Origin of the sequence: Geobacillus sp. BK01, from assembly GCF_052220245.1 — a bacterium.
In the GTDB taxonomy this organism is placed as follows: domain Bacteria; phylum Bacillota; class Bacilli; order Bacillales; family Anoxybacillaceae; genus Geobacillus.
Window position 1 is genome coordinate 113347 of sequence record NZ_JBQPTH010000005.1, and the last position, 109771, is coordinate 223117.

The following is a 109771-nucleotide window of genomic DNA, read 5'->3' on the forward strand; positions in this document are numbered from 1 at the left end:
TGCCGGCGTGCCGGGGGTGACGGCGAAAATCGTCACCGCTTTATCCGAGCAAGGCATTCGAATTTTGCAGTCGGCCGACAGCCATACGACGATTTGGGTGCTAGTGAGGGAGAGTGACATGGAAAAAGCGGTCAACGCCCTGCATGACGCCTTTTGTCTGTCTGAAGCGGAGGCGGGCGGATATGAAGCGATTTGGAACGAGGAGTGAAAACAGTGGTTCAGTTCGGAAACATCGTAACGGCGATGGTTACGCCATTTGACCAGAAAGGAAACTTGAATTTAGCGAAAACGACGGAGCTCGTCAACTATTTGCTCGACAACGGCACCGACGCGCTCGTTGTCGCCGGCACGACTGGTGAATCGCCGACCTTGACGGCAGAGGAAAAAGTTGCGTTGTTCCGTCACGTCGTTTCTGCCGTCAACGGCCGTGTGCCGGTCATTGCCGGGACGGGGACGAACGATACGCGCGCGTCGATTGAACTGACGAAGCGGGCGGAGGAGGCGGGCGTCGACGCCATCATGCTCGTCGCCCCGTATTACAACAAGCCCAACCAGGAAGGGCTGTACCAGCATTTTAAAGCGATTGCCGAAAGCACATCGCTTCCGGTCATGCTGTATAATGTGCCGGGGCGCACATCGGTGAATCTCGCCCCTGAAACCGTCATCCGGCTTGCAGCGATTCCAAACATCGTTGCCGTCAAGGAAGCGGGTGGAAACTTGGAAGCGATGGCGGAAATCATTGAGCGAACTCCGGACGATTTCCTGCTGTATAGCGGTGATGACAGCTTGACGCTCCCGGTATTGGCGATCGGCGGCGCCGGCGTCGTTTCGGTTGCTTCGCACATCATCGGCAATGAAATGCAGCAAATGATCCGTGCGTTCCAAGCCGGCGACCATCAAGCCGCCGCCGCGCTGCATCGGAAATGGCTGCCGCTCATGAAAGGATTGTTCGCCGCGCCGAGCCCGGTGCCGGTGAAAACCGCTTTGCAAATGCGCGGGCTAGACATTGGTCCGGTGCGTCTTCCCCTCGTTCCGCTCACCGAGCAAGAGCGGAGCGAGCTCAGCCGTCTGCTTGATAGCTGATGACCACATGCGTTCAGCTGCCTGACCCCAACGCCGATTCGGGCGTTGGGGCTTTTTTGTCCAAACGGGGAAATCCATTGACTGGCTGATGATCCATCTTGTGTTTTTCAGCGCCGATTCGTTATAATAAAAGCAAGTGACTTTGAGCGGGTTAGCATCACAATTAGGAGGACGCAGCCTTGAAATCCAAAATAAAGCCGGTAGAAAAAATCCGTATTTTCGCCCTCGGGGGAGTCGGGGAAATCGGTAAAAACATGTATGTCGTCGAATTGGACGAGGACATTTTTGTCCTTGATGCCGGGGTCATGTATCCGGAAGATGAAATGCTTGGCATCGACAAGGTGATTCCGGACATCGCTTATTTAATTGAACGGCAGCACCGCATTCAGGCGATCTTTCTCACCCACGGGCATGAGGAACATATGGGGGCGATCGCCTATGTGCTTAAGCAGCTGTCTGCGCCAGTGTACGGCACGAAGCTGACGCTCGGTTTGGTGGAAGCCATTTTAAAAGAACAAGGCATCACGAACGCCAATCTGAACGAGATTCATCCTGACGCTGAATTGTCGTTTGATAAGGCCAAAGTGACGTTTTTCCGCACGATTCACAGCATCCCCGATTCCATCGGCATCAGCCTGCATACATCACAAGGGGCGATTGTATACACGAGCGATTTTAAGTTTGACCAAACACCGTACGGCAACAACCGCGCTGACTTGGGGAAAATGGCGCAAATCGGCGAACAAGGGGTGCTCTGCCTGCTGTCGGACAGCACGAACGCTGAACGCCCTGGATATAGTGGTTCCGATACAGCCGTCGCCCATGAGATCACCGATGTGATCGGCCATGCGAAAGGGCGCGTGTTTGTCGCTTGCTACGCTTCAAACATTACGCGCATCCAGCAAGTGCTTTACGCTGCCCACCAATCCGGACGCAAAGTGGCGGTAATCGGCAAAACGTTGCATAAAATCATGGATATTGCGGTTCGCCTTGGCTATTTGCATCTTCCGGACAAGGTGACAATTTCTGCCTATGACCTGGACCGTTACAGCGATCGTGAGCTCGTCGTTTTGACGACCGGCGGGCATGGCGAGCCGATGAGCGCGCTTTGGCGCATGGCGCGGCAGGCCAATAAACAGGTCAATATTAAAGAAGGAGACACCGTCATCGTTGCGGCTTCCGTCATGCCAGGCTATGAACTGGGATTCGCGAAAACGATCGACGCCCTGTACCGCGCCGGGGCGAACGTCATTTACCGCGATCGGCAAGTGCACGTGTCCGGGCACGGTTGCCAGGAAGAATTAAAGTTAATGCTCAATTTCATGAAGCCGAAATATTTCATTCCGGTGCACGGGGAGTATCGGATGCAAAAAGCGCACGCCCGCCTGGCGAAGGCGGTCGGCATCTCGGAAGAGCGGACATTTTTGCTCGATAAAGGCGAAGTGATCGAATTCCGCAACGGCACTGCCCGCCCTGGCGGCAAAGTGCCATACGGCAACATTTTAATCGACGGCCTTGGCATCGGCGATGTCGGCAATATCGTGTTGCGCGACAGACGTTTGTTATCGCAGGATGGCATTTTGATCGCGGTTGTCACGCTGAACAAGGAAGCGAAAACGATTGCCGCCGGGCCGGAAATCATTTCGCGCGGGTTCGTCTACATGCGTGAAGCCGAAACACTGCTTGAGGAAGCGGAACAAATGGTGGCGGCGATCATCGAGCGCTGCCTCGAGTCGTACATGCTCGAATGGTCATCGTTAAAGGCGAACATTCGCGAAGCGTTAAGCCAGTTTTTATTTGAGAAAACGAAGCGAAAACCGATGATTTTGCCCATTATTATGGAAGTATAATGCAATCATGCTCAAAGTCCACGGGGGAAATGCTGGAAACGGTCAGCCGTTGCCGGCATTTTTCTTTTTCCTTTCGACCATACTAAACGTATGATCAACAGAAAGGAGAAGAAATGGATGGAGAAGGAGCGTTACTTCCAAGCAGAGACGGAGGAAAAAGCCGAAACGAAGACAGAAGAGGCGACCGCGGCCATTACCCAGCTTGGGCAAACGAACGTCCCGCAACTAGAGCCGGATACGAATATCCACTGTCTGACGATCGTCGGCCAAATTGAAGGCCATGTCCAGCTGCCGCCGCAAAATAAGACAACGAAATATGAGCACGTCATTCCGCAAATTGTCGCCATTGAGCAAAATCCGAAAATCGAAGGGTTGCTCGTCATTTTAAACACCGTCGGCGGCGATGTCGAAGCCGGGCTCGCCATTGCGGAAATGCTCGCTTCGCTCTCAAAACCGACCGTTTCCGTCGTGCTTGGCGGGGGCCATTCGATCGGAGTGCCGATCGCCGTTTCGTGCAGCCACTCGTTCATCACCGAGACTGCGACGATGACGATTCATCCGATCCGTCTGACCGGGCTTGTCATCGGTGTGCCGCAAACGTTCGAGTATTTGGATAAAATGCAGGAGCGCGTCGTCCGTTTCGTGACGAAACATTCCAATATTAGCGAAGAAAAATTTAAAGAGCTCATGTTTTCGAAAGGAAATTTAACGCGCGACATCGGAACGAACGTCGTCGGACCTGACGCCGTCCGGTACGGGCTGATCGATGAAGTTGGCGGCGTATCGCAGGCGATGGCGAAGCTGCGGCAGTTGATCGAGATGAAAAAAGGCGGCGAAGGGAAGATAGTCCAATGATTTTATATACGGTCATGCCGGAACACTTGATGTTTCCAACGGATGCGGCTGCATATGAAAAGCAAAAAATGGTGTACTACGACGGCATTCCATTTCTCGTCCAAATCGTGGATACGGGCGAATATGAAATCGTGCAAAATTTAAGCACAAATCCCTACCATTTTTTAAACGCCAAATATGCGCCCGGGGCGCGGTTTTCAATTTCCGCAGCAACATCGTAATGAATTGTGCGGCCGTTCATGCTATAATAATAAGGAAACAGAAAAAAGCAGCCATTGTTGGCTGCTTTTTTCCGGCTTGCCAATTCATTCATGCTGGAGTGAGCGATCATGGCGAAACGAAAGCGACAAAAAAAAGGAAAGCCGCCAAAGAAGCAGCCATGGACGGAGGCGATCCGTTTTGAATTGATCGGCCTCGGGCTGTTGGCTGTTGCCGTTGTGGCGATGGCCCGTCTCGGGCTTGTCGGGGAAACGCTCGTGCTCGTCAGCCGCTTTTTTTTCGGCGAATGGTACATGCTATTAGTGGGCGGTTTATTCATTTTATCGTTTATCCTGATGTGGAAGCGGGAGTGGCCGTCATGGGCGAGCCGCCCGTTTGTCGGCGCCTCCGTCATTGCAGCGGCGCTCTTGTTGTTAAGCCATGGGAAGCTGTTTGAACTCATGTCGCGGCGCGGTGAACTCGACCCAAGCGTCATTCGCACGACATGGGCGCTGTTTTGGAACGAAGCGAATGGCAAGGAGGCCGCTGTCGATTTGGGGGGCGGGATGGTCGGCGCCTTGTTGTTTGCCGCCAGCTACCAGCTGTTTGATGCGCTTGGGACGAAATGGATTTGTTTTCTGTTGTTCGTTGTCGGCTTCATCGTACTGACGGGAAAATCGCTGCGTGAAACGGTCGGCAGACTGATCGTCTTGGCGGCGGCGTTTATGCGTCAGGAATGGCTAGCGTTTGTTGCGGATATGAGGCAATGGTTGGCAGGACGAAAGCGGCGGGCCAACGCCGGACGAAACCGGCGTTCGCGGCGGGCGGCCGCCCGGCCCGAAGATGAGCCGGGTGAAGCCGGCGCTGCTGAATCGGAGGACGAGCTGCTTTCGCCGCCGCCGATCATATCCGATTTTGCCGCCGTCCGGTCGGCGGTCGAGCCGGAAGAGGAGAAACAGCCGCCAATCGAAGGCGGCGATGGCGGGAACGGGGACGCACCGGCGCCGCCGCTGGCGTTTTCCGAGCATGAAAACACCAACTATGATTTGCCGCCGCTTGAGCTTCTCAGCCTGCCGAAACCGGCCGGACAATCGGCTGACCATGCCAACATTTACGCCAACGCACGCAAATTGGAGAAAACGTTCCAAAGCTTTGGCGTCAAGGCGAAAGTGACGCAAGTGCATCTCGGGCCGGCGGTGACGAAATACGAAGTATACCCGGACGTCGGGGTGAAAGTTAGCAAAATCGTCAGTTTAAGCGATGATTTGGCGCTCGCCCTAGCGGCGAAAGACATCCGCATCGAGGCTCCAATTCCCGGAAAATCAGCGATCGGCATTGAGGTGCCGAACGAAGAAATCGCCACCGTCTCGTTGCGCGAAGTGTTGGAAGCCGTCGAGCATACGCGGCCTGAGGCAAAGCTGTTGATCCCGCTTGGCCGCGACATTTCCGGGGAAGTGGTCGCCGCTGAACTGAACAAAATGCCGCATTTATTGATCGCCGGTGCTACGGGGAGCGGCAAAAGCGTCTGCATTAACGGCATCATCGTCAGCCTGCTTATGCGCACGAAACCACACGAGGTCAAGCTGATGATGATCGACCCGAAAATGGTGGAGTTGAGCGTCTATAACGGCATTCCTCATTTGTTGACGCCGGTCGTCACCGATGCGAAAAAAGCAGCCCAGGCACTGAAAAAAGTCGTGCAGGAAATGGAACGGCGCTATGAGCTGTTTTCCCATACCGGCACACGCAACATTGAAGGGTATAACGAACACATCCGTCAACAGAACGAGGCGGTGCCGGAACAGCAGCCGCTTTTGCCGTATATTGTCGTCATCATCGACGAACTGGCCGATCTAATGATGGTGGCATCTTCGGATGTTGAAGAGGCGATCACCCGCCTAGCGCAAATGGCGCGCGCCGCCGGCATCCACTTAATCATCGCCACCCAGCGCCCGTCGGTCGATGTCATTACCGGCGTCATCAAAGCAAACATTCCGTCGCGCATCGCCTTCAGCGTCTCGTCACAAATCGATTCGCGCACCATTTTGGATATGGGCGGGGCGGAAAAACTGCTTGGCCGCGGCGACATGCTGTTTTTGCCGATGGGGGCCTCGAAGCCGGTGCGCGTCCAAGGGGCGTTTGTATCCGACCAAGAAGTCGAAGAGGTCGTTCAGTTTGTCATCAGCCAGCAACAGGCGCAATACTATGAGGAAATGATCGTTCAAGAGGGCGAGGCGAACTCTCCGGCACTTGAGGATGATCTGTACGAAGAAGCCGTCCGCCTTGTCGTCGAAATGCAAAGTGCCTCTGTGTCGATGTTGCAGCGCCGCTTCCGCATTGGCTACAACCGGGCTGCCCGCCTCATCGACGCCATGGAAGAGCGCGGCGTCGTCGGCCCGTATGAAGGAAGCAAGCCACGCGCTGTTCTTTGGTCAAAAGAAGATTTCAAAAAGACGTCATAAACAGGAAAACAGGCAGGTTCCTTTTACCTGCCTGTCCAACAGTATAGCATATTGGAAGCGCTGCCGGTCATATTTCTTTTTTTTCGACAAAAATGGATTATCCCTATTTATTTGCCGGGTAAAAAATGTTATAGTAATCTCGAAAAGGTTATATGTCTAATGTCAGAGGTCTGATCTCATGGGAAATGCGTAACGTGGAGGACGTTGTCATGTCAATCAAATCAGACAGTCGCCATCTTTATTTGCAAGTCATTGACCGCATTAAACACGATATCGAAACTGGAGTGTACAAAGAAAAGCAAAAGCTTCCATCCGAGTTTGAGCTCGCCAAGCAGCTCGGCGTCAGCCGGGCGACGCTGCGGGAAGCGCTGCGGGTGCTTGAGGAGGAAAATATCATCATCCGCCGCCATGGCGTCGGGACGTTTGTCAATGCCCGACCGCTGTTTACGTCCGGCATCGAGCAGCTCACAAGCGTCACCGACATGATCCGCCAAGCCGGGCGCAAACCGGGCACGATTTTTTTGTCTTCCTCTATCCAACAGCCGACCGAAGACGATATGCGCCGCTTTCAATGCCGGACGGATGATGAGATTTTGCTGATCGAGCGGGTGCGCACCGCTGATGGGGAGCCGGTCGTCTATTGCCTTGATAAAATTTTATGTAAATATTTGCCGAGAGGCATTTCGTATGAGCATGAGTCGCTGTTTGAAAACTTGCACAATCAGGCACACCGCGATATTGCCTATGCCGTTGCGCGCATTGAACCGCTCGGCTACCACGAAAAAGTGTCGCCGATTTTGCAATGCGATCCGGAGACGGCCTTGCTTGTGCTCAAACAAATGCATTTCGATAAAAATGACGAACCGATTTTTTATTCAACGAACTACTTCCGCTCCGACAAGTTCAGCTTTCATGTCATGCGGAAACGGTTCGGTTTTTAAGGGGGTGAAATCAGTACATAGAAAGAGAACGGAAGTTTCATACTAATTAGGAACAAATTTTTCAAGCAGGGGGTAATGGAGCATGAAAAAGCGATTCGGCTGGGCACTCTCCGTTCTGTTCGCCGCCGGCACGCTGCTTAGCGCCTGTGGCCAAGATGGCGGCAACGCGGGAGGCAATAATCAAGAAGATACGTTCAGCGTTGCCATGGTCACGGACGTAGGCGGCGTCGACGACCGATCGTTCAACCAGTCGGCTTGGGAAGGGTTGCAAAAGTTCGGGAAAGATAACGGCCTCGAAAAAGGGCGCGGCGGTTATGACTATTTGCAATCCACGAACGATGCCGATTATCCGACAAACTTAAACAAACTTGTGCGCAGCGACTTTGACTTGATTTACGGTATCGGCTATTTGATGGGGGATGCAGTGAAAGAAGTCGCGGAGCAAAATCCGAAAAAACACTTTGCTATTGTGGATACAGTTGTGGATGCCCCAAATGTCGCCAGCATTACGTTTAAAGAGCATGAAGGGTCGTTTCTTGTCGGCGTTGTGGCCGGGCTGATGACGAAAACGAATAAAATCGGCTTCGTTGGCGGAATGGAAATTCCGTTGATTGAGAAATTCGAAAGCGGCTTCCGTGCCGGTGTCAAAGCGGTCAACCCGAAAGCGACTGTCGAAGTGCAATATGCTGGAGCGTTTAACCAAGCCGATAAAGGGAAGGCGATCGCCTCGAGCATGTACGCTTCCGGCATTGATATTATTTACCACGCGGCCGGAGGAACCGGAAACGGCGTCTTTTCAGAAGCAAAAGACTTGAAGAAGAAAGATCCGAACCGCGAAATTTGGGTCATCGGCGTCGATAAAGACCAAGCGCCGGAAGGAGAAGTGAAAGTCGGCGACAAGACGTACAATGTGACGCTCACCTCGATGGTCAAACGAGTCGACGTAGCTGTTTATGATGTCGCCAAACGGGCGCAGGCTGGCGATTTCCCGGGCGGCCAAACAATTGAGTATGGCTTGCCGGAAAACGGGGTCGGCATTGCCCCGACGCAAGACAACATCCCGGACAATGTGCTAAAAGCGGTGGATGAATGGAAGGAAAAAATCGCCAATGGTGATGTGAAAGTGCCGTCGAGCCGGAAAGAGTACGAACAATTTGCGGCAACGGTTAAATAATGAAAGTGGAAAAAGGCTAGTGCGCGCCGCTAGCCTTTTTCAAAATCATGAAATGAAGGGCGGCCGTTTGGCTGCCGCCTCTCATTTTGTGATTTTGACCTTGCCGAAGTAGGGAGTGAATTACTTGGAATACGTGATTGAAATGCTCAATATTCGCAAAGTATTCGGCACGTTTGTCGCCAACGACAACATTACACTGCAGGTGAAAAAGGGGGAAATTCACGCCCTTCTTGGTGAAAACGGCGCCGGCAAATCGACGTTGATGAACGTGCTGTTTGGTCTCTATCAGCCGGATGGGGGCGAAATCCGTGTCAAAGGGAAACCGGTGCGCATCACTGACCCGAATGTCGCCAACGACCTCGGCATCGGGATGGTGCATCAACACTTTATGCTTGTTGATACGTTTACCGTAACGGAAAACATCATTTTAGGCAGTGAGCCGACACGGGCGGGAACGATTGACATCAAGCGGGCTGAACAGGAAGTGCGTGAACTGTCGGAGCGGTATGGGCTGGCGGTGGATCCGACAGCGAAAATTGCCGATATTTCCGTCGGTATGCAACAGCGCGTCGAAATTTTAAAGACGCTCTATCGCGGCGCGGACATTTTAATTTTTGACGAACCGACAGCGGTTCTGACGCCGCAGGAAATCCGCGAGCTCATCGAAATTATGCGCACGCTCGTCCGCGAGGGAAAATCGATCATTTTAATTACGCACAAGCTCAAAGAAATTATGGAAGTGTGCGACCGCGTCACCGTTATCCGCCGCGGCAAAGGGATCGCGACGCTTGAGGTCGCCGAAACGAATCCGAACGAACTGGCCGCGCTCATGGTTGGCCGCGAGGTGCAGTTTACGACCGAGAAAAAGCCGGCTGAGCCAAAGGCGCCGGTGCTTGAAATCGAGAATTTGGTCGTGAAAGATGCCCGCGGCATTCCTGCTGTAAACGGCCTGAGTTTGACGGTGCGCGCCGGGGAGATCGTCGGCATTGCCGGGGTTGACGGCAACGGGCAAACCGAGCTGATTGAAGCAGTTACCGGCCTTCTGAAAGTGGAATCCGGTACGGTGAAGCTCAATGGCCGCGATATTACAAATTTATCACCGCGCCGGATTATGGAAGCCGGCGTCGGCCATATTCCGCAAGACCGGCATAAGCACGGGCTTGTCCTCGATTTTCCGATCGGTGAAAACATGGTGCTGCAAGCGTATTACAAGCCGCCATATTCGAAGCGGGGCGTGCTGAACTTTAAAGCGATCTATGACAAAGCACGCCAACTCATTCGCGAATTTGATGTTCGCACACCGGATGAGTATACGAAAGCACGGGCGTTATCCGGCGGCAACCAGCAAAAAGCGATCATCGGCCGTGAAATCGACCGCAACCCAGATTTATTGATCGCTGCTCAGCCGACAAGGGGGCTTGATGTCGGGGCGATTGAGTTTATCCATAAGCGGCTCATTGAGCAGCGTGATCAAGGGAAAGCGGTGTTGCTTGTATCGTTCGAACTCGATGAAGTGATGAACGTCAGCGACCGGATCGCCGTTATTTATGAGGGGAAGATTATCGCCATCGTTGATCCGAAAGAAACGACGGAACAGGAACTCGGGCTGCTGATGGCCGGAAGTAAACGGAAGGAAGCAGGTGTGTCGTCATGAGGTCGAATCGTCTTCAGCAGTTTTTGATTCCGCTGTTGGCCGTTCTGCTCGGCATGATCGTCGGCTCGATCGTCATGCTCGCAAGCGGCTACAATCCGGTCGCTGGCTTTGGCTCTCTCATATACGGAGCGTTTGGCGATGCGTATTACATCGGAGAAACAATCCGCCAGACGACGCCTTATATTTTAACGGGGCTGGCGGTAGCTTTCGCCTTTCGCACCGGCTTGTTTAACATCGGGGTCGAAGGGCAGCTGATCGTCGGCTGGCTCGCCGCCGTTTGGGTCGGGGTGTCGTTTGACTTGCCGAAGGTCATCCACTTGCCGCTTGCCATTTTGGCCGCTGCACTCGCCGGGGCGCTTTGGGGGCTGATTCCGGGCGTACTAAAGGCGTATGTAAAAGTGCATGAAGTCATCATCACGATTATGATGAACTATATCGCTTTGCACGTGACGAACGCGATCATCCGTTCCGTGCTGTCCGATGAGGGCTTCAAGTCCGATCCGGTCAAGGAGAGTGCCTCGCTCCAATCGGAGTTTTTGGAAGCCATTACGTATCACTCGACGGTGCATTATGGCATTTTGATCGCCATTGCTGCTGCGTTTGTCATGTGGTTTTTGCTTGAAAGAACGACGAAAGGATTTGAGCTGCGGGCGGTCGGATTCAACCAGCATGCTTCACAGTACGCTGGCATGAACGTGCGCGCCAACATTATTTTAGCCATGGTCATCTCCGGAGCGTTTGCGGGCGTGGCCGGGGCGATGGAAGGGCTCGGCACGTTCGGCAATATTTCGACGAAAGCCGGGTTTACCGGCCTTGGATTTGACGGCATCGCCGTCGCTTTAATCGGCGGCAACAACGCGTTTGGCATTTTGCTTTCCGCCTTGCTGTTTGGCGCCTTGAAAGTCGGGGCGCTGGAGATGCCGTCAGGCGCCGGCGTGCCAACCGAACTCGTCGATATTATTATCGCGCTCATTATTTTCTTTGTCGCATCGAGCTATATGATCCGTTGGCTGTTATCTCGTTGGCAAAAGGGGGCGGAGTAAGTGAGCGTATATGACGTGTTGCAAACGATTATTCCAACAGCGATTTTCTTTGCTGCTCCCCTTATTTTCACCGCGCTTGGCGGCGTGTTTAGCGAACGGTCCGGCGTTGTCAATATCGGGCTCGAAGGGCTGATGATCATCGGTGCGTTTGTCGGCATTGTCTTTAATCTAACGTTTGCCGACCAGCTCGGTTCATTGACGCCATGGCTCGCCTTGGCAGCAGCCATCGTGGTCGGCGCATTGTTTTCTTTGTTGCATGCCGTCGCTTCGGTCACGTTTCGCGCCGACCAAGTCGTCAGCGGAGTGGCGATCAACTTTTTGGCGCTTGGCTTGTCACTGTTTTTAGTGAAAAAAATGTACGGCAAAGGACAAACTGATCAAATTCAAGTCGGATTTGACAAAATTGATGTACCGATATTAAGTGATATTCCGGTCATTGGTCCGCTGCTGTTTTCCAACGCATATGCGCCGTCGTATATCGCTGTTTTGCTGGCGTTTCTGTCTTGGTACATCATTTACAAAACCCCGTTTGGCCTCCGGCTGCGCGCCGTCGGCGAGCACCCGATGGCGGCTGATACGATGGGGATTAACGTTACGCAAATGCGCTATATTGCCGTGATGATCAGCGGGGCGCTCGGCGGGCTGGGCGGTGCGGTGTATGCGACGATCATCTCCCGCGATTTCAGTCATGCCACCATTTCCGGGCACGGGTTTATGGCGCTTGCGGCCATGATTTTTGGCAAATGGCATCCGATCGGCGCGCTGGGGGCGGCGCTGTTTTTTGGGTTGGCACAAAGTTTAAGCATCGTCGGACAAACGATTCCATTTTTGCAAAACGTTCCGACCGTCTACTTGCTTATTGCCCCTTATGTGCTCACGATTTTAGCGCTCGCCGGCTTCATTGGCCGCGCCGAAGCGCCGAAAGCGGCCGGCACGCCATATGTGAAAGGAAAACGGTAAGAAAACGGGCTGTCCGTAAGTAAACGGGCAGCCGTTTTTTTTTGTTGTTCCGGCCGGGAAGCGGGGTGGATTTATTTGCATTTTCCGCTTGGCAAAAGGTATATTGTTGATAAGACATCTCACAATAAGCATACCGTCCACTTTCTGAAGGAAAAGGAGGAGTTTGATTGGTCGATGAAAAAGTGACAGCGGTTGGACCGGTTCGTGTCCATACGATTTCGACTGATAAGTACAAAACGAATACGCTCGTTTGGAAAATGAAAGCGCCGCTTGCCAAGGAGACGGTGACGCTGCGCGCGCTGCTTCCGTACGTCTTGCAAAGCGGCACGGCTGATTACCCGAGCGTCAAGGCGCTGCGCACTTACCTGGATGAGCTGTACGGCGCGACGCTGAACGTCGATTTAACTAAAAGAGGTGAAGACCATATTATGACGGTCCGCATTGATGTGGCGAATGAACGGTTTTTGCCGGAGCAAACGCCGCTTCTAGAGAAAGCGCTTCAACTGCTCGCCGATCTCTTGCTCCGCCCGGTGCTCGAGGGCGGCCGGTTTGTTGAGGACATCGTCGCCCGGGAAAAACGGGCGCTAAGCCAGCGCATTCAAGCGGTATATGATGATAAAATGCGCTATGCGAGCATGCGCCTCGTTCAAGAAATGTGCAAAGGTGAACCGTACGCCCTCTCGCCAAACGGTGAGCTCGAGGATGTTGACACCATTACAGCGGAGCGGCTGTACCGGTATTACGAGCAGGCGTTGGCTGAAGATGAGCTTGATTTGTATGTCATCGGCGACGTCGATGAGGAAGCGGTGCTCGCCGCTGTCAAGCAACGTTTCTCCTTACCGGACCGCCTGCAGCCGGCGCGGGCGCCGCTTGCTTCCGCCAAAGCGCGGGGGGAAGTGAACGAAGTCATCGAGCGGCAAGACGTAAAACAAGGAAAATTAAACGTCGGCTATCGGACTAACGTGACGTACGAAGATGACGATTATTACGCCTTGCAGCTGTTTAACGGCATTTTCGGCGGTTTTTCCCATTCCAAGTTGTTCATCAACGTTCGCGAGAAAGCGAGCCTCGCCTATTATGCCGCCTCGAGGCTTGAAAGCCATAAAGGGCTGCTCATGGTCATGTCCGGCATTGAGCCGGCCAATTACGAGAAGGCGCGCTGCATCATTGACGAACAAATGCAGGCGATGAAAAACGGTGATTTTACGGATGAAGAAATGGCACAAACGAAAGCGGTCATCCGCAACCAGTTGCTTGAGACGCTCGATACGCCGCGCGGGCTTGTCGAAGTGCTGTACCATAACGTCGTCTCAACGCGGAAACGCCCGCTGAACGAATGGCTTGCCGGCACGGACAGTGTGACGCGCGAGGATGTCGTGCGCGTCGCCGAAAAGGTGGTGCTCGATACGGTGTACTTTTTGACCGGAATGGAGGGGGCGACGGAAGATGGAAAAGCGGGTGTATGAAACGCTGCAAGAAGCGCTGTTTTATGAAAAAATGGACAACGGCCTTGATGTTTACATCTTGCCGAAAAAAGGGTTTCATAAAACGTATGCAACGTTTACGACGAACTACGGTTCCGTCGACAACCAGTTCGTCCCGCTCGGAAAAACGGAAATGAAACGCGTCCCGGATGGCATCGCCCATTTTTTGGAACATAAGTTGTTTGAAAAAGAGGACGGTGACGTGTTTCAGCAGTTCAGCAAACAAGGCGCTTCGGCGAACGCCTTTACGACGTTTACCCGCACCGCCTATTTGTTTTCAAGCACCGACAACATTGAGAAAAACTTAGAAACGTTAATGGACTTTGTGCAGACGCCGTATTTTTCCGACAAGACAGTCGAAAAAGAAAAAGGCATCATCGGTCAAGAAATCCGCATGTACGACGACAATCCGGACTGGCGTGTTTACTTTGGCGCCATCGAAAGCATGTACCATAACCATCCGGTTAAAATCGACATCGCCGGCACGGTTGAATCGATCGCCGAAATTACAAAAGAGCTGCTGTATGAATGTTACGAAACGTTTTATCATCCGGGCAACATGCTGTTGTTTGTCGTCGGTCCGGTCGACGAGCAAAAAGTGATGCAGCAAATCCGCGATAATCAGGCGAAAAAATCGTTTTCGCGGGCGCCGGAAGTGAAACGGTTTACGTACGAAGAACCGGGCCATGTCGCAGAAAAGAAAAAAATCATCCCCATGCATGTGCAGACGAATAAATGTTTTGTCGGCATTAAAGCGCCGTCCGTGCCAAACAGCGGCGAACAAAAACTCCGGCATGAACTCGCGTTTCACGTGCTGCTCGACTACTTGTTTGGCAAAAGCTCGCCGCATTACGAACGGCTGTACCGCGAAGGGTTGATTGACGATACGTTTATGTACGATTATACGGAAGAGCGTGAATTTGGCTTTGCCCTTGTCGGCGGCGACACGAGAGATGCGGAGCGGCTCGCGGCAGAGGTGCAGGAAGTGCTGCGGTCGTTTTCCACCGGACAGGTGCAAAAAGAGGAAATTGAGCGGGTGAAAAAGAAAAAAATCGGCGCCTTTTTGCGCGCGCTCAATTCGCCGGAATACATCGCCAACCAGTTTACGCGCTATGCGTTTTATGGTGCGAGCTTATTTGATATTTTGCCGGCGCTCTCGTCGCTTACACTTGACGATATTGCTGCTGTCGCCGCCTCATGTTTCCGCGACTCGCAAATCGCCGTTTGTGAAGTTGTGCCAAAAGGGCAATGATGGCATCCTTCATGAGAAGGATGCTTTTTTGCGGCAAAGGAAGGGGAGAACGTTCAATGAACTACGCGTTAATCACCGGCGCTTCGGGCGGAATCGGGCAGAGCATCGCCCAAGAACTCGCCAAAGATGGCTACGGGCTCTTTCTTCATTACTACCGACGGCGGGCGCCGGTCGAAGCGCTGCGGGAAGAACTGGCGGATACGCACATCATCCCGCTCGAAGCCGACTTGTCCGCGCCTGGCGGGGTCGAGGCGCTCCTTTCGCAAATCGACCGCCCGGTGGACGCCATCATTTATAACAGCGGGGCGAGCTATTATGGATTGCTGACTGATATGAACGATGAGCTGATCGAGCGGATGGTGCGCCTTCATGTGACAAGTCCGGCGCAGCTCGTGAAAAAACTGCTTCCGCCGATGATTTCAAAAAAACGGGGCCATATTGTGTTTATTTCATCGATTTGGGGACTTTGCGGCGCCTCATGTGAAGCGGTGTATTCGATGGTGAAAGGCGGGCAGAATGCGTTCGCCAAAGCGCTGGCCAAAGAGCTCGCCCCAAGCGGCATCCGCGTCAATGCCGTCGCCCCTGGGGCGATCGCTACCGATATGCTCCGGTCGTTCAGTGCCGAGGAGCTTCAAGCGTTGGCGGATGAAATCCCAGCCGGCCGATTCGGCACCCCCGGCGAAGTGGCCAAAACAGTGGCGTTTCTTTTATCCGACGCCGCTTCGTACATCACCGGCCAAGTCATTTCTGTCAACGGCGGTTGGCATTGCTAAACGCATATTTTCCGTTCAGACAGGCAAACTAACCTTGAAACGTTCATCAAGGAGGGAATGCACATGTCGGTATTGGATAACTTTGAGCAATGGAAAGGATTTTTGGCGGATCGGCTTCAGCAAGCACAGCAACAAGGACTGAGCCAGCAAGTGATCACGGACGTCGCCTATCAAATCGGTGATTATTTGGCGAGAAACGTCGATCCGAAAAACCCGGAGGAACGGGTGTTGGCCGATCTCTGGAAAGTTGCTGATGAAAAAGAACAGCACGTTCTTGCCAACATGATGGTGAAGCTTGTCCAACAAAAATAACAACCGGAAGAGAGGGGAATCCCTCTCTCTTTTTTTCTCCCCCTTTTCAGTTGCTTTTCCATTCGCGATTATAGTAGTATGAACTTAGCATAAAGCGTTCGTGCGGACACCGACAAGGGAGGAGACGGGATGGGCAAGCAGGAATGGTACTTGGAGTATGAAATTCATGTCAACCGCCCCGGGCTGTTAGGTGACGTCGCATCGCTGCTCGGCATGTTGTCGATCAACATCGTGACGATCAACGGCGTCCGGAATTCGCGCCGCGGCATGCTGCTTCTTTGCGACAACAACGAGCAAATTGAGCGGCTGGCGACGATTTTGCGGACGATGGACAACATTACGGTGACGAAGCTGCGCCAACCGAAGCTGCTTGACCGTCTGGCCGTCCGCCATGGCCGTTACATCCAGCGCGATGCCGACGATAAAAAAACGTTCCGCTTTGTCCGCGACGAACTCGGACTGCTTGTCGATTTTATGGCGGAACTGTTTAAAGAAAAAGGGCATAAGCTTGTCGGCATTCGCGGAATGCCGCGCGTCGGCAAGACGGAGTCGATCGTCGCCGCCAGCGTGTGCGCCAATAAGCGATGGCTGTTTGTATCATCGACGCTGATCAAACAGACGATCCGCACCCAGCTGATGGAGGATGAATATAGCGAGGACAACATTTTCATCATTGACGGCATCGTCTCGACGCGCCGGGCGAATGAGCAGCACTGGCAGCTCGTTCGCGAACTGATGCGCCTTGAGGCGACGAAAGTCGTGGAACATCCGGACATTTTTGTTCGCCATACGGAATATACGCTTGACGATTTTCATTATATTATCGAGCTGCGCCATGAGCCGGACGAAGATATTTCCTACGAAGCGATCGAGCGCCCGTCCTTGTTGGGCGGCGACGGCTTTTCTGAATTTGGGTTTTAATTAAAAAATGGAAGGTGTTGGCCGTTGACGGAATTAGGAAAACGTTTGCGGGAAGCGCGGGAGGAAAAGCAAATTAGCTTGGACGAACTGCAAGAGATGACGAAAATTCAGAAGCGGTATTTGATCGGCATCGAGGAAGGAAATTACGCCATCATGCCGGGCAACTTTTATGTGCGCGCCTTCATCAGGCAATACGCCGAGGCGGTCGGCCTCGACCCGGACGAGCTGTTTGAACAATATAAGCAAGACGTTCCGCAATCTTATGAGGATGATCTTCCGCAGCCGCTGTCGCGCGTGAAAACGCGTCAGCAGCTTTCTGCCGAAGGGACGAAATGGCTCGACTGGCTGCCGAAACTGGCCGTCGCGGCAGTCGTCGTCGGGGCGGCTGTGCTTGTTTGGGTGCTGCTCCAGCGCGGCACAGCGAGCGAGCCGCCGGCGCGGACAAGCCCGGAGACGGCGGAGGTCGAAAGCTCGAAAAACTCGCCGCTTGAACAGGCGAAGGAAAAAGAAGAAGCAGCGAAGAAGGCGGAAGAAAAGAAAAAACAACAGGCTGAGCAGCCGACTCCTGAAGACAAACCGGCTGCGCCGGTGACGGCGCTGAACGTGACGGAAAAACGCGGCAACACAGCGACGATTGAAGTGAACAACCCTGCTTCATTTTCGATTGAACTCACGTCGAAAGGAACATCGTGGATTGAGGTGTACAACACGAAAGGCCATTCCTTTTATGCCGGCAATTTGACAAGCGGGCAAACGAAAACGTTCGACTTGTCAGCGGAAAGTGAAGTGTGGGTGAAAATCGGTCGCACGCTCGATGTCGACATGAAGGTAAACGGCCAGCCGTTTGCCTATCCGTTTGCCCCGAAAGACGAAGTGTACCAAAAGCTTCGTTTCATCCTAAAAAAATAATGGCAAAGGGCGGCTTTTTGGGAGAAAAGAAGCCGCTTCTTTGTCCGGATCGATGTTGAACTAGCGGAGGTATTCGTTGTGAACTTGCCGAATAAAATTACGGTAGCGCGCATTATGCTCATCCCATTTTTCTTAATCGTCATGCTTGTCCCGTTCGGGTGGGGAAGCGTCCGCATCGCCGGGGTGGAGCTTCCGGTCGCTCATCTCATCGGAACCCTCGTTTTTATTGTCGCTTCAACAACTGACTGGATTGACGGCTACTACGCCCGCAAGTACGGACTCGTCACCAACTTGGGCAAGTTTTTGGATCCGCTCGCCGATAAGCTGCTTGTATCGGCGGCGCTCATCGTGCTCGTTGAGCTCGGGGCCGCGCCGGCTTGGATGGTGATCGTCATCATCAGCCGCGAGTTTGCCGTCACCGGCCTGCGGCTTGTGCTCGCCGGCGAGGGGGAAGTTGTCGCTGCCAACGTGCTTGGAAAAATTAAGACGTGGACGCAAATTGTGGCGATCTCCGCCCTTTTGCTGCACAACTTTCCGTTTTCACTCATTCCGTTTCCGTTCGCCGATATCGCGCTTTGGGTGGCGGTCATTTTCACGATCTGGTCCGGTTGGGATTACTTTGCCAAAAACAAACACGCTTTTTCCCACTCGAAATAGCCGGCCGAAAAAGGGGGAGAACGTTTGGTGAATGCGGAGATTATTGCTGTCGGCTCGGAACTGCTGCTCGGACAAATTGCCAATACGAACGCTCAGTTTTTGTCGCAACAGCTCGCCGGCCTTGGCATTAACGTCTATTTTCATACGGTTGTCGGCGACAATGCCGGCCGTCTCGAACAAGCGGTGAAAACCGCGCAAACGAGAGCGAACCTCATCATTTTCACCGGCGGGCTCGGCCCGACGAAAGACGATTTGACGAAAGAAACGATCTCCCGCCTGCTCGGCCGCCGGCTCGTGACCGATGAGGAAGCGCTGCGGGCGATTGAGGCGTTCTTTGCCCGCACGAACCGGCCGATGACAGAAAACAATAAAAAACAGGCGCTCATCTTGGAAGGGGCGGCCGTGCTGAAAAACGAGCACGGCATGGCGCCAGGGATGGCGTTGACGGTTGACGGCATTACATACATGTTGCTGCCGGGGCCGCCGAAAGAAATGCAGCCGATGTTTACGAAATACGGCGCCCCCTTTTTGCGCGGCGTTTTTTCGCTTTCCGGGCGCATCGAATCGCGCGTCCTCCGCTTTTTTGGCATCGGCGAGTCGGCGCTTGAGACGGCGCTCGCCGACTTGATTGACGCCCAGTCGAATCCGACGATCGCCCCGCTCGCAAACGACGGCGAGGTAACGCTCCGTCTGACGGCAAAACATCAGGATCAAGCGGAAGCCAAGCGGCTGCTCGATGAGGCGGAAGCCGCCATTTTGACGCGCGTCGGCCGTTATTGTTACGGATATAATGATGAAACGCTGTTTACAAAGACATTGGAACGGTTAAAAGAAAGAGGGTGGACAATCGCCGCGGCGGAAAGCTTGACCGGAGGCCTGTTCCTTGAGCAGCTGACGGCCGTGCCGGGGGCGTCGGCCGCCGTGAGCGGCGGCGTTGTCTGCTACACAAACGGCGTAAAAGAACACCTCCTTGGCGTGCCGCGGCCGCTGTTGGAGACGAACGGAGCGGTAAGCGAACCGTGCGCCCGTCTGCTCGCCGAGAACGTGCGCACGATGTGTGATGCCGATGTCGGCATCAGCTTCACCGGCGTCGCCGGCCCCGATCCGCTCGAAGGCCATCCGCCGGGCACCGTGTATGTCGGCATCGCCATACGCGGGCGCGACACCACCGTCCACCGCCTCGCATTATCCGGCACACGTGATGCCATCCGCACCCGCACCGCCAAATACGGCTGCTTTTTCTTGTTGGAGACGCTTGCGGCCGGCCGTTGACCGGCTGCTCCCCTTCTTGAATCCACCACCGCATCCATCGTTTTTTCCACCGCATTCGCATGGCGATCGTTGCTAGTTTCTCCATCGAAAAAACGAATAAACGTTCGACTTTTTGCTTGGCAACGGCCGCAAAACGCGATATAGTATAAGTAGCCCTAGAATAAGGAGGAGTAGATGAGTGAACCAAGATCGTCAAGCTGCCTTGGAGCAGGCGTTAAAACAAATTGAACGACAGTTTGGCAAGGGGGCCATTATGAAGCTCGGCGAGCAAGTCGAGCGCAAAATCTCGACGGTGCCGAGCGGTTCGTTGGCGCTTGACATCGCGTTAGGCGTCGGCGGCTACCCGCGCGGGCGGATCGTCGAAATTTACGGGCCGGAATCGTCCGGGAAAACGACCGTTGCCCTTCACGCGATCGCGGAAGTGCAAAAGCGGGGCGGGCAGGCAGCCTTCATCGACGCGGAGCACGCGCTCGACCCTATTTATGCCCAAAAGTTAGGAGTCAATATTGATGAGTTGCTGCTTTCCCAACCTGATACGGGCGAGCAGGCGCTCGAAATTGCTGAAGCGCTCGTGCGAAGCGGTGCGGTCGATATCATCGTCATCGACTCGGTAGCGGCGCTCGTGCCGAAAGCGGAAATTGAGGGGGAGATGGGCGACGCCCACGTCGGTTTGCAAGCGCGCCTCATGTCGCAGGCGCTTCGCAAGTTGTCCGGCGCTATTAACAAGTCGAAAACGATCGCCATCTTCATCAACCAAATCCGCGAGAAAGTCGGCGTCATGTTCGGCAATCCCGAGACGACGCCGGGCGGACGGGCGCTCAAGTTTTACGCTTCCGTCCGTTTAGAGGTGCGCCGCGCCGAGCAAATCAAGCAAGGCAACGACATGGTGGGCAACAAAACGAGAATCAAAGTCGTCAAAAACAAAGTGGCTCCGCCGTTTAAAACAGCTGATGTGGACATTATGTACGGCGAAGGCATTTCCCGCGAAGGGGAAATCCTTGATATGGCGTCAGAGCTGGATATCGTGCAAAAAAGCGGCGCGTGGTATTCGTACAAAGACGAGCGGCTCGGCCAAGGGCGGGAAAATGCAAAACAATTTTTGAAAGAAAACCCGCATATCGCCGAGGAGATCGCCCGCGCCATCCGCAGCCATTACGGCATCGATGCCGGCGAGACGGGCGGCGAGCCGGTGCAAGACGAGTTTGGGTTGCTTGAAGAATAACCGACAGAGGGCGTCCTGGCATGGCTGGGCGCCTTCTTTCAGCTTCCGAAACAGAACGAATGTTCGTTGTTTCTTGGCAGAATATGCTGGGAGATGATGAAATCCCGTGCGGGTAGTTCTGTTTCATTTCGTATTTTACGAAAAAGAAGGAACGGGATGCCCCGCGTGCCGCGGCTTGAGAGAGCGCTTGTGTAATATCTTGACAATTCCTACTGCCGCCTTTACAATGAACATGTATATTTGTCCATATACACGGCAGGGCCATACGCCCGCCCGGAAAGGCGAATCGCCTTCGTGCGGCCAAATCCGTACGGGGAATGCCAAGTAACATGACCGAGCCAATGCGTTGAAAACGGGAATGTCCACCTGCGCCGGACGGTTGGAGACAACAGTGGCGCGAAGAAAGAGCGAAAGAAAACTGAACAGCAAGAGGAGGTGAAACGATGGGTTCGATCATCATCTCCGCTTTGCTTGCCTTAGTCATTGGTGCCGTTGTTGGCTTTTTTGTTCGCAAATCGATTGCCGAAGCAAAAATCGGTGGGGCGAAAGCAGCTGCCGAGCAGCTGATTGAAGAGGCGAAACGCGCGGCGGACGCCTTGAAAAAAGAGGCGCTTCTCGAAGCGAAAGACGAGATTCATAAACTGCGCACGGAAGCGGAGCGCGACATCCGCGACCGGAGAAGCGAGCTCCAAAAACAAGAAAACCGCTTGATGCAAAAGGAGGAAAACCTCGACCGCAAAGATGAAGCGCTCAATAAACGCGAGGCGTTGCTCGAAGCGAAAGAAGAAGCGTTAAATGAAAGACAACAGCATATTGAACAAATGGAAAGCAAAGTGGAAACGCTCGTCAAACAGCAGCAAACCGAACTCGAACGCATTTCCGGATTGACGCGCGATGATGCGCGTCAGCTCATTTTAGAGCGCGTCGAAAAGGAACTGTCGCATGAGATTGCGATGATGGTCAAAGAGGCGGAAACGCGGGCGAAAGAAGAGGCGGACAAGCGGGCCAAGGCGGTTTTGTCGCTCGCCATCCAGCGCTGCGCGGCCGACCATGTCGCCGAAACGACCGTCTCTGTCGTCAACTTGCCAAACGACGAAATGAAAGGACGGATCATTGGGCGCGAAGGACGGAACATCCGTACGCTTGAGACGCTGACCGGCATCGATTTAATTATCGACGATACGCCGGAGGCCGTCATTTTGTCCGGATTTGACCCGATTCGCCGCGAAACGGCGCGCATTGCACTAGATAAGCTCGTGCAGGACGGCCGCATCCACCCGGCTCGCATTGAAGAAATGGTTGAGAAAGCGCGCCGCGAAGTCGATGAACACATCCGCGAGGTCGGCGAACAGACGACGTTTGAAGTCGGCGTCCACGGCTTGCATCCGGACTTGATCAAAATTTTAGGACGGCTCAAGTTCCGGACAAGCTACGGACAAAATGTCTTAAAACATTCGGTGGAAGTGGCGTTTTTAGCCGGACTGATGGCGGCTGAGCTCGGAGAAGACGAGATGCTGGCGCGCCGGGCCGGCTTGCTTCATGACATCGGCAAGGCGATCGACCATGAAGTGGAAGGAAGCCATGTGGAAATCGGCGTCGAGCTGGCGACGAAATATAAAGAACACCCTGTTGTCATCAACAGCATCGCCTCCCACCATGGCGACACTGAGCCGACATCGGTCATCGCCGTGCTTGTCGCGGCGGCGGACGCGCTGTCGGCGGCGCGGCCGGGGGCGCGCAGCGAAACGCTCGAAAACTATATCCGCCGCTTAGAGAAGCTTGAGGAGATCGCGGAATCGTACGAAGGGGTGGAAAAATCGTACGCCATCCAAGCCGGGCGCGAAGTGCGCATTATGGTCAAACCGGATATGATCGACGATTTGGAAGCGCACCGGTTGGCGCGCGACATCCGCAAACGGATTGAAGAAGAGCTTGATTACCCGGGCCATATTAAGGTGACGGTCATCCGCGAAACGCGGGCGGTCGAATATGCGAAATAAAGTGGCAGCCTATTGCCACTTTATTTTTTTGTCCGTAAAATAAGAGAGTATACCGATCGCCCGATGGCCTTCGTCGTGGCGATACTTTCGATTTAGAAAGGGATTGATGATGAAAATTTTATTTATCGGTGATGTCGTCGGTTCGCCGGGGCAAAAAATGGTCGAGCAGTATTTGCCCAAATTAAAGGAAAAGCACCGGCCGGATGTCGTTATCATTAACGGCGAAAACGCCGCCGGAGGGAAAGGGATCACCGAGGCGATTTACCGTTCACTGCTTGCGCAAGGCGTCCATGCTGTCACTCTCGGCAATCATGCCTGGGATAAGCGCGATATTTTTGAATTCATTGACCAGGCGAAAAGGTTGATTCGCCCGGCGAACTATCCACCGGGCACGCCGGGAAAAGGCATCGTTTACGTGCCGACCGAGCATGGCGAGGTAGCGGTCATCAACTTGCAGGGGCGGGCGTTTTTGCCGGCGATTGACTGTCCGTTTCAGAAGGCGGACGAATTAATCGCCGCTGCCTCTGTGCGCACGCCGGTCATCATCGTTGATTTCCATGCCGAAGCGACGAGCGAAAAACAGGCGATGGGCTGGTACTTGGACGGCCGCGTGTCTGCGGTCATCGGCACGCATACACACGTCCAAACGGCTGATCACCGCATTTTGCCGAAGGGAACGGCGTACATTACCGATGTCGGCATGACCGGTCCGTACGACGGCATTTTGGGCGTCGATCGGGAGGCGGTATTGCGCAAATTTTTAACTGGGCTGCCGGTCCGTTTCGACGTCAAAGAAGGAAGAAGCCAGTTGAATGCCGTGCTTGTTAATATTGACGCCAAAAGTGGGCGTGCGCTCCGCATCGAGCGCTTCATCATTAACGATGACCATCCGTATTTTGAATAGTTTATTTTTTATAAATTTTTAAAAACATGCTCCTCCCGGGCAGGAATAGTTGCCAAAGCAGTGAATATAGTTACAGTGAAGACATTTTACCGAAATCCATTTTCCAAGGAAACGAGGGAGGAGCTAGAAATGGAAATATTAAAAGTTTCAGCAAAATCGAATCCGAACTCTGTAGCTGGTGCACTTGCCGGAGTGCTGCGCGAGCGCGGCGCGGCGGAAATTCAGGCGATCGGCGCAGGTGCATTAAATCAAGCCGTTAAGGCAGTAGCGATCGCAAGAGGGTTTGTGGCACCAAGCGGCATGGACTTGATTTGCATTCCGGCATTTACGGATATTATGATTGATGGGGAAGAGCGGACAGCGATTAAATTAATCGTCGAACCTCGTTAACTGGATGAGCGGCAAATGGTAAAATATAACCTGTTGGCGCCTTCACTCGCGAAGGCAGGCAGGTTATTTTTGCTTTTTAAGGGGGAAAACGAATGATTTTTGATGCTCATTGTGACGCACTGATGAAACTATGGCAAGACCGGTCATTGTCGTTTCAAGATGGGCCATCGCTTCATGTTACGCTTTCGGGAATGACGGAAGCCGGGGTGAAAGTGCAATGCTTTGCTATTTACATACCGGAAACGGTGCCGGAAGAGGCCCGGTTCACGGCGGCGCTTGAGATGGCGGATATTTTCTTCACCCGCATCGTTGAGGTGTTTCCGTCTGTGAAAGTTGTGCGGACGAAACGGGACATCGCCTCCCTTCAAGAAGGGGAGATCGGCGCGATGTTGACGCTCGAAGGATGTGATGCGATTGGCGCCAACCTTGTCAAGTTAAAGACGCTCCTTCGTCTCGGCGTCGCCTCCGTCGGCTTGACATGGAACTTTCCGAACGCTGTCGCTGACGGGGCGTGGGAGAAGCGCGGCGCCGGGTTGACGGCGTTCGGCCGGCAAGTTGTCGAGCTGCTCAATGAAATGAAGCGATGGGTCGATGTGTCCCATTTATCGGAAAAGGCGTTTTGGGATGTAGTGGAGACGGCCCGTTTCCCGATCGCTTCCCATTCAAACGCCCATCGCCTCTGCCCGCACCCGCGCAACTTGACGGATGAACAAATTAAGGCGCTGATTGAAAAAGACGGGATGATCGGCATCAATTTTGTCCCGTACTTTTTAACGAAGGACAAACGGAGAGCAACGGTCGCTGATGTGCTTCGCCACCTCGACTACGTATGCGCGCTCGGAGGGACGAACAACGTCGGGTTTGGTTCCGATTTTGACGGCATTGCGGAGACGGTGGCCGGCCTTGAAGCCGTCAAGGAGTACACCCGGCTTGTTAATGAGTTGTACAAGCATTACTCCGCTGAGCAAGTCGACCGCTTTTTGTTCCGCAATTTTTATGACCATTTGCCGGAGTGATAAATATCATTGAATATAGGCTTTGATTCATCCTAGAATAAAAGGCGGAACGCTGACTGCATTGGAAAAATATAATTGTCGGGTGGGAGACGGCGAAAAATGTAGTCGCTTTGTCAGAAAAATGATACAATAATACCGAGAGGCTGTAGTGAACATAAAGGGGTGTAAAACATGATCGAACAGCTGTCATGGAAAGTAGGCGGCCAGCAAGGGGAAGGGATTGAAAGCACAGGGGAAATTTTCTCCGCGGCGCTGAACCGCCTCGGGTACTATTTATACGGGTACCGCCATTTTTCTTCCCGCATTAAGGGGGGACATACGAACAATAAAATCCGCGTCAGCACGAAACCGGTGCGGGCGGTCGCGGATGATTTGGACATCTTGGTAGCGTTCGACCAAGAAACGATTGATTTCAACTTTCACGAGTTGCACAGCAGCGGCATCGTCATTGCGGATGCCAAATTCAACCCGGTGATTCCCGAACGCGAAGGGGTGTCGCTTTATGCCGTTCCGTTCACCGATATCGCGACGGAGCTTGGCAACTCACTGATGAAAAACATGGTTGCCATCGGCGCGACGAGCGCGGTGCTAGGCTTAGATGCCGGCGTGTTCGAAAGCGTTGTCGCCGACACGTTCGCCCGCAAAGGGGCGCAAGTCGTCGAAAAAAATATGGAAGCGATCCGCGCCGGGGCACAGTACATGAAAGAGAAGCTGGACGGGCGCGCTGAGCCTATGAAACTGGCAAAAGCGGACGGCAAACAGCGGATGTTTATGATCGGCAACGATGCCATCGCTTTGGGGGCTCTTGCCGGTGGGGCGCGCTTTATGGCCGCATATCCGATTACTCCGGCTTCCGAAATTATGGAATATTTGATTAAAAAACTGCCTGATTTCGGGGGTACGGTCATTCAAACGGAAGACGAAATCGCCGCTTGCACGATGGCGATCGGCGCCAACTATGCCGGAACCCGGGCGTTTACGGCTTCTGCCGGACCGGGGCTGTCGCTCATGGCTGAAGCGATCGGCTTAGCCGGAATGACGGAAACACCGCTCGTTGTCGTCGATACGCAGCGGGGAGGCCCGAGCACCGGCTTGCCGACGAAGCAGGAACAATCGGACTTGCTTGCGATGATTTACGGCACGCACGGGGAAATTCCGAAAATCGTGATGGCGCCGAGCACCGTCGAGGAAGCGTTTTACGATATGGCAGAGGCGTTGAACTTGGCGGAGGAATACCAATGTCCGGTCATTTTCTTGTCGGATTTGCAGCTGTCGCTCGGCAAACAGACGGTCGAACCGCTTGACTACGATCGGATCGAAATTCGCCGCGGCAAGCTCGTGACCGGGGAATTGCCGCCGCTTGCCGGCAAGGACAACTTCAAGCGATATGAGCTGACACCGGACGGCATATCGCCACGGGTGTTGCCGGGGACAAAAGACGGCATCCATCACGTCACCGGGGTCGAGCATGCCGAAACGGGCCGCCCGTCGGAAACAGCAGCAAATCGTCAGGCGCAAATGGAAAAACGGCTGCGCAAACTCGAACACGTCCACTTCCCAACACCGGTGCATACGCGCATCCGCCATGAAGAGCCGGATTTGCTTCTTGTGGGCTTTTTATCAACGCGCGGAGCGATCGAGGAAGCGCTTGAGCGTCTCGAGCAAGACGGCGTCAACGTCAACCACGCGCACATCCGCCTGCTTCATCCGTTCCCGGTTGACGACATGCGGCCGCTTGTCGAGAAAGCGAAACGGGTCGTTGTCATCGAGCAAAATGCGACCGGACAATTGGCAAGCCTGCTGAAAATGAATGTCGGGCATGCCGATAAAATCGCCAGCGTCTTGAAATTTGACGGCAATCCATTCCTGCCAGGCGACGTTTATACCAAATGTAAGGAGTTGTTAGCACAATGGCCACCTTTAAAGATTTCCGCAATGATGTGAAGCCAAACTGGTGCCCGGGCTGCGGCGATTTTTCCGTGCAAGCCGCCATCCAGCGCGCTGCCGCCAACTTGGGGCTTGAGCCGCACCAGCTGGCTGTCATTTCCGGAATCGGCTGCTCAGGCCGCATTTCCGGTTACATTCACGCCTACGGGTTTCACGGCACGCACGGCCGCGCTTTGCCGCTCGCCCAAGGAGTGAAAATGGCGAACCGCGACTTGACGGTCATCGCCGCCGGCGGCGACGGCGATGGATTTGCGATCGGCATGGGGCACACGGTTCACGCCATCCGCCGCAACATCGACATCACGTACATCGTCATGGACAACCAAATTTATGGGCTGACGAAAGGGCAAACATCGCCGCGCAGCGCCGCCGGATTTAAAACGAAAAGCACGCCGCAAGGGTCGATCGAACCGGCTTTGTCGCCTCTTGAAATCGCGTTAAGCGCCGGGGCGACGTTTGTTGCGCAAAGCTTTTCAAGCGATTTAAAAGAGCTGACAAGCTTGATTGAAGAAGGCGTCAAACATAAAGGCTTTTCGCTCATCAACGTCTTTAGCCCGTGCGTTACGTACAATAAAGTAAACACATATGAATGGTTTAAAGAGCATTTATTGAAAGTGAACGACATTGAAGGATACGATCCATCCAATCGGGAGATGGCGATGCAAACGGTGATGAAATATAACGGGCTCGTCACCGGGCTGATTTACCAAAATAACGAGCAAAAGTCGTACCAAGAGCTTGTCCCCGGTTACAGCGAGACGCCGCTTTCTGAAGCGGATTTGAAACTAAGCAAAGAAAAATTTGCTGAACTGGTCGCGGAGTTTATGTAAAAATGGAAATGATTCACGCCCGATGGGGACTTGCCTCATCGGGTGTTTTTTTGCTATTATAACATGTTCCGGACATCCGGAACAAAAACCATTGTGTTTCATTGTCACCCGCGATATACTATGGTAGTGTGTGTGATGGAAGAAATTTGCCGAGACAACATGGGCGGCCGCGAAAATGAAAGCCGCCTGGCTGTGTGCGTTCAAACATTTGACGAGGAAAGGAGATTGTTATGAACGAAAAACAACGTTTGGAACAAACGGGACAAATTCAAACAGCCAGCCATCCAGCGGACAGAAAATCCGACTTGGATCGGCTGAAACAAAAAACGACGAAAGACTATGAGAAATATTTCACTACCGTGTTTCTTCCGCCCAACTTAAAAGAGGCGAAAAAGCGCGGCAAGGAAGAAGTGCAGTATGTGAAAGACTTTACGATTCCGGATGAGTTCCGGGGCATGGGGCGCGGGCGGAAGTTTTACATTCGCACGTACGGCTGCCAGATGAACGAGCATGACACGGAAGTGATGGCCGGCATTTTCATGGCGCTCGGCTATGAGCCGACCGACCGTCCGGAAGAGGCGAACGTCATTTTGCTCAACACGTGTGCGATCCGCGAAAATGCGGAAAACAAAGTGTTCGGCGAACTCGGCTACTTAAAGCCGCTCAAAACGACGAACCCGGATTTGCTGCTTGGCGTGTGCGGCTGTATGTCGCAAGAAGAAGCAGTCGTCAACAAAATTTTGAAGCAATACCAATATGTCGATATGATTTTCGGCACGCACAACATCCATCGCCTGCCGTATATTTTACATGAGGCGTATATGTCGAAAGAAATGGTCGTCGAGGTTTGGTCGAAAGAAGGCGACGTCGTCGAAAACTTGCCGAAAGCACGCAAAGGCCGCATTAAAGCGTGGGTCAACATCATGTACGGCTGCGACAAGTTTTGCACGTACTGCATCGTTCCGTATACGCGCGGCAAGGAGCGAAGCCGCCGTCCGGAAGACATCATCCAAGAAGTGCGCCAGCTCGCGGCCCAAGGCTACAAAGAAATTACGCTGCTCGGGCAAAACGTCAACGCCTACGGGAAAGACTTCGCCGATATCCAATACGGCCTTGGCGATTTAATGGACGAGCTGCGCAAAATCGATATTGCGCGCATCCGCTTTACGACAAGCCATCCGCGCGACTTTGACGACCGGCTCATCGAAGTGCTTGCCAAGCGCGGCAATTTAGTCGAACATATTCATTTGCCGGTGCAATCGGGCAGCACGGAAATTTTGAAAATGATGGGGCGGAAATATACACGCGAGGAGTATTTGGAACTCGTCCGCAAAATTAAAGCGGCCATTCCGGATGTCGCGTTGACGACCGACATTATCGTCGGCTTTCCGAACGAAACGGACGAGCAGTTTGAAGAAACGTTGTCGCTTTACCGTGAAGTCGAGTTTGATTCGGCGTATACGTTCATTTACTCGCCGCGTGAAGGCACCCCGGCGGCAAAAATGAATGACAACGTGCCGATGGACGTGAAAAAAGAGCGTCTTCAACGCCTAAACGCCCTCGTTCAAGAAATGGCGGCGAAAAAAATGAAGCAATACGAAGGGCAAATCGTCGAAGTGCTCGTTGAAGGTGAAAGCAAAACGAACCCGGATGTGTTGGCCGGCTATACGCGCAAAAACAAACTTGTCCACTTCGTCGGCCCGAAATCGCTCGTCGGCCAATTGGTCAACGTGCGCATTACGCAGGCGAAAACGTGGACACTGACGGGCGAATTAGTGAATGAAGCGATCGAGGTGAACTAAGATGGCAAAATATACGCGGGACGAGATTTTGGCGCAGGCAAAGCAACTGGCAAAAATGATCGCCGAAACGGAAGAGGTCGACTTTTTCAAGCGGGCGGAAGAAAAAATCCACCAAAACGAAAAAGTGAGCGCATTGATTAATGAATTAAAATCGCTGCAAAAACAAGCCGTAAACTTGCAGCATTACGGCAAACATGAAGCGCTGAAGCGCGTCGAGGCGAAAATTGACGCCATTTACGAACAGCTCGAACAAATTCCGATTGTCAGCGAGTTTCAACAATCGCAAACCGATGTCAACGACTTGCTTCAGCTCGTCGCCTCGACGATTTCCAATACGGTGACCGATGAAATTCTCGCTTCGACCGGCGGCGATGTGCTGCGCGGCGAAACGGGGGCCGCGCTTCGCTACAACAAGCATGGCGGCTGCCATTGACGCGTTTATGGCGCATGTTTGCCATGAACGAACAAAAAAGCGTCCTTTCGGGCGCTTTTTTTGTTCATGAGCCGAAGCCGATCCCTAGCCCGGGTGTCTCTGCGATGGAGCCTTTTCCTTGTTGGAAGGTGCCGTCCCGAAGAGAATTCCAAAGGCGCCGGGCCTTTTTTGACACATGCTGAATGTCTCCGTTAGACGATATGTTGTCTTTCCCTTGAAGACGGGCAGTTTTTTGGAGAAGCCTCCTCCTAAGGCGGCCGACAGATGGTGAAAAAGCAGGCACATTGAACGGAACGAGTGCATACAATGAACTATACGGAATAATGATTCATTTGCTGTGCACATTAGCGGAGATCACGCATAGGATGAAATGAAGATTCATTTGAGGAGGGTTCCGTTCGATGTCTGAATACAGAGAAATTATTACGAAAGCCGTTGTCGGCAAAGGCCGCAAATTTACGCAATCGACCCATACGGTGACGGCGCCGAACCGCCCGTCGAGCATTCTTGGCTGCTGGATTATCAACCACCGCTATGAAGCGAAAAAATGCGATAAAACGGTCGAAATTCACGGCCACTACGACATTAACGTCTGGTATTCATACAACAACAATACGAGAACAGAAGTCGTTACCGAAACCGTCTCGTATACGGACGTTGTGAAGTTAAAATATCGCGATAAAGACAATTTGATTAGCGATGACACCGACGTGATCGTCCGCGTCATCCAGCAGCCGAACTGCTTGGAATGCACCATTTCGCCGAACGGCAACAAAATCGTCGTCGATGTCGAGCGGGAGTTTGTCGCGGAAGTGATCGGCGAGACAAAAGTGTGTGTCGCCATCAACCCGGAAGGATGCGGCAAAGATGACGATTTTTGTGACGATGACGACCTTGATGAAGAATTGGAAGATTTAAGCCCGGATTTGTTGCTCGGTGAAGAAGAGTAAAACTAGGAAATTTCTTTCCTAGTTTTTTCTTTTGCCGCTTGTTATAATAGTAGCGCAATCAACGGCCGGCCGGCCGAAAAGGTTGGGGAGAAATGATGCCATCGTATACACCGATGATTCAACAATATTTGCATATTAAGGCGCAATATCCAGACGCGTTTTTGTTTTTCCGGCTTGGCGACTTTTACGAAATGTTTTTTGATGACGCCATAAAGGCGGCGCAAGAGTTGGAAATCACACTGACAAGCCGTGACGGAGGCGGCGATGAACGGGTGCCGATGTGCGGAGTGCCGTACCATTCGGCGCAAGGCTATATTGAACAGCTCGTGGAAAAAGGCTATAAAGTGGCGATTTGCGAACAAGTGGAAGATCCGAAAACGGCAAAAGGCGTCGTGCGCCGCGAAGTGGTTCAGCTGATCACCCCCGGGACGCTAATGGAGGGCAAAGGGCTCACCGAGAAAGAAAACCATTATTTAGCGACGTTGACGCCGTTTGCCGACGGTACATACGGATTGGCTTACGCCGATTTGTCGACCGGCGAAGTCCGGCTGACGCTCCTTTCTTCGTGGGAGGAGACAGTGAACGAACTGCATGCCATCGGGGCGCGGGAAGTCGTCATCGGCTCCGACAGCGCTGCCGAGTGGGTGCAACAGCTGAAAGAACGGTACGGAGCGGCCGTCTCATATGAAGACGAAACATCGCTGCGGGACGAATGGAGCAGCGTTGCCGGCCATGTGACGCAAGAAAAGCTGCGGGCGACCGTCGCCCGCTTGCTCCATTATCTCATCCGCACGCAAAAACGGCAGCTCGATCATCTGCAGGCGGCTGAGTTGTACCAAGTCGATCAGTATATGAAAATGGATCGGCATTCGAAGCTGCACTTAGAGTTAGTTGAAACGGTGCGGTCAAAAGGGAGGAAAGGCTCGCTTTTATGGCTGTTGGATGAAACGGTGACGGCGATGGGCGGCCGCCTCTTGAAGCAATGGCTTGACCGGCCGCTTATTGACCGGAGTGAAATTGAACGGCGCCTCGATTTTGTGGAAACGTTGAAAACGTCCTATTTTGAACGGCATGAGCTGCGCGATGGGCTGCGCGGCGTCTATGACATCGAGCGGCTCGTCGGCCGCGTCGCCTACGGCAACGCCAATGCCCGCGATCTTGTGCAGTTGAAGAAATCGCTCGCTCAAGTGCCGGCTCTCCGCCAGACGGTAAGCGGTTTGCCGCTTGCTGAAGCGGACAAGCTGTGCAGTCGCCTTGATCCGTGTGAAGAGCTCATCGGTTTGCTCGAGCGCGCCATTCAAGAGCAGCCGCCGCTTTCCGTCAAAGAAGGAAACATCATTAAAGACGGGTATGATGAGCGGCTTGACCGCTACCGCGATGCGAGCCGCAACGGCAAAGCGTGGATCGCCGAACTCGAGGCGAAAGAGCGGGAGGCAACCGGCATTAAATCGCTCAAAGTCGGTTATAATCGCGTATTCGGCTACTATATTGAAGTGACGAAGCCGAACCTTCCCCTCATCCCGGAAGGGCGCTACGAACGGAAACAGACGCTCGCCAACGCCGAGCGTTTCATTACAGCCGAGTTGAAAGAAAAAGAGACGCTTATCTTAGAAGCGGAAGAAAAAAGCATCGAGCTCGAGTACGAGCTGTTTGTCGCCATTCGCGAGCACGTGAAGCAATACATCCCACGCCTGCAGACGCTCGCCAAAGCCGTTGCCGAGCTCGATGTGCTTCAGTCGCTGGCGACGGTGAGCGACGAACGCCGCTACGTGCGCCCGCAGTTTTCCGCCGAGCGCGTCTTGTCCATCGAACGGGGGCGTCACCCGGTCGTGGAAAAAGTGCTTGGCGCGCAAACGTACGTGCCGAACGACTGCTATATGAATCGCGAGCGGGAAATGCTGCTCATCACCGGGCCGAATATGGCCGGGAAAAGCACATACATGCGGCAAGTGGCGCTCACCGCCATCATGGCGCAAATCGGTTGCTTCGTCCCGGCCGAGCGGGCGATATTGCCGATTTTTGATCAAGTGTTCACCCGCATCGGCGCTGCTGACGACCTGTCGGCAGGGCAAAGCACGTTTATGGTGGAAATGCTCGAAGCGCGTCGCGCCATCGCCCATGCAACGCAAAACAGCCTCATTTTATTCGATGAAATTGGGCGCGGCACATCGACGTACGACGGCATGGCGCTCGCTCAGGCGATGATTGAATACATCCACGATCATATCGGCGCGAAGACGTTGTTTAGCACGCATTATCATGAGCTGACCGCGTTGGAAAGCTCGCTCGAACGGCTATGCAACGTCCATGCCCGCGCCGTTGAAGAAAACGGAAAAGTCGTCTTTTTGCACCAAATCGCCGATGGCCCGGCCGATCGCAGTTACGGCATTCACGTCGCCGAGCTGGCCGGGCTGCCTGCGCCCCTCATTCGGCGCGCCCGGGACATTTTAGCTAAGCTCGAGCGACCGGCTGGAAACGGCGCCTCTGAACGCGGGCTTGAAGGGGAAGCCGGACGGGAGGATAACGCATTAACGGAAGAGGCTTTCGGGCGGCGGCAAAGCGGGTTGGAATCGGACGCAGGATCGTCCGCTGGCCGCGCTGCCGAGCGAAGCGTTGAGCGGGAAGCCGGGCGTAGGGCGGGCGCGGCATCGGCCGACGCTGTAAACGAAGCGGCCTTCGAACAATTGAGCATGTTTCCGGACTTAGTCCCGACGCCTGCGGAGTCGCACTTGTCCGGCAAAGAGAAAAAGGTACTGGCGGCGTTAAGGACGATCAATCTGCTTGAGATGACGCCGCTTGAGGCGTTAAACAAGCTATATGAACTGCAAAAATTGCTGAGGTAACGGAGGTGGGACGATGGGGCGCATCCGCAAGCTCGACGATCAGCTGGCAAACAAAATTGCCGCCGGCGAAGTTGTCGAACGGCCGGCTTCGGTCGTGAAAGAGCTCGTCGAAAACGCCATCGACGCCCATAGCACAGCCATTGACATTGAACTCGAGGAAGCCGGGATGGCGAAAATCCGCATCATCGACAACGGTGACGGAATGGAGGAAGACGATTGCCTTCTTGCGTTTGAACGGCATGCGACAAGCAAAATTCAAGATGAGCACGATTTGTTCCGCATTCGCACACTCGGCTTTCGCGGCGAGGCGCTGCCAAGCATCGCGTCCGTGTCGGAAGTCGAGTTGACGACCGGCACGGGCCGCGGATCGGGGACGAAGCTTGTGTTAAAAGGCGGCGCTCTCGTGTCCCGCGAGCGGGCAGCCGGACGTAAAGGAACCGACATCACGGTATCAAACTTATTTTTCAATACTCCGGCTAGGCTAAAATATATGAAAACGATCCATACCGAGCTCGGTCATGCGGCCGATGTCGTCAACCGGTTGGCGCTTGCTCATCCGGACGTGTCATTTCGGCTTCGCCATCATGGCAAAACGCTGCTGGCGACAAACGGCGGCGGCGATGTCCGGCATGTGCTCGCTGCCATTTACGGTATGGAAACGGCGAAACAAATGATTCCTATTGAAGCGGAGTCGCTTGACTTTGCCGTTCACGGCTATGTTTCGCTGCCTGAAGTGACGCGCGCTTCGCGCAATTATATATCGCTTATCGTCAACGGACGCTACGTGCGCAACATGCCGCTCATGAAGGCCATTGAGGCCGGCTATCATACATTGTTGCCGGTCGGCCGCTATCCGATTGTATTTCTAGCGATTGAAATGGATCCAGTGCTCGTCGATGTGAACGTGCACCCGGCGAAACTCGAAGTCCGTTTTAGCAAAGAAGCTGAGTTGCATGCGCTTATTACTGATGCGATCCGCCGCGCGTTCCGCGAGCGGACGCTCATCCCGTCTATCCCCGCCGACAGCAAGGCAGCCAAAGCGAAGGCGGAGCAAGCGGCTTGGACGTTTGCCCACCGCGTTCATGAACCGGCCGTCCAGCCCGACAAGGAGACGGAGAGAACCGGAAGTGTGACCGCGGCGGTGCCTCCGGCCAACCAACGGTGGGCCGCCCAGCCGCCCGCAGTCGGTCGGAATGATGCGCCCGCCGCCCAGAAAGAAGACGGGACGCCGGTAATTTCGGAAAGAGAGGCGGGCGATGCCAACAATTTGCCCGCTTCCAAATCGAAGTCAACTGATGAGGTGGGGGAAGCACCGACATCAACGCGTCTGCCGGCCGATGGAACAGAGAGGAAACGGGTGACCGATCGTCTTCCGCCGCTGTATCCGATCGGCCAGTTGCATGGCACTTATATTTTGGCCGAGAACGAAGACGGGCTGTATATGATCGATCAGCATGCAGCACAGGAGCGGATCAATTATGAATATTTCCGGGAAAAACTTGGGGACGTGACGAACGAAGTGCAAGAGCTGCTCGTTCCGCTCACATTTGAATATCCGGCCAACGAATACGAGCGAATCGCCGCCCGCCGTGACGAGCTCGCCCGCTGCGGTGTGTTTCTTGAGCCATTCGGTCCACGGACGTTTCTCGTTCGTTCCCACCCTGTGTGGTTTCCAAAAGGGAAAGAAAAAGAAATCATTGAAGAAATGATTGAATACGTGCTGGCGGCCAAAACGGTCGATATAAAGAAGCTGCGCGAGCAAGCCGCCATCGTCATGAGTTGCAAGCGCGCCATTAAAGCGAATCACCATTTGCGCACCGATGAATTGTTCGCCCTGTTAGAAACGCTGCGGCAAACGACCGATCCGTTTACATGCCCGCACGGCCGGCCGGTCATCGTTCATTTTTCAACATATGAAATTGAAAAACTGTTTAAACGGGTAATGTAAATGGCGCTCCCTGTTGTAACAAGGGAGCGTTTTTTTGTAATCGTTTTGTAATCTACTTTTATTCTTTCTGTTACAGACGCTCTGTTTGTATTTTACTATAATGGCTCATGTACAGGAATACATGGCGAATTTTGTAGAGTGATAGCGAAATTTACCTAAAGAAATAGAGGAATGTCAACTTGATGTCATAGGGGGATACAGCATGAAAAAAACACTGCTACTTACTGGAACATTGATTGGATCATTATTGGCCGGCCATGCCGCCTCGGCCGCGGGCTATACGGTGCAAAAAGGAGACACGCTTTGGAAGATTGCGAGGAAATATGATACGACAGTCGATCGGTTAAAGCAACAAAACGGTTTGTCTTCTGACCTCATTTTTCCAGGTCAAGTATTGCAAGTCAATGGACAAAGCGAAAGTAGGCAAGCCGTTTCCAATACATATACTATCCAGTCCGGCGATACGTTAAGCGGAATCGCCCGCAAGTTCGGGACGTCGGTCGAAGCGTTGCTCAAACTGAATCCAAGCATTGCGGACCCCGATTTCATCCGCGTTGGGCAAGCGATTCAAGTGGCGGGCGGAACGACAGACAAACGTACATATACAGTGCAGCCGGCGGCTGCGGCTGTCAACGGTCAGTACATTGTCCAAAAAGGAGACACACTATCGGGGATTGCAAAAAAATTCCAAATAAGTATTGACCGGTTATTGTCGCTCAATCCGCAAATTGCCAACCCGAACGTCATCCGCGTCGGACAAGCCATTAAAGTAGCCGGCGGAACGACCGACGTGCAGCAAGCCGAGCGGCAAGCATCCGTTGCCCAACCGGTTGTCGCCGAGTCTTCTGCTTCACTCGCGGATCGGATCATCGAGATCGGCGAAAAATATTTAGGGGCGAGATATTTATACGGGGCAAGCCCGTCGCGCACGGACGTCTTTGACTGCTCGTCGTTTACGATGCGCGTCTTTAGCGAAGCGGGCATTTCGCTGCCGCGTTCCTCGGCCGCGCAGGCGCAAGCCGGACGGGCGGTGTCGTTTAACCAACTGCAAAAAGGCGACCTTGTCTTTTTTGACACCGATTCAAACGGCACGATCAACCACGTCGGCATTTACGCCGGCAACGGACAAATGATCAACGCTACCGTTTCGCTCGGCGTTACGTATTCATCGCTTACGTCATCGTATTGGAAAACACGGTATGTGAAAGCGGTTCGGGTGCTCAACTAACATATGATCGGCTGCGGCGGAAGGCTGTCCGCACAAAGTCCGTTGACGGCTTTGGCGGGCGGCTTTTTTTGCATGTTTCTTTTGCAACGTTTTTGCCCGGCATGCTGGCAGAGAAGAACCGCTTTGTCCATCGTTTAGTACAGATCATCATAAGAAAGGGGCTGATCCAAAACGCACCTACGTTTCGGGTCAGCCCCTTTGATCACGATTGGACAGGTTGTTGCGCCTTTCGCGCCGCTTCCTGCTGGAATGAACGGATGAGGGAAAGAACGATCAAAATCATGATGATCGCAAACGGGAACGCAGCGATAATCGAAGCGGTTTGTAACGCCTCTAGGCCGCCGGTCCAAAGCAAAATGGCCGCTGCCGCTGATTGGACGATGCCCCAGACGAACTTGACGGAATTCGGCGGATTCAAGCTGCCGTTTGTCGTCTGCATGCCGAGCACGAACGTGGCTGAATCGGCCGATGTGACAAAAAACGTGCAAATCAGCAAAATGGCCAGCCCGGAAAGAAGCGAAGCGAGCGGAAAATGCTCAAAGGTGAAGAACAGAGCCGTCTCTATCCCTTTTTCATTCATGATCTCGCCGATGCCGGCATGCTGGAACTGTTCCAAATAGAGCGCCGATCCGCCGAAGACGGAAAACCAAAGGGCGCTGAAAATTGTGGGGACGGCCAGGACGCCGATCATAAATTCGCGAATCGTGCGCCCCCGGGAAATGCGGGCGATAAACGTCCCGACGAACGGTGCCCAAGCGATCCACCATGCCCAATAAAAGATCGTCCATACTTTCGGCCAATCATTTTGTTCAAACGGGTTAAGACGAAAACTCATAGAAGGCAAATTTTGTAAATATGTCCCGATTGTCGCTGTAAATACATCCATAATGAAATTCGTCGGGCCGGCAAACAGCATGAAAAACATGAGCAGAAACGCCAGCGCGATATTGATGTTGCTCAGCCATTTGATCCCTTTATTCAACCCGGTTTGCGCAGAAAGCATGAACAATACGGTGACAACGACAATCACGATCAATTGGGTTGAAAAGGTGTTTGGAATGGCCGGGAACAGATGCTGCAATCCCCCGCTGATTTGAATGGCCCCCAACCCTAACGAGGTGGCGACGCCAAAGACGGTTGCGTACACAGCCAATGTGTCAATGGCTGTCCCGAGGCCGCCTTCCGTTCGCGCGCCAAACAACGGGCGCAGCGTGCGGCTGATGACGCCGGCCTCCCGTTTGCGGAACTGAAAGTAAGCAAGCGCCAAGGCAAGAACCCCATAAATGGCCCATGGATGAAGCCCCCAATGGAAAAACGAATAGCGCATGGCTAAACGGGCGGCTTCCGCCGTCGCTCCTTCGCCGGTTGGCGGCGTATAATAGTGGGACAACGGTTCAGCTACTCCCCAAAACACTAACCCGATTCCCATCCCGGCGCTAAACAGCATGGCAAACCATGTCATATAGCTGTACTCCGGCTTCTCTCCATCGCGGCCGAGACGGATGTTCCCGTAACGGGAAAAAATCAAGAACAAGCAAAATGCCAAAAAAAGCGAAGCGCTGAGCAAATAAAACCAGCCGAACTTGTTGATGAGAAAGGCGTGGACAGCGCTGCTCACGTCATTTAAATTGTAGTGCGGCAGCCAAGTTTTCGGGATGATTCCCCAAATGACAAACAGCACGGCAATGGCGATCGAAATGTAAAAGACAGTTGTCGTTTTTTGCATCTCACTCCTCCTTCTTCGTTGCATAGTCCACTAATGGGCATCAGGTTAGCCGTTTTGGAACCATTTTTTATGGTAACAAAAGGTGGAAGCAAATACAAATGATCGACTTTTTGCGCATATAATTTTGTGCCATATGATTCTCTCGTGTAAAATAAAATATTCATAGATGATCCAAAAAAGGGAGGACAGTATATGAACAGCCGCCTGTCTGTTATGGTGAGCATCATCTTGGCGATGCTTGTGGCGTCGATGGACACGACGATCATGAACACGACGATGCCGATCATTGCCAAAGAGCTCGGGGATTTTTCTCTTTATGCGTGGACGTTTGCGTCGTACATGATTACGACGACCGTCCTGTCGCCGATCGCCGGCCGTTTGTCCGATCTATTCGGCCGCAAAAAAGTGTTCAGCTTCGGCATTCTATTATTTTTAATCGGTTCGCTTCTTTGCGGTTTGTCGCAAAACATGGTGCAGCTCGTCTTGTTCCGCGCCGTGCAAGGGGTGGGGGCCGGGTTTATGATGCCGTTTCCGGCCATTATCGCCGGCGATTTGTTTCCTGTGGAAAAACGCGGGAAAATTCAGGCGTTTTTTACGGCCATGTGGGGGCTTTCCGCCGTGTTGGCGCCGCTTTTAGGCTCGCTGTTTGTCGAGTATGCGACATGGCGCTGGATTTTTTATGTCAACATTCCGATTTGCTTGCTCTCCCTGTTGACGCTCCTTCCATATAAAGAAGTGTACGAGCCGAAGCGGGCGGCGGTCGATTATGCCGGGGCAACGCTGTTTGCGGCGGCGATTAGCCTGCTTTTGCTCGTCACGGTCGTCGAGCGGGGGCAATGGTGGTACGGCGCGGCCGGGGCGCTTTTGCTCATTGTTTTTTATTATTTTGAAAAACGGCAGCCATCCCCGCTTGTGCCGATGGCGCTTGTCCATCACCGGACGCTGAAGTGGATGAACATCAACGGGTTTGTCAGCTGTGTTGCCTTGTTTGGGACATCAAGCTATATTCCACTCTTTTTGCAAAATGTCGCCCACTTGTCCGTATTTGCAAGCGGCGTCGCTTTGCTCGGCTCATCGGTCGGCTGGATGATCGCCGCCGTGCCGGCCGGGAAATGGATTTTGCGCTATGGCTATCGCCCGCTGCTGATCATCGGCAACGTGCTGCTTGTGATCTCGGGATTGCTTCTAGCCTTGTTGAATGAAAGCCACGGATTTTGGTACGTCTTTTTCATCATGTTTGTTCAAGGGCTGTCGTTCGGCTTGACGTCAACGGTCGGTGTCATCGGCTCGCAGCAGCTCGCCGATGCTCATGAAAAGGGCATCGCGACATCTTTTTTTATGTTTTGCCGCAACATCGGCACGGCGATCGGCGTCACGGTCATGGGGGCGTTTTTGGCTGGAGCGCCGACATTTATGGCCGGCATTCACCACTTGTTTTTATTTGGCCTGGCCGGCAGCATCGTCGCTCTGATTACGTCGTTTTTTATCCGTGATGAGGCCGAGGCCAGGGGGAATTGGCAGCCGGAAGGGACGGCGTAACGGAATAACGGCCATGCGTGAGGTCGAAACATGTTAAACATTGGCGGCCATCATCCGATAATAAAAGTGGAGAGACATACTTGACGAACGGGGGATTAGCTGATGAAAATGACAGTGCGCAAAAAACTGCTGGCCGGCTTCGGCCTCGTCTACGTGTTGATCGCGCTGCTTGTCGGGTTCGCCTATTATGAAATTTCGGCGATTGATCGTACATACACAAGTGTGATTGACAACCGCATGCCGAAGCTTGTCAAGGCGAAAGAGTTGGAAGTGCTGATTCAACAAGAATCTAGCAATTTGCGCGGTTATTTGTTGACAGGCGATGAAGCATTAAAGGAGGACTTTGAAAAAGCGCATGAGCAGTATAAGCAAACGAGCGAACAGCTCATGGCGACGTTGACGCGGGAGGAGACGAAACGGCTGCTTGCTGAGCTCGACTCGCTCGAACAGCAGTACTATGCACTCGGGCTGAAAGAAATCGAATTAAAAGCGCAAAATCGAACGGACGAATATATGAATCTCGTCACGACAGACGGGCATGAGACGACAAAGCAGGTGGGCGAAGCAGTCGCTCAATTCGTCGCCTTGCAGCAGCAGGAAGTGGACAAAGCGAACAAAGATGCGACCGCATCGGCATCTGCAGTCCAACAGCTGATCATCATCGTCGGCGTGTTGGCGGTGGCGGCCGGAGCGGCTGTCAGCTATTTCATCAGCCGCTCGCTCTCCCGCCCGCTGCTTGTGCTGTCAGAAGCGGCGAAGCGGATCGCCGCCGGCGATTTGACGGAGACGAAAACCGGCGTCCGCAACCGCGACGAAATCGGCGAGTTGGCTGCTTCGTTTGAACAAATGGCGAAAAACTTGCGCGGCGTGCTGCATGAAGTGGCGCAAAATGCGGAACAGGTGGCCGCTTCCTCGGAAGAGCTGGCGGCGAGCGCCGAGCAGACGAGCAAAGCGACCGAGCAAATCGCAATGACGATCCAAGGTGTTGCCTCGAGCATGGATCAGCAAATGCAAAGTGTGGAAGAAACGTCCGCTACTGTCGATTCCATGTCTGAGAGAATCGAGCAAATTTCCGGACGGGCGCAAAACGTGGCCGCCATCGCTGCTGAAATGTCGAAACAAGCGGCGGACGGCGGGAAAACGATCGAAGCGAGCGTCGCGCAAATGAACAAAGTGAACGCGACAGTCGAACAGTTGGCCGAAGTGATTAAAGGGCTTGGCCGCCGTTCCGAGCAAATTGGTTCGATTATTGAGGCGATCCGCAATATTGCGGCACAGACGAATTTGCTTGCGTTAAACGCTGCCATTGAGGCGGCGCGCGCCGGCGAGCACGGGCGCGGCTTTGCCGTCGTTGCCGATGAGGTGCGCAAACTGGCCGAGCAGTCAGCGGAATCGGCGCAGCAAATCGCCGAGCTGATCGCCGCTATTCAAGAAGAAACGACCCATGCCGTCCAGTCGATGGAGTCGGTCGTCCATGAGGTAGTGAGCGGGACCGGCGTCATTCGCGATTCGGGTGAAACGTTTGCCCGCATTCGCGCCGCCGTCGACGAAGTTGCGGGCCAAATTCGCGGCGTATCATCGGCGGTCAGCGAAATGGCCGCTTCTTCGGAGCAAATCGTCCGCTCCGTCCGGCTTGTCGCCGATGCGGCCGAATCGACGTCCGCCGGCGCTCAGGAAGTGTCGGCGGCGACCGAAGAACAGTTGGCATCGATGGAGGAAATTTCGGCTTCGGCCGCATCGTTGTCGAAAATGGCGGACGATTTGCAGTCGATTGTCAGCAGGTTTTCATTGTGATGGCTATAGAGCCGGCTGCCGGCCCGTTTTCCGGCGGAAACGGCGCCGAATAAAACGATCATCACCATCCGATTCTCAGCAGTCAACCGTATTTTTCAGCGGAGTTTCCGCTATACGGAATACACGACACGTTAAAAGATCAGCGGGCGCCACGCCAATAAGTGACGAGCAGAAAAAGAGCGGAATAGGAAAAAAGACATGGCTGATGGTGGACGCCTTTTGCGGCGTTCACTTTTTTTGGCTGTTCGGCGCGGCAAAAGAAAAAACAGCAATTTTCGTGCTGTCATGTATAAAACGGCAGGCGGATGGCGAAAACGTATGAAAGAAATTGTTTCATGTATTGCCGTTTTTATGTATAATGGTGGTTGATACGAGTTCAGCAATAGAAAGCAGTGGCGCACCATGGCAGAAAAAGTCGTTGTTGTTGTCGGGCCGACAGCAGTCGGCAAAACGAAGCTCGGCATCGCATTGGCGAAAAAGCTGGGCGGAGAGATCATCAGCGGCGATTCGATGCAAATTTATAAAGGAATGGACATCGGCACCGCGAAAGTGAAGCCGAACGAAACGGATGGGATTCCGCACCATTTGCTTGACATTAAAGAGCCGTGCGAACCGTTTTCCGTCGTTGAATTTCAGCGGCTTTGCCGCGCCCTCATCGCCGACATTTCCGCGCGCGGCCGGCTGCCGATCATCGTCGGCGGCACCGGGCTGTACATTCAAGCGGCCATTTACGACTATCAGTTTTCCGATGCCCCTTCTGATGAAGCGTACCGCCGGGCGCTTCGACAGCTGGCGGCCGAACAGGGGACTGAGGCGCTTCATCGGCGGCTTGAGGAGGTCGACCCGGAAAGTGCGGCGCGCATTCACCCGCATAACGTCCGCCGCGTCATCCGCGCTTTAGAAGTGTATCATTGCACCGGGAAACCGTTCAGTGAGTGGCAACAGGGCCAGCAACGGCGGCTCTTGTACGAGGCGGTCATCATCGGGTTGACGGCAGAGCGAAGCGTGCTTTACCGGCGCATCAACGAACGGGTCGACCAAATGATTGCTGAAGGGCTGATTGATGAGGCGAGGGCGCTTTATGACCGCGGGTTTCGTGACTGCCAGGCGGTGCAGGCGATCGGCTACAAAGAGCTGTACGATTATTTTGACGGCCATGTCTCCTTGGAGGAAGCGGTCGAGCAGCTGAAGCAAAATTCGCGTCGCTATGCAAAACGGCAGCTGACATGGTTTCGCAACCAAATGCCGGTCGAATGGTTTGACATGACCGATCGTGAGATGTTCCCGGCAAGAGTGGAGGAGATTTTTCGTTACATAGCAGGAAAGTTTCAACTTGAAGCGAATATATAACCATATCTTTAGAGAGAAAAGAGGAGGACGTTCCATGAAATCGACGATCAACATTCAAGACCAGTTTTTAAACCAGCTGCGCAAAGAGAGCATCCAAGTCACTGTTTTCTTATTGAACGGCTTTCAGCTGCGCGGGTATATTAAAGGGTTTGACAATTTCACCGTGCTTTTGGAAGTGCAAGGGAAACAGCAGCTCATCTACAAGCATGCCATTTCAACGTTTGCGCCGGAGCGGAACATCCAGTTTGAAACCGAGCAGCAGTAATGCCGACGGTACATATGCTGCGCGAGAAAAGACGCCTTCTTGATGAGGCGTCTTTTTCGATGCCCGCCGGCCTGCGTCCTGCTCCCTTTCTGCTGTTTCGCCGGCTTGAACGGCTTTTTCAATTTGAATGCGTAAACGGTCGCTTTTTTGAATAAAAATATACAAACTTTTCCCGCTTTGACCGGCCGGTTGTTCGCTTGGGCGATTGTCACGGATCGGCGGCGGCGTACGTATACTAATAGCAAAAGCGCGAGGCGTCGACAGCCAATTCGGAACGCGTGCGAATGGCAGAAAACGGGAAGCGAGGTGACGCCCTTTGTCAGAATTGACGATGAACAAGGCGAAAGGGCAAATTAATATTGTGCTCAATTCCAAAACGGTCAACCATTTAGTAAAAGACGAGCGAAACGATTGGTTTGACGGCGAAGAGCATCAGGCGCTTCGCAACATCCAAAAAGAACTTGACCAGCTGATCGGGCTCGACCATGTGAAAAAGATCGTCAAGGAAGTGTACGCCTGGCTGTACATTAACCGGATGCGCAAAGAAAACGGCCTAAAAGTGAACCGCCAGGCGCTTCATATGATTTTTAAAGGCAACCCCGGCACGGGAAAAACGACGGTGGCGCGTTTGCTCGGCAAGTTGTTTTTTGAGATGAACGTGCTGTCGAAAGGGCATTTCATCGAGGCGGAGCGGGCCGACTTAGTTGGGGAATATATTGGGCATACGGCGAACAAAACGCGCGATTTAATCAAAAAAGCGCGCGGCGGCATTTTGTTTATCGATGAGGCGTATTCGCTCGCCCGCGGCGGAGAAAAAGACTTCGGCAAGGAGGCGATCGATACGCTCGTGAAAGGGATGGAAGACTATTGCGACGATTTGGTCGTCATTTTAGCCGGCTATCCGAAAGAAATGGACTATTTTTTGTCATTGAACCCTGGTTTGCCGTCGCGTTTCCCGCTGACGATTGAGTTTCCGGACTATACGGTCGAGGAGCTCGTGCAAATCGCCAAACAAATGCTGCGTGAGCGCGAATACGAAATGACGCCGGAGGCCGAGCGGAAACTATGCGTCCATCTCGAGGGGACGCTTGAGGCCGCCGGGCGCCTCAAATTCAGCAACGGCCGCTATGTGCGCAATTTGATTGAAAAGGCGATCCGTAAGCAGGCGGTCCGGCTTTTGCATGAAGGGCGCTATGACAAAAAGGAATTGATGACGATTCGCGACCGTGATTTCGTCTTCCATACGTAAAACGAAAAGGGGGTCCTTTTCGTTTTTTTTTGTGATGCAAAAAGAGGAATGCCGGCCAAAAGAGCGAATACATAAACAACAAGGGCATATGTACGAAATTATTTGAATTGTCCATCTAAAAGACGTGCCCGCCCTATGTCCATGTGGAAAAAGGGAGGACTGCCGCTTGTATATGACGATTGGGGAGATGTTGTCCCAAACCGTGCGAAAGTTTCCGAACCGAGAGGCGGTCGTCGAAGTGGCGACCGGGCGTCGCTATACGTATGCCGAATGGGAGCGGGAAGTCAACCGGTGGGCGAATGCGTTTCAGGAAGCCGGCGTGCGCAAAGGCGACCGCGTTTCCACCGTCTTGTACAACACGCTTGAACTGGCCACCGCCTTGTTCGCCTGCGCCAAAATCGGCGCCGTGTTCAATCCGATCAACTTTCGGCTGAAAGCGGAAGAAATCGCCTATATTTTAACGGACGCCGAGCCGAAAATCGTCTTGTTTGAGCGGGCGGTGGAGCGGGAGTTGGCCGCCATTCATGACCGCTTTCCGCACATCGCCTTTTGGTCGATTGACCGCGATCCGCCGCCGTTTGCCAAAAGCGCCCATGAACAGGCGGGGCGGGCTCGGGAGGAAGCACCGTCCGTTCAGGTGGAAGAAGATGATCTTTACGCCATTATGTACACAAGCGGTACGACCGGGCGTCCGAAAGGGGTCATGCACCGGCATCGCGACATGATCGAGCAAAGCGTCCTTTGCCATGGGGTGATGCGCATCCGCGAAACGGACCGCGGGCTGGCGGCGGCGCCTTTATTCCATTGCGCCGAGCTGCATTGCTGCCTGCTGCCGCGCGTGCACGCCGGGGCGGCGAGCATCATTTTGCACCATTTTGACGCCAAGCTTGTGCTTAAAACGATTGAGCGGGAGCGGATTACCGTTTTATTCGGTGCGCCGACAATGTGGAACATGATGCTTCAGGAAAATGTAAGCGGTTACGACTTGTCGTCGCTCCGCCTCGGCTTATATGGCGCCGCCCCGATGGCCCCGGCGCTTGTTAGGCAGTGCCAGGAGCGGCTTGGCATCGGGCTCGTGCAAGCGTACGGCATGACGGAAATGGGGCCGGCGGTGACGTTTTTGCTTGAGGATGAGCAGCTGAACAAAGCAGGCTCCGCCGGGCGCGCCTGCTTGAACCATGAAATTCGCGTCGTCCGCGCGCGTGAGGATGGTCCGTCCGACCCGGATGAGATGCTGCCGCCATATGAAGTCGGTGAGATCGTGATGCGCGGGCCGTGCATGATGGCTGGCTACTACAAGCGCGAGGAAGCGACGGAAAAAGCGTTGTACAAAGGCTGGTACCATTCCGGCGATCTCGGCTATCTTGACGAAGACGGCTATTTGTACGTCGCCGATCGGGTCGATGACATGGTGATCAGCGGCGGGGAAAACGTGTATCCACGCGAAGTGGAGGACGTGTTGTACGAACATCCGAAAGTGCTTGATGTCGCCGTGCTCGGCGAACCAGACGAGCTGTGGGGCGAAAAAGTGGTCGCGTTTGTCGTCAAAAAGGATATCAGCCTTACCGCCGATGAGCTCGAGCAGTTTTGCAAGACGAGCGACCGCCTCGCCCCTTATAAGCGGCCGCGCGCCTACTATTTCATTGACGCCTTGCCGCGCAACGCGAGCGGCAAAATCCAAAAGTTTTTGCTGCGCGAACAGCTGAAAAAACGGGCGGCGGACGGAACGGAGAAAATGCGATCGAACAGAAAAGAGGGATGAACGGTGGCAGCCCGCTATTTGCGCGAGGAGCACCATATTTTCCGCGACGCATTCCGCAAGTTTTTAGAGAAAGAAGCGTATCCGTACTACAACGAATGGGAGCAGCGCGGCATCATTCCGCGGTCATTTTGGGCGAAAATGGGCGAAAACGGCTTTCTTTGTCCGTGGGTGGATGAAACGTATGGGGGATTTGGCGCCGATTTTGCTTACTCAGTCGTCATCAATGAGGAACTGGAAAAGGTTGGTTCAAGTCTTGTCGGCATCGGCTTGCACAACGACATTGTTGTGCCGTACATTGCGGCATACGGCACCGAAGAACAAAAACAAAAATGGCTGCCGAAATGCGTCAGCGGCGAACTCATTACGGCAATCGCCATGACCGAGCCGGGCGCCGGATCGGATTTGGCGAACATTTCCACGACGGCCATCAAAGACGGCGATGATTACATCGTCAACGGGCAAAAAACGTTCATCACGAACGGCATTCATGCCGATTTGATCATCGTCGCCTGCAAAACCGACCCGCAGGCGAACCCCCCGCACCGCGGCATCAGCCTGCTTGTCGTCGAACGCGATACGCCGGGGTTCACACGCGGCCGGAAGCTTGACAAAGTCGGGCTGCACGCCCAAGATACCGCCGAGCTGTTTTTCCAAGAGGCAAAAGTGCCGGCATCTAACTTGCTCGGCGAGGAAGGAAAAGGATTTTATTATTTGATGGAAAAACTTCAGCAGGAGCGGTTGGTCGTCGCTATCGCTGCGCAAACGGCAGCGGAAGTGATGTTCTCGTTGACCAAACAATATGTGAAACAGCGGTCCGCATTCGGCCGGCGGGTGAGCGAGTTTCAAACCGTCCAGTTCCGTCTCGCCGAAATGGCGACTGACATCGCCCTCGGGCGTACGTTTGTCGACCGCGTCATCGAGGAGCACATGGCGGGAAAACAAATCGTCGCAGAAGTGTCGATGGCGAAATGGTGGATCACGGAGATGGCGAAGCGCGTCGCGGCCGAATCCATGCAGCTGCACGGCGGCTACGGCTATATGGAAGAATACGAGATTGCCCGGCGCTATCGCGACATTCCGGTGAGCGCCATTTACGCCGGGACGAACGAGATGATGAAAACGATCATCGCCCGGCAGCTAGACTTGTAGAAAGAGGGGCGTTTCATGCTGAATCGCATCGTTGTGCTTGACTTTTCCCATTACTTGCCCGGCCCGTTTGCGAGCTGGCGCCTCGCCCAGCTCGGGGCCGAGGTGATCAAAATCGAGCCGCCATCCGGCGATCGGCTGCGCCCGTTCGCCGAGGGCCGGCTGTTTGCCGCGTACAACGCCGGCAAGAAAAGCGTCGCCTTGGACTTAAAGACGGACGAGGGGCGCGAGCAAGCCCGGCGGCTTGCCGCCCGCGCCGACGTGTTGATTGAAAGCTTCCGACCCGGGGTGATGGCGCGGCTTGGGCTCGGCTATGACGATGTGCGCCGTGACAATGAAAGGATCATTTACTGTTCGATCAGCGGCTTTGGCCAACGGAGCGGGCGCTCGTTGCTCGGCAGCCATGATTTGAACTACATGGCGCTTTCCGGCTTGTTGGCGCAGCTCGCTGATGACAGCGGCCGCCCAGTTCACCCGAACGTGACGCTCGCCGATTTTATCGGCGGCATGGCGGCGGCCGAACGCATTTTGGCGGCCTTGTTTGCCCGTGAGAAAACGGGAGCCGGCGCACATTTGGACGTCTCGCTTGTCGATGGCCTGGCGGCGATGATGGCCGGCCATTTCGCCATTGAGCACGGCGGCGGACCGAAAAACGGTTTGGCCGAGCTTTCCGGTGAGGTGGTGTGCTACCAGCTGTATGAGACAAAAGACGGCCGCTATATGAGTTTGGCAGCGCTCGAGCCGCACTTTTGGCGGCAATTTTGCGAAGCGGTCAGCCGTCCGGAATGGATCGGGGCGCAATGGGCGCCGGCACGGCCGGGGGAAGCGGTATATGACGGGCTTGTCGCCTTGTTCCGCGAAAAGACATTGGACGAGTGGCGCGCGTTCGCCGAAACGGTCGATGCCTGTCTCGCCCCGGTGCTCGAAACAAGAGAGGCGAAGGAATGGTTTGCTGATCATCGGCTTCGCCATCTCGTCCGGCTGCGGCCGGATGGCGCCTGGACGGCGGCGCATGGATCGGATGGCCGATGGGAGGACGGCGCAGCCGTCCCGAACACGAATGAACACGCCTACTTATTAAGGGAGGGGGAATGAACGATGATGAAAACACCGTTAAACATTTCGATGATGCTCGAGCGGGCGGAGCTGTTTTTCCCGGCGAAACAAGTCGTCTCGCGCATGAAAGGGGGCATTGTCCGCCATACATACAAGGAGATCGGCGAGCGAACGCGGCGGTTGTCAAGCGTGTTAAAACGGCTTGGCGTCGAGGTCGGCGACCGCGTCGGCACGTTCGCGTGGAACCATCACCGCCATTTGGAAGCGTATTTTGCCATTCCCGGCATCGGGGCGGTGCTTCATACGATCAACATTCGCCTTTCGGCGCAGCATATCGCCTACATCATCAACCATGCCGATGACCGCGTCCTGCTGATTGACGACGATTTGCTCCCGGCGATCGAGGCGGTCAAAGACGAGATCTCGAACGTGCGCGCCTTTATTATCATGACTGATAAGGATGAGCTGCCGGAAACGACGCTTTCGCCGGTGTACCATTACGAAAAGCTGCTCGCGGATGGCGATCCTTCCTTTCCATTTTTAAAAGACCTCGATGAATACCGACCGGCCGGTATGTGCTATACGTCGGCGACAACAGGTGCTCCGAAAGGGGTCGTCTATACGCACCGAAGCACCGTCCTGCACGCGATGGCGCTCGGGTTGGCTGACACGCAAGGGCTGTGCGAGCGCGATGTCATCATGCCGGTCGTGCCGATGTTCCATGTCAACGCCTGGGGACTGCCGTTTGCCGCCACGTGGTTCGGCTCGACGATCGTCATGCCGGGGCCGGCGTTTACGCCGACAGTGCTTGCCGAGCTCATTGATGCTGAGCGGGTGACGATCACGGCCGGCGTGCCGACGATTTGGCTTGGACTCTTGCAAGAATTGGAGAAAGGAACCTACGATGTCAGCAGCTTAACGCGTGTCATTTGCGGCGGGTCGGCCGCACCGAAAGGGGTCATCCGGACGTTCGAAGAAAAGTACGGCATTCCGTTTATTCACGCATACGGGATGACGGAAACGAGCCCGTTGGTGCTCGTCTCGCGTCCGAAAAGCTATCAAGACGGACTGTCATACGAGGAGAAGCTCGACATTCGCGCCAAACAAGGGCTGCTGGCGCCGGGTCTTGAAATGAAAGTGATCGGCCAAAACGGCCCGGTCCGCTGGGACGGGAAGGAAATGGGTGAGCTTTGCCTGCGCGGGCCGTGGATTGCCGCCGAATATTACAACGATGAGCGGACGAAAGACTCGTTCCGCGACGGCTGGCTCCATACCGGCGATGTCGTCACCGTCGACGAAGAAGGGTTTGTGAAAATCGTCGACCGGACGAAAGATGTCATTAAAAGCGGCGGAGAATGGATTTCGTCGGTTGATTTGGAAAACGCCCTTATGGCGCACGAGGCGGTGTTTGAAGCGGCGGTCGTCGCCGTGCCGCATCCGAAATGGCAAGAGCGGCCGATTGCCTGCGTCGTGCTGAAAGAAGGGAAAAATGTCACAAAAGAAGAGCTGTACGACTTTTTGCGTCCGCAGTTCACGAAATGGTGGCTGCCGGATGACATTGTATTTCTTGATGAAATTCCGAAAACGAGCGTCGGCAAATTTTTAAAGCGGAAGCTGCGCGATGAGCTGGCGGCGCGCTATGCCGATGCGGCGACGGAGTAAAGGAGGCGAACAACGTGGCAGACACTATTGCGGTCATCGGCGCCGGCGTGATGGGAAGCGGCATCGCGCAAACGGCGGCGATGGCGGAAAAAACGGTGTACTTATATGACGTGTCCGAAACGGCTTTGCAAAACGGGCTCGCTTCGGCGGAAAAAAGTTTGCGCCGCTTTGTCAAAGCCGGCGAGCTGTCCGAGCCGGAGGCAGCGTCGGCGCTTGGGCGCATCCGCCCGACCATCGATTTGGCTGAAGCGGTGCGCGGGGCGGACGTCGTCATTGAAGCCGTGCCGGAAAACTTGGCGCTGAAAAAAGACGTGTTTCAAAGACTTGATGAGCTGGCCGGGCCGAACGCCATTTTGGCGACCAACACATCGGAGTTGAGCGTCACGGCGCTCGCTGCCGCGACCAGGCGGCCGGAGAGAGTGATCGACATGCATTGGTTCAATCCGGCCCCGGTGATGAAACTGATTGAGATTGTCAAAGGCGAGACGACCTCTGATGAAACGGTTGACGCCATCCGCCGCCTGTCCGCGGAGCTTGGCAAAGAAACGGTGGTGGTCAAGGATCGGCAAGGATTTGTGACGACAAGGGCGATCGCCGCTCATATGATCGAATGCATCCGCATGTACGAAGAAGGAGTGGCCTCAGCGGAAGACATCGATAAAGCGGTGCGCCTCGGGCTCAATTACCCGATGGGGCCGCTTGAACTCGCCGACATGGTTGGGCTCGATACGCTTTTGTTTGTGAGCGAAAATATGACGGAAGCGTACGGCGGCCGGTTCCGCGCACCGCAGCTTTTGCGCAAGCTCGTTGAGGCCGGTCATTTAGGCCGGAAGACGGGAAAAGGGTTTTATGCGTATTCAACATGACAAGAAGCACAATAGGCTGGGCCGTCGGAGCGGGAACATGCCGATCCGGCGGCGTCCGCTGTCTGCCGGCACCTTTGCGCGAAACAGTGCGGCCTGCACCAAAGAAAGGCGCAGGGATGACCAAAATGACAAGGGGGAACAAGCATGGTGCGTGAAGCGGTCATTGTGGAGGCGGTCAGAACGCCGGTCGGCAAGCGAAACGGCGTCTTCCGCGATGTTCATCCGGTGCATCTCGCCGCGGTCGTGCTCGATGAAGTCGTACGCCGGGCGGGCATTGAAAAGCGGATGGTCGAAGACATCGTCATGGGCTGCGTGACGCCGATCGCCGAACAAGGATACAACATCGGCCGGCTCGCGGCGCTCGAGGCCGGATTCCCGATCGAAGTGCCGGCCGTGCAAATCAACCGGATGTGCGGCTCGGGCCAGCAGGCGATTCATTTCGCCGCCCAGGAAATCCGCTCCGGCGATATGGATGCCGCGATCGCCGCCGGAGTCGAAAGCATGACGAAAGTGCCCATTTTAAGCGATGGCAACGAACGGACGATTCCACCGTCGCTTCATGAAAAATATGAGTTCATCCACCAAGGCGTCTCGGCCGAGCGAATCGCCAAAAAATACGGCCTGACGCGCGAGGAGCTCGACGCCTACGCGTACGAAAGCCATCAGCGCGCCTTGGCGGCTTTGCGCGAAGGGAAGTTTCGCGCGGAAATCGTTCCGGTCAAAGGGCTGGACCGCGACGGCCGTGAGATTCTCGTCGCCGATGACGAAGGGCCGCGGGCCGATACGTCGCCAGAAGCGCTCGCCGCACTGAAACCGGTTTTCCAAGAAGATGGCGTCATCACTGCCGGCAATGCGAGCCAAATGAGCGACGGGGCGGCAGCCGTGCTGTTGATGGAACGGGAGGCGGCGCAACGGTTCGGACTCACGCCGAAAGCGCGCATCGTCGCGCAAACGGTCGTCGGTTCCGACCCGACGTATATGCTCGATGGCGTCATTCCGGCGACACGGCAAGTGTTGAAAAAAGCGGGCCTCACGATCGACGACATCGACCTCATTGAAATCAATGAAGCGTTTGCCCCGGTCGTGCTCGCCTGGCAAAAGGAAATCGGCGCTCCGCTTGCGAAAGTGAATGTCAACGGCGGCGCCATTGCGCTTGGCCATCCGCTCGGCGCAACCGGCGTCAAGCTGATGACATCGCTCGTCCATGAACTGAAGCGGCGCGGCGGCCGCTACGGGCTGCTCACGATTTGCATCGGCCACGGCATGGCGACAGCCACGATCATTGAGCGGGGATAAGGAGTGAGAATGATTGGGGGGGAAGCGTTCGACAGCAGGGCGGCCGTCAAGCCGCCCCGCATTTTTTTCGTAAAACGATAGGACGGAGCGGGAGTGCCTGTGATAAGATGAAAGAAAAGCAAGGGAAAGGGGAAACGCAGTGCAAAAAGAAAGACCTTTTTACACATATCAGGACATTGAACGTTGGGAAGGAAATTGGGAACTGATCGAAGGGGTTCCGTATTTATTGGCCTCTCCATCGTTTGAGCATCAGTATGTGGTCGGGCAACTGCACCTTGCGTTGGCTTCGTATTTTCAGGCACGTGGCTGTCATGTCATTCTTGGTCCGTTTGATGTTCAGCTTGATCCTGAGGAGCCGGAACGGATGGCAAAAACGGTTGTTCAGCCAGATTTATCAGTTGTTTGCCGGGTTGAGCAAATGAGGAATCGGCGAATGAAAGGGGCTCCCGATCTTGTTGTGGAAGTGCTGTCGCCAAGCACCGCCCTGCGTGATCGAAATCAGAAATATTATTTATATGAGAAATATGGCGTGCATGAGTATTGGATTGTAGATCCCATCAATCGGACGATCGAAGTGTTCAGTTGGCAAGATGGGAGATTTCAACAGCGGGCGGTTTTCGGACCAAGCGATGAGCTTGTTTCGTTTTGGCAGCCTGATTTGACGGTTTCGCTCGCCCCTGTGTTTCCTCCTGAAGAAAGCAACGTCTAGCTGTTGGAAAACAGTCTTGTTTGGCCGTTGCTTCTGGAAATAACGGTTTCGCCTTGAGTGTTAGGAAAGCAAAGGAGATGGAGGGCATGAAACAGCCTGTTCTCGCTTCCTTGTATTTATCCCTTGCCGCTGGCATTTGGGGCGGGATGTATGTCGTGAGCAAATACGTGTTGGACTACATTCCGCCGTTGACGCTCGTCTGGCTTCGTTATGCCATTGCCTTGATCGTGCTTGCCGCCATTGCGGCGGCAAAACGCGAGCGCCCGCCGAAAAACGGGCGCGACTGGGGGATGGTCATCGCGATTGGCATGGTCGGCTATGTCGTCTCCATTTCTTTGCAATTTGTCGGCACGAAATGGTCGAACGCCCATACCGCTTCACTCATCACCGCCTCGACGCCGGCGTTTGTCGTTTTGTTTGCCCGTTGGCTGCTTGGCGAAGCGCTCACATGGCGGAAAATCAGCGCGCTGTTATTGGCGGCATCCGGCGTCATCGTCATCGTCGGCTTCGGAGGCGGCGGGGAGTCGACGTTCGCCGGAAATATGGCGCTAGTCGGTGCAGCGGTCACTTGGGCGCTATTGTCGGTGCTTGTGAAAATGGCGTCAGTCCGATTGTCTGTATTTTCCATCACCACCTACGCCATCTTGGCCGCATTTATTGGCATGACGCCGATGATGGCCGCTGAAAGGCCGGGCTTGGCTATAAACCAATGGAACGCGCCTGTCGTGCTCGGCGTGTTATACCTCGGTGTGGTGTCGACCGCCGGCGCCTTTTTTCTTTGGAATAAAGGAATGGAGATGATGGACGCTGGCATCGGCTCGCTCTTTTTCTTTTTCCAGCCGCTCGTTGGCTCGCTTTTTGGCTGGCTGTTTTTGCATGAGCAGCTCACCGCCTCGTTTTGGCTCGGCGGCGCGCTCATTGTTACCGGTGTGGCGGTGGCGGTGCGAAGCGGGCCAAGCGCGTGAGAAAGGAGGCGATCAAAAAGCGAAGCGCCTTCGTGGAGGCCTTCGCTTAACGAACAGAAGGATGTTGCTTTCCGGTTGGTTTCTCACCGTCCGCCCACTTTTTCCCCGACCGCCCGGCGCGGCAGTTTCCAGCCGTATGTGTAGGATAAAATGCGCAAAGCGGCGACAGCGATAAACAGTATATACAGTTCCATAGGAGAATTCGCCCATCTCAACCCGATGGCAAGACCGGCGAGAATCGCCCAGGCGGCGTAAATTTCCGCATGCAACACGAGCGGCTTCCGCCCGGCGAGCACATCGCGGATGATGCCGCCGCCGCTGCCGGTCAACACGGCGGCGACGATGACGGCGCTTAGCGGATGCCCCATTTTCACCGCGTGCAGCGCTCCTTGGATGGCAAACGCCGACAAACCGAGGGCGTCAAAAAAGTTGCCCCACCGTTTCCATGGCGGCAACATTTGCCGTGGGAACAAATAGACGACTGTCATCGAGATTAAGGCGACAAGAAAGAGCTCCCCCTGTTGCCATAAAGCTGACACGGGCAACCCGATCAGCAAATTGCGCACCGCCCCTCCGCCAAAGGCGGTAACGATCCCCAAAATATATACCCCGAGCAAATCGTACTCCTCTTCCATGGCGATGATCGCCCCGCTGATGGCGAACGCGATCGTGCCGATGATGCTTAACACTTCCCATGTCATCGAAGTCGTTCCTTTCTAAGCGAATTTCTCCTATCATTGTAGGGGTAACAAAGCCCGGGAATCAATCATTTTTTTGAATGAACTAGCAAGCCGGCCGCCCATTTTGGTATGATGGAAGAAGACAACAAGTCCGCCAGAAAGGAAGGATGCCATGGGCCGTGAACAAGCCATTATCGTCGGCTGCCAACTCGCCGGTGTTGATCATGAACGGTTTTGCTACTCCATGGAAGAGCTCGCTTCGCTCGTGGCGACGGCGAACGGTGAAGTGGCTGCCGAACTGACGCAAAAGCGTGAAACGCCGCATCCGGCGACGTATATCGGCAAAGGGAAAACGGAGGAGCTCGCCGCGCTTGTGAAGGAACTCGATCCTGATCTTGTCGTTTTTAACAGCGAGCTTTCTCCAAGCCAGGCGCGCAATTTGACGAACATGCTTGGCGAGGTCAAGGTCATTGATCGGACGCAGCTCATTTTAGACATTTTTGCCCAACGCGCCCGCTCGAAAGAAGGAAAGCTGCAAGTTGAGCTCGCCCAGCTCGAGTATATGCTGCCGCGCCTGAGCGGCCAAGGAGAGATGCTCTCGCGTCTTGGCGGCGGCATCGGCACGCGCGGACCGGGAGAGACGAAGTTGGAGACTGACCGCCGCCATATTCGCCGCCGCATTGACGACATTAAAGAGGAACTGCGGCGCATCGCCGGGCATCGCGGGCGGTATCGCGAGCGCCGGCAAAAAAACCGCGCCTTTCAAATCGCGCTCGTCGGCTATACGAACGCCGGCAAGTCAACGATCTTCAACCGGTTGACCGCCGCCGATTCGTTCGAGGAAAATTTGCTGTTCGCCACGCTTGATCCGCTGACGCGCAAGTGCGTCTTGCCATGCGGCTACACGGTGCTTGTCACCGATACGGTCGGGTTCATTCAAGATTTGCCGACGACGCTCGTTGCTGCGTTTCGCTCGACGCTTGAAGAAGTGAAGGAAGCGGACTTGCTGCTTCATGTCGTCGATTCGTCGCACCCGGATTACGCCGAACATGAGCGCACCGTATCGCGGCTCATGGCGGAACTAGGGGCCTCTTCTATTCCGGCCGCCACCGTTTACAATAAAAGCGATCGGCAAGCGCCGGAATTTCTCCCGACGGCAACCGATGCAATTGTGATGAGCGCGCTCTCGGCTGCCGATGTCGACCGGCTCCGCCTCTTTATCGAAGAGGCGGTGAAACAGCAAATGAGTCGTTATGACGTGTCGATTCCAAGCGGAGAAGGAAAACTGCTCGCCCGTCTCAAAACGGACACGATTTTGCATGAATGGCATTATAATGAACACGAGGGCACGTACGACTGTCAAGGATACGTGCTGCCGACACACCCGTTATATGGGGAGCTGCAATCATTTCAACGGTAAGAAAGGGTTCATCTTATGTTTTGGACACAGTGGAGACAAGGAGAAAAAATCGCTGCTCTCATCGAGGAAGTGGAAACACAAATTGCACCGATCCACCGCGCTATCGATGAGCTCATCGATGTGAACCAATATCGCGTGCTCGACAGTTTTCGCCGCCATCAGGTGAGCGACGGGCACTTCATCCCGTCAACCGGCTACGGCTACGACGATATCGGCCGCAATGCGCTCGATAGCATTTACGCCGATGTGTTTGGAGCGGAAGCGGGGCTTGTCCGTCCGCAAATCATTTCCGGCACGCACGCGATTGCGATCGCCCTGTTTGGCGTCTTGCGGCCGGGCGATGAATTGCTTTACATCACCGGCGCTCCGTACGATACGCTTGAGGAAATCGTCGGCGTCCGCGGCGGCGGCGTCGGTTCGCTAAAAGAGTTCGGCATCCGTTATCGGAGCGTGCCGCTGATGGAAGACGGTTCCGTCGACTTTCAGGCTGTTCGCGAAGCGATCCACGAGCGGACGAAAATGATCGGCATTCAGCGTTCGCGCGGGTATGCGACACGCCCGTCGTTTACGGTCGATGAAATCGCGGAGATGACCGCCTTTGTTAAAGCGATCAAGCCGGATGTCGTGGTGTTTGTCGACAACTGTTACGGCGAGTTTGTGGAGGAAAAAGAGCCGTGCCATGTCGGCGCCGACTTGATGGCCGGCTCGCTGATCAAAAACCCGGGCGGAGGCTTGGCGAAAACGGGAGGCTATATCGTTGGCAAGCAGCCATACGTCGAAGCGTGCGCCTGCCGGATGACCTCACCGGGCATCGGGGCGGAAGTCGGCCCGTCGCTTTATACGTTGCCGGAGATGTACCAAGGGTTTTTCCTCGCCCCGCACATTGTCGGCCAAGCGCTCAAAGGGGCGGTGTTTACGGCAGCGATGCTCGAGCGCATCGGACTTTCGACATCGCCATCGTGGAAGGAGAAGCGCACGGACCTCGTGCAATCGGTTCGCTTTGACGACCCGAAGCAAATGGTTGCCTTTTGCCAAGCCATCCAAGCCGCTTCTCCGGTCAACGCCCATTTTACCCCGCACCCAAGCGAGATGCCCGGCTATGAAGACAAAGTCATCATGGCGGCCGGCACGTTCGTGCAGGGCGCGAGCATCGAGCTGACGGCAGACGGGCCGCTGCGGCCGCCGTATGTTGCGTACGTGCAAGGCGGATTGACGTATTCACACGTGAAAATCGCCATTTGCTCAGCCGTTCACCGCCTGCTTGAGCAACAGCTCATTTGTTTGTAAGAAAATATGACGTGTCATTGACTATTTTCTTGACATTATGATAAAATGAAGGTATCAAAAGCGAGGAGGAATTGGCATGAGTAGCCATATTCGTCGTTCCATGCCATTGTTTCCGATTGGGACTGTGATGCAGCTAACGGACTTATCAGCCCGTCAAATCCGCTATTACGAAGAGCACGGCCTCGTCACGCCAGCGCGCACGGAAGGAAACCGGCGGCTGTTTTCGCTCAATGATATCGACCGTTTGCTCGAAATTAAAGATTTGATTGACCAAGGCGTTAACTTGGCCGGCATCAAGCAAATTTTTGCCGCCCGGCAAGAAGGGCGCCGCGAGCAGCCGGAAAAAGTTGAAAAAGTAGGGAGACCGAAGCTGTCAGACGAGGAGCTGCGCGAAATGTTGCGGACGGAGCTGCTGCAGGCCGGGCGATTCCAGCGCGCATCGCTTCGCCAAGGAGATCTCGCTCGCTTCTTTCACTAATGACTAGGAAATGATTTCGGAGCCGGGGAGGAGTTGTCAACATGGCAAAATATACGCGCGAAGACATTATGCGCATCGTCAAAGAAGAAAACGTCAAGTACATTCGCCTGCAATTTACGGATATTTTAGGCACGATCAAAAACGTCGAAATTCCGGTTAGCCAAATCGAAAAAGCGCTCAACAACAAAATGATGTTTGACGGGTCGTCGATCGAAGGATTCGTCCGCATCGAAGAATCGGATATGTATTTGTATCCGGATTTGGATACGTTTGTCATTTTTCCGTGGACGTCAGAAAAAGGGAAAGTCGCCCGCTTCATTTGCGACATTTACAATGCGGATGGCACGCCGTTTGAAGGCTGCCCGCGCTACAACTTAAAACGCGTGTTGAAGGAAATGGAAGCGCTCGGCTTTACAGCGTTCAACTTAGGGGCGGAGCCGGAGTTTTTCCTTTTCAAGCTTGATGAACACGGGCGTCCGACGATGGAACTGAATGACCGTGGCGGCTATTTCGATTTGGCGCCGACGGATTTGGGTGAAAACTGCCGGCGCGACATCGTGCTTGAGCTTGAAGAAATGGGTTTTGAAATCGAAGCATCGCACCACGAGGTCGCCCCAGGGCAGCATGAGATCGATTTTAAATATGCCCACGCCATTAAAGCGTGCGACGACATTCAAACGTTTAAGCTCGTCGTCAAAACGATTGCCCGCAAACATGGGCTGCATGCGACGTTTATGCCGAAGCCGATTTTCGGTATTAACGGTTCGGGAATGCACTGCAACTTGTCGTTGTTCCGCAACAACGAAAACGCCTTTTTTGATCCGAACGGCGATTTGCAGCTGAGCGATACAGCGCGGCAGTTTATCGCTGGTGTGCTGAAACATGCGCCGAATTTTACGGCGGTGACCAATCCGACGGTCAACTCGTACAAGCGGCTCGTTCCGGGCTATGAGGCGCCGTGTTACGTTGCTTGGTCGGCGCGCAACCGCAGCCCGCTCATCCGCATCCCGGCTTCGCGCGGCATGAGCACGCGCATCGAAGTGCGCAGCGTCGATCCGGCAGCGAACCCGTATTTGGCGATGGCTGTGCTGTTGGCGGCAGGGCTTGACGGCATTCGCAACAAGCTCACTCCTCCGGCGCCGGTTGACCGAAACATTTACGTCATGACGAAAGAAGAGCGGCTCGAAGAAGGGATTGTTGATTTGCCGGCGACGCTGATCGAAGCGCTTGAAAACTTGAAATCGGACGAGGTGATCGTCCATGCGCTTGGCAAGCATTTATTCGAGCATTTCGTCGAAGCGAAAGAAATCGAGTGGGATATGTATCGGACAACGGTCCATCAATGGGAGTTGGACCAATATATGGAGCTGTACTAATCGAAAAGCTGCCCCGACAAACGGGGCAGCTTTTGTTATGGCGCGCGGCGCCGGCCGGACCCTTAGTCGATCAGGCGATACACGCCGATCACTTTGCCAAGAATCGTGCAATGACGAACGATGATCGGTGCGAGATGGATGTTTTCCGGCTGCAGGCGGATATGGTCTTTTTCTTTGAAAAACCGTTTTACCGTTGCTTCGTTTTCCTCCGTCATGGCGACGACGATGTCGCCGTTATTGGCGGACGACTGTTGGCGGACGATCACATAGTCGCCGTCCAAAATGCCGGCTTCGATCATGCTGTCGCCCATCACCTCGAGCATAAACAACGGTTCCTCGCCGGCGGCGAGCCGCTTCGGCAGCGGGAAATAGTCGTCAATGTTCTCGACAGCCGTGATCGGCTGTCCGGCTGTCACTTTGCCGATGACCGGCACCGAAATGATCTCCCCTTTTTCCCCCGCTTTTTCCGTATCGCTGTCCAAAATTTCAATGGCGCGCGGTTTCGTCGGGTCGCGGCGGATGTATCCTTTGCTCTCAAGGCGCGCAAGATGGCCGTGGACGGTTGAACTCGACGCCAAACCGACCGCTTCCCCGATTTCCCTTACCGACGGAGGATAGCCTTTCGTTTTCACTTCCTGCTTGATAAACTCTAAAATTTGTTGCTGCCGCTTGGACAGTTTCGTCATCCTTTTTCACACCTCTTGCCACATCATTTGCTTTCATTATAGCATGGGAGAACGAGAAAAACAAACATAAGTTCGAATTTTTTTGTTGACGCAAACAAACGTTCTTGATTATAATGGAGAAAAAACGAACAAATATTCTAGGTGAGGGTGGGGACATGAAAAAAGCACTGATGCACTATCTCGTTTTTTCGGCCTTGCTCGCGTTAACGCTCGCGGCATTCGTTTATGCCGGCAGTCCGGTCGATCGAAATGCATACATGACTGTCACCGTTGCTCCCGGTGACACGCTTTGGGGGTTGGCGAAACAGTATGAAGGGGAACACGGGCTGTCACCGAACGAGTTTATCCGCTGGGTGGTAGAGGTAAACCATCTGCTGAGCTCGCGCCTTACGGCAGGTGAACAAATCGTTATTCCTGTGTTAAAATCAAAGCAGGACGGCTCGTTGGCCGTCAGGCGGTGACAGAAAGAAGGGGTTGCCATGAAGGCGGTCATTTACTGCCGCGTCAGTACGGACAAAACAGAACAGGAAACGTCGCTGGCACGGCAACGCGCCGAACTGGAGAAGCTGGCAAAAGAGTGCGGCTTTGATGTCATCCAAGTGATCGCCGAGCAGGCGAGCGGCTATGAAGCCGACCGCGACGGGGTGCTCGAGCTGCTTGCACTTTGTGAAGAAGGCGCGGTCGACGCCTTGCTCATTCAAGATGAAACGCGGCTTGGACGCGGCCACGCGCGCATGGCCGTGCTGCATTGCTTGAAAAAACGGGGCGTGAAAATCTACAGCGCCAGCCATCGCGGCGAGATGCCGCTGTCAGAGGCAGATGAAATGGTGCTGTCGATCATCGCCATCGTGGAGGAGTACCAACGAAAAATACATAATGCAAAAATTAAGCGCGGCATGCAGCGGGCTATCGAGCGCGGCTACCGGCCGGAGCGGAACTTGGCGCGCCGCGGTGAAAACGCCGGGCGCGACCGGATTGAACTGCCGGTTGAGGAAATCGTCCGCTTGCGCGGGCGCGGCTTGACGTTTGCGGAGATCGCCGCCACGCTCCGGAGCTTCGGTTACGCGGCGTCCAAAGCGACCGTCCATCGCCGCTACCAGGAGTATATGGACGAACACGAGCGGCGCTAGCGTCCGAGAGCCGAGGCTTCCCTGTTGCCATTGGCCCGCCCGGTCGGATAAGATAAAACAGAGCAATAACATGATAGACAGGAGAAGATGCCCCATGCTTGCCAAGCATAAATTGGCCCGCATCAATGAGCTGGCAAAAAAGGCGAAAACGGTCGGCTTGTCGGCTGAAGAAACAATCGAACAGGCAGAGCTTCGCCGCGAATACATTCAGGCGTTCCGCCAAGCGATGACCGACATGCTTCACACGGTGACGGTCATCGACCCAAACGGCAACGACGTGACGCCCAAAAAATTGAAGGAAAGCCAGCGTCGTCGCCTTCATTAAACGACGGGCGAGAAAGGCGGAGATGCCCTGTTTTTTCTGACAGTGAAAATAACGTTGTACAAAGAAGCTGATTTTCTATATGATAGTAAATGACACCATGTTGACGAAAGGGAGGAACACGATGGCGCATTCGATCGAAGAATTAGCGATTACCACCATCCGTACGCTGTCGATTGACGCGATTGAAAAGGCAAAATCCGGGCATCCCGGCATGCCGATGGGCGCGGCGCCGATGGCGTACACACTCTGGACGAAATTCATGAACCATAATCCGGCCAATCCGGGCTGGTTCAACCGCGACCGGTTTGTTTTGTCCGCCGGGCACGGGTCGATGCTGCTTTACAGCTTGCTTCATTTAAGCGGCTACGATGTCACGATGGACGATTTGAAGCAGTTCCGCCAATGGGGAAGCAAAACGCCGGGGCACCCGGAATACGGCCATACGCCAGGGGTAGAGGCGACAACCGGCCCGCTCGGCCAAGGGATCGCGATGGCGGTCGGCATGGCGATGGCGGAGCGGCATTTGGCGGCTACATACAATCGCGACGGATTTGACATTATCGACCATTACACGTATGCGATTTGCGGTGATGGCGACTTAATGGAAGGGGTGGCGAGCGAAGCGGCTTCCCTCGCCGGCCACTTGAAGCTCGGCCGCTTGATTGTTCTATATGATTCAAACGACATTTCCCTTGACGGGGAGCTGAACTTGTCATTTTCGGAAAACGTCGCCCAACGCTTCCAAGCATACGGCTGGCAATATTTGCGCGTTGAAGATGGCAACAACATCGAACAAATCGCCAAAGCGCTCGAGGAAGCACGCGCCGATCTCGACCGGCCGACGCTCATTGAAGTGAAGACGACGATCGGTTACGGCGCGCCGACAAAGGCGGGCACATCGGGCGTCCATGGCGCTCCGCTCGGGGCCGAGGAAGCGAAACTGACGAAAGAAGCATACCGCTGGACGTTTGCTGAAGATTTTTATGTGCCGGATGAAGTGTACGCCCACTTCCGAGAAACGGTGCAAGAAGCCGGGGCGAAAAAAGAAGCGGAATGGAAGGAACAATTGGCTGCCTACGAGCAGGCGCATCCGGAATTGGCCGCCCAGCTGAAGCAGGCGATCGAAGGGAAGCTCCCGGACGGTTGGGAAGCATCGCTGCCGGTGTATGAAGCAGGCAAAAGCTTGGCGACCCGTTCATCGTCCGGGGAAGTGATCAATGCCATCGCCAAAGCGGTGCCGCAGCTGTTTGGCGGTTCGGCTGACCTGGCGAGCTCGAACAAAACGCTCATTAAAGGTGGCGGCAACTTCTTGCCGGGCAGCTATGAAGGGCGCAACATTTGGTTTGGTGTGCGCGAATTTGCCATGGGGGCGGCGTTAAACGGCATGGCGCTCCATGGTGGAGTGAAGGTATTTGGCGGCACGTTCTTCGTGTTCTCGGATTATTTGCGCCCGGCGATTCGGCTGGCGGCGCTCATGGGCTTGCCGGTGACGTATGTGTTGACGCACGACAGCATTGCCGTCGGGGAAGACGGCCCGACGCATGAGCCGGTTGAGCAGCTTGCTTCACTCCGGGCGATGCCGAACTTGTCAGTCATCCGACCAGCTGATGCGAACGAAACGGCGGCGGCTTGGCGGTTGGCGGTTGAATCGACGGACAAGCCGACCGCGCTCGTTCTGACGCGCCAAGACCTCCCCACCTTGCCGACAACAGCCGATTTGGCATATGAAGGCGTGAAAAAAGGTGCGTACGTCGTCTCGCCGGCGAAAAACGGCACTCCAGAAGCGCTGCTGTTGGCGACCGGTTCGGAAGTGAGCCTGGCGGTGAAAGCGCAGGAAGCGCTCGCTGCTGAAGGCATCGATGTCTCGGTCGTCAGCATGCCGTCATGGGACCGCTTTGAAGCGCAGCCGGGAGCGTACCGCGATGAAGTGCTTCCGCCGACGGTGACGAAGCGGCTTGCCATTGAAATGGGCGCGTCGCTCGGCTGGGAGCGCTATGTCGGTGCGGATGGCGACATTGTAGCCATCGATCGGTTTGGCGCTTCTGCTCCGGGAGAAAAAATTATGGCTGAATATGGTTTTACCGTTGACAACGTCGTCCGTCGCGTGAAAGCATTGCTTGGCAAGTAACCGAACGACCGTGAGAACAGGCTGCCCTTGCGCGTTGCAAGGGCAGCTTTTTTGATCGAGTTGCGGCGGACGCCCGCCGCAACCAAAAATCGACAATGTTAGTGAAAAAAATTACCGCTAATAGACATATTTTTCCCCTTTCCTTTTCTATAATAGAAATAGATGAAGAGAAATGGGGGATGGGACATGGTTCGTTATTGGATTTATTTGTTAAATGATGAAGTGGCGGCACACTACCGCCACCGGACGGAAAAAATTGTCGAACTGCTTCGGGAGCATCAGTATGCGAAAGCGCCGTTGAAAACGATTTGCCGCAAGCAAGTTGAATTTATTACCGAACGGTTGTCGTTTTCGCGTCTCGAGTTGGGCTTAAAGCAATATTTTGTCGGGCGTGTCGGCAAAAATTTAGAGCGCAATATGTTCATTTTGCAAAATGACGCCGGTGACGAAGCGCTTCTTGTTGTGCAAAAGCGCCGCCTGCTGCTTGTTGCTGACAGTGCGCCGCTGGCGGCCGACATCGGCCGGGCGCTCGCCAGCGTAGCGCCATCGTTTTTGGCGGTTGCTGCTGATTTTGTCGACTATCATTGGCTGTCTGCACCGGCGCCGGGAAGAAAATTTGCGTAAGGCGAAGATTTTTGTCGCGGAATATTGTCTAATGGCACATCGTTTAGTACACTGTTAAGGAGACAACAAGAAGGAGGAAAATCGCTGTATGTGGACCACGATTCTCGTTGGTGTGCTGGCGCTCATCGCCGGTGTGGCGCTCGGGTTTTTCATCGCCCGCAAAACGATGATTAATTATTTGAAGAAAAATCCGCCGATCAATGAACAAATGATCCGCATGATGATGATGCAAATGGGCATGACCCCGTCGCAAAAGAAAATCAACCAAATGATGAAAATGATGAACAACCAACTGAAATAAGGGAAACGGACACTCGATTGAGAGTGTCTTTTTATTTTGGAAAAATGTTCTTTCAAAATTTTTCTAGTTTTGTTACAATAATATGGCGGTTGTTCGTTAGCCAAATGAAAGGGGGCGGGTCGCGTGAGCGTGTTCCGCGATTTGTTTTGGTTTTTTCGCCAAGAGAAAAAGGCGTACATCACCGGCGTTCTATTGCTCGTGATCGTTGCCTTTTTAGAAACGATCCCGCCGAAAGTGATCGGCCTTCTAGTCGACTATATGAAAAACGGCACGATGACGAAAGAAGTGCTCGTTCGTTGGGTGGCTGTTCTCGCTGCCATCGCAGGGGCGCTCTATATGCTCCGCTACGCCTGGCGCATTTGCATTTTCGGCTCATCTGTCAAGCTCGCCCGCCAGCTGCGCAACGAGCTGTACAGCCACTTTACGAAAATGGCGCCGTCATTTTACCAGCGGAAGCGGATCGGTGATTTAATGGCTCATGCGACAAACGATTTGCAAGCCATCCAACAAACGGCGGGAAGCGGCATTTTAACGCTCGTCGACTCGGTGACGCTTGGCGGTTTTGTCCTGGCGACGATGGCCATATCGATCAGTTGGAAGCTGACGTTGATCAGCCTGCTGCCGCTGCCGATTATGGCATGGGCGACAAGCCGCTACGGAACGATGCTTCATCAGCGGTTTTTAACCGCACAAGAAGCGTTTTCGTCGCTGAATGATAAAGTGCAAGAAAGCATGAGCGGCATTCGCGTTATAAAAGCGTTCGGCTACGAAGAAAAAGATGTGGAAGCGTTCCGCCGCCAATCGGAAGATGTGGTGGCGAAAAATGTCGCGGTCGCCAAAGTTGATGCGCTCTTTGATCCGACGATCGGGCTGCTTGTCGGGCTGTCGTTTTTTCTTGCTGTCGCGTTCGGCAGTCAGATGGTCATGGCCGGCGAGTTGACGATCGGCGAGCTCGTGTCGTTTACGACATACCTCGGCCTGCTGATTTGGCCGATGCTGGCCTTCGGCTGGCTGTTTAATATCGTCGAGCGCGGGCGCGCCTCGTACGACCGGGTGCGGGCGCTGTTGGCCGAAGACGATGAGATCAAAGAAATGCCGGGGGCGTTGGCCGTTCCGCCGCAGGGGAACATCGAATACGACATCCGCCGGTTCGCCTATCCGGGAGAGATGAAACCGGCGCTTGCCGACGTCCGCTTCCGGCTTGAGCGCGGAGCGACGCTTGGCGTCGTCGGCAAAACCGGGGCCGGGAAAACGACGCTGTTGCGTCTGTTGTTGCGCGAGTTTGACAACTATGACGGTGACATTCGGTTCGACGGCCATGACATCCGCCGCTATACGTTGTCGGCGCTGCGGGCGGCCATTGGCTATGTGCCGCAAGACCATTTTCTTTTTTCCGCTTCTGTTCGCGACAATATTGCGTTTGCTAAACCGGAGGCAGGCGAGGAGGAAATTGTCGAAGCGGCGCAGTTGGCTTATATTCATGATGACATTCTCCATTTTCCGGACGGGTATGAGACGGTCATCGGTGAGCGCGGCGTTTCGCTGTCCGGCGGTCAAAAACAGCGGCTGTCGATCGCCCGGGCGCTTCTGATGGACCCGGAGCTGCTCATTTTAGACGATGCATTGTCGGCGGTCGATGCGAAAACAGAAGAGCGGATTTTAACGGCATTGAAGCAGGAACGACGCGGGAAAACGACGATCATTGCCGCCCATCGTTTAAGCGCGGTCGAGCATGCCGATTGGATTCTCGTCCTCGATGGCGGCCGCGTCATACAAGCGGGGACGCATGAAGACTTGATGGCTGAAGACGGCTGGTATCGCGAGATGTATCGGCGTCAACAGCTTGAGGCGCTTGTGGAATGACAACGGATAGGAGGGAGCGTATGAACGAACAAGTCTTGACGGTCAAAGAGCAGCGGCGCGTTTTGTGGCGGCTGCTCGCTTATATGGGGCGATACAAAAAAGAAGCTGCGCTCGCCTTTGCGCTCCTTCTATTGGCGACCGCCGGGGAGCTGGCCGGCCCGTATCTCGTGAAAGTGTTTATCGATGATTATTTGATGCCGAACCGCCTCGCACCGGGTCCGGTGACGGCGCTGGCAGCCGCCTATATCGGCGTGCTCGTCGGGAAAACCGTCATTTGGTATTTTCAGCTGATTGGGTTTCAGCGGCTTGCTTTATATATTATCCAAGCGTTGCGGATGGACGTCTTTTCCAAAGTGCATCGACTTGGGATGAGCTACTTTGACCGGACGCCGGGCGGCAGCATCGTCTCGCGGGTGACAAATGACACGGAAGCGATCAAAGATATGTTTATTAGCGTTTTAGCGGTGTTTGTGCAAAACGGTCTGCTTGTCATTGGCGTTTATATCGTCATGTTTTCACTCAATGTTCAGCTTGCGCTGTTTTGTCTGTTCATTCTTCCGGCCATCGCATTGATTATGAAAACATACCGCCGTTACAGCTCGGTATTTTACCAAGAGATGCGCGAACGGCTGAGCGAGCTGAACGCCAAATTGAATGAATCGCTGCAAGGGATGGCCATCATTCAAGCGTTCCGCCAGCAGCGCCGCCTGTACGAAGAGTTTGCTGCCGTAAATGAGGCGCATTACGAAGCGGGAATGAAAAACATTCGCCTTGACGGGCTGCTGCTTCGGCCGGCGATCGATGTTGTCTATATGGTGTCGATCATGGTCGTACTCAGCTTTTTCGGCATTTCGGCGCTTGAGAGCCCGGTCGAGATTGGGGTGCTGTACGCGTTTGTCAACTATTTGGAACGTTTTTTCGAGCCGGTGACGCAAATGATGATGCGGTTGTCGCTCTATCAGCAGGCGATCGTTTCCGCCTCCCGCGTCTTTGCGCTCCTTGACCATGATGAAGAGGCCCCGTCCAATCCGGAACAGGCGCCGTATACGATTGAGCGTGGAGAAATTGAGTTTCGCGATGTCAGCTTTTCATATGATGGCAGGCGCGACGTGCTGAAGCGGCTGTCTTTTACCATCCGTCCCGGGCAGACGGTGGCGTTCGTCGGGCATACGGGCAGCGGCAAAAGCTCGATCATCAACTTGCTTATGCGGTTTTATGAATTTGATCGTGGCGATATTTTGCTTGACGGCCGGTCGATCCGCGACTATTCGCGCGCCGAGCTGCGCCGCGCTCTCGGTCTCGTCTTGCAAGATCCGTTTTTGTTTTATGGGACGGTGAAAGAGAATATTCGCATGTATGACGAGCGCTTAAGCGATGAAGAGATTAAGAGCGCCGCCCGTCTCGTACAGGCGGATGCGTTCATTGAACAGCTGCCCGGACGCTATGACCATCTGCTTGCGGAGCGCGGCGCCACGTTATCGAGCGGGCAACGCCAGCTCCTTTCGTTCGCTCGCACGATCGCTGCCAATCCGAAAATATTAGTGCTCGATGAGGCGACCGCCCATATTGACACCGAGACGGAGGAGGCGATTCAAACGGCGCTGGCGCAAATGCGAAAAGGGAGGACGACGATCGCGATCGCCCATCGCCTGTCGACGATTCAAGACGCCGACCAAATTTTTGTCCTGCACCGCGGCGAAATTGTTGAGCACGGTACACACCAACAGCTGTTGGCGCAAAAAGGGTTGTACTACCAAATGTACTTGTTGCAAAACGGTCTTGTCGATGCCCGCGCGTAAAGAAAAAAGCGCCGTTTCCCGCCTTAGCGGGAGGCGCTTTGTTTTCGTTGTCGCACTTGTTCGCGTTGATAGGCGTTGAGCAGCGTGTCAAGTTCTTTGCTTACTTTCATCGCGGCTTCCGAGTTTAAACCGGTTTTGGCTACGGTGTCGACAAGTTCCATCCGCTTTTGTTCGATTAAGGTTAACAAATTGCGTTTTGGCACGAATAAACCGTCCTTTTCATGAAGTATCGTGTACTGTATTTTATATTATTTTACCAATGAACGCAAAAATGGAAAATAGAAAAATTGACCAAGAAACGGTGAGAAAAACGTTACGGAAGGATGGATTTTTGCTAAAATAAAAGTAAAAAACGGAGCAGGGGCTGATTCAACAGTGAATGATCTCAATCTCTTTTTAGCGTTCGGCGCCGGGTTTTTGTCGTTTATTTCCCCGTGCTGCTTGCCGCTTTATCCGGCGTTTTTATCTTATATTACCGGCGTGTCGGTCAGCGAGTTGAAAGAGGAAAACGCCATGCTCAACCGTCGCAGTTTATGGCACACGCTTTGCTTCTTGCTAGGGTTTTCGCTGATTTTTATTTCTCTCGGCTTTGGTACTTCGTTTCTCGGCCGGTTGTTTGCCGATTATCAAGATGTGATCCGGCAAATCGGCGCGGTGTTGATCGTCGCCCTTGGCCTTGTCGTCGCCGGGCTGTGGAAGCCGGCGTTTTTGCTGAAAGACCGGCGCATTTCGTTTCGTGAGCGGCCGTCGGGCTATTTTGGCTCGGCGCTCATCGGCATGGCGTTCGCCGCCGGTTGGACGCCGTGTATGGGTCCGATTTTAGTGGCGGTTATTGCCTTGGCCGCGGCCAATCCGGGTTCAGGGATGATGTATATGCTCGCGTATACGCTCGGCTTTGCCGTTCCGTTTTTCATTCTGTCGTTTTTTATCGGCAAACTGCAATGGATTCGCCGCCGTAGTGCATCCATTATGAAAGCAGGCGGATATGTTATGATGGCGATGGGGGTTGTCCTTTATTTTGACTGGATGACGAAGATCATCGCCTATACAACAAGTCTGTTTGGCGGATTTACCGGCTTTTAGCCGAAGAGGGACGCTTTGTAGTTGATGGAATCCAAAAACAGGTAGGGAGAGGATGGTGGAGAAGGTGGCTGCCGTTTTAGTGGTTGACGATGCGAAGTTTATGCGATTGACGCTGACCCGCATTTTGGAAAAGGCGGGCCATACAGTAGCCGGCGAGGCGGAAAACGGCAAAGAAGCGGTCGAGCTGTATCGTCGGCTGCGTCCGGAGTTGGTTATCATGGACATTACGATGCCGGTCATGAACGGCATCGAAGCGGTGCGGGCGATCAAGGACACTGACCCGGGAGCGAAAATCATCATCTGTTCAGCGCTGGGGCAGCAGCGCATGGTCGTCGAGGCGATCGAAGCTGGCGCCGCCGACTTTATTGTCAAACCGTTTGAGGAAAACCGCGTTCTCGAAGCGGTCGCCCGCCTGTTATAGACGACCGCCGGCGCAAGGGAAGCCGAACCCGCAGGCTGTATAAAGATCGCTTCGGCTCTTTCCATTGACAGGGAGATGGTTCCGCACTCCCTCTATGCCGGCAGTGAGGTCGTTCGAAGGGAACAGTAGGCAAGCACGATCGTTTTTGCTATAATAATCGTGTTGTCCATGAATTTTGCTGGAAGAAGGTGATGGCTTTGTTGGCGCTTCTTACATCGCTCATCGCCATTGTGATGACTTGTTTCGTCTTTTTTGTGCGCATGAAAGCATCGGAAAAGCCGACGAACGCGAAAAAAATCATTTTGCCGCCGCTGTTTATGAGCACAGGAGCGCTCATGTTCATCGATCCGGTATTCCGCGTCACGCGCGGGGAGCTCATCGAAGCGGTCGTTCTCGGCCTGTTTTTTTCGCTGTTTCTCATTAAAACATCGAAATTTGAAATCCGTGGCAACGACATTTACCTGAAACGTTCGAAGGCGTTTGTTTGGATTTTGCTCAGTTTGATCGCCATTCGCTTCGGCTTGAAGACATATTTAGGGAGGACGATCGACTACGGCCAGTTAAGCGGCATGTTTTATTTGCTTGCGTTTTCCATGATCGTCCCATGGCGGATCGCGATGTATGTGTCGTATAAAAAACTGGCAGCGCAATTGAAACCGCCGGTGTTCACTTGATCCCCACCTGCATCTGCGGCGTTGAAGCCAAAGATTCCCGGTTGGGGAAGGGAAAGGAGCGTGTCTCAGCAGCGGTGGGACACTTTTTTCACTGCCATATACGATAAGCAGCGAACCGATTTGTGATGCGGGATCCCGTACTTTGCGGGGGATAGCTGGCCTTTTGAATTAGCCGCTCCCTTTTTCCCGCTCAATGTCCTTTTGGCTGCACGAAGGAATGCGTGTCGCCAAACAGACGAAAGCCGCTGGCGTCCGACCTGAAGTGTAAGGCCGGTCAGCGGCTTTCCAACAAATGTTGATATGGGGCGAGATCAATATTTTTCGCCTGCAGCGTCCGGATTAAAAACTTATGGTCGCGCTTTGGCGTCGCGATAATATACCCGCGGATGAGCAAGTCGCGCGTAATGCGGGGCGCCTGTTCTTTGAGCGCGAGCTCGCCGATTTTGCCGGCGATTTTTTGCCGGGCCACGTCGCGAAACAACTCCGGCACAGGGCGGACGAGCTCCTCGAGCAAGGCCTTTTCTTCTTCCCCCCATAAATGGCGCGTCTGTTCGATATAATACTCCTGCCAGTCGAGCTCCGATTTTCCGTCTTCTTTCGGCAGCCGTTTCAAAAATTTGCGGAACATAAAAAAGCCGCCGATCGACATCATGACAAGCAAAAAGACAACCCAAACCAAAATAAACCAAAGAAACCATCCGGTCAGCACGATGACCACCCCAACCAATAATCGATAGCTTGCTGTTCGGCCACCCGCGGCAGCGGGGCGGCTTAGACAAGTTTCGTCTATTATTATGTCGAAAAGCGCAAGGTTTGGCAAGCTTTGAGAGCGCCCAACGTTCTGTTACGGTGCGTAACGCAACTGTAACGCAACTGTAAAGATGCCTGTCCCGTCCTAGCGCGTCAACGGTTTTGAAACAAGCTGCCCGCCCGGCTGGAAATGAAAGACAGTGACGCGCCTAGTTTTGCCTGCTAATCTAGTAAGCAAAGAGAAACAGGAAGAACGATGGCGGCAAGGGGGATGATGGGCATGAGGAAAACAATTGCAGTACTGGCCATAGCTTGCAGCCTGGCGCTTGGTTCGCAATCGCTGCCGGCGGAAGCGGCGGGCTCCTATACATACTACCAAGTGAAAAAAGGCGATACGCTGTCGAAAATCGCCAAACAATATCATACAACGGTGGCTTCACTCAAATCGCTCAACGGTTTAAAAACGGATATGATCCGCATTGGCGCGAAATTGAAAGTGCCGGCGGCTGCGAAGCGTCCTGCCTTGGCATCAGCCGGCAAAAAGGCGATTTCGCTCACCGCCGCCGATCGAAAGCTGCTTGCCCAGCTCGTGCAGGCGGAAACCGGTTCAAGCGAGCCGTTTGCCGGCAAAGTGGAGGTCGCGCTTGTCATTTTGAACCGCGTCCACCATCCGGAGTTTCCGAACACGGTGCGTGGTGTCATTTACCAAAAGATGAAGTCGGGCTATGCGTTTGTGCCGGTGAAAACGGGGAAATTGACGCGCATTCAGCCGACGAAACAAGATTACGCGGCGGTCGACAAAGCGGTCGCTCTCTTCCCGGGCGACCGCCGCGGTTCCCTCTATTTTTACAATCCAAAGGTGACAAAAGACAAATGGATGCTGTCGCGTCCGGTGACGACCCGTATCGGGCATCACGTCTTTGCGAAGTGAACGGGGTCGGGACAGACCCTGTTTCTTTTTTGCCGTATGGCGCCATAAGGCGATCGCCGCCGCCAAGCAGGGGAAACTAGCCGAAGCGCGCCGGCTGTTGGAGCAGGCTGGGGCGGAACGGCAAGCCGCCCACGAGCTGCAAACGTCGCTGCTGCAGCAAGAAGCCGGCGGGCAGTCTACGGCTGTGACGCTGCTGATGGTGCACGCCCAAGACCATTTGATGACAGCGATTGCCGTCAAAGAGTTGGCAGCTGAATTCGTCGATTTGTATGAACATATTCATTCGTAAAGGCCAACCCGCCCGTTTCACCCGGGCGGGTTTTGGCAGCCAATGAGGTAACCATAATTTAATTATGTAAACACAATGGCATCAAAGCAGTTGCTCCAGCGTTTGCTGCCGGTTGAACGAGGCGGCGCTCCCTGCCCCTTTTTGACGAACGGAACAGGGGGTACGCCGCCCTTCAGCCGAGCGGTTTACATATCATGGCTTGTGTTATGTTTTTGCCGCGTATGGTTGCGGTTTTTTACTTTTTTCGACCCGCTGAGCGGTTCCGGCTGCCCGGGGTTGTCGCCTTTCGGGGCGTTTTTGCGCATATCTTTGCCGTCGTTTTTGTTCGTCATCGCCTTGTGTCCCCCCTTTGCCCCTTAGCATGCGGCATTCCGCTGTCGCTTATTCCGCGTATAATTTGCCGCCCGATTGAAACGATAAGTAGTGAACGACGGCTATGACCGCAAAGGAGGAACGAGCCATGGTTTATCATAAAACGAAGCAAGACGCGTTTCAGGCAGCGCAAAAGGCGACGATGGAGGCAAAAGAGTGGCATGACCATCTCGTCCGCGATCAAGCCGATTACGGCTATCAGTTAGCCCATTTGCGGCAGGAAGTGAACGAAGCGTTTGCGCAAATTGAAAACGCGCTTGAAGTCGCCTCGGAAACACAGCGCGTGCAGCTCGAGAAATTCCGCAGCGACTTGCAGGCGATTGTGGATGACGTGAATCAACATGAGTAAGGGAATGCCGGCGGCGGACATTCCCTTTTTGCTGTCAATTGGGCATGTGTGCGCTCAAGAACACCGTTTCCCAATGGTATGAACGAATCGCTGCCCAAGGCGGCCAATCCGCCCGGATGCTCGGGCATGGCGAATTGGCAGCCTGCCGCAGGGCGGGATCCCAGACGTTTTCCCGCTTCTCATAGCTAGAAGAGAGCGGGCAATGCGGTTATGGCAGGCCCGGGTGGCGAAACGGCCGCCAAGTCATTGATTCTTTTTTCGCTTTTTGTTGTTTTGCCGCTGCGCTTCGGTCAGCGGTTCATTGGAAAACTCTTCATTGTAGCCGGCGCCCATCCCTTGCGCTTTCGCGGCGTTCATGCCAGGGATGACATGGTTCGCTTTTCGTTTGCCCATTCCTTTTCACCTCCGCTTCTAGTTTGCGACGAAACAGCCGCCTTATTCTTTCCTTGCCGCCGCGAGGAAATAAAATGGCGAAACGATGGAAATCATTATTTACAACTTGTCCTGTTATATAATAAGATAAAAACGGGCCGAACTTTATGGGGATTGGGAGAATTCGTGCTATTTTTTCGACTTTCGCACGGAAAAATAGTATAGTATTATTGTGAAGTGAAGGGGGTTATACATATGGCGAAACAAGATGTGTTCAACGCCCGCTCTTCATTCGAAGTCAACGGTAAAAAATACAATTATTACCGTTTGCAAGCGCTTGAAGAGGCGGGAATCGGCCAGGTAAGCCGCCTGCCGTACTCGATTAAAGTATTGCTCGAATCGGTGCTCCGCCAAGTCGACGGCCGCGTCATTACGAAAGAGCATGTCGAAAACTTGGCCAAATGGGGAACGCCGGACATGAAAGACATCGATGTGCCGTTTAAGCCGTCGCGCGTCATTTTGCAAGACTTCACCGGCGTGCCGGCCGTCGTCGATTTGGCTTCGATGCGCAAGGCGATGGCGGATTTGGGTGGCGATCCGTACGAAATCAACCCGGAAATCCCGGTCGATCTCGTCATCGACCACTCAGTGCAAGTTGACCGCTACGGATCGGACGATGCGCTTGAGTACAACATGAACTTGGAATTCTCCCGCAACGCTGAACGGTACAAGTTTTTGAAATGGGCGCAAAAAGCGTTCGACAACTACCGCGCTGTTCCGCCGGCGACCGGGATCGTCCACCAAGTAAACTTGGAGTATTTGGCAAGCGTCGTTCATGCAGTTGAAGGGGAAAACAACGAGTACGAAGCGTTCCCGGATACGCTTGTTGGGACGGACTCGCATACGACGATGATCAACGGTCTTGGCGTCCTCGGCTGGGGCGTCGGCGGCATTGAAGCGGAAGCGGGCATGCTCGGCCAACCGTCGTATTTCCCGGTGCCGGAAGTCATTGGCGTCCGCTTGACCGGCAAGCTTCCAGACGGTTCGACGGCTACCGACTTGGCTTTGAAAGTGACGCAAGTGCTGCGGAAAAAAGGCGTCGTCGGCAAATTCGTCGAATTTTTCGGCCCGGGGGTCGCGACGCTGCCGCTGGCTGACCGGGCGACAATCGCCAACATGGCGCCGGAATACGGAGCGACGTGCGGCTTCTTCCCGGTTGACGCCGAAGCGCTTGACTACTTGCGCCTAACCGGCCGCGACGAACATCATATTCAAGTCGTTGAGGCGTATTGCAAAGCGAACGGTTTGTTCTACACGCCGGATGCGCCAGAGCCGACGTTTACGGACGTCGTTGAAATCAACTTGTCGGAAATCGAAACGAACTTGTCCGGTCCGAAACGGCCGCAAGACTTGATTCCGCTTTCGAAAATGAAGCAATCGTTCCGCGATGCGGTGAAAGCGCCGCAAGGCAACCAAGGCTTCGGATTGACGGAAGCGGACTTGGAGCGGGAAATTACGGTTACGCTCAACGGTGAACAAGTGAAAATGAAAACGGGCGCCGTCGTGATCGCGGCCATTACGAGCTGTACCAATACATCCAACCCGTACGTTCTCGTCGCCGCTGGCTTAGTGGCGAAAAAAGCGGTGGAAAAAGGCTTGCAAGTGCCGAAGTACGTAAAAACGTCGCTCGCTCCGGGTTCGAAAGTCGTCACCGGCTACTTGCGCGACTCGGGCTTGCTTCCGTATCTTCAGCAGCTCGGCTTCAACATCGTCGGCTACGGTTGTACGACGTGCATCGGCAACTCGGGTCCGCTCGCGCCGGAGCTTGAAAAGGCGCTCGCCGAAAGCGACTTGCTTGTGACAAGCGTCCTGTCCGGCAACCGGAACTTTGAAGGCCGCATCCATCCGCTTGTCAAAGGCAACTATTTGGCCTCGCCGCCGCTCGTCGTTGCCTATGCGCTCGCCGGCACGGTCGATATCGACTTGCTCAACGAGCCGATCGGCAAAGGCAAAGACGGTCATGACGTCTATTTCCGCGACATTTGGCCGTCGATGGAAGAAGTGAAAGACGTCGTCAAACGGGCGGTCGATCCGGAGTTGTTCCGCAAAGAATATGAGCGCGTGTTCGACGGCAATCCGCGTTGGAACGCGATCGAAACGACAGACGAGCCGCTTTATCAATGGGATGAAAACTCGACATACATCCAAAACCCGCCGTTCTTTGAAGGCTTGTCGCCGGATGTGCGCAAAGTCGAACCGCTCACCGGCTTGCGCGTCGTCGGCAAATTTGGCGACTCGGTGACGACCGACCACATCTCGCCGGCAGGGTCAATCGGCAAAAACACGCCGGCAGGTCAATATTTGATTTCGAAAGGCGTCGAGCCGAAAGATTTCAACTCGTACGGTTCGCGGCGCGGCAACCACGAAGTGATGATGCGCGGAACATTCGCGAACATCCGCATCCGCAACCAAATCGCGCCGGGCACGGAAGGCGGCTATACGACGTACTGGCCGACCGGCGAAGTGATGTCGATTTACGATGCGTGCATGAAATACAAACAAGACGGCACCGGGCTTGTCGTTGTCGCCGGCAAAGACTACGGCATGGGCAGCTCGCGCGACTGGGCGGCGAAAGGGACGTTCTTGCTCGGCATCAAAACGGTCATCGCCGAAAGCTTTGAGCGCATCCACCGCTCGAACCTCGTCCTGATGGGCGTCTTGCCGCTGCAGTTCAAAGAAGGCGAAAACGCCGAAACGCTCGGTTTGACCGGCAAAGAAGTGTTCGAAGTCCACATTGATGAAAACGTCAAACCGCGCGACCTTGTCAAAGTGACAGCGACGAACGCGGAAACGGGCGAGACAAAAGAATTTGAAGCCATTGTCCGCTTTGACAGTGAAGTGGAAATTGACTATTATCGCCATGGCGGCATTTTGCAAATGGTGCTGCGCGAAAAATTGGCGAAAGTGAAACAATAATCACAAAAAGCAGGCTTCCCGATGCGGAAGCCTGCTTTATTTTGTGTTCAGCTTTTTAGCGGCGTTCTCGAGCTTGCTTTTCGGATCCGGGGTGAGCGTCCCGTCTTGGCCAAAGCCTTGCGGATTGACGCCCGGGGCTTTCGTGCCGCGGTTGCGGCCGCCGTTTTTCGCCATCATTTTCACCTCCACTCGGATAGTATGGCCGATCGGGGTGAAAATATAAGCAAAGCACGGCCGGCAAAGGAGAGAAGAACGATGAACAAAGGATTAAAAACGGCGCTTGCAACGATCGCACTGGCGCAATTTTTAAAAATTCCGATCAAGCAGGCTGAAACAGGCCGCTGGGATTGGCGATTGTTTTTCGAAACAGGGGGAATGCCAAGCTCTCACTCCGCCGGCGTTTCGTCGTTGGCGACGTTTATCGCCTTGGAGCGGGGGATGAAGACGGTTGATTTTGCCTTGGCGGCGTTATTTGGATTGATCGTCATGTACGATGCGCAAGGAGTGCGGCGGCAGGCGGGCGAACTCGCCCTCCGTCTGAATGAACTGGCCGAGGAGGTAAAAAAACTGGAAGACGATCCGGAACAAGACGTGTACAAAAAACGGCAGCAACAGCTTCGGACCCGTCTTGGGCATCAGCCGATTGAGGTCATCGGCGGAGCGCTCCTTGGGATCGCGACTGGCGCATTTTCGCATTGGCTTTGCCGCCGCAGGCGAGCGCTTTAAGCCGCGAAGCGGATGCGGCGTCTACAGCATAAGCATGGAGGCAAATGCCTGAAGCCAAGAACAAAGCTGTCCCGCTTTTTAGGCCGGACAGCTTCTGCCGCCGCTATGAGAAGATGTTCCGTTTTTCCCGCCACCGTTTTCTCCATAAGCGAGTGCTTGGAAGTTCAGCGAGGATCATACCGGCCAAAATCGCGATGCCGCCGAGCCAGGCGGACGGCGACAACCGCTCACCGGCCCACAGATAAGCAGTCAAAGCGGCGAACACCGGTTCCATTGCGAAAATGAGCGCGACGCGGGTGGGGGTTGTATATTTTTGCACCGCCGTCTGAATTAAAAAGGCGGCGGTCGTCGCCAGCAGCGAAGTGACCATGAGCGCTCCCCATACTTGTGGGCGGCGGAGCACCGCCGCATTCCACATATTGGACGCCTCTTCAAGCCAAAGGGCAAAGAAAAAACAGAGTGCAGCGACGGTAAAAATTTGCACCATCGTCAGCAGCATGGTTGAATAACGCGACGAATATCGACCTGTGACGATAATGTGCATGGCAAATGAAATGGCACAAAAAAAGACGAATACGTCACCGCGGTTGAATGACAGCTCCGCTCCGCCCGTCAGCCAATACAAGCCGAAGGCGGCCAGTACCGCTCCGACGGCTGCGTTCGCGGTCGGTTTTTGCTTGGCAATGAAAACGGAAAAGAGCGGTACGAGCACGACGCTCAGCCCGGTAATAAAGCCTGCTTTCGACGAAGTTGTATACAAAAGCCCGACCGTTTGGAACGCATAGCCGCAAAACAGCCAAAGCCCCATCCATGCCCCGGCGCCGACGACCCGCCACGATAACTGGCCGAGCAGCGGACGGGAAGCGATGGCGATCCATGCAAAAAGTAACAAGCCGGCCAAACTGAAGCGGACGGCGTTAAACGCCAGCGGCTCCAAAAACGAGATTGCGTTTTGGACGACGACAAACGTCGCCCCCCAGACGAACGCCACCGCCAGCAAGCTAAGGTCAGCAACGGTTTGCTGCTTCAATTCGATTCCTCCTTGTCGGTCTTTTCCACCCGTTGATCGGCTGCTAGCCGCTAGTGTACCATAAACGCAGCGAAAGAAACACACTTTTTTGAAAAAAAAAGACCGGCTCCTGCGACAAAACGGGTTGATATGGGAGTCTGTCGTGCATAATAATTAAATAATGAACAAGGCCGAAAATATGATAAAATAAAAACCAGCCTCGATCATCGCGATGCGGAAGGGTGACAACGTTTGGATGTGCAAATCCGTTGGACATATATAACACCGAAAAAGCAAGAAGCCGTTCTCGTGTCGGATTGGACCGATGCCAAAGAGGCGCTTATGTTGGCGGACGATTTTGAAAAAACCGGACGGACGAAGGCGCTTGAGTTCATCGACCGGGGCGGAACCTCTTGGTCAAAAAAAGAACTGCAAAAGCTGCTCAAAGAAATCGAAAGCGAGCCGCATGACGTCGTTGCGTATTTTGACGGCGGGTTTGATCATGAAACAGCCCAGGGCGGCGCCGGCGCGGTTGTGTACTATAAGCAAAACGACCACCGCTACCGGTTGCGTGCCAACCGCCGGCTCGGTGGGATCAAATCGAACAACGAAGCCGAGTATGCGGCGTTTTGGTTTGTGATGCAGCTGCTTGAGGAGCTTGGCGTCCGCCATTTGCCGGTGACGTTTCGCGGCGACTCCCATGTTGTCTTAAAGCAGCTGTCAGGCGACTGGCCGTGTTTTGAGGACGACTATAATGCCTGGCTTGACCGCATTGAGGAGAAAATGCGCGCGCTCGGCATCCAGCCGGTGTACGAACCCGTTTCGCGCAAACAAAACAAGGAGGCTGATTCGCTCGCGCGCCAGGCGCTCGACGGACAGCTGATCACGGGCCAAACGGAATTGACGGAGAAAGGGTAAGGCTGTATGGAAAAGAAGCGAAATCGACGCAAAGAAATATTGGAACAAATCGCTCAGCTAGAAGAAACGTACTGCGACGGCTGCTTTTTAAAAAGCACCTTCCGGAAAGAGTACGGCAAAACGTACGCCCAGTCGTTTTGCATCCAGCAATGCACGGTCGGGGAACAAATGCGGCAGTACGGGGAGATGCTGCTTTCCGCACCGCCGCGTCCGCGCCAATAGCGGCGGGCTGGAAACCGCGGGGCGGTTTTTCAGCGCAAAGTCAGTCTCCTTAGCACGATGCCGGACGACGGTGAAAGGCCGACTACATCCGATCGAAGGGGAGAGCGATCCAAGCGGGCGGATGATAGGCACAGCAAAAAGAGCTTCGCATGGCGAAGCTCTGTCCCCGGGTTATTGTTGCGCCTCGCGAAGTTGGTGCTCGGCGCGGGTCAGTTTTTGCTCGCACTGGGCAAAAAAGTCATCGCCCACCCCGGTCGCTGCCTGCCGGGCGCGGTTGAGTTGGCGGCGGGCGTTTTCGACCGCTCGTTCCGCATGGTCAAGCATTTCCGGATCGAGCTGCATCGTCGCCTGACCAACCATTTTTTCTGCCGTCTCGACAAACATTTCCACTTGCTTCAAGTCGTTGTATCCCGTATGTACGTCGGCATCGCGTTTGGCCATATAAACACCTCCTTTTTGTTATTGTTTGCCGTCTGGCGGGAACTATGCAAAACGAACATGAAAAAGGCATCCGTGCTTGTGCAGGATGCCTTTTGTTCCGCTGCCGTTCTTTCGTCTATGTCAACGAAGCTTTATAATTTGACAACGTTCGCTGCTTGCGGTCCGCGGTTTCCTTGTACGATTTCAAACGAAACTTCTTGGCCTTCTTCTAACGTTTTGAAGCCTTCACCTTGGATTGCCGTGAAGTGAACGAATACGTCCGAACCGCCTTCCACTTCGATAAAACCGTAACCTTTTTCGTTGTTAAACCATTTTACTTTACCACGTTGCATAATACTGAATTCCTCCTAATACCTTTAGCCAGCTTGGCTAACCTCGAGATTTTTATCAAATAACAAAATATACTCCACAGCCATCCAAGATGCGTGTTCGTGCTGAACGCTTGAAATATATTCTGTTATGTGATGACTTTACTATACACTATTGGAAGCTGCCGAGTCAAGCAAAAGACAGGAAATTTCCGAAAAAAGTGGGTTGCTCGTCTAAGAAACGCCATCTTAGAAAGGAAAACGGGCCGCCGAAGGAGAAAAAAGTCATGAACGACCGAGAAAAACCATACATTGGAGTAGGAACGACAAAAAGGGGGAGAAGCGGATGTACCGCGGAAAAATCGCGGGCCAAGAAGTGATCGTCCGACTGGGCAACCGGGTCAGCCGCCGGTATTTCAGCGACAATAAAATTTACCACATGGTTCTGTCGTACGGAGAATCAGCATTCCGCAAAGGACAGGATACGTTTTGCATCTACAATGACCGCGTCGGCTTGATCGTCGCGGAGGTCGAGCAGCAGGATGTCCCGGTCATCCGGATCGATTACATTATTGAGAATGAAAATGTATACGAGTAACGGATTGACAAGAGCAGGCGGATGCGGTAACCTCTGATGTAAGCGGTAACAAAAACTGCGTTCGTCTGTTTCATCCCGAGACAGACTTTTGCCGTACGGGCAATCGTCTGTTTATTTTTTGGCTTTGGCTGAAACGGGCGGCGGCTTTTTTTCGTATATTGAAACGACAAGGGAGACAGACTAAAGAGGTGACGATCAGTGTTGTTGCGCAAAATGATGTCAAGAGTCGGGGTCGGGTCGGCACACGTCGACTTGATCTTAAATAAATCGTTATGGCGGCAGGGGGAAACGATTCAAGGGATCGTTCATATTTATGGCGGAACGGTCGAACAAACGGTGAAGCGGCTCGATGTCGAGCTGGTGCAAAAAACGATCGAAAACGGCAAGGAGCGCGATGCGGTCGTGGCCGTCATCCCGGCGGCCGGAGCGTTCGCGATCCGGCCGGGTGAAAAAAAAGAAATCCCGTTTGCCTACAAGATCCCTGATACGCTGCCGTTGTCGCGCCTCGGCCGTTCGTACCGGTTCATCACCCGCCTTCACATCGAGGATGCGGTCGATACGCTCGACTTCGACTATGTGCAAATTTTGCCGAAAAAATAGGTTGACAACGCTTACACATTTGCGGTATGCTAAAGGCAAGTTAATCATTTTGTGGCGGAGAAACGGAGACCCACACATCATTCCTCTAAATAGGGGAAGTGTGTGGGTCTTTGTTTTTTCGCCCAACAAACAACCTTCCGGAAGGACCACTGAAGCAGGAAATGACAGCGAAAATCGCGAATGAAAAGGAGGAAGCGAACAAATGTCACCGTTTTTAGGAGAATTCGTCGGCACGGCACTGCTCATCATTTTCGGAGCCGGGGTGTGCGCCGGCGTGAACTTAAAGAAATCGTACGCAGCCAACTCAGGTTGGCTGGTCATTACGATGGGATGGGGATTGGCTGTGGCGATTGCGGCGTATGCCGTCGGACAATACAGCGGCGCCCATCTCAATCCGGCTTTGACAGTCGCGTTGGCGCTTGCCGGTGATTTTCCATGGAAAGACGTGCCGGGCTATATTGCAGCGCAAGTGCTTGGGGCGGTCGTTGGGGCGGTCATCGTCTGTCTTCATTATTGGCCGCATTGGAAAGAAACAGATGACCCCGGCGTCAAGCTCGGCGTGTTTGCCACCGGTCCGGCCGTGCCGAATGTTGTCGCCAATTTGTTAAGTGAAATGATCGGCACGTTTGTGCTTGTTTTGGCGATTTTGGCAATCGGTGCCAATAAATTCGCTGACGGCCTCAATCCGTTTATCGTCGGTTTTTTGATTGTGGCGATTGGTTTGTCGCTTGGCGGGACGACCGGATACGCCATCAATCCGGCCCGCGACTTCGGTCCGCGGCTCGCCCATTTTTTGCTGCCGATCCCGGGCAAAGGTTCGTCGAACTGGTCGTACGCCTGGGTGCCGATCGTCGGCCCGCTGCTTGGCGGCGCAATGGGCAGCTTAGTGTATAAGCTGTTGTTTTTAGGCAAGACAAGCCCGGCGCTATGGGGTGTGCTCATGGCTGCGGCGGCCGTATTGGCGGCGGCGGGTGTGTTGAAAGGAAAAGAGGCGGGAACGGCTGCGGCGGACCGCCGTTCAGCCTGACAGGGAACGTGTCGTTTGAAGTGAAGCCATTGAACGAAAACAATTGAGCAGGAGAGGAGAATGGGGATGACGGATCAATATATTTTGGCCATCGACCAAGGCACAACGAGCTCGCGCGCCATTTTGTTCAACAAAAAAGGCGAAATCGTCCATATCGCTCAAAAAGAGTTTACGCAATATTTCCCGCAGCCCGGCTGGGTCGAGCACAATGCCAATGAAATTTGGGGCTCGGTGCTTGCCGTCATTGCGAGCGTCTTGTCCGAAGCGCAAGTGAAGCCGGAACAAGTGGCAGGGATCGGGATTACGAACCAGCGGGAAACGACGGTCGTCTGGGAGAAAGAGAGCGGCAACCCGATTTACAACGCCATCGTCTGGCAGTCGCGGCAGACGGCCGATATTTGCGAGGAGTTGAAAGCGAAAGGATATGATCCGCTGTTTCGCGACAAAACGGGATTGCTCATTGACGCCTACTTTTCCGGAACGAAAGTGAAATGGATTTTGGACCATGTCGACGGAGCGCGCGAACGGGCGGAGCGGGGCGAACTGCTCTTTGGCACGATCGACACGTGGCTCATTTGGAAGCTGTCCGGCGGCCGCGTCCATGTGACCGACTACTCGAACGCGTCGCGCACGTTGATGTTTAACATTCATACGCTCGAGTGGGATGACGAACTGCTTAGCATCCTAGGCGTACCGAAGGCGATGCTTCCCGAGGTGCGTCCATCGTCGGAAGTGTACGCCAAAACCGTTCCGCACCATTTCTTCGGCGTCGAGGTGCCGATCGCCGGGGCGGCGGGCGACCAACAGGCGGCGTTGTTCGGGCAGGCGTGCTTTCGGGAAGGAATGGCGAAAAACACGTACGGCACCGGCTGCTTTATGCTCATGAACACCGGAGAAAAAGCGGTTAAGTCGAAACACGGGCTGCTCACCACGATCGCCTGGGGCATCGACGGCAAAGTCGAGTATGCGCTTGAAGGCAGCATTTTCGTTGCCGGTTCGGCCATTCAATGGTTGCGCGACGGCTTGCGGATGATCAAAACCGCAGCGGACAGCGAGGCGTACGCCGACAAAGTGGAATCGACCGACGGGGTGTATGTCGTCCCGGCATTCGTCGGGCTTGGCACGCCGTATTGGGACAGCGATGTGCGCGGCGCGGTGTTCGGCCTTACGCGCGGCACGACGAAGGAGCATTTCATCCGCGCGACGTTGGAATCGCTCGCGTATCAGACGAAAGATGTGCTTGCCGCTATGGAAGCCGATTCCGGCATCTCGCTGACGACGTTGCGCGTCGACGGTGGGGCGGTGAGAAACAACTTTCTTATGCAGTTCCAGAGCGATTTGCTGGCCGTGCCCGTGGAGCGGCCGGTTGTGAATGAAACGACCGCGCTTGGGGCAGCGTATTTGGCAGGGCTGGCCGTCGGCTACTGGGATAGCCGTGAGGATATTGCCGTTCAGTGGCAGCTTGAGCGCTGCTTTGAGCCGAAGATGGCGGACGACAAGCGGACGGCGCTCTATGAAGGTTGGAAAAAAGCGGTGCAGGCGGCGATGGCGTTTAAATAACAACGAGAAAACGGATGCCCTCAGCAAGGGTGTCCGTTTTTTTATGGTGGAAAACGGGAGGGCGGCTGACTGTTCGGCGGTGGAAATGAACTCCAGTGCAGACACTAGCCCACTTCGATCTGTCAGTGAGCGGCTTTTGAAGAGAGAACGGAATATAAAATTATCTTATAAAACTATGTGCTAAATATTCAATGAGAACTTAAACGCAATGACAGTTAAGAAATGAAACGACATGCCGTTTTATTTATGTTTGAATATCAGGCAGGCAATGCCGCAGGGAAGCCTAAATAGACAAAACAAACAAAAACGTTGTCGCTTTTGTCCACTTGTGGTAACATAAGAAGTAAATTACATACGTCTTATCAAGAGTGGGCGAGAGAACGGGCTTGATGACCCCACAGCAACCTGCCGCTGGCAAGGTGCTAACACCCGCAAAGCGGTTTCGCTTTGGATGATAAGAACGGCTTCCCCCTTTCGCGTCATTCCGAGGCGAAAGGGGGTTTTTTATGGATGGGAGGTGAGGGAAAGCAGTGGCGGAACGATATTCGCTTCGCGACTGCATGGCGGCGCATTTGCCAGCTGCGGCGTTTGCTGTTCATGTCATGCGCTGTGTGCAGGCGGAACTCATCCGGCTTGATCCGCAGGCGGTGGCGCATGTCGACCGCGGGGGGAAGTATATTCATTTGTATGGGGAGGTACGCGGAACGGCGTTTTCTGTTCTGCTGACCGTCGATGAGGCAGACGAATGGAGGGCAGCCGGTCCGTACGCCCTTGACCGCTACATATGGACCGAACTTGCGAAAAAAGGGATTCGGCCGATGCAATGGACGCCGTACTTGCAGGCGGTGTTTTTCACTTCATGACAGAAAGGGAGAAGCAACAGATGGCAGTGAAAAAATTTGAACATGTCGGCATTCAAGTCAAAGACATCGAGGCATCAAAGGCATTTTACCAAAACGTCGTCGGCCTTGAGCTGTTAAGCGAAATGATCCATACGAACGGGACGATGAAACTGGCGTTTTTAGGAATCGATGGTTCGATCATCGTCGAACTGATCGAAGGGTACAACCCAAACTTGCCAACCGAAGGAAAAGTGCACCATGTAGCGTTTACGGTGGAAGGCATTGAGCAGGAAAAAGAACGGCTTCAATCGCTTGATGTGTCGCTTGTATGGGAAGATATTACCGAGCTCCCGAACGGGGCGAAATATTTATTTTTCCTCGGTCCGGACGGCGAATGGATCGAATTTTACGAGCCAGGACAATGAACGGAAGGGAAGGCGGCCATGCCGATGGCCGCCTTTTGTCGCGGCGGCGCGGTTTAGCCGTGGAAGAAGGAAAAGGAGCGGTGCATCGCGTATATATAAAGGGGGAGAGGAGGAGAACAGATGGAGCCGCAAGTCATTCGCGCCATTCAAGACGACTACCCGGATGAATTCGCCTGGTGCTACGGCTGCGGACGGCTGAATGAGCAAGGCCATCATTTCCGCACCGGCTGGGACGGGGACAAAACGGTGACCGTCTATACGCCGCGCCCGGAACATACGGCGATTCCCGGGTTTGTGTACGGCGGGCTGATCGCCTCGCTCATCGACTGCCACGGCACCGGTTCCGCGGCGCTGGCCTTGCATCGGAAAAACGGCCATGAGCCGGGAAGCGGGGAAACGCCGCCGCGTTTCGTCACCGCGTCGCTTCATGTTGACTTTGTCAAGCCGACGCCGCATGGCGTGCCGCTTGTCGCCGTCGGAACGGTGACGGAGATTCATCCGAAAAAATGGCAAGTGGACACCGAAGTGTTCGCCAACGGCGAACGATGCGCCAGCGGGCAAGTCATAGCGGTCGTCATGCCGAAAACATTTGTCCGCGCTTGATCCAGCAACGAAAAGCGCCGGAGAGCTGCTGTGTTTAACAGCGCTTTCTCCGGCGTTTGGCCGCCGATGTCCTCTCGTCCTCACTTCGCTGCTGTTTCGTCTTGAGTTTAGGAGGCGACCCGTCGCGTCACGGTTTGTCCATGACGAGCACCGACGATGTAGCGCTCGCTACTTCTTTGCCGTTTTGCCGGACGACAGCAGTCACATAGGCGATGGTTTTCCCGAACTTTTCCACTCTTGCTTCGATTTCAGCTTCCCCCACTGCTGCCGGGCGGTGAAATGTCGTCTGCAAGTTGATGGAGGCGAGCAGTTGGTCATCGCGAAGCAAAGTGGTCACCGCATACGCCATTAGAGCGTCCGCCGCCGCCCCGACAAACCCGCCCATAATAACCCCGTTGCCGTTAAGCAGCGATTCGCGGATTGTCCATACTCCTTTCGCATAGCCGTCCCGGGCTTCTGTCAAGCGGACGCCAAGCGCCTCATCGCATGGCGGCGGCGCGCTTTGCCCGGCGATAACGTCATGTAAGTTGGTCAATGGCTTCATCGCGAACACCCCTTCTGTTGTCAATCATGTTTTTTATTCGCCAAACGGCAGCGATTTCCTCTTTTCGCATGTGCGGGAAGGAGAACGGCAAAGCGGCGGCGAAAGAAACAAGCAGCTGACAACGGAAAGGGGATGGTCGGATGTATCAACAGCCGGAGGAAAGCCGCTGGACCGGACGGATCGACAGCGTGAAGGACGAGCGGGCGTTTCGTCTTCATCAGCGCATTCGCTTGCTTGATTTGTCACAGCCATTGGCGCCCGCGGAACGGGCGGCGGCCTTCATCGGGTTTGCCTGCGACGAAGGCGTGCGCCGCAACCAAGGACGCCAAGGGGCGAAAGAGGCGCCCGCCGCCGTCAAAGCGGCGCTCGCCCGGCTGCCTTGGCACCTTCCGGAAGGGGTCGAAGCTTACGATGCGGGCGATGTCGTTTATGTTGAGGAACAGCTCGAACAAAGCCAGGCGGAACTTGGTGAAGCGGTCGCCCGCCTGCTGCAAAACAACATGGCGCCCATCGTGATCGGCGGCGGCCATGAGACGGCGTACGGCCATTACTTGGGCGTCCGCAAGGCGCTGGGCCGCGAGCGAACGATCGGCATCATCAACATTGACGCTCATTTCGACTTGCGGCCGTACGATGACGGTCCGACATCCGGGACGATGTTTCGGCAAATATTGGATCAAGACGAACGGGCCGGTTATTTTTGCCTCGGCATTCAGCGGCTCGGCAACACCGCGGCGCTGTTTGCGGATGCCGAAGCGTACGGCTGCCGGTACATGCTCGAGGACGAGCTGACCGCGGGCATTGGCGCTGCTTATGAACAGATCGAGGAGTTTGCCGCAAAGCACGATGCGGTGATGCTCACCATTTGCATGGACGCCATCAGCGCGGCGGCCGCGCCGGGGGTGAGCGCGCCGTCGCCGTTTGGGCTCTCTCCGGCTTTGGCGCGCGCCCTCATCCGCCGCATCGTTTCCCATCCGAAAACGATAAGCATCGATCTTTGCGAAGTCAATCCGCGGTTGGATGAAGGAGGAAAAACGGTGGCGTTAGCCGCCGCCTTCTGCATGGAGGCGCTCCTTCATTTCCGCCGCTTGCAGCCAAGGCGGTGAGAACGTGAAGTTGGTCATTGCCGAACGGGATGACAAAGAACGGGAAGCGATCCGCTGGCTCGTTTCCGCCTATTCGCTGCCGATCGAGCACGTGTATACAGCGGCCACCGTCGAGGAGATGATGGTGCTTCTTGAGCAGGAGGCGCCAGAGCTGTTGTACGTCGAACTTGATATGATTCCGTATGACCAATGGCCGAGGGCGACGGCCCACGTCCGCCTGTTTTGCCGGCGGGTGATCGCCGCCACCGCCGAGGCGACGTTCGCGCGGGCGAAGCAAGCCATCGACTGGCAATGCGTCGATTTGCTCGTCAAGCCGCTCGAGCCCGCCAAACTGAAGCAGGCGCTGAGAACGGCGGCTTCGCTTTTCCCAAGCCGCCCGAGCCTGGCTGCGGGGGGAGAGGGTCCTCATCATGATTACCGTTCGTTATTTTGCGATGACCCCGCCGCCTCCCCTCATGTATGGTTGGTGCAGGCGGAACAGCCGGCTTTGTCTCCGGAAGTGATTCGCTTTTTAACGGACTATCCGTTTCGCGGCCGGGCGCGCGTGTTGCCGCTGACTTATATGGCGGTTTGCCTGCTTTTCGATCTGCCGGGTGACGGGAAAGAGGCGGCGTGGAAGCTGTTGCGCGATTGGGAGGAAGACCACCATGAGCCGCTCGCGATCGTGGCGATGCCGCCGGACGGCCGGAAAACGGTGCGCGCGCAATACCAGGCGGCCCGCCGGTTGCTGGAGACGACGTTTTTCATCGGCTACCGCCAGGTGATCGCCCCGGCGCCCGAATACGAACAGCAGCGCGAGCTTGATCCGTTTTTGACGCCCGAGGAGCAGCGGCAATGGATCGGGATGCTCGAGCGGTTCGACCACGAAGCGGTGAAACGATGGCTGCAGCGCGAGTTTTGGCATTGGACGCCGCCGTTTCCGAGCCCGGAGATGGTGCGGACGAGGCTGACAAGCATTTTGGCGCAAATTCGCCGGTTTATGAAAACGTACCGCCTTGACCGCGGCATGACGGAGCGGGAGTATATGCGCCTCTTTCACGAAATTTTGTACAACCCCGTCTTATACCGGATCGTCCAGGAATTGATTTTGTTTTTATACCGGCTGCTTCACGAGGCGAAACAAGCCGAGGAAGGCGCGCGCGCCGATGCCGTGGAGCGCGGTCTCCGCTACATGGAAGCGCACTTTCGCGACCCGTCGCTGACGCTTGAGAAAGCGGCGGCCGCAGCCGGACGCAGCCCCGCGTATTTCAGCCATTTGTTGTCGAAAAAGCGCGGCATCACCTTTCGCCAGTGGCTGACGAACCGGCGGCTCGAGGAAGCGAAGCGTCTGCTCCGGCAGACGGACTTGTCGGTCAAAGAAATCGCTGAACAAACAGGGTTTCGCACCGCCCATTATTTGACGCGCGTTTTCAAAGCCGAGCTGAACGAGACGCCGACCGCCTACCGCGACGGGCAACGGGCCCTTCCGCCGCGGTAGGCGTTTTTTTCATGAAAATGCGCGTGCCTCAGGCGATCCGGTTGAAGGCAAATCTATGCACCGTGAGAAGCCGCGTTCACGCCGGGCGCCAGGCAGGATGGGTTCGTGGCCGGGGAGTCAAAAGAAAAGGACAATTGCGAAAAAAAGTGATGGGAGAAAGGCAAAAATCAAGAAACATTTCGAAAGATTGTGCATAAATTTGAAAGCGCTGTCTATCGAAGCGGCGGCCGCCCTTTTTTACAATAAAAGAAAAAAGGAGAGGATGACAATGGCAGAGAAACGGACGGTGCGCCCGCTTGCGGGCACAGCCCGGCAGGCGAAAGGGTGGATTCAAGAAGCGGCGCTGCGCATGCTAAACAACAACTTGCACCCCGATGTCGCCGAGCGGCCGGATGAATTGATTGTGTACGGCGGCATCGGCAAGGCGGCGCGCAACTGGGAATGTTACGAAGCGATTGTGGATACCCTTCTTCGTTTGGAAAACGACGAGACGCTGCTCATCCAATCCGGCAAGCCGGTGGCGGTGTTTCGCACCCATCCGGACGCGCCGCGCGTGCTGATCGCCAACTCCAACCTCGTGCCGGCATGGGCGACGTGGGACCATTTCCATGAGCTTGACAAAAAGGGGCTGATCATGTACGGACAAATGACGGCCGGAAGCTGGATTTACATCGGCAGCCAAGGAATCGTCCAAGGGACGTATGAAACGTTTGCCGAAGTGGCGCGCCAACATTTCGGCGGCACGTTGGCCGGAACGATCACCTTAACCGCCGGCCTTGGCGGAATGGGCGGGGCGCAGCCGCTTGCCGTGACGATGAACGGCGGCGTCTGCCTCGCCATTGAAGTCGATCCGGCCCGCATCCAGCGCCGTTTGGACACCGGCTATTTGGATACGACGACCGACAGCCTTGACGCGGCGCTGGAGATGGCAAAACGGGCGAAGGAAGAGAAAAACGCGCTGTCCGTCGGCCTTGTCGGCAACGCGGCCGAGATGCTGCCGCGGCTTGTTGCCATGGGTTTTGTTCCGGACGTCCTGACCGACCAGACGTCCGCCCACGATCCGTTAAACGGCTACATTCCCGCCGGGTTGACGCTTGAGGAAGCGGCTGAACTAAGGGCGCGCGACCCGAAACAGTACATCGCCCGGGCGAAACAGTCGATCGCCGCCCATGTGCGGGCGATGCTCGCAATGCAAAGGCAAGGGGCGGTGACGTTTGACTACGGCAACAACATCCGCCAGGTGGCGAAAGACGAAGGAGTCGAGGACGCTTTCTCGTTTCCGGGCTTTGTGCCGGCCTACATCCGCCCGCTCTTTTGCGAAGGAAAAGGGCCGTTCCGTTGGGTGGCGCTCTCCGGCGATCCGGAAGACATTTACAAAACCGATGAAGTCATTTTGCGCGAATTCCGCGACAATGAGCGCCTTTGCCATTGGATTCGCATGGCGCAAACACGCATCAAATTTCAAGGGCTGCCGGCGCGCATTTGTTGGCTCGGCTATGGCGAGCGGGCGAAATTCGGCAAAATCATCAACGACATGGTGGCCAAAGGCGAGCTGAAAGCGCCGATCGTCATCGGCCGCGATCATTTGGATTCCGGCTCCGTCGCTTCGCCGAACCGGGAGACGGAAGGAATGAAAGACGGAAGCGACGCCATCGCCGACTGGCCGATTTTAAACGCGCTCGTGAATGCCGTCGGCGGCGCGAGCTGGGTGTCGGTCCATCACGGCGGCGGCGTCGGCATGGGCTATTCGATTCACGCCGGCATGGTCATTGTCGCCGACGGGACGAAAGAGGCGGAAAAACGGCTGGAACGGGTGCTGACGACCGATCCGGGGTTGGGTGTCGTCCGCCACGCCGACGCCGGCTATGAGCTTGCCATTCGGACGGCGAAAGAAAAAGGCATCGATATGCCGATGCTGAAGTAGAAAGGGGAGAGATGCATGCGCCCGCTTTTTGTCCGCCGCGCCCGCCAGCTCGTCACGCTGGCGGGAAGCTCCGCGGCCCCGCTCGTCAAGGAGAAGATGAGCGACCTTGCCATCATGGAAAACGGCAGCGTCTGGATCGAACATGGCACGATCGTGGCGGTCGGCCCAGACGATGAACTGGCCCGCCAGTTTGCCGACCGGCTCGCCGAGGCCGAAGTCATTGATGCCAAAGGCAAAACGGTGACGCCCGGGCTTGTCGATCCGCACACCCATCTCGTGTACGCCGGCAGCCGCGAACACGAATGGACGATGCGCCTCGGCGGGGCGACGTACATGGAGATCATGAACGCCGGCGGCGGCATCCATGCGACGACAAACGCGACGCGCCAAGCGTCAGAAGAAGCGCTGTATGACGAAAGCAAGCGGAGGCTCGACCAGTTTTTGCTTCATGGCGTCACAACGGTCGAGGCGAAAAGCGGCTACGGTTTAAGCCTGGAGCACGAACTGAAGCAGCTCGAGACCGCCAAACAGCTCGATGACACGCATCCGGTCGATGTCGTGTCCACTTTCCTTGGCGCCCACGCTGTTCCGCCGGAATGGAAGCATACCCCGGACGAATACGTCCGCCTCATCATCGACGAAATGATTCCCGAAGTGAGCCGGCGGGGGCTCGCCGAGTTCAACGACGTCTTTTGCGAGCGCGGCGTCTTCACTCCCAACGAGGCGCGCCGCATTTTGGAAGCCGGAAAAGCGTACGGTTTGACGCCGAAAATTCACGCCGATGAAATCGAACCGTACGGCGGGGCGGAACTGGCCGCCGAAGTCGGCGCCATCTCCGCCGACCACTTGCTTCGCGCATCGGACGAGGGAATCCGCCGCATGGCCGAGCGCGGCGTCATCGGCGTTCTCTTGCCGGGCACGGCGTTTTTCCTCATGACCCAAGCCGCCGACGCCCGCCGCTTGATCGACGCCGGCGTTCCCGTCGCTTTGGCGACCGACTGCAACCCTGGTTCGTCGCCGACCGTCTCGCTGCCGCTTGTCATGAGCCTGGCCTGCTTGCATATGGGCATGACCCCCGCGGAAGCCATCGCCGCCGCCACGATCAACGCCGCCCACGCCATCGGCCGCGCCCATCTCGTCGGCAGCCTCGAGCCGGGGAAGAAGGCGGATTTGGTTATATTCCAAGTGCCGAACTATGTGCAGGTGATGTACTATTACGGGATCAACCATATCGAGACGGTGATCAAAAATGGGAAGGTGGTGGTGAAGGAAGGGAAGGTGCGCATCTAAAGGGGGAACGGCTCTTCCGTCAAGACGTATGGCGCCGGAAGCGATGATGCTTCCGGCTGCGCCGTCACCGTTTGTTTATGAGAAAACCAATGGGGGTGGAGGAGAATGAAATCGGATACAAATATGGCGCCATCCGTGCCGACACCAACACCGGCAAGCGGCGCATGGAAGTTTTTCGTCTTTAGCGCCATCGGGATTTTTGTGTTTTTTGTTCCAGTGTCGATTGGCGGCACATCGTCCATTTTGCTTGACCACATTGTAACGTGGATTCGCACACAGTTTTCGGCACTTGTTCCGTATTATGCGTTGATTGTGATCGCGTTAGGGGCGATTTACCCCTTTTATACGAAAACATGGAATAAAGATGCAGTGACAGCGGTTTTTTCAATATTGAAAGTTCTTGGATTGATCGTGGCGATCATGTTGGTGTTTCAGGTCGGTCCTTCATGGCTGTTCCGATCGGATATGGGGCCGTTTTTGTACGATAAGCTCGTTATTTCCGTCGGCCTCCTTGTGCCGATTGGCTCCGTTTTTCTCGCCATGCTGGTTGGTTACGGGCTGCTCGAATTTGTCGGCGTCTGGATGCAGCCCATCATGCGGCCGATTTGGAAAACGCCGGGCCGTTCGGCGATTGACGCCGTCGCATCCTTTGTCGGCAGCTACTCGATCGGTTTGTTGATCACCAACAAGGTGTTCAAAGAAGGAAAATATACGGTGAAAGAGGCGGCCATCATCGCCACCGGCTTTTCCACCGTGTCGGTGACGTTTATGGTTGTTGTCGCCAAAACATTAGGGTTGATGTCGATCTGGAACACGTATTTTTGGGTGACGTTCCTTGTCACGTTTGCCGTCACGGCGCTCACCGCCCGACTTTGGCCGCTGAACCGCATGAGCGATGAGTATTGCGATGGAAAAGGGGATCCTGAACAAAAAGTGACGGGCAACTACATGAAACAAGCTTGGTCCGAGGCAATGAAAGCGGTAGGGCAGTCAAAAGGAATCGGGACGAACATATGGGAAAACTTGCGCGATGGTTTCATCATGACGATGGGCATTTTGCCGTCGATTATGTCAGTCGGACTCATCGGGCTGTTGCTCGCTGAATATACGCCGCTGTTTGACTGGTTGGGCTACCTGTTCTATCCATTCACCCTTTTGTTGCAAATCCCTGAACCGCTGTTGGCCGCCAAAGCATCCGCTATTGAAATCGCCGAAATGTTTTTGCCAGCCTTGCTCGTCACTGAAGCTCCGCTTGTCACGAAATTCATCATCGCTGTCGTCTCGGTATCGGCCATTTTGTTTTTCTCGGCTGTTATCCCATGCATTATATCAACCGAAATTCCGCTCAGCCTGCCGCGGCTTCTTGTCATCTGGTTCGAGCGGACGGTATTGACGCTCATCCTCACCGCCCCGCTTGCGCACTGGCTGCTTTGACGGAAACAGAAGCGGCGCCCGTTTTGGCTGGGGCGCCGTTTGGGTTATCGTCGTTCTCGGAGCAGTGGTATCATTTCGCCAACAAGGGGAACCGTTACGCAAAACTTACAAAACTCTGCAAGAACGTTGCAGAAGTTTTCGTTTGCTTCCTTGTTCATCGCGTCCGATTTCGCCGAAGCTACTCTCGTTTGATTGACGCTCCGAAGGCTTCACTTCCCGTGTCACTCACGGTACCCGTCGCTATGCAGGATATCTCGAAAGATTGATGCTGGCGTTTCGATCTCTGTCCATTTCAAGTCCACAAGCATCACATCGAAATATCCTCCCTAAAAAAGCCTGTCCACCCCCGAAACAGGCTTTCACATCGTCTCCCGCTGCTGCTTTAACAAATCGCGAATCTCGGTGAGCAGTTCCTCCTCCTTCGTCAGCGTCGGCGCGGTTTCTTTGACTTCTTCCTGCTTTTTCACCCGTTCATACAGTGTATTGATCAGTTTGACAAACAGAAAAATCGAAAACGCGATGATCAAAAAGTCAACAACCGTTTGCAGAAACGCCCCGTATTTCACTTCCGCCTCACCGACTTTCCACGACAGGCCGCTGAAATCAATCCCGCCCAAAAGCAAGCCGACAAGCGGCATGATGATGTCATTGACGAGCGAAGAGACGATTTTGCCAAACGCTCCGCCGATAATGACCCCGACCGCCAAATCGACGACATTGCCGCGGACGGCGAATTTTTTAAACTCGTTCCACATGCCAATTCCCCTTCCTCCGGAAATGGTTCGTCTGTTATTATACCCGACCAACCGCAACAGTGAAATTTTTTTATTTAAATCATAGAAAAACAATGTGTTTTATAGTATTATAGAATACATCAATCAACAACCATCAAAGGGGGAAATACACCAATGGAAATGACTGCGCAGCAACGCGGCGTTGGCGAGAAGCAGGCGGCAGGCGCTCCGAAACATCCGACCACGTGGATCATTGCCGTCTCCTGTCTCGTCTTGATCGGTGGCACGTTGTTCTTATATAGCCAAGTCTCTTGGCAACAGGCGCTTTTGTACGTGTTGGGGGCGTTTGGCGGATTTGTGTTGTACCAGGCGCACTTCGGCTTTACGTCCGCATGGCGAAAGTTTATTCTCTACCGCCAAGGAGAAGGCATCCGGGCGCAGATGATCATGATGGCGGTGGCCAGCGCGCTGTTTTTGCCGCTGCTCGTCAAAGGATCGATTTTCGGCCATGCCGTTGCCGGCAATGTGCATGATGTCGGCCTTGCGGTGATGATCGGTGCGTTTATTTTTGGCATCGGCATGCAGCTTGGTGACGGCTGCGCGTCCGGGACGCTGTACCATATTGGCGGCGGCGATGCGAACGGCATTGTGACGCTCATCGGCTTCATCGCCGGATCGGTGATTGCCACCACTCATTTTGATGTGTGGACGAATATGCCGCACGTTGACCCGATTTCACTCCTTGCCCAGTTTGGCGCATTCGGTGGGTTCGTGCTGCAGCTTGTTTTACTGGCGGTCGTTTACTATGTGGTGACAGTGATGGAAAAGCGGCGTCATGGCCAACTCATTGCCGCGCCGCTGGAGAATCGTCATGGGTGGAAAGTCATTTATAAAGGACCATGGTCGCTGCTTGTCGGTGCTTTGTTGCTTGCGGTGATGAACGTGCTCGTGTTGATGGTGAAAGGGTCGCCATGGGGCATTACATCCGCCTTCGCTCTTTGGGGAGCGAAATTCGTGCAGCTGTTCGGCGTTGACCCGACCGCTTGGGCGTATTGGCAAGATGAAGCGAAGCGGCAGGCGCTTGCCAACCCGCTCTACTACGATAAAACAACGGTCATGGACATTAGCTTAATGTTCGGCGCCTTATTGGCGGCGGCGCTCGCGGGTCGCTACACAAAGCCGGTTCAATGGAAGCGGCCGACGCGTATGACGGTCGGCGCGCTTATCGGCGGGCTGATGATGGGATATGGCGCCCGGTTGGCCTTTGGCTGCAATATCGGCGCGTATTTTAGCGGGATCGCTTCGTTCAGCGTCCATGGCTGGGTCTGGTTCGTCTTTGCCTTCCTTGGCAGCCTGATCGGCGTCAAACTGCGTCCGTATTGTGCGTACAAAAACTAAACAATCGAACATCGGCACCCCGTCATATTGGCGGGGTGTTTTTTTATGATGGACGGAATGTGGTACAATGATCGTGGGGCTTTGACATGCACCGCCGCTCGGTTTTTCAAAACTATTTTTTGAAGTAGGGAAAAGAGCGCGGCGGTGTTCATTGGAAGAGGAGGGAAAAGGCATGCGACGAGCGGTCTCGATCGTCTGCATCGGTGGGGCGAATGTCGACCGGAAAGCGCGGTTGCTTGCGCCGTTTCAGCTTGGCACGTCCCATCCTGTCGCCACGACGCAAACGGCAGGCGGGGTGGCGAGAAACGTGGCGGAAAACTTAGGGCGTCTTGGCCATACTGTTTCGCTCGTCAGCGCCGTCGGGGATGACCACGACGGACAGTGGCTTATCGACGCAACGGGCCCGTATGTGGATGTACGGCACATCGTGCGAACGGCAAAAGCGAACACCGGGACGTATACAGCGGTGCTTGATGAACGCGGTGAAATGGTCGTCGCCTTGGCGGATATGGCGGTTTATGATACAGTGGGAGACGAATGGATGAAGCAGCGGTGGTCCGAACTCAGTCCCGTCTCGGCCGTCGTGCTCGATACGAATTTTCCAAGTGACGCCATTCGATGGACGATCGAACAGTGCCACAGGGAGCGCCTCCCGCTTTGTGTCGTGACCGTGTCGGTTCCAAAAGTCAAGCGGCTCCCGCCCTGTCTGCATGGGGTGACATGGCTTGTGACGAATGAAGCGGAAAGTATAGCGCTTGCCGGAACCGGGGGGGACAGCGTGACCGAAGCCATGGAAGCGCTCATTCGTTCTGGTGTTGAAAACGTCGTCGTCACGCGCGGCGCAAACGGCGTCGCGTATGCCACCGAGCAAGGGGAAAGAGGGACGCTCGCGGCGCCCAACGTAACGGTCACCGACGCCACCGGAGCGGGAGACGCTTTTGCGGCTGGATTTTTGTACGGTGTCCTCGGCGGCTTTTCGGTTGAAGACGCTTGCCGCTTCGGAATGAGCAATGCAGCGCTCACACTGCAAACAGCCGAAACGGTCAATCGCGCATTGAATGAACGAACATTGCATGCCACGTATGAACAATATTTCCACCAAGGAGGAACAAAACAATGAAGGATGTTCTCATTTTTTCCGAAGAAGTCGCCCAAGCCAAGGCGGAACAAAAGCCGATCGTCGCCTTGGAATCGACGATCATCTCGCACGGCATGCCGTATCCGGAAAATGTGCAAACGGCAAAAGACGTCGAACAGATCATCCGCGACCGCGGCGCCGTGCCGGCAACCATCGCCATTTTAAACGGAAAAATCAAAATCGGGCTGACTGAAGAGGAGCTTGAACAGCTCGGGACAAGCCGCGACGTGGAAAAAGTGAGCCGCCGCGACTTGCCGTATGTCGTCGCCATGAAAAAACACGGAGCGACAACGGTAGCCGCGACGATGATTTGCGCCCAGATGGCCGGCATCCGTGTATTTGCGACCGGCGGCATCGGCGGCGTGCACCGCGGCGCCGAACAGACGATGGACATCTCAGCCGATTTGCAGGAGCTCGCGCGCACCAACGTCGCCGTCGTCTGTGCCGGGGCGAAATCGATTTTAGACTTAGGCTTGACGCTTGAATACTTGGAGACGCACGGCGTTCCGGTCATCGGCCATCAGACGGACGTCCTGCCGGCGTTCTATTCGCGGACAAGCCCGTTTCATGTCGACTACCGCTTAGACAGCGCCGCCGACATCGCCCGCTTCATCGAAACGAAATGGGCGCTCGGGCTTCAAGGCGGCATTGTCGTCGCCAACCCGGTTCCCGAAGAAGACGAACTGGAAGAGTCGTATATCACCGCCATCATCGAACAAGCGCTCGCCGAAGCGGAACAGCAGCACATCACCGGCAAAGCGGTCACCCCGTTTTTGCTTGACCGAGTGAAGACGTTAACCGGAGGCAAAAGCTTGCAAGCGAACATCGCCTTAGTGAAAAACAACGCCGCCTTAGCGGCCGATCTGGCCCGTGAGCTATCTTAATGTGAATGCCCCCGCCTTGATGAAAGAGCGGGGGCATGATGGTTGATGGATTTATCGGGTGTGAAGAAGATGGCGGATTTTTCGATCGTGCTGGGCGATTTTGACGGAGTGGAAGTCGACCGTTTCTTGTGTTTCGGCCAGTTCGACGCGGATGTGGCCAAGCTTCGCTTCGAGCCGTTCAAACCGTTCGTTGATGGTGCGCTCCAACTGGGCGATTTGCCGTTCAAATCGGCCGCCCATCTCCTCGATGCGCCCGTCCATTCCTTCCATGCGTTTGTCCATGTCTTCGACGCGCTTATCCATCGTGTTCGTTTTTTCGTTCAATGCTTGCACTTGGTGTTGAAGCGAGTCGAATTTTTCATAGAGCGCCTCGAACTGTTTGCGCATATCAGCCGCGTACAAATCCAACGGGTGCAAAATTTGCGCCAATATTGTGTTTTCTTCCATCACCTTCACCTCCTTCCACTCTATGTATATCAGACAGGCAAGTTCACAGAAAGGGAAAACGGTTTTCAAATCGAACGCGATTTCGTCTAAAGTGTTGCGGAAAGTAAGCTCCCGTACTTTGACGTGAACTACCCACCACCTACACTTCGCTTAGAAGTGGGAGACTTCTTTCGAAAGATGTTAAAAAACAACCCGCCCCCATGCGCTGAAGCAGGGAGCGGGTTTTCCATTAAAACGCCACCGCCATCAAGCTTAAGCTTCCATACTGGTATTCGCGGAACAAGACGCGCGGCGCTTGGTCGCGGCCGCCTGCGCCGTAGGCGATCCAATACGGCGCGAGGTGCTCGGGCGTCGGCACGGTTTGCCTGGCGTACGGCGCTTTGTTCTCATAATCGAACACGTCTTCACTGCGAGCGGCTGACTGGCTGAGAAGCCAATCATCAAACGACACGGCCCACGCGTCCGCCTCGGCATGCCCTTCCCAGCGGAGCGCCATCAAATTGTGCACCGTCCCGCCGCTGCCGATGACCATCACTCCCTCATCCCGCAGCGGGCGCAGCGCCTCGCCGAGCTGGAACAATTGCTTCGGCGTCCACCAGGGCACCACCGATGCCTGTACAACCGGAATGTCCGCTTTCGGAAACAAGCGACGTAACAGCACCCATGAGCCGTGATCCAACCCGCGCGTCCGATCGACGGCCACTTCCGCCACACCAGCGAGGCGCTCGCGCACGCGTTCCGCCCACTCAACTGACCCGTACGCCGGGTAAGCGATTTCATACAAGTCGTACGGAAAACCGGAAAAATCATAAATCATTCCGTACGTCCCTTCTACTGCCGAAACGGTTGGCTTGCGCGTCATCCAATGTGCGGTAAAGATGACAATCGCCTTTGGGTAAATGCCTTCCCCGAGCTTCGCTAGAAAGGATGTATACGCATTGTCCTCAATCGCCAACATCGGTGACCCGTGAGCGAGAAACAAGGCAGGGGCTTTCATGGTTCACTCCTCCTCGTGAATGGGGAAACTTTATAGCGTCCCGTTGCGCATGTTTGCGCCGATCGACCTATCTCCATTGTAGCATATCCGTTTCTCGTTATCATCTCGAAATGAGGAATCCCTCTCGTCCCTCTATTTGGCGCCCGCCCAAGGGGTGACGGAGACGCCAGGAGGTGAAATGGGGCGGGTGAAGCGGGACATCCGCTGACTCATTCCTGCCGGAGAACGCGTGCGGACGGATGATGACATCCGTCTCGGCGAAAGCAAACGGGCGCAAGATGGCGAACGGTCGGGGGCGGCATATATCGCCTATTCGATTTTGGCCCTTGATCATTTAACGAATTTCCGAAAGAAGTCTCCGCCTCAAGGAACGCGAATGGTGTAACGCAAGGAGTAGGTGGGAGATGAATTTCGGTTGGCGTTAGCCAACGAATATGATAGAATATGGTGAGAGCGGGCATCTTCGGAACGAAGGGAAGCGTAAAGAGTTCTGTGTGCGGCTTACCGTTCGGCGAACACGCACAAGTTGCTTGAAGCCCCCACCTCTAAGCGAAGTGTGGGTGGTGGGTAGTTCACAACGCACAAAAATCAGTTTATAATATACGCGTCTGACACAAAAACGCCGCCTGCGCCGACGAACACGGCTGCGTCTTGCCTCCCGTTCGCTGACAACTTGGACATATGCCCAAGCCTTTGACCGGCTGCGCGGCGCTGAAGCGAACGCCGCCATTAGCCGTTTTCCGGACGAAAACGTGGAACGGGCGACACAAGCTCATTCTCGGCGTTTGAAAGGGATTCGAGGTGAGATGGCGGCTGCCTCTATGCCCCGCGGTCCTTTTCGCTCATGAAACGGAGACAAGCCGCCGCCAAATTCACGCGTATACGAAGAAAACGATCAACATGGCCCCGTAGCTCAGTGGATAGAGCGTCGGTTTCCTAAACCGTGCGTCGGAGGTTCGAATCCTCTCGGGGCCGTTTCTAGCACCCGACGAGTTCGGATTGAAATTCCTAAACTCCTTGATACGACTGCGTTTGCGGTCGTTTTTCTTTTTTTGGAAATCCCGAAAAAAACGATAGAATCCGAAAAAATGTTGCACGAATTTTGCACGGCGATCACAGGGCATTATAGAGTTCCATCATGGTTTGAGCGAAGGTTTTTCTTTATCTTCCGCCATATTCGCCGCCGCTCAACCCGATCGAGCGTTTGTGGAAATGGCGGAGAGATGCCACCTGGCGAATGGGTTTCCTGAACATGTTCCCCCTCTGCGAACGCTCGAAAAAGCAGCTCTCTCACTAGTTGAGAAGGCTGCTTTTTTAGTAGAATAGAAGAAAAATAGAAACGAGGAAACACATTTCGACACGAAGGAGACATTCTTATGTCATTGCACGATCTTTTCCGCCAAGTGATGGCCATTTACGAACAAGAAAAACGCGAAAAACTGTCAAAAGAGCGTCGGTCGTTTCAGCTGGTGACGCGGGCGATTCCAGAGGCATTGAAAGCGCTGCCTTTTCTGCCGCCTGACCGATATGTGGTGAAAGGTTCAGTGGGAAAGAGCGGAAATTGGGCCGCTGTGCCGTGGGTGGCGGTGATGGATCAACAGGTGACGGATTCGACGCAGCGGGGGTATTATATCGTCTACTTGTTCAGTGAAGATATGCGCCGGCTCTATTTGACGCTCGCCCAAGGGGTGACGGAGACGCCGAGAGAGGAAATGGAGCGGGTGAAGCGGGACATCCGCCGGCTCATTCTCCCCGGGGAACGCGTGCGGACGGATGATGACATCCGTCTTGGCGAAAGCAAGCGGGCGAAAGACTATGAACGATCGGTGGCGGCGTATATCGTCTATTCGTTTGCCGATCTGCCATCCGACGACCAGCTCGTGCGCGACCTCGAAACGATGACCGGGCATTATCGGCAATATGTGGAGCGAACCGAACCGGCGGCGTCGCCCGCGCCGGCCCTTTCCTATCGGGGAGCGGTTGAGCATATTCACTCATACATATCCGCCAAAGGGTTTTACTATACGAAAGAGGAAGTGGCCAACCTCTTTCTATCGTTAAAAACAAAACCGTTCGTCATCTTGTGCGGCATTTCCGGAACCGGGAAAACGAAAATCGTTCAATGGCTCGCCGAGAGCGTCGGCGCGACGGAAGACAACGGCCGCTTCACCTTGATCCCCGTCCGCCCGGATTGGCAAGACGGCTCGGACTTGCTTGGCTATGTCGACATTAAAGGCGATTTCAAGCCCGGGCCGCTCACGAACGTCATCATCGAGGCGGGGAAGCATCCGGACAAGCCGTATTTCGTCGTGTTGGACGAGATGAACCTCGCCCGCGTTGAGCATTACTTCAGCGATGTCTTAAGCGTCATGGAAAGCCGCCGCTGGGAAGACGGGCGCATCACCTCGTCGCGGTTGCTGCCGAGAGAAACGGCAAGGTGCGATCTTTTTCTCCCGCCGAACGTCTACATCGTCGGCACGGTCAACATGGACGAGACGACCCACCCCTTCAGCAAAAAAGTGCTTGACCGGGCGAACACGATCGAGTTCAACCGCGTCCGGCTCGACCATCTTGACTTTTTGCGCGGCTTGCCGGCCGTCGCACCCCTGTCCGTCGGGCAGGAGCTGTTCGCGGCGCGGTATTTGCATTTGAAAGATGTGCACGCACACTGCCCGGAGCTTGTTGAAACCGTGACGAAAAAGCTCGTGGAGATCAACCGCATCCTCATGCCGCTTAACGCTCATATCGGCTACCGCGTCCGCGATGAAATTTGCTTCTACCTTGCGTACAACGAAGAAGGAAAGCTGATGGAATTTGACGAGGCGTTTGACTTTTGCCTAATGCAAAAAATTTTGCCGCGCCTCTCAGGGAGCGACGCGCGGCTCGAAACAGCGCTCAAGCAGCTGTTCGTCCTGTGCGCCGGTTTTGAACCGGACGGTGATTACAGCGGCATGCTGGATGTGTCGTATGCCCGTTATCCCAAAAGCGCGGAGAAAATTTGGCAGATGCTGCGGAGGTTGGAAGACGATGGCTTCACTTCGTTCTGGCTTGGGGCGTGACGATCGCGAGCTCGTCCATATCGAAACGAATCAGCTCACGCTGGTGATCAAAGGGAGGCCGTACCACGAACAATACGAAGGGCTCCAGCAGTACCGCCGCCTCGATTTCCACGAGACGATGGAGTTTTTCGTCAGCGGGGAAGGCATTTTGGACGTCAAACTGTTTGACGTTGACGCCGGAGAGCTTGTTGAGTGGTCAGGGGGCCATCGCCCGATTTTCTTCGAAAACGGCGTCTACCAGCTGCTCGTCGTTCCGAAAACGGACCGGGCGCTCTCCTTTTACCACGAGTCGCCAGCGCTTCGGAACGCCGTCAGTCTTGTGGACATCGGCGGACAGGCGGTGTTGATGGGCAATCTCCATTTTCCGAACGAGATCGGGCTGTCGACATTCGAAGTCCGCGACGGCGGCCGCTCCATTTTGGACGTCACCATCGAAGTGTTCCCGACGAAATTGACATATAAACAAGACTACCAAACTCTGCTTGACGAAGTGAGCGAAGAAATCTACAACTTGGCCTTTCACTTCATTAAACGCACGTATCAGCGGGCGAGGGCGAAGCGGGGCGGCACGCCGTCAAGAAGCGAATTTTTCCGGCTCATGGACGCGCATATCGGCGATTTTTTGCGTGCCATTCGCCATATCGAGCGGCAGCCGCACCACCAGCTTGCGACCGTCCATGTGAGGGTGCGCGGCGACCAGCTCGGCCGCCTGGATGCGGCCGGAAGAAACGAGTTGCGCAAACGGCCGCACGTGTTCTGTGATGTCAAGCGCGGCATCGACATCGGAAGTCGAACCGTCATGCCGCGGTCGGGGCTCAAAGCGAAAAAGGAACTGACGTATGACACGCTCGAAAACCGGTTCGTCAAATGGATGATGGTGCGCCTTGTCGAGAAGCTGCGCGACTTGTTCGAACATGTGCAGGTGAAACAAAAACGGTACGAAACAGAACCGGATCCGGATTTGCTGGAGCGCATCCAATCGAGGATCGACGCGCTCGAAACGCAGCTTCGCCGCCCCTTTTGGCGGCCGATCGGACGGCTTGACCGCTCTGTTGCGAGCCTCGTCCTGCAAATGGCGCCCGGGTACCGCGACGCCTATCAGCTGTTTCTCATCATCACCCGCGGCCTCGCCTTGCAAGGGAAGCTGTACCGAATGTCCGTCAAAGATGTCGCCACGCTGTACGAGTATTGGACGTTTTTGAAACTCGGCCAGCTCCTCGGGAAAAAATACACCCTCATCAGCCAAAATGTCATCCAAGTAAACCGCTTAGGGCTGTTCGTCAATCTCGAAAAAAGCCGCTCCGCCAAGCGGGTGTACGAACATCCGCACACGGGCGAGCGAATCACGCTGACGTACCAGCCGTACGAAGGAAGGCTGCCGACCGTCCCGCAAATGCCCGATACGGTGCTGGCGATTGAAAAGAAGGGAAAGGACTATACATTCAACTACATTTTCGACGCCAAATATCGCCTTGACTTCGCCGTCTCCGGCAGCCCATACGAAAAACGGTACGGAATGCCGGGCCCGATGGAAGACGACATCAACACGATGCACCGCTACCGCGATTCCCTTGTCGCCCGCCGCGGCGGCCCATACGAGCGCACCGCCTTTGGCGCCTATGTGCTGTTCCCGTGGCATGACGAAGACAGCTACCAGGCGCACCCACTGTACAAAAGCATCAACGACGTCAACATCGGCGGCCTGCCGTTTTTGCCGAACGCCACCCGTCTCGTCGAACAGTTCATCGAGCGGCTGATTGAAAAAAATCCCGAAGAACTGCAAAACGAAGGCATCCTGCCGCAAGGGATTATCGAAGAATGGCGGTCGGCGTTCGATGAGCATGTGCTTGTCGGCATGGTGCCAAGCGCGCGGCACTACGAAGTCTACCGAAAACACCGCTTCTACCATATCCCGGTGAAGCAGCTGAAAAAAGGCTGGCAAGACGCGCGCTACATCGCCCTTTACCCGAAGCGGGGAGCCGCGCCGCAAAACGGGGTCACATGTTTCGGCAAAATCGCTGATGTGAAAATCATCAAACGCTCGGACATCACCGAACTGCCAAAACAAAGCGATGACGACTACGTCCGTTTCGAAGTCGAACATTGGCAGCCTCTCAAAAACGTCATCCGTCCGGTCGGCTACGGCATTGCCGTCTACGCGATGACGACGCTCAACACGCTCAAACAGGCGAAAGAACTGCCGGAACTGTTCATGAAATCAAAGGACGAAATCGCCCTTTGGCGCTTGCTGAGGCGGCTGTCCGACCGCATCCGCTTCGACCTCGACGCCCGCTACTTGGACGAAGCGTCCAAGATCACCGCGTACCGGGTCAAAAACATATCCATCCGCCTCGAGGACGATCGGCTCATCATTACAAACGGCGCAAAGCAAAAAACGATCCCCGCCGACCTGCTCGGCAAGCAGCCGTCGGCCGTGTTTCGCGAGGTGGTGGGGATGATGGGGGAGGGGTGAATGATGGATGACCAGGCGGTTATGACCGAAAAGCGGCCCTTCTTCCCTTTGGAAACAATTTCTGTTTCGACAAATTTCGATACTGTTTTCTCGGATGTTTTAGTAAAATAGATCTGATTCCATAGTCAAACATGATTGCGATTGTTTCGACTGCGTTGAAAGAACGGTTCTTACTATTTTTGAAACTAACAGGGGTGAACACAATATGACTGTAAAAGCAGACATCGATTTTCAGAAAGATTTGTTTGAGGCTGCCAATAAAATGCGCGGGAGTGTGGCTCCTGCTGATTATAAACACTATGTTCTTCCATTAATTTTTTTGCGCTATCTTTCTAACAAGTACGAAAAGCGCCGAAAAGAATTAGAGCAAATCGTAAAAGATCCAAGCAGCGATTGGTATACGGAAGATGATGAAATGCGGCAAATCATCATTACCGACCCGGACCAATATAAGGCAGAAAACGTCTTTGTCGTGCCTGAAGAAGCAAGTTGGTCTTATATTATGAAAAACGCCAAGCAGCCGAATATTAAAGAGATTCTTGATAATGCGATGAAGCGTCTTGAAGAGGAAAACCCAGAACTTGAAGGCATATTGCCGCGAATTTACCAAGGTTCGAACTTGCCGCCTGAAAACGTGGCGGGATTAATCGAAATTTTTTCTCGTGATGTATTTAGCGCCAATACGGATGACAGTGTAGATATATTGGGCCGTACATATGAGTATTTTATTAGTTCTTTTGCCGCTTCCGAAGGCAACAGAGGCGGAGAATTCTTTACGCCATCCAGTATCGTTAAACTGCTTGTTGCCATGCTGGAGCCGAAAAGCGGGATTGTGTTTGATCCAGCGTGCGGCAGCGGCGGGATGTTTATACAAAGTGAAGAATATGCTCCAAACAAACACGCTCTTTCGTTTTACGGGCAAGAAAATGTAGTAACGACCGTACGTCTTGGAAAAATGAACGTTTTATTGCATGGCATCAATGCGGAAATTCGCTTGGGTGATTCGCTGTTAAACGATCAGTTCCCTGATTTAAAGGCCGATTACGTGATTGCCAATCCGCCGTTTAACCAAAAAGACTGGGGAGCAGACCGTTTATCAAAAAATGACCCGCGCTTAATCGGACCAGTTACAAACAGCAATGCGAACTATATGTGGATGCAGCATTTCTTATATCATTTAAACGATACAGGTACAGCAGGATTTGTCATGGCAAACGGAGCAATGACAACGAATGTGAAAGAGGAAAAAGAGGTCCGTCAAAAATTAGTGGATGAAGGATATATTGACTGCATTGTTCAATTGCCTGAAAAATTGTTCTTTACCACAGGCATTCCATGCTGCTTATTCTTTTTAAGCAAAAACCGTGACGGCAAAAACGGCTATCGGGCAAGAAAAAATGAAATTTTATTTATCGATGCCCGCAAAATGGGAACGCTCGTCAGCCGCAAGCAAAAAGCGCTGTCTAAAGAGGAAATTGATCAAATCGCTGCCGTTTATCGTGCCTACAAATACGAAGGGGCAGAAAGATACGAAGACATTGCCGGGTTCTGTAAAGTTGCAACAATTGAAGAAGTACGAGCCAATGACTACAAATTAACACCGGGGATTTACGTTGGGACGGAAGTATCCAATGAGGACGATGTACCGTTTGAAGAAAAGATGGCTGAATTGACACAACGTCTTTTAGAACAGTTTGAAGAGTCTAATTGCCTTCAAGAAAAGATTAAGAGGGACTTGGAGGAATTGATGTGAGTAAATGGATTGAAGGAAAATTAAAGGACTTAGTCGAGGTAAACCCCACTGTAAAACTTAGAAAAGGTGAAATATATCCATTTGTGAGTATGGATGTTATTCAACCTTTTTATAAACCAGTAGAAGCAAAGGAAGAAAGAGAATTTAAGTCTGGCGGAGCAAAATTTGAGAATGGTGATACACTTTTTGCGCGAATAACACCCTGCCTTGAGAATGGCAAGATTGCACAGGTGAAAAACCTTAAAAATGGGAAAGGGTTTGGTTCAACCGAGTTTATCGTATTACGTGGTAAAGAGGGTATCACAGATACAGATTTTGTGTATTATCTTGTAACTAACAAGTCATTTCGCGAAAATGCTGAAAGGTTGATGGTAGGTACATCGGGGCGACAGAGGGTAGATAAACAACAATTTGAGGACCAAATAATTTCGATACCTGACCTTGAAACGCAAAAAAGAATTTCATCCATTCTAGGTAGTATTGATAGGAAAATTGAACTCAATGTAGAGATGAACAAAACCCTCGAAGAAATGGCCATGACGCTTTATAAGCATTGGTTTGTTGATTTTGGACCGTTTCAAGACGGGGAATTTGTTGAGTCGGAATCAGGAGTTATCCCAAATAATTGGAAAATTGGTCAAGTTAAAGATTTGGCAAAAGTATCAAGTGGTAAACGTCCTAAGATTAAAGATATAGGTGAATACCCTATATTTGGGGGAGGGGGGCCTATGGGAGTTACAAATGAATATTTGTATAATGAACCTATATTTATTACTGGTCGTGTAGGGACAATTGGCAAGGTATTTAGAGTTTCAAAACCATGTTGGCCTTCTGACAATTCTCTGGTTTTAATCCCCTTAAAAGCATATTACTATAGTTTTTTATATGCTGTTCTTAAAAATATAGATTTTTCTCTAATAACAGGTGGTTCGACTCAACCATTAATAACACAAACAAGTTTAAAGTCTATAAAAGTAATAATACCACCTGAGGAAACTATAGAACAATATAATAAACAAGTGTTAACATATTACAGTTTAATAGATAAAAATGATAACATTAATAAACAACTTAGTGAAATAAGAGATTATCTCCTCCCTCGCCTTTTATCAGGTGAAATTGATTTATCTCAAGCAGAAAAACAAGTAGAGGAAGTACTTTAAACAAACTTAAATTCGACTAGGAGGTGCAAGCAGCATGGCAACGAGACCTCTAGGTGAAACGGAATTTGAAGAAACGACGATCGAGCGTTTAAAGCGGTTAGGCTATGACTATCTTCATGCGCAGGAATTGTTTCAGCGCGGAGAGCGTAACAGTCTTCATGAAGTAGTTCTTTATGGTCGGTTGGAAGCCTTCTTAAAGAAGGCTTATCCGGCCATACCTGAACATGAAATAAAAAGACTTGCTCAAGTACTAACAGCGCCAGATGAAGTAAAACTGATTAACCGGAATATGCATTTCCACAAAATGTTGACGAAAGGACTTGAGTTCTCTTATGAGGTAAACGACGAAACGTACACGCCTCACGTTTTCCCGATCGATTGGGAACATCCAGAGAACAATGACTTTTTAGTAGTCAATCAATTATCGATTGAAGGGCGAATGTCCCGTAGACCAGATATCGTTATATATATTAACGGTTTACCACTGATTGTATTTGAGTTAAAAAATCCGAACAACGAGCAAGCGACTGTTTATGATGCATATACCCAAATTCAAAACTATACGTATGATATCTCGCAATTATTTAACTACAACGCTTTTGTTGTCATTTCCGATAACGTAGAAACAAAGCATGGAATGCCGTTTGCTGATTACGATTTCTTTGCTTCATGGAAATCGATTGATGGGCGAAATGTCGATAACAACCGCGCCAATACGATGCGCACGCTGATTGAAGGATTATTCCCGAAAGATCGTCTACTAAATTATATTCGTAATTTCATTGTCTTTTTGGAGGAAGGTAGTAAAATTACCAAAGTTGGTGCGAAATATCATCAGTTTTTTGGCGTGAACTTTGCGGTGAATGAAGCGATACGTGCGACTCGGCCTGATGGAGATCGGAAAATCGGTGTTATGTATCATACAACGGGTTCCGGTAAATCGCTAAGCATGTTATTTTTCGTAGGAATTTTGTCTCGGCATCCGGAAATGGAAAATCCATCAATTGTCATTCAAGTGGACCGTAATGACTTAGACGAACAGTTGCATGATACGTTTGTGCAAGGGAAATCATACATCGGCCATGTGCATCACGCGGAAAATACCGAACAGTTGCGGACATTACTGAGAGGGGAAGCGGGACAAATTATTTTCTCCACTATTGAAAAATTCCGTAAAAAAGAAGGAGAAACCCGACACCCTGTTTTATCGGAAAGACGAAACATTGTGGTGATTGCCGATGAAGCACATCGCACCCAAGCCGGTTTTGCGGGCGGATTTGCCGCTCAGTTGCGTTATGCTTTGCCGAACGCTTCCTATATTGGATTTACGGGAACCCCGGTCGATTTTGTTGATAACAATACAGAAGAAATTTTCGGACATATTATCCACCGCTACGATATGGCTCAGGCGGTCGAAGACAAAGCGACATTGCCCATTTACTATGAGAGCCGTCTAATTCCGCTTGATTTATCCGCTGGGGACATTGATGAAAAATACAGAAAAATTATCGAAGAAGCAGGGGGAGACGATGAAGAGTCAGAGAGCTATAAAAGAAAATGGGCCGCTCTGGAAAAAGTCGTCGGTACTCCAAAACGGCTCCGTCGTTTAGCCAAAGATATCGTATCACATTTTAACCAAGTCGCCAATCCATTTCAAAA

105 protein-coding genes, 1 tRNA gene, 1 pseudogene and 1 riboswitch (1 of these 108 cut by a window edge) are annotated in these 109771 nt (G+C 54.1%); of the genes and pseudogenes, 91 read left to right on the forward strand and 16 right to left on the reverse strand.

Annotated elements, in window-relative coordinates:
• The 32 genes from dapG to ACTVDO_RS07790 form a co-directional block, all read left to right on the forward strand.
• Positions 1-208 carry the 3' portion of an aspartate kinase gene (dapG, locus tag ACTVDO_RS07635; protein WP_442901291.1) on the forward strand. It extends 1046 nt beyond the left edge of the window, so 208 of the gene's 1254 nt are visible here — the last part of the coding sequence; the start codon falls outside the window, past its left edge; its stop codon occupies positions 206-208.
• Between the two features lie 5 nt (positions 209-213).
• Positions 214-1083, forward strand: a complete 870-nt coding sequence (dapA, locus tag ACTVDO_RS07640; RefSeq protein ID WP_020959402.1) for a 4-hydroxy-tetrahydrodipicolinate synthase — start codon at positions 214-216, stop codon at positions 1081-1083.
• 179 nt (positions 1084-1262) lie between these two features.
• On the forward strand, positions 1263-2933 hold the full coding sequence (locus ACTVDO_RS07645) for a ribonuclease J (protein ID WP_020959403.1): 1671 nt from the start codon (positions 1263-1265) through the stop codon (positions 2931-2933).
• Positions 2934-3050: 117 nt separating this feature from the next.
• Positions 3051-3788 (forward strand): ClpP family protease, encoded by a 738-nt coding sequence (locus tag ACTVDO_RS07650; protein WP_020959404.1) that lies wholly within the window; start codon positions 3051-3053, stop codon positions 3786-3788.
• Positions 3785-4009, forward strand: a complete 225-nt coding sequence (locus tag ACTVDO_RS07655; RefSeq protein WP_020959405.1) for a YlzJ-like family protein — start codon at positions 3785-3787, stop codon at positions 4007-4009. The genes ACTVDO_RS07650 and ACTVDO_RS07655 overlap by 4 nt, the downstream gene beginning before the upstream one ends.
• A gap of 108 nt (positions 4010-4117) precedes the next feature.
• The gene (locus ACTVDO_RS07660; protein ID WP_020959406.1) at positions 4118-6448 is read left to right on the forward strand and encodes an FtsK/SpoIIIE family DNA translocase; all 2331 of its coding nucleotides are present in this window, start codon (positions 4118-4120) and stop codon (positions 6446-6448) included.
• A 209-nt stretch (positions 6449-6657) separates the two neighbouring features.
• Positions 6658-7389, forward strand: coding sequence for a GntR family transcriptional regulator (locus ACTVDO_RS07665; protein ID WP_020959407.1), 732 nt, complete (start codon positions 6658-6660; stop codon positions 7387-7389).
• A gap of 82 nt (positions 7390-7471) precedes the next feature.
• Positions 7472-8563, forward strand: a complete 1092-nt coding sequence (locus tag ACTVDO_RS07670; RefSeq protein WP_442901292.1) for a BMP family lipoprotein — start codon at positions 7472-7474, stop codon at positions 8561-8563.
• A gap of 124 nt (positions 8564-8687) precedes the next feature.
• Positions 8688-10217 (forward strand): ABC transporter ATP-binding protein, encoded by a 1530-nt coding sequence (locus ACTVDO_RS07675; protein ID WP_020959409.1) that lies wholly within the window; start codon positions 8688-8690, stop codon positions 10215-10217.
• Entirely contained in the window at positions 10214-11260 is a 1047-nt protein-coding gene (locus tag ACTVDO_RS07680; protein ID WP_020959410.1) for an ABC transporter permease, read from the forward strand. Before ACTVDO_RS07675 ends, ACTVDO_RS07680 begins: the two co-directional genes overlap by 4 nt.
• Positions 11261-12220 carry an ABC transporter permease gene (locus ACTVDO_RS07685; RefSeq protein ID WP_442901293.1) on the forward strand — a complete coding sequence of 320 codons (960 nt, stop codon included), beginning with the start codon at positions 11261-11263 and terminating at the stop codon, positions 12218-12220. It begins immediately after the preceding gene.
• Positions 12221-12387: 167 nt separating this feature from the next.
• On the forward strand, positions 12388-13686 hold the full coding sequence (gene yfmF / locus ACTVDO_RS07690) for an EF-P 5-aminopentanol modification-associated protein YfmF (protein ID WP_442901294.1): 1299 nt from the start codon (positions 12388-12390) through the stop codon (positions 13684-13686).
• Positions 13667-14956 (forward strand): EF-P 5-aminopentanol modification-associated protein YfmH, encoded by a 1290-nt coding sequence (yfmH, locus tag ACTVDO_RS07695; protein WP_020959413.1) that lies wholly within the window; start codon positions 13667-13669, stop codon positions 14954-14956. Before yfmF ends, yfmH begins: the two co-directional genes overlap by 20 nt.
• 56 nt (positions 14957-15012) lie before the next feature.
• Positions 15013-15729, forward strand: a complete 717-nt coding sequence (gene ymfI / locus ACTVDO_RS07700; RefSeq protein WP_020959414.1) for an elongation factor P 5-aminopentanone reductase — start codon at positions 15013-15015, stop codon at positions 15727-15729.
• Between the two features lie 63 nt (positions 15730-15792).
• Positions 15793-16041: a DUF3243 domain-containing protein gene (locus ACTVDO_RS07705; protein ID WP_020959415.1), complete on the forward strand. Its 249-nt coding sequence runs from the start codon at positions 15793-15795 to the stop codon at positions 16039-16041.
• 129 nt (positions 16042-16170) lie between these two features.
• The gene (locus tag ACTVDO_RS07710) at positions 16171-16962 is read left to right on the forward strand and encodes a DUF3388 domain-containing protein (RefSeq protein ID WP_442901295.1); all 792 of its coding nucleotides are present in this window, start codon (positions 16171-16173) and stop codon (positions 16960-16962) included.
• Between the two features lie 24 nt (positions 16963-16986).
• Positions 16987-17871 (forward strand): helix-turn-helix domain-containing protein, encoded by an 885-nt coding sequence (locus tag ACTVDO_RS07715; RefSeq protein WP_442901296.1) that lies wholly within the window; start codon positions 16987-16989, stop codon positions 17869-17871.
• A 78-nt stretch (positions 17872-17949) separates the two neighbouring features.
• The gene (pgsA, locus tag ACTVDO_RS07720) at positions 17950-18528 is read left to right on the forward strand and encodes a CDP-diacylglycerol--glycerol-3-phosphate 3-phosphatidyltransferase (RefSeq protein WP_020959418.1); all 579 of its coding nucleotides are present in this window, start codon (positions 17950-17952) and stop codon (positions 18526-18528) included.
• A 27-nt stretch (positions 18529-18555) separates the two neighbouring features.
• Positions 18556-19800, forward strand: coding sequence for a competence/damage-inducible protein A (locus tag ACTVDO_RS07725; RefSeq protein ID WP_041267878.1), 1245 nt, complete (start codon positions 18556-18558; stop codon positions 19798-19800).
• Between the two features lie 178 nt (positions 19801-19978).
• The gene (gene recA, locus ACTVDO_RS07730) at positions 19979-21022 is read left to right on the forward strand and encodes a recombinase RecA (RefSeq protein WP_442901297.1); all 1044 of its coding nucleotides are present in this window, start codon (positions 19979-19981) and stop codon (positions 21020-21022) included.
• A gap of 443 nt (positions 21023-21465) precedes the next feature.
• Positions 21466-23022: a ribonuclease Y gene (gene rny / locus ACTVDO_RS07735; RefSeq protein WP_020959422.1), complete on the forward strand. Its 1557-nt coding sequence runs from the start codon at positions 21466-21468 to the stop codon at positions 23020-23022.
• 109 nt (positions 23023-23131) lie between these two features.
• The gene (locus tag ACTVDO_RS07740) at positions 23132-23926 is read left to right on the forward strand and encodes a TIGR00282 family metallophosphoesterase (RefSeq protein WP_020959423.1); all 795 of its coding nucleotides are present in this window, start codon (positions 23132-23134) and stop codon (positions 23924-23926) included.
• 129 nt (positions 23927-24055) lie between these two features.
• Positions 24056-24316 carry a stage V sporulation protein SpoVS gene (spoVS, locus tag ACTVDO_RS07745; protein ID WP_008878506.1) on the forward strand — a complete coding sequence of 87 codons (261 nt, stop codon included), beginning with the start codon at positions 24056-24058 and terminating at the stop codon, positions 24314-24316.
• Between the two features lie 92 nt (positions 24317-24408).
• Complete coding sequence (locus tag ACTVDO_RS07750; protein WP_020959424.1) at positions 24409-25332, forward strand: dipeptidase; 924 nt, start codon at positions 24409-24411, stop codon at positions 25330-25332.
• 171 nt (positions 25333-25503) lie between these two features.
• Positions 25504-27276 (forward strand): 2-oxoacid:acceptor oxidoreductase subunit alpha, encoded by a 1773-nt coding sequence (locus ACTVDO_RS07755; RefSeq protein WP_020959425.1) that lies wholly within the window; start codon positions 25504-25506, stop codon positions 27274-27276.
• Positions 27243-28109 (forward strand): 2-oxoacid:ferredoxin oxidoreductase subunit beta, encoded by an 867-nt coding sequence (locus ACTVDO_RS07760; RefSeq protein ID WP_442901298.1) that lies wholly within the window; start codon positions 27243-27245, stop codon positions 28107-28109. The genes ACTVDO_RS07755 and ACTVDO_RS07760 overlap by 34 nt, the downstream gene beginning before the upstream one ends.
• Positions 28110-28339: 230 nt before the next feature.
• Positions 28340-29911, forward strand: a complete 1572-nt coding sequence (gene miaB / locus ACTVDO_RS07765; protein ID WP_442901299.1) for a tRNA (N6-isopentenyl adenosine(37)-C2)-methylthiotransferase MiaB — start codon at positions 28340-28342, stop codon at positions 29909-29911.
• 1 nt (position 29912) lies between these two features.
• Positions 29913-30344, forward strand: a complete 432-nt coding sequence (locus ACTVDO_RS07770) for a RicAFT regulatory complex protein RicA family protein (protein ID WP_020959428.1) — start codon at positions 29913-29915, stop codon at positions 30342-30344.
• 401 nt (positions 30345-30745) lie between these two features.
• Positions 30746-31294: an outer spore coat protein CotE gene (locus ACTVDO_RS07775; RefSeq protein WP_020959429.1), complete on the forward strand. Its 549-nt coding sequence runs from the start codon at positions 30746-30748 to the stop codon at positions 31292-31294.
• Positions 31295-31389: 95 nt separating this feature from the next.
• Positions 31390-34137, forward strand: a complete 2748-nt coding sequence (gene mutS, locus ACTVDO_RS07780; RefSeq protein ID WP_041267879.1) for a DNA mismatch repair protein MutS — start codon at positions 31390-31392, stop codon at positions 34135-34137.
• A gap of 13 nt (positions 34138-34150) precedes the next feature.
• Positions 34151-36085, forward strand: a complete 1935-nt coding sequence (mutL, locus tag ACTVDO_RS07785) for a DNA mismatch repair endonuclease MutL (RefSeq protein WP_020959431.1) — start codon at positions 34151-34153, stop codon at positions 36083-36085.
• Positions 36086-36287: 202 nt separating this feature from the next.
• Complete coding sequence (locus tag ACTVDO_RS07790) at positions 36288-37313, forward strand: C40 family peptidase (protein ID WP_020959432.1); 1026 nt, start codon at positions 36288-36290, stop codon at positions 37311-37313.
• Between the two features lie 202 nt (positions 37314-37515).
• On the opposite strand, the gene ACTVDO_RS07795 is transcribed toward ACTVDO_RS07790, so the two are convergent.
• The gene (locus ACTVDO_RS07795) at positions 37516-39039 is read right to left on the reverse strand and encodes a glycine betaine uptake BCCT transporter (RefSeq protein WP_020959433.1); all 1524 of its coding nucleotides are present in this window, start codon (positions 39037-39039) and stop codon (positions 37516-37518) included.
• Between the two features lie 192 nt (positions 39040-39231).
• Here ACTVDO_RS07795 and ACTVDO_RS07800 point away from each other — a divergent pair, with 192 nt between their 5' ends.
• The 14 genes from ACTVDO_RS07800 to ACTVDO_RS07865 all read left to right on the forward strand — a co-directional run bounded on the left by ACTVDO_RS07800 (position 39232) and on the right by ACTVDO_RS07865 (position 54698).
• The gene (locus ACTVDO_RS07800; RefSeq protein WP_020959434.1) at positions 39232-40578 is read left to right on the forward strand and encodes an MDR family MFS transporter; all 1347 of its coding nucleotides are present in this window, start codon (positions 39232-39234) and stop codon (positions 40576-40578) included.
• A gap of 102 nt (positions 40579-40680) precedes the next feature.
• On the forward strand, positions 40681-42372 hold the full coding sequence (locus ACTVDO_RS07805; RefSeq protein WP_442901300.1) for a methyl-accepting chemotaxis protein: 1692 nt from the start codon (positions 40681-40683) through the stop codon (positions 42370-42372).
• A gap of 198 nt (positions 42373-42570) precedes the next feature.
• Positions 42571-42741 (forward strand): hypothetical protein, encoded by a 171-nt coding sequence (locus tag ACTVDO_RS07810; RefSeq protein WP_158413363.1) that lies wholly within the window; start codon positions 42571-42573, stop codon positions 42739-42741.
• A 33-nt stretch (positions 42742-42774) separates the two neighbouring features.
• On the forward strand, positions 42775-43722 hold the full coding sequence (gene miaA / locus ACTVDO_RS07815) for a tRNA (adenosine(37)-N6)-dimethylallyltransferase MiaA (RefSeq protein WP_020959437.1): 948 nt from the start codon (positions 42775-42777) through the stop codon (positions 43720-43722).
• A 34-nt stretch (positions 43723-43756) separates the two neighbouring features.
• On the forward strand, positions 43757-43987 hold the full coding sequence (hfq, locus tag ACTVDO_RS07820) for an RNA chaperone Hfq (protein ID WP_020959438.1): 231 nt from the start codon (positions 43757-43759) through the stop codon (positions 43985-43987).
• A gap of 316 nt (positions 43988-44303) precedes the next feature.
• Positions 44304-45236 carry a stage V sporulation protein K gene (gene spoVK, locus ACTVDO_RS07825; protein ID WP_020959440.1) on the forward strand — a complete coding sequence of 311 codons (933 nt, stop codon included), beginning with the start codon at positions 44304-44306 and terminating at the stop codon, positions 45234-45236.
• Positions 45237-45402: 166 nt separating this feature from the next.
• Positions 45403-46998, forward strand: coding sequence for a fatty acid--CoA ligase (locus ACTVDO_RS07830; RefSeq protein ID WP_020959441.1), 1596 nt, complete (start codon positions 45403-45405; stop codon positions 46996-46998).
• A gap of 3 nt (positions 46999-47001) precedes the next feature.
• Positions 47002-48147 (forward strand): acyl-CoA dehydrogenase family protein, encoded by a 1146-nt coding sequence (locus ACTVDO_RS07835; RefSeq protein WP_442901301.1) that lies wholly within the window; start codon positions 47002-47004, stop codon positions 48145-48147.
• Between the two features lie 15 nt (positions 48148-48162).
• The gene (locus ACTVDO_RS07840; RefSeq protein WP_442901302.1) at positions 48163-49239 is read left to right on the forward strand and encodes a CaiB/BaiF CoA transferase family protein; all 1077 of its coding nucleotides are present in this window, start codon (positions 48163-48165) and stop codon (positions 49237-49239) included.
• 3 nt (positions 49240-49242) lie between these two features.
• Complete coding sequence (locus tag ACTVDO_RS07845) at positions 49243-50862, forward strand: long-chain fatty acid--CoA ligase (RefSeq protein ID WP_020959444.1); 1620 nt, start codon at positions 49243-49245, stop codon at positions 50860-50862.
• 14 nt (positions 50863-50876) lie between these two features.
• Positions 50877-51728 carry a 3-hydroxyacyl-CoA dehydrogenase family protein gene (locus tag ACTVDO_RS07850; protein ID WP_442901303.1) on the forward strand — a complete coding sequence of 284 codons (852 nt, stop codon included), beginning with the start codon at positions 50877-50879 and terminating at the stop codon, positions 51726-51728.
• 144 nt (positions 51729-51872) lie between these two features.
• A complete protein-coding gene (locus tag ACTVDO_RS07855) occupies positions 51873-53024 on the forward strand; it encodes a thiolase family protein (protein ID WP_442901304.1) in 1152 nt (383 codons plus the stop codon).
• Positions 53025-53163: 139 nt separating this feature from the next.
• Positions 53164-53733 carry a Uma2 family endonuclease gene (locus tag ACTVDO_RS07860; protein ID WP_020959447.1) on the forward strand — a complete coding sequence of 190 codons (570 nt, stop codon included), beginning with the start codon at positions 53164-53166 and terminating at the stop codon, positions 53731-53733.
• Between the two features lie 86 nt (positions 53734-53819).
• Positions 53820-54698, forward strand: coding sequence for a DMT family transporter (locus tag ACTVDO_RS07865; protein WP_020959448.1), 879 nt, complete (start codon positions 53820-53822; stop codon positions 54696-54698).
• Positions 54699-54781: 83 nt separating this feature from the next.
• Here ACTVDO_RS07865 and ACTVDO_RS07870 read toward each other — a convergent pair whose 3' ends face one another.
• Entirely contained in the window at positions 54782-55399 is a 618-nt protein-coding gene (locus tag ACTVDO_RS07870) for a trimeric intracellular cation channel family protein (protein ID WP_020959449.1), read from the reverse strand.
• A 151-nt stretch (positions 55400-55550) separates the two neighbouring features.
• Between ACTVDO_RS07870 and hflX the strand changes: the two genes are divergently transcribed.
• The 4 genes from hflX (at position 55551) to glnA (ending at position 59939) form a co-directional block, all read left to right on the forward strand.
• The gene (hflX, locus tag ACTVDO_RS07875; RefSeq protein WP_020959450.1) at positions 55551-56798 is read left to right on the forward strand and encodes a GTPase HflX; all 1248 of its coding nucleotides are present in this window, start codon (positions 55551-55553) and stop codon (positions 56796-56798) included.
• 15 nt (positions 56799-56813) lie between these two features.
• A complete protein-coding gene (locus ACTVDO_RS07880) occupies positions 56814-58085 on the forward strand; it encodes a methionine gamma-lyase family protein (RefSeq protein ID WP_020959451.1) in 1272 nt (423 codons plus the stop codon).
• 76 nt (positions 58086-58161) lie between these two features.
• Positions 58162-58563, forward strand: a complete 402-nt coding sequence (locus ACTVDO_RS07885; RefSeq protein WP_023817566.1) for a MerR family transcriptional regulator — start codon at positions 58162-58164, stop codon at positions 58561-58563.
• Between the two features lie 41 nt (positions 58564-58604).
• Entirely contained in the window at positions 58605-59939 is a 1335-nt protein-coding gene (glnA, locus tag ACTVDO_RS07890; RefSeq protein WP_442901305.1) for a type I glutamate--ammonia ligase, read from the forward strand.
• 62 nt (positions 59940-60001) lie between these two features.
• Here glnA and lexA read toward each other — a convergent pair whose 3' ends face one another.
• Positions 60002-60625 carry a transcriptional repressor LexA gene (lexA, locus tag ACTVDO_RS07895; RefSeq protein WP_020959454.1) on the reverse strand — a complete coding sequence of 208 codons (624 nt, stop codon included), beginning with the start codon at positions 60623-60625 and terminating at the stop codon, positions 60002-60004.
• Between the two features lie 155 nt (positions 60626-60780).
• Between lexA and yneA the strand changes: the two genes are divergently transcribed.
• From yneA to ACTVDO_RS07935, 8 genes are all read left to right on the forward strand, one after another.
• Positions 60781-61086 (forward strand): cell division suppressor protein YneA, encoded by a 306-nt coding sequence (gene yneA, locus ACTVDO_RS07900; RefSeq protein WP_020959455.1) that lies wholly within the window; start codon positions 60781-60783, stop codon positions 61084-61086.
• Between the two features lie 18 nt (positions 61087-61104).
• Positions 61105-61755, forward strand: a complete 651-nt coding sequence (locus ACTVDO_RS07905) for a YneB family resolvase-like protein (protein ID WP_020959456.1) — start codon at positions 61105-61107, stop codon at positions 61753-61755.
• 94 nt (positions 61756-61849) lie between these two features.
• Positions 61850-62080, forward strand: a complete 231-nt coding sequence (locus tag ACTVDO_RS07910; protein ID WP_020959457.1) for a DUF896 domain-containing protein — start codon at positions 61850-61852, stop codon at positions 62078-62080.
• A gap of 121 nt (positions 62081-62201) precedes the next feature.
• Entirely contained in the window at positions 62202-64208 is a 2007-nt protein-coding gene (gene tkt, locus ACTVDO_RS07915) for a transketolase (protein WP_020959458.1), read from the forward strand.
• A gap of 186 nt (positions 64209-64394) precedes the next feature.
• Positions 64395-64832, forward strand: a complete 438-nt coding sequence (gene sirA / locus ACTVDO_RS07920) for a sporulation inhibitor of replication protein SirA (RefSeq protein ID WP_442901306.1) — start codon at positions 64395-64397, stop codon at positions 64830-64832.
• An 88-nt stretch (positions 64833-64920) separates the two neighbouring features.
• Positions 64921-65133 carry a YneF family protein gene (locus tag ACTVDO_RS07925; RefSeq protein WP_020959460.1) on the forward strand — a complete coding sequence of 71 codons (213 nt, stop codon included), beginning with the start codon at positions 64921-64923 and terminating at the stop codon, positions 65131-65133.
• A 123-nt stretch (positions 65134-65256) separates the two neighbouring features.
• Complete coding sequence (locus ACTVDO_RS07930) at positions 65257-66996, forward strand: ABC transporter transmembrane domain-containing protein (RefSeq protein WP_020959461.1); 1740 nt, start codon at positions 65257-65259, stop codon at positions 66994-66996.
• Positions 66997-67016: 20 nt separating this feature from the next.
• On the forward strand, positions 67017-68795 hold the full coding sequence (locus ACTVDO_RS07935; RefSeq protein WP_020959462.1) for an ABC transporter ATP-binding protein: 1779 nt from the start codon (positions 67017-67019) through the stop codon (positions 68793-68795).
• Positions 68796-68818: 23 nt separating this feature from the next.
• On the opposite strand, the gene ACTVDO_RS07940 is transcribed toward ACTVDO_RS07935, so the two are convergent.
• On the reverse strand, positions 68819-68998 hold the full coding sequence (locus tag ACTVDO_RS07940; RefSeq protein ID WP_020959463.1) for an aspartyl-phosphate phosphatase Spo0E family protein: 180 nt from the start codon (positions 68996-68998) through the stop codon (positions 68819-68821).
• A 172-nt stretch (positions 68999-69170) separates the two neighbouring features.
• Here ACTVDO_RS07940 and ACTVDO_RS07945 point away from each other — a divergent pair, with 172 nt between their 5' ends.
• From ACTVDO_RS07945 to ACTVDO_RS07955, 3 genes are all read left to right on the forward strand, one after another.
• Positions 69171-69878, forward strand: coding sequence for a cytochrome c biogenesis protein CcdA (locus tag ACTVDO_RS07945; RefSeq protein ID WP_020959464.1), 708 nt, complete (start codon positions 69171-69173; stop codon positions 69876-69878).
• A gap of 64 nt (positions 69879-69942) precedes the next feature.
• Complete coding sequence (locus tag ACTVDO_RS07950; protein ID WP_041267881.1) at positions 69943-70299, forward strand: response regulator; 357 nt, start codon at positions 69943-69945, stop codon at positions 70297-70299.
• A gap of 191 nt (positions 70300-70490) precedes the next feature.
• Positions 70491-70973: a CcdC family protein gene (locus ACTVDO_RS07955; RefSeq protein WP_020959466.1), complete on the forward strand. Its 483-nt coding sequence runs from the start codon at positions 70491-70493 to the stop codon at positions 70971-70973.
• 274 nt (positions 70974-71247) lie between these two features.
• Here the strand turns inward: ACTVDO_RS07955 and ACTVDO_RS07960 are convergent, their stop codons facing one another.
• Positions 71248-71682, reverse strand: coding sequence for a DUF2621 domain-containing protein (locus tag ACTVDO_RS07960; RefSeq protein ID WP_442901307.1), 435 nt, complete (start codon positions 71680-71682; stop codon positions 71248-71250).
• A 321-nt stretch (positions 71683-72003) separates the two neighbouring features.
• Between ACTVDO_RS07960 and ACTVDO_RS07965 the strand changes: the two genes are divergently transcribed.
• Positions 72004-72654 carry a cell wall hydrolase gene (locus ACTVDO_RS07965; protein ID WP_020959468.1) on the forward strand — a complete coding sequence of 217 codons (651 nt, stop codon included), beginning with the start codon at positions 72004-72006 and terminating at the stop codon, positions 72652-72654.
• Positions 72644-72943: a PTS lactose/cellobiose transporter subunit IIA gene (locus tag ACTVDO_RS07970; RefSeq protein ID WP_051391557.1), complete on the forward strand. Its 300-nt coding sequence runs from the start codon at positions 72644-72646 to the stop codon at positions 72941-72943. Before ACTVDO_RS07965 ends, ACTVDO_RS07970 begins: the two co-directional genes overlap by 11 nt.
• A 185-nt stretch (positions 72944-73128) precedes the next feature.
• On the opposite strand, the gene ACTVDO_RS07975 is transcribed toward ACTVDO_RS07970, so the two are convergent.
• Entirely contained in the window at positions 73129-73275 is a 147-nt protein-coding gene (locus ACTVDO_RS07975; RefSeq protein ID WP_020959470.1) for a small acid-soluble spore protein P, read from the reverse strand.
• A gap of 128 nt (positions 73276-73403) precedes the next feature.
• Between ACTVDO_RS07975 and ACTVDO_RS07980 the strand changes: the two genes are divergently transcribed.
• On the forward strand, positions 73404-73664 hold the full coding sequence (locus ACTVDO_RS07980) for a hypothetical protein (RefSeq protein WP_020959471.1): 261 nt from the start codon (positions 73404-73406) through the stop codon (positions 73662-73664).
• 243 nt (positions 73665-73907) lie between these two features.
• On the opposite strand, the gene sspO is transcribed toward ACTVDO_RS07980, so the two are convergent.
• Entirely contained in the window at positions 73908-74057 is a 150-nt protein-coding gene (gene sspO / locus ACTVDO_RS07985) for a small acid-soluble spore protein O (protein WP_020959472.1), read from the reverse strand.
• Positions 74058-74291: 234 nt separating this feature from the next.
• Here sspO and acnA point away from each other — a divergent pair, with 234 nt between their 5' ends.
• The gene (acnA, locus tag ACTVDO_RS07990; protein WP_020959473.1) at positions 74292-77012 is read left to right on the forward strand and encodes an aconitate hydratase AcnA; all 2721 of its coding nucleotides are present in this window, start codon (positions 74292-74294) and stop codon (positions 77010-77012) included.
• A gap of 36 nt (positions 77013-77048) precedes the next feature.
• Here the strand turns inward: acnA and sspL are convergent, their stop codons facing one another.
• The gene (sspL, locus tag ACTVDO_RS07995) at positions 77049-77186 is read right to left on the reverse strand and encodes a small, acid-soluble spore protein L (RefSeq protein ID WP_020959474.1); all 138 of its coding nucleotides are present in this window, start codon (positions 77184-77186) and stop codon (positions 77049-77051) included.
• Positions 77187-77267: 81 nt separating this feature from the next.
• Here sspL and ACTVDO_RS08000 point away from each other — a divergent pair, with 81 nt between their 5' ends.
• A complete protein-coding gene (locus tag ACTVDO_RS08000; protein WP_020959475.1) occupies positions 77268-77738 on the forward strand; it encodes a divergent PAP2 family protein in 471 nt (156 codons plus the stop codon).
• A gap of 103 nt (positions 77739-77841) precedes the next feature.
• On the opposite strand, the gene ACTVDO_RS08005 is transcribed toward ACTVDO_RS08000, so the two are convergent.
• Positions 77842-78768 carry a DMT family transporter gene (locus tag ACTVDO_RS08005; protein WP_020959476.1) on the reverse strand — a complete coding sequence of 309 codons (927 nt, stop codon included), beginning with the start codon at positions 78766-78768 and terminating at the stop codon, positions 77842-77844.
• A gap of 231 nt (positions 78769-78999) precedes the next feature.
• Between ACTVDO_RS08005 and ACTVDO_RS08010 the strand changes: the two genes are divergently transcribed.
• Together ACTVDO_RS08010 and ACTVDO_RS08015 are read left to right on the forward strand one after the other, a co-directional pair.
• Positions 79000-79665 (forward strand): ribonuclease H family protein, encoded by a 666-nt coding sequence (locus ACTVDO_RS08010; RefSeq protein ID WP_442901308.1) that lies wholly within the window; start codon positions 79000-79002, stop codon positions 79663-79665.
• A gap of 6 nt (positions 79666-79671) precedes the next feature.
• Positions 79672-79887, forward strand: coding sequence for a zinc-finger domain-containing protein (locus ACTVDO_RS08015; RefSeq protein WP_020959478.1), 216 nt, complete (start codon positions 79672-79674; stop codon positions 79885-79887).
• Positions 79888-80058: 171 nt separating this feature from the next.
• On the opposite strand, the gene ACTVDO_RS08020 is transcribed toward ACTVDO_RS08015, so the two are convergent.
• Together ACTVDO_RS08020 and cspD are read right to left on the reverse strand one after the other, a co-directional pair.
• Complete coding sequence (locus tag ACTVDO_RS08020; RefSeq protein ID WP_442901309.1) at positions 80059-80328, reverse strand: DUF2564 family protein; 270 nt, start codon at positions 80326-80328, stop codon at positions 80059-80061.
• Between the two features lie 131 nt (positions 80329-80459).
• Complete coding sequence (gene cspD, locus ACTVDO_RS08025) at positions 80460-80660, reverse strand: cold-shock protein CspD (protein WP_003251474.1); 201 nt, start codon at positions 80658-80660, stop codon at positions 80460-80462.
• Between the two features lie 322 nt (positions 80661-80982).
• Between cspD and ACTVDO_RS08030 the strand changes: the two genes are divergently transcribed.
• From ACTVDO_RS08030 to ACTVDO_RS08060, 7 genes are all read left to right on the forward strand, one after another.
• On the forward strand, positions 80983-81234 hold the full coding sequence (locus ACTVDO_RS08030; RefSeq protein WP_020959480.1) for a hypothetical protein: 252 nt from the start codon (positions 80983-80985) through the stop codon (positions 81232-81234).
• Between the two features lie 198 nt (positions 81235-81432).
• Entirely contained in the window at positions 81433-81834 is a 402-nt protein-coding gene (locus ACTVDO_RS08035; RefSeq protein WP_020959481.1) for a sporulation protein, read from the forward strand.
• Between the two features lie 202 nt (positions 81835-82036).
• Positions 82037-82861 carry an MIP/aquaporin family protein gene (locus ACTVDO_RS08040; RefSeq protein WP_442901310.1) on the forward strand — a complete coding sequence of 275 codons (825 nt, stop codon included), beginning with the start codon at positions 82037-82039 and terminating at the stop codon, positions 82859-82861.
• A 66-nt stretch (positions 82862-82927) separates the two neighbouring features.
• Complete coding sequence (gene glpK, locus ACTVDO_RS08045; RefSeq protein ID WP_442901311.1) at positions 82928-84421, forward strand: glycerol kinase GlpK; 1494 nt, start codon at positions 82928-82930, stop codon at positions 84419-84421.
• A gap of 356 nt (positions 84422-84777) precedes the next feature.
• Positions 84778-84882: riboswitch (SAM riboswitch) on the forward strand.
• A 69-nt stretch (positions 84883-84951) separates the two neighbouring features.
• The gene (locus ACTVDO_RS08050) at positions 84952-85284 is read left to right on the forward strand and encodes a hypothetical protein (RefSeq protein ID WP_020959485.1); all 333 of its coding nucleotides are present in this window, start codon (positions 84952-84954) and stop codon (positions 85282-85284) included.
• A 20-nt stretch (positions 85285-85304) separates the two neighbouring features.
• Complete coding sequence (locus ACTVDO_RS08055; RefSeq protein ID WP_442901312.1) at positions 85305-85688, forward strand: VOC family protein; 384 nt, start codon at positions 85305-85307, stop codon at positions 85686-85688.
• 120 nt (positions 85689-85808) lie between these two features.
• Positions 85809-86291 carry a PaaI family thioesterase gene (locus tag ACTVDO_RS08060; RefSeq protein ID WP_442901313.1) on the forward strand — a complete coding sequence of 161 codons (483 nt, stop codon included), beginning with the start codon at positions 85809-85811 and terminating at the stop codon, positions 86289-86291.
• A gap of 127 nt (positions 86292-86418) precedes the next feature.
• Here ACTVDO_RS08060 and ACTVDO_RS08065 read toward each other — a convergent pair whose 3' ends face one another.
• Entirely contained in the window at positions 86419-86835 is a 417-nt protein-coding gene (locus ACTVDO_RS08065; protein WP_020959488.1) for a PaaI family thioesterase, read from the reverse strand.
• Positions 86836-86975: 140 nt separating this feature from the next.
• Here ACTVDO_RS08065 and hutG point away from each other — a divergent pair, with 140 nt between their 5' ends.
• The 5 genes from hutG to ACTVDO_RS08090 all read left to right on the forward strand — a co-directional run bounded on the left by hutG (position 86976) and on the right by ACTVDO_RS08090 (position 94066).
• Positions 86976-87941 carry a formimidoylglutamase gene (gene hutG / locus ACTVDO_RS08070; protein ID WP_442901314.1) on the forward strand — a complete coding sequence of 322 codons (966 nt, stop codon included), beginning with the start codon at positions 86976-86978 and terminating at the stop codon, positions 87939-87941.
• A gap of 4 nt (positions 87942-87945) precedes the next feature.
• Positions 87946-89418 carry a helix-turn-helix domain-containing protein gene (locus ACTVDO_RS08075; protein ID WP_442901315.1) on the forward strand — a complete coding sequence of 491 codons (1473 nt, stop codon included), beginning with the start codon at positions 87946-87948 and terminating at the stop codon, positions 89416-89418.
• 268 nt (positions 89419-89686) lie between these two features.
• Entirely contained in the window at positions 89687-91342 is a 1656-nt protein-coding gene (gene hutU / locus ACTVDO_RS08080) for a urocanate hydratase (RefSeq protein WP_442901316.1), read from the forward strand.
• A gap of 15 nt (positions 91343-91357) precedes the next feature.
• Positions 91358-92632 carry an imidazolonepropionase gene (gene hutI / locus ACTVDO_RS08085; RefSeq protein WP_442901317.1) on the forward strand — a complete coding sequence of 425 codons (1275 nt, stop codon included), beginning with the start codon at positions 91358-91360 and terminating at the stop codon, positions 92630-92632.
• Between the two features lie 105 nt (positions 92633-92737).
• Positions 92738-94066 carry a YjiH family protein gene (locus ACTVDO_RS08090; protein WP_020959493.1) on the forward strand — a complete coding sequence of 443 codons (1329 nt, stop codon included), beginning with the start codon at positions 92738-92740 and terminating at the stop codon, positions 94064-94066.
• A gap of 240 nt (positions 94067-94306) precedes the next feature.
• Here ACTVDO_RS08090 and ACTVDO_RS08095 read toward each other — a convergent pair whose 3' ends face one another.
• Positions 94307-94429: a zinc ribbon domain-containing protein gene (locus tag ACTVDO_RS08095; RefSeq protein WP_420480328.1), complete on the reverse strand. Its 123-nt coding sequence runs from the start codon at positions 94427-94429 to the stop codon at positions 94307-94309.
• Positions 94426-94821: a large conductance mechanosensitive channel protein MscL gene (gene mscL / locus ACTVDO_RS08100; RefSeq protein ID WP_442901318.1), complete on the reverse strand. Its 396-nt coding sequence runs from the start codon at positions 94819-94821 to the stop codon at positions 94426-94428. The genes ACTVDO_RS08095 and mscL overlap by 4 nt, the downstream gene beginning before the upstream one ends.
• 153 nt (positions 94822-94974) lie before the next feature.
• On the opposite strand from mscL, the gene ACTVDO_RS08105 reads away from it, so the two are divergent.
• The 3 genes from ACTVDO_RS08105 (at position 94975) to ACTVDO_RS08115 (ending at position 98220) form a co-directional block, all read left to right on the forward strand.
• Positions 94975-96198: a YeeE/YedE family protein gene (locus tag ACTVDO_RS08105; protein ID WP_020959495.1), complete on the forward strand. Its 1224-nt coding sequence runs from the start codon at positions 94975-94977 to the stop codon at positions 96196-96198.
• 172 nt (positions 96199-96370) lie between these two features.
• Positions 96371-97318, forward strand: coding sequence for a carbohydrate kinase family protein (locus tag ACTVDO_RS08110; RefSeq protein ID WP_020959496.1), 948 nt, complete (start codon positions 96371-96373; stop codon positions 97316-97318).
• Positions 97315-98220 carry a pseudouridine-5'-phosphate glycosidase gene (locus ACTVDO_RS08115; protein ID WP_020959497.1) on the forward strand — a complete coding sequence of 302 codons (906 nt, stop codon included), beginning with the start codon at positions 97315-97317 and terminating at the stop codon, positions 98218-98220. The genes ACTVDO_RS08110 and ACTVDO_RS08115 overlap by 4 nt, the downstream gene beginning before the upstream one ends.
• Before the next feature lie 51 nt (positions 98221-98271).
• On the opposite strand, the gene ACTVDO_RS08120 is transcribed toward ACTVDO_RS08115, so the two are convergent.
• Positions 98272-98667, reverse strand: a complete 396-nt coding sequence (locus tag ACTVDO_RS08120) for a hypothetical protein (RefSeq protein WP_020959498.1) — start codon at positions 98665-98667, stop codon at positions 98272-98274.
• 229 nt (positions 98668-98896) lie between these two features.
• Positions 98897-99664, reverse strand: a complete 768-nt coding sequence (locus ACTVDO_RS08125) for a DODA-type extradiol aromatic ring-opening family dioxygenase (RefSeq protein WP_020959499.1) — start codon at positions 99662-99664, stop codon at positions 98897-98899.
• 229 nt (positions 99665-99893) lie between these two features.
• Here ACTVDO_RS08125 and ACTVDO_RS08130 point away from each other — a divergent pair, with 229 nt between their 5' ends.
• The 8 genes and pseudogenes from ACTVDO_RS08130 to ACTVDO_RS08165 all read left to right on the forward strand — a co-directional run.
• The gene (locus ACTVDO_RS08130) at positions 99894-100049 is read left to right on the forward strand and encodes a hypothetical protein (RefSeq protein ID WP_020959500.1); all 156 of its coding nucleotides are present in this window, start codon (positions 99894-99896) and stop codon (positions 100047-100049) included.
• A gap of 517 nt (positions 100050-100566) precedes the next feature.
• A tRNA-Arg gene (locus ACTVDO_RS08135) sits at positions 100567-100639 on the forward strand.
• A 187-nt stretch (positions 100640-100826) separates the two neighbouring features.
• Positions 100827-100961, forward strand: a pseudogene (locus ACTVDO_RS08140) (IS630 family transposase); the annotation flags it as partial.
• A 79-nt stretch (positions 100962-101040) separates the two neighbouring features.
• On the forward strand, positions 101041-102723 hold the full coding sequence (locus ACTVDO_RS08145) for an MrcB family domain-containing protein (RefSeq protein ID WP_442901319.1): 1683 nt from the start codon (positions 101041-101043) through the stop codon (positions 102721-102723).
• Positions 102692-105196 carry a DUF2357 domain-containing protein gene (locus tag ACTVDO_RS08150; RefSeq protein ID WP_442901320.1) on the forward strand — a complete coding sequence of 835 codons (2505 nt, stop codon included), beginning with the start codon at positions 102692-102694 and terminating at the stop codon, positions 105194-105196. Before ACTVDO_RS08145 ends, ACTVDO_RS08150 begins: the two co-directional genes overlap by 32 nt.
• Positions 105197-105401: 205 nt before the next feature.
• Complete coding sequence (locus tag ACTVDO_RS08155) at positions 105402-106949, forward strand: N-6 DNA methylase (protein WP_442901321.1); 1548 nt, start codon at positions 105402-105404, stop codon at positions 106947-106949.
• A complete protein-coding gene (locus tag ACTVDO_RS08160; protein WP_442901322.1) occupies positions 106946-108112 on the forward strand; it encodes a restriction endonuclease subunit S in 1167 nt (388 codons plus the stop codon). Before ACTVDO_RS08155 ends, ACTVDO_RS08160 begins: the two co-directional genes overlap by 4 nt.
• Before the next feature lie 34 nt (positions 108113-108146).
• On the forward strand, positions 108147-109771 hold a 1625-nt coding region (locus ACTVDO_RS08165; RefSeq protein WP_442901323.1), incomplete at its 3' end, for a type I restriction endonuclease subunit R.

Bases quoted from the DNA above. Each gene is read 5' to 3' on its own strand.
- ACTVDO_RS08125 (WP_020959499.1), bottom strand. From the start codon at position 99,664: ATGAAAGCCCCTGCCTTGTTTCTCGCTCACGGGTCACCGATGTTGGCG.
- ACTVDO_RS08040 (WP_442901310.1), top strand. From the start codon at position 82,037: ATGTCACCGTTTTTAGGAGAATTCGTCGGCACGGCACTGCTCATCATT.
- ACTVDO_RS08155 (WP_442901321.1), top strand. From the start codon at position 105,402: ATGACTGTAAAAGCAGACATCGATTTTCAGAAAGATTTGTTTGAGGCT.
- ACTVDO_RS08105 (WP_020959495.1), top strand. From the start codon at position 94,975: ATGGAAATGACTGCGCAGCAACGCGGCGTTGGCGAGAAGCAGGCGGCA.
- ACTVDO_RS07660 (WP_020959406.1), top strand. From the start codon at position 4,118: ATGGCGAAACGAAAGCGACAAAAAAAAGGAAAGCCGCCAAAGAAGCAG.
- ACTVDO_RS07805 (WP_442901300.1), top strand. From the start codon at position 40,681: ATGAAAATGACAGTGCGCAAAAAACTGCTGGCCGGCTTCGGCCTCGTC.
- lexA (WP_020959454.1), bottom strand. From the start codon at position 60,625: ATGACGAAACTGTCCAAGCGGCAGCAACAAATTTTAGAGTTTATCAAG.
- ACTVDO_RS08120 (WP_020959498.1), bottom strand. From the start codon at position 98,667: ATGGAAGAAAACACAATATTGGCGCAAATTTTGCACCCGTTGGATTTG.
- ACTVDO_RS07650 (WP_020959404.1), top strand. From the start codon at position 3,051: ATGGAGAAGGAGCGTTACTTCCAAGCAGAGACGGAGGAAAAAGCCGAA.
- ACTVDO_RS07925 (WP_020959460.1), top strand. From the start codon at position 64,921: ATGTGGACCACGATTCTCGTTGGTGTGCTGGCGCTCATCGCCGGTGTG.
- ACTVDO_RS08020 (WP_442901309.1), bottom strand. From the start codon at position 80,328: ATGGCCAAACGCGATGCCGACGTACATACGGGATACAACGACTTGAAG.
- ACTVDO_RS08030 (WP_020959480.1), top strand. From the start codon at position 80,983: ATGTACCGCGGAAAAATCGCGGGCCAAGAAGTGATCGTCCGACTGGGC.
- ACTVDO_RS07885 (WP_023817566.1), top strand. From the start codon at position 58,162: ATGAGTAGCCATATTCGTCGTTCCATGCCATTGTTTCCGATTGGGACT.
- spoVS (WP_008878506.1), top strand. From the start codon at position 24,056: ATGGAAATATTAAAAGTTTCAGCAAAATCGAATCCGAACTCTGTAGCT.
- hutI (WP_442901317.1), top strand. From the start codon at position 91,358: ATGCGCCCGCTTTTTGTCCGCCGCGCCCGCCAGCTCGTCACGCTGGCG.
- ACTVDO_RS07975 (WP_020959470.1), bottom strand. From the start codon at position 73,275: ATGACGAACAAAAACGACGGCAAAGATATGCGCAAAAACGCCCCGAAA.
- ACTVDO_RS07910 (WP_020959457.1), top strand. From the start codon at position 61,850: ATGCTTGCCAAGCATAAATTGGCCCGCATCAATGAGCTGGCAAAAAAG.
- ACTVDO_RS07790 (WP_020959432.1), top strand. From the start codon at position 36,288: ATGAAAAAAACACTGCTACTTACTGGAACATTGATTGGATCATTATTG.
- ACTVDO_RS08150 (WP_442901320.1), top strand. From the start codon at position 102,692: ATGGCTTCACTTCGTTCTGGCTTGGGGCGTGACGATCGCGAGCTCGTC.
- acnA (WP_020959473.1), top strand. From the start codon at position 74,292: ATGGCGAAACAAGATGTGTTCAACGCCCGCTCTTCATTCGAAGTCAAC.
- ACTVDO_RS07800 (WP_020959434.1), top strand. From the start codon at position 39,232: ATGAACAGCCGCCTGTCTGTTATGGTGAGCATCATCTTGGCGATGCTT.
- ACTVDO_RS08090 (WP_020959493.1), top strand. From the start codon at position 92,738: ATGAAATCGGATACAAATATGGCGCCATCCGTGCCGACACCAACACCG.
- ACTVDO_RS08145 (WP_442901319.1), top strand. From the start codon at position 101,041: ATGTCATTGCACGATCTTTTCCGCCAAGTGATGGCCATTTACGAACAA.
- ACTVDO_RS07795 (WP_020959433.1), bottom strand. From the start codon at position 39,039: ATGCAAAAAACGACAACTGTCTTTTACATTTCGATCGCCATTGCCGTG.
- ACTVDO_RS07965 (WP_020959468.1), top strand. From the start codon at position 72,004: ATGAGGAAAACAATTGCAGTACTGGCCATAGCTTGCAGCCTGGCGCTT.
- ACTVDO_RS07760 (WP_442901298.1), top strand. From the start codon at position 27,243: ATGGCCACCTTTAAAGATTTCCGCAATGATGTGAAGCCAAACTGGTGC.
- ACTVDO_RS07775 (WP_020959429.1), top strand. From the start codon at position 30,746: ATGTCTGAATACAGAGAAATTATTACGAAAGCCGTTGTCGGCAAAGGC.
- miaA (WP_020959437.1), top strand. From the start codon at position 42,775: ATGGCAGAAAAAGTCGTTGTTGTTGTCGGGCCGACAGCAGTCGGCAAA.
- ACTVDO_RS07880 (WP_020959451.1), top strand. From the start codon at position 56,814: ATGTTTTGGACACAGTGGAGACAAGGAGAAAAAATCGCTGCTCTCATC.
- mscL (WP_442901318.1), bottom strand. From the start codon at position 94,821: ATGTGGAACGAGTTTAAAAAATTCGCCGTCCGCGGCAATGTCGTCGAT.
- ACTVDO_RS07670 (WP_442901292.1), top strand. From the start codon at position 7,472: ATGAAAAAGCGATTCGGCTGGGCACTCTCCGTTCTGTTCGCCGCCGGC.
- ACTVDO_RS07935 (WP_020959462.1), top strand. From the start codon at position 67,017: ATGAACGAACAAGTCTTGACGGTCAAAGAGCAGCGGCGCGTTTTGTGG.
- glnA (WP_442901305.1), top strand. From the start codon at position 58,605: ATGGCAAAATATACGCGCGAAGACATTATGCGCATCGTCAAAGAAGAA.
- hutG (WP_442901314.1), top strand. From the start codon at position 86,976: ATGTATCAACAGCCGGAGGAAAGCCGCTGGACCGGACGGATCGACAGC.
- ACTVDO_RS07845 (WP_020959444.1), top strand. From the start codon at position 49,243: ATGATGAAAACACCGTTAAACATTTCGATGATGCTCGAGCGGGCGGAG.
- glpK (WP_442901311.1), top strand. From the start codon at position 82,928: ATGACGGATCAATATATTTTGGCCATCGACCAAGGCACAACGAGCTCG.
- ACTVDO_RS08055 (WP_442901312.1), top strand. From the start codon at position 85,305: ATGGCAGTGAAAAAATTTGAACATGTCGGCATTCAAGTCAAAGACATC.
- ACTVDO_RS07665 (WP_020959407.1), top strand. From the start codon at position 6,658: ATGTCAATCAAATCAGACAGTCGCCATCTTTATTTGCAAGTCATTGAC.
- miaB (WP_442901299.1), top strand. From the start codon at position 28,340: ATGAACGAAAAACAACGTTTGGAACAAACGGGACAAATTCAAACAGCC.
- ACTVDO_RS07905 (WP_020959456.1), top strand. From the start codon at position 61,105: ATGAAGGCGGTCATTTACTGCCGCGTCAGTACGGACAAAACAGAACAG.
- ACTVDO_RS07855 (WP_442901304.1), top strand. From the start codon at position 51,873: ATGGTGCGTGAAGCGGTCATTGTGGAGGCGGTCAGAACGCCGGTCGGC.
- ACTVDO_RS07750 (WP_020959424.1), top strand. From the start codon at position 24,409: ATGATTTTTGATGCTCATTGTGACGCACTGATGAAACTATGGCAAGAC.
- sspL (WP_020959474.1), bottom strand. From the start codon at position 77,186: ATGGCGAAAAACGGCGGCCGCAACCGCGGCACGAAAGCCCCGGGCGTC.
- cspD (WP_003251474.1), bottom strand. From the start codon at position 80,660: ATGCAACGTGGTAAAGTAAAATGGTTTAACAACGAAAAAGGTTACGGT.
- ACTVDO_RS08110 (WP_020959496.1), top strand. From the start codon at position 96,371: ATGCGACGAGCGGTCTCGATCGTCTGCATCGGTGGGGCGAATGTCGAC.
- ymfI (WP_020959414.1), top strand. From the start codon at position 15,013: ATGAACTACGCGTTAATCACCGGCGCTTCGGGCGGAATCGGGCAGAGC.
- hfq (WP_020959438.1), top strand. From the start codon at position 43,757: ATGAAATCGACGATCAACATTCAAGACCAGTTTTTAAACCAGCTGCGC.
- hflX (WP_020959450.1), top strand. From the start codon at position 55,551: ATGGGCCGTGAACAAGCCATTATCGTCGGCTGCCAACTCGCCGGTGTT.
- ACTVDO_RS07870 (WP_020959449.1), bottom strand. From the start codon at position 55,399: ATGACATGGGAAGTGTTAAGCATCATCGGCACGATCGCGTTCGCCATC.
- ACTVDO_RS07655 (WP_020959405.1), top strand. From the start codon at position 3,785: ATGATTTTATATACGGTCATGCCGGAACACTTGATGTTTCCAACGGAT.
- ACTVDO_RS07865 (WP_020959448.1), top strand. From the start codon at position 53,820: ATGAAACAGCCTGTTCTCGCTTCCTTGTATTTATCCCTTGCCGCTGGC.
- ACTVDO_RS08060 (WP_442901313.1), top strand. From the start codon at position 85,809: ATGGAGCCGCAAGTCATTCGCGCCATTCAAGACGACTACCCGGATGAA.
- hutU (WP_442901316.1), top strand. From the start codon at position 89,687: ATGGCAGAGAAACGGACGGTGCGCCCGCTTGCGGGCACAGCCCGGCAG.
- ACTVDO_RS07810 (WP_158413363.1), top strand. From the start codon at position 42,571: ATGGCTGATGGTGGACGCCTTTTGCGGCGTTCACTTTTTTTGGCTGTT.
- ACTVDO_RS07840 (WP_442901302.1), top strand. From the start codon at position 48,163: ATGCTGAATCGCATCGTTGTGCTTGACTTTTCCCATTACTTGCCCGGC.
- mutS (WP_041267879.1), top strand. From the start codon at position 31,390: ATGCCATCGTATACACCGATGATTCAACAATATTTGCATATTAAGGCG.
- ACTVDO_RS08015 (WP_020959478.1), top strand. From the start codon at position 79,672: ATGGAAAAGAAGCGAAATCGACGCAAAGAAATATTGGAACAAATCGCT.
- yfmH (WP_020959413.1), top strand. From the start codon at position 13,667: ATGGAAAAGCGGGTGTATGAAACGCTGCAAGAAGCGCTGTTTTATGAA.
- sspO (WP_020959472.1), bottom strand. From the start codon at position 74,057: ATGGGCAAACGAAAAGCGAACCATGTCATCCCTGGCATGAACGCCGCG.
- tkt (WP_020959458.1), top strand. From the start codon at position 62,202: ATGGCGCATTCGATCGAAGAATTAGCGATTACCACCATCCGTACGCTG.
- yneA (WP_020959455.1), top strand. From the start codon at position 60,781: ATGAAAAAAGCACTGATGCACTATCTCGTTTTTTCGGCCTTGCTCGCG.
- rny (WP_020959422.1), top strand. From the start codon at position 21,466: ATGGGTTCGATCATCATCTCCGCTTTGCTTGCCTTAGTCATTGGTGCC.
- sirA (WP_442901306.1), top strand. From the start codon at position 64,395: ATGGTTCGTTATTGGATTTATTTGTTAAATGATGAAGTGGCGGCACAC.
- ACTVDO_RS07755 (WP_020959425.1), top strand. From the start codon at position 25,504: ATGATCGAACAGCTGTCATGGAAAGTAGGCGGCCAGCAAGGGGAAGGG.
- mutL (WP_020959431.1), top strand. From the start codon at position 34,151: ATGGGGCGCATCCGCAAGCTCGACGATCAGCTGGCAAACAAAATTGCC.
- ACTVDO_RS07980 (WP_020959471.1), top strand. From the start codon at position 73,404: ATGGTTTATCATAAAACGAAGCAAGACGCGTTTCAGGCAGCGCAAAAG.
- ACTVDO_RS08115 (WP_020959497.1), top strand. From the start codon at position 97,315: ATGAAGGATGTTCTCATTTTTTCCGAAGAAGTCGCCCAAGCCAAGGCG.
- ACTVDO_RS07770 (WP_020959428.1), top strand. From the start codon at position 29,913: ATGGCAAAATATACGCGGGACGAGATTTTGGCGCAGGCAAAGCAACTG.
- ACTVDO_RS07955 (WP_020959466.1), top strand. From the start codon at position 70,491: ATGGCTTTGTTGGCGCTTCTTACATCGCTCATCGCCATTGTGATGACT.
- ACTVDO_RS08065 (WP_020959488.1), bottom strand. From the start codon at position 86,835: ATGAAGCCATTGACCAACTTACATGACGTTATCGCCGGGCAAAGCGCG.
- ACTVDO_RS07710 (WP_442901295.1), top strand. From the start codon at position 16,171: ATGGGCAAGCAGGAATGGTACTTGGAGTATGAAATTCATGTCAACCGC.
- ACTVDO_RS07740 (WP_020959423.1), top strand. From the start codon at position 23,132: ATGAAAATTTTATTTATCGGTGATGTCGTCGGTTCGCCGGGGCAAAAA.
- ACTVDO_RS07680 (WP_020959410.1), top strand. From the start codon at position 10,214: ATGAGGTCGAATCGTCTTCAGCAGTTTTTGATTCCGCTGTTGGCCGTT.
- ACTVDO_RS08000 (WP_020959475.1), top strand. From the start codon at position 77,268: ATGAACAAAGGATTAAAAACGGCGCTTGCAACGATCGCACTGGCGCAA.
- ACTVDO_RS07705 (WP_020959415.1), top strand. From the start codon at position 15,793: ATGTCGGTATTGGATAACTTTGAGCAATGGAAAGGATTTTTGGCGGAT.